At 58.1% G+C, this 115,343-nt stretch carries 98 protein-coding genes (2 of these 98 only partly in view); 55 read left to right on the top strand and 43 right to left on the bottom strand.

Annotation, left to right across the window (positions count from 1 at the left end):
• Window positions 1-301 carry the 5' end (the start) of a LysM peptidoglycan-binding domain-containing protein gene (locus ACYZT7_RS01030; protein ID WP_462039601.1) on the bottom strand. Its footprint begins 725 nt before the window's first position, so 301 of the gene's 1,026 nt are visible here — the first part of the coding sequence; it begins with the start codon at window positions 299-301; its stop codon lies off the left edge, out of view.
• Window positions 302-471: 170 nt separating this feature from the next.
• Between ACYZT7_RS01030 and def the strand changes: the two genes are divergently transcribed.
• From def to ACYZT7_RS01005, 5 genes are all read left to right on the top strand, one after another.
• Window positions 472-978 carry a peptide deformylase gene (def, locus tag ACYZT7_RS01025; protein WP_149628585.1) on the top strand — a complete coding sequence of 169 codons (507 nt, stop codon included), beginning with the start codon at window positions 472-474 and terminating at the stop codon, window positions 976-978.
• Between the two features lie 57 nt (window positions 979-1,035).
• Window positions 1,036-1,995 (top strand): methionyl-tRNA formyltransferase, encoded by a 960-nt coding sequence (gene fmt / locus ACYZT7_RS01020; protein WP_462039600.1) that lies wholly within the window; start codon window positions 1,036-1,038, stop codon window positions 1,993-1,995.
• Complete coding sequence (gene rsmB, locus ACYZT7_RS01015; protein ID WP_462039599.1) at window positions 1,992-3,302, top strand: 16S rRNA (cytosine(967)-C(5))-methyltransferase RsmB; 1,311 nt, start codon at window positions 1,992-1,994, stop codon at window positions 3,300-3,302. Before fmt ends, rsmB begins: the two co-directional genes overlap by 4 nt.
• A 22-nt stretch (window positions 3,303-3,324) precedes the next feature.
• Window positions 3,325-4,698, top strand: coding sequence for a Trk system potassium transporter TrkA (gene trkA / locus ACYZT7_RS01010; protein ID WP_140675886.1), 1,374 nt, complete (start codon window positions 3,325-3,327; stop codon window positions 4,696-4,698).
• 134 nt (window positions 4,699-4,832) lie between these two features.
• Complete coding sequence (locus ACYZT7_RS01005; protein WP_462039598.1) at window positions 4,833-5,147, top strand: tetratricopeptide repeat protein; 315 nt, start codon at window positions 4,833-4,835, stop codon at window positions 5,145-5,147.
• On the opposite strand, the gene ACYZT7_RS01000 is transcribed toward ACYZT7_RS01005, so the two are convergent.
• From ACYZT7_RS01000 to tag, 3 genes are all read right to left on the bottom strand, one after another.
• Window positions 5,148-5,387 carry a PilZ domain-containing protein gene (locus ACYZT7_RS01000; protein ID WP_046056616.1) on the bottom strand — a complete coding sequence of 80 codons (240 nt, stop codon included), beginning with the start codon at window positions 5,385-5,387 and terminating at the stop codon, window positions 5,148-5,150.
• Between the two features lie 72 nt (window positions 5,388-5,459).
• Window positions 5,460-6,347, bottom strand: a complete 888-nt coding sequence (locus ACYZT7_RS00995) for a lysophospholipid acyltransferase (protein ID WP_462039597.1) — start codon at window positions 6,345-6,347, stop codon at window positions 5,460-5,462.
• A gap of 40 nt (window positions 6,348-6,387) precedes the next feature.
• Window positions 6,388-6,945: a DNA-3-methyladenine glycosylase I gene (tag, locus tag ACYZT7_RS00990; RefSeq protein ID WP_462039596.1), complete on the bottom strand. Its 558-nt coding sequence runs from the start codon at window positions 6,943-6,945 to the stop codon at window positions 6,388-6,390.
• A gap of 81 nt (window positions 6,946-7,026) precedes the next feature.
• On the opposite strand from tag, the gene glyQ reads away from it, so the two are divergent.
• The 4 genes from glyQ (at window position 7,027) to ACYZT7_RS00970 (ending at window position 11,437) form a co-directional block, all read left to right on the top strand.
• Window positions 7,027-7,980: a glycine--tRNA ligase subunit alpha gene (gene glyQ, locus ACYZT7_RS00985; protein WP_008155694.1), complete on the top strand. Its 954-nt coding sequence runs from the start codon at window positions 7,027-7,029 to the stop codon at window positions 7,978-7,980.
• A complete protein-coding gene (glyS, locus tag ACYZT7_RS00980) occupies window positions 7,977-10,031 on the top strand; it encodes a glycine--tRNA ligase subunit beta (protein WP_462039595.1) in 2,055 nt (684 codons plus the stop codon). Before glyQ ends, glyS begins: the two co-directional genes overlap by 4 nt.
• Window positions 10,032-10,035: 4 nt before the next feature.
• Window positions 10,036-10,575 (top strand): D-glycero-beta-D-manno-heptose 1,7-bisphosphate 7-phosphatase, encoded by a 540-nt coding sequence (gene gmhB / locus ACYZT7_RS00975; RefSeq protein WP_462039594.1) that lies wholly within the window; start codon window positions 10,036-10,038, stop codon window positions 10,573-10,575.
• 82 nt (window positions 10,576-10,657) lie between these two features.
• Complete coding sequence (locus ACYZT7_RS00970; RefSeq protein ID WP_462039593.1) at window positions 10,658-11,437, top strand: lysophospholipid acyltransferase family protein; 780 nt, start codon at window positions 10,658-10,660, stop codon at window positions 11,435-11,437.
• A 263-nt stretch (window positions 11,438-11,700) separates the two neighbouring features.
• On the opposite strand, the gene gyrB is transcribed toward ACYZT7_RS00970, so the two are convergent.
• From gyrB to dnaA, 4 genes are read right to left on the bottom strand one after another with little or no spacing between them, the layout of a single operon-like run.
• Window positions 11,701-14,118, bottom strand: a complete 2,418-nt coding sequence (gene gyrB, locus ACYZT7_RS00965) for a DNA topoisomerase (ATP-hydrolyzing) subunit B (protein ID WP_282379763.1) — start codon at window positions 14,116-14,118, stop codon at window positions 11,701-11,703.
• A gap of 5 nt (window positions 14,119-14,123) precedes the next feature.
• Entirely contained in the window at window positions 14,124-15,227 is a 1,104-nt protein-coding gene (gene recF, locus ACYZT7_RS00960) for a DNA replication/repair protein RecF (protein ID WP_449644461.1), read from the bottom strand.
• A gap of 20 nt (window positions 15,228-15,247) precedes the next feature.
• Window positions 15,248-16,351 (bottom strand): DNA polymerase III subunit beta, encoded by a 1,104-nt coding sequence (gene dnaN / locus ACYZT7_RS00955; protein WP_017341709.1) that lies wholly within the window; start codon window positions 16,349-16,351, stop codon window positions 15,248-15,250.
• Window positions 16,352-16,390: 39 nt separating this feature from the next.
• The gene (gene dnaA / locus ACYZT7_RS00950) at window positions 16,391-17,911 is read right to left on the bottom strand and encodes a chromosomal replication initiator protein DnaA (RefSeq protein ID WP_462039592.1); all 1,521 of its coding nucleotides are present in this window, start codon (window positions 17,909-17,911) and stop codon (window positions 16,391-16,393) included.
• Window positions 17,912-18,478: 567 nt separating this feature from the next.
• On the opposite strand from dnaA, the gene rpmH reads away from it, so the two are divergent.
• The 21 genes from rpmH (at window position 18,479) to glmS (ending at window position 38,648) form a co-directional block, all read left to right on the top strand.
• Window positions 18,479-18,613 (top strand): 50S ribosomal protein L34, encoded by a 135-nt coding sequence (gene rpmH, locus ACYZT7_RS00945; protein ID WP_003213577.1) that lies wholly within the window; start codon window positions 18,479-18,481, stop codon window positions 18,611-18,613.
• Between the two features lie 16 nt (window positions 18,614-18,629).
• Complete coding sequence (gene rnpA, locus ACYZT7_RS00940) at window positions 18,630-19,031, top strand: ribonuclease P protein component (RefSeq protein WP_031319201.1); 402 nt, start codon at window positions 18,630-18,632, stop codon at window positions 19,029-19,031.
• Window positions 19,024-19,269 (top strand): membrane protein insertion efficiency factor YidD, encoded by a 246-nt coding sequence (yidD, locus tag ACYZT7_RS00935; protein ID WP_074872215.1) that lies wholly within the window; start codon window positions 19,024-19,026, stop codon window positions 19,267-19,269. Before rnpA ends, yidD begins: the two co-directional genes overlap by 8 nt.
• 2 nt (window positions 19,270-19,271) lie before the next feature.
• Window positions 19,272-20,957, top strand: coding sequence for a membrane protein insertase YidC (gene yidC, locus ACYZT7_RS00930; RefSeq protein WP_462039591.1), 1,686 nt, complete (start codon window positions 19,272-19,274; stop codon window positions 20,955-20,957).
• 79 nt (window positions 20,958-21,036) lie between these two features.
• A complete protein-coding gene (mnmE, locus tag ACYZT7_RS00925; protein WP_462039590.1) occupies window positions 21,037-22,407 on the top strand; it encodes a tRNA uridine-5-carboxymethylaminomethyl(34) synthesis GTPase MnmE in 1,371 nt (456 codons plus the stop codon).
• A gap of 548 nt (window positions 22,408-22,955) precedes the next feature.
• The gene (mnmG, locus tag ACYZT7_RS00920; protein ID WP_462039589.1) at window positions 22,956-24,854 is read left to right on the top strand and encodes a tRNA uridine-5-carboxymethylaminomethyl(34) synthesis enzyme MnmG; all 1,899 of its coding nucleotides are present in this window, start codon (window positions 22,956-22,958) and stop codon (window positions 24,852-24,854) included.
• Complete coding sequence (gene rsmG, locus ACYZT7_RS00915; RefSeq protein WP_462039588.1) at window positions 24,851-25,495, top strand: 16S rRNA (guanine(527)-N(7))-methyltransferase RsmG; 645 nt, start codon at window positions 24,851-24,853, stop codon at window positions 25,493-25,495. Before mnmG ends, rsmG begins: the two co-directional genes overlap by 4 nt.
• 18 nt (window positions 25,496-25,513) lie before the next feature.
• The gene (locus ACYZT7_RS00910; RefSeq protein WP_008155709.1) at window positions 25,514-26,311 is read left to right on the top strand and encodes a ParA family protein; all 798 of its coding nucleotides are present in this window, start codon (window positions 25,514-25,516) and stop codon (window positions 26,309-26,311) included.
• Window positions 26,312-26,320: 9 nt separating this feature from the next.
• Window positions 26,321-27,193, top strand: coding sequence for a ParB/RepB/Spo0J family partition protein (locus ACYZT7_RS00905; protein ID WP_008027541.1), 873 nt, complete (start codon window positions 26,321-26,323; stop codon window positions 27,191-27,193).
• Window positions 27,194-27,341: 148 nt separating this feature from the next.
• The gene (locus ACYZT7_RS00900; protein ID WP_007948092.1) at window positions 27,342-27,749 is read left to right on the top strand and encodes a F0F1 ATP synthase subunit I; all 408 of its coding nucleotides are present in this window, start codon (window positions 27,342-27,344) and stop codon (window positions 27,747-27,749) included.
• 16 nt (window positions 27,750-27,765) lie between these two features.
• The gene (atpB, locus tag ACYZT7_RS00895; protein ID WP_462039587.1) at window positions 27,766-28,635 is read left to right on the top strand and encodes a F0F1 ATP synthase subunit A; all 870 of its coding nucleotides are present in this window, start codon (window positions 27,766-27,768) and stop codon (window positions 28,633-28,635) included.
• Between the two features lie 133 nt (window positions 28,636-28,768).
• Entirely contained in the window at window positions 28,769-29,026 is a 258-nt protein-coding gene (atpE, locus tag ACYZT7_RS00890) for a F0F1 ATP synthase subunit C (RefSeq protein ID WP_002555987.1), read from the top strand.
• A gap of 56 nt (window positions 29,027-29,082) precedes the next feature.
• Window positions 29,083-29,553 (top strand): F0F1 ATP synthase subunit B, encoded by a 471-nt coding sequence (locus tag ACYZT7_RS00885; protein ID WP_008027535.1) that lies wholly within the window; start codon window positions 29,083-29,085, stop codon window positions 29,551-29,553.
• Window positions 29,554-29,565: 12 nt separating this feature from the next.
• Complete coding sequence (locus ACYZT7_RS00880; protein WP_309675632.1) at window positions 29,566-30,102, top strand: F0F1 ATP synthase subunit delta; 537 nt, start codon at window positions 29,566-29,568, stop codon at window positions 30,100-30,102.
• Between the two features lie 21 nt (window positions 30,103-30,123).
• Window positions 30,124-31,668: a F0F1 ATP synthase subunit alpha gene (atpA, locus tag ACYZT7_RS00875; RefSeq protein ID WP_282379785.1), complete on the top strand. Its 1,545-nt coding sequence runs from the start codon at window positions 30,124-30,126 to the stop codon at window positions 31,666-31,668.
• 50 nt (window positions 31,669-31,718) lie between these two features.
• A complete protein-coding gene (gene atpG, locus ACYZT7_RS00870; RefSeq protein WP_283182329.1) occupies window positions 31,719-32,579 on the top strand; it encodes a F0F1 ATP synthase subunit gamma in 861 nt (286 codons plus the stop codon).
• A gap of 27 nt (window positions 32,580-32,606) precedes the next feature.
• Window positions 32,607-33,986 carry a F0F1 ATP synthase subunit beta gene (gene atpD / locus ACYZT7_RS00865; RefSeq protein WP_283182328.1) on the top strand — a complete coding sequence of 460 codons (1,380 nt, stop codon included), beginning with the start codon at window positions 32,607-32,609 and terminating at the stop codon, window positions 33,984-33,986.
• A 45-nt stretch (window positions 33,987-34,031) separates the two neighbouring features.
• On the top strand, window positions 34,032-34,457 hold the full coding sequence (locus ACYZT7_RS00860; protein ID WP_008155716.1) for a F0F1 ATP synthase subunit epsilon: 426 nt from the start codon (window positions 34,032-34,034) through the stop codon (window positions 34,455-34,457).
• A gap of 115 nt (window positions 34,458-34,572) precedes the next feature.
• Entirely contained in the window at window positions 34,573-35,940 is a 1,368-nt protein-coding gene (gene glmU / locus ACYZT7_RS00855; RefSeq protein WP_462039586.1) for a bifunctional UDP-N-acetylglucosamine diphosphorylase/glucosamine-1-phosphate N-acetyltransferase GlmU, read from the top strand.
• 97 nt (window positions 35,941-36,037) lie between these two features.
• Complete coding sequence (locus tag ACYZT7_RS00850; RefSeq protein ID WP_462039585.1) at window positions 36,038-36,814, top strand: DeoR/GlpR family DNA-binding transcription regulator; 777 nt, start codon at window positions 36,038-36,040, stop codon at window positions 36,812-36,814.
• A 1-nt stretch (window position 36,815) separates the two neighbouring features.
• Window positions 36,816-38,648 carry a glutamine--fructose-6-phosphate transaminase (isomerizing) gene (gene glmS, locus ACYZT7_RS00845; RefSeq protein ID WP_462039584.1) on the top strand — a complete coding sequence of 611 codons (1,833 nt, stop codon included), beginning with the start codon at window positions 36,816-36,818 and terminating at the stop codon, window positions 38,646-38,648.
• A 280-nt stretch (window positions 38,649-38,928) separates the two neighbouring features.
• Here the strand turns inward: glmS and ACYZT7_RS00840 are convergent, their stop codons facing one another.
• Window positions 38,929-40,233, bottom strand: coding sequence for an MFS transporter (locus tag ACYZT7_RS00840; protein ID WP_462039583.1), 1,305 nt, complete (start codon window positions 40,231-40,233; stop codon window positions 38,929-38,931).
• Between the two features lie 212 nt (window positions 40,234-40,445).
• On the opposite strand from ACYZT7_RS00840, the gene ACYZT7_RS00835 reads away from it, so the two are divergent.
• The 5 genes from ACYZT7_RS00835 (at window position 40,446) to ACYZT7_RS00815 (ending at window position 47,550) form a co-directional block, all read left to right on the top strand.
• The gene (locus ACYZT7_RS00835) at window positions 40,446-41,366 is read left to right on the top strand and encodes a LysR family transcriptional regulator (protein WP_462039582.1); all 921 of its coding nucleotides are present in this window, start codon (window positions 40,446-40,448) and stop codon (window positions 41,364-41,366) included.
• A 113-nt stretch (window positions 41,367-41,479) separates the two neighbouring features.
• Window positions 41,480-42,106, top strand: a complete 627-nt coding sequence (locus ACYZT7_RS00830) for a glutathione S-transferase family protein (protein ID WP_462039581.1) — start codon at window positions 41,480-41,482, stop codon at window positions 42,104-42,106.
• A 63-nt stretch (window positions 42,107-42,169) separates the two neighbouring features.
• Window positions 42,170-44,200: a 2Fe-2S iron-sulfur cluster-binding protein gene (locus ACYZT7_RS00825; protein ID WP_462039580.1), complete on the top strand. Its 2,031-nt coding sequence runs from the start codon at window positions 42,170-42,172 to the stop codon at window positions 44,198-44,200.
• Window positions 44,201-44,252: 52 nt separating this feature from the next.
• Window positions 44,253-45,446 (top strand): DUF3142 domain-containing protein, encoded by a 1,194-nt coding sequence (locus tag ACYZT7_RS00820; protein ID WP_462039579.1) that lies wholly within the window; start codon window positions 44,253-44,255, stop codon window positions 45,444-45,446.
• Window positions 45,433-47,550, top strand: coding sequence for a hypothetical protein (locus tag ACYZT7_RS00815; protein ID WP_462039578.1), 2,118 nt, complete (start codon window positions 45,433-45,435; stop codon window positions 47,548-47,550). Before ACYZT7_RS00820 ends, ACYZT7_RS00815 begins: the two co-directional genes overlap by 14 nt.
• Window positions 47,551-47,553: 3 nt before the next feature.
• Here ACYZT7_RS00815 and ACYZT7_RS00810 read toward each other — a convergent pair whose 3' ends face one another.
• Window positions 47,554-48,183: a LysE family translocator gene (locus ACYZT7_RS00810; protein ID WP_462039577.1), complete on the bottom strand. Its 630-nt coding sequence runs from the start codon at window positions 48,181-48,183 to the stop codon at window positions 47,554-47,556.
• A gap of 145 nt (window positions 48,184-48,328) precedes the next feature.
• On the opposite strand from ACYZT7_RS00810, the gene ACYZT7_RS00805 reads away from it, so the two are divergent.
• The gene (locus ACYZT7_RS00805; RefSeq protein ID WP_163910566.1) at window positions 48,329-48,802 is read left to right on the top strand and encodes an Lrp/AsnC family transcriptional regulator; all 474 of its coding nucleotides are present in this window, start codon (window positions 48,329-48,331) and stop codon (window positions 48,800-48,802) included.
• 350 nt (window positions 48,803-49,152) lie between these two features.
• Here ACYZT7_RS00805 and ACYZT7_RS00800 read toward each other — a convergent pair whose 3' ends face one another.
• The 3 genes from ACYZT7_RS00800 to lpdA form a co-directional block, all read right to left on the bottom strand.
• Window positions 49,153-49,839, bottom strand: coding sequence for a DUF4225 domain-containing protein (locus ACYZT7_RS00800; RefSeq protein ID WP_462039576.1), 687 nt, complete (start codon window positions 49,837-49,839; stop codon window positions 49,153-49,155).
• On the bottom strand, window positions 49,832-50,332 hold the full coding sequence (locus tag ACYZT7_RS00795; RefSeq protein WP_462039575.1) for an Hcp family type VI secretion system effector: 501 nt from the start codon (window positions 50,330-50,332) through the stop codon (window positions 49,832-49,834). Before ACYZT7_RS00795 ends, ACYZT7_RS00800 begins: the two co-directional genes overlap by 8 nt.
• Before the next feature lie 173 nt (window positions 50,333-50,505).
• On the bottom strand, window positions 50,506-51,906 hold the full coding sequence (gene lpdA, locus ACYZT7_RS00790) for a dihydrolipoyl dehydrogenase (RefSeq protein WP_462039574.1): 1,401 nt from the start codon (window positions 51,904-51,906) through the stop codon (window positions 50,506-50,508).
• A gap of 217 nt (window positions 51,907-52,123) precedes the next feature.
• Here lpdA and hflK (ACYZT7_RS00785) point away from each other — a divergent pair, with 217 nt between their 5' ends.
• The 5 genes from hflK (ACYZT7_RS00785) (at window position 52,124) to cfaB (ending at window position 59,482) form a co-directional block, all read left to right on the top strand.
• Complete coding sequence (gene hflK / locus ACYZT7_RS00785) at window positions 52,124-54,082, top strand: protease modulator HflK (RefSeq protein ID WP_462041894.1); 1,959 nt, start codon at window positions 52,124-52,126, stop codon at window positions 54,080-54,082.
• Window positions 54,079-55,113: a protease modulator HflC gene (gene hflC, locus ACYZT7_RS00780; protein ID WP_462039573.1), complete on the top strand. Its 1,035-nt coding sequence runs from the start codon at window positions 54,079-54,081 to the stop codon at window positions 55,111-55,113. The genes hflK (ACYZT7_RS00785) and hflC overlap by 4 nt, the downstream gene beginning before the upstream one ends.
• On the top strand, window positions 55,110-56,168 hold the full coding sequence (gene hflK, locus ACYZT7_RS00775) for a protease modulator HflK (RefSeq protein ID WP_462039572.1): 1,059 nt from the start codon (window positions 55,110-55,112) through the stop codon (window positions 56,166-56,168). Before hflC ends, hflK (ACYZT7_RS00775) begins: the two co-directional genes overlap by 4 nt.
• A complete protein-coding gene (locus ACYZT7_RS00770; protein WP_462039571.1) occupies window positions 56,165-58,075 on the top strand; it encodes a cation-translocating P-type ATPase in 1,911 nt (636 codons plus the stop codon). The genes hflK (ACYZT7_RS00775) and ACYZT7_RS00770 overlap by 4 nt, the downstream gene beginning before the upstream one ends.
• Before the next feature lie 222 nt (window positions 58,076-58,297).
• Entirely contained in the window at window positions 58,298-59,482 is a 1,185-nt protein-coding gene (cfaB, locus tag ACYZT7_RS00765; protein ID WP_462039570.1) for a C17 cyclopropane fatty acid synthase CfaB, read from the top strand.
• 1 nt (window position 59,483) lies between these two features.
• Here cfaB and cls read toward each other — a convergent pair whose 3' ends face one another.
• Window positions 59,484-60,923 carry a cardiolipin synthase gene (gene cls / locus ACYZT7_RS00760; protein WP_282382817.1) on the bottom strand — a complete coding sequence of 480 codons (1,440 nt, stop codon included), beginning with the start codon at window positions 60,921-60,923 and terminating at the stop codon, window positions 59,484-59,486.
• 132 nt (window positions 60,924-61,055) lie between these two features.
• Here cls and ACYZT7_RS00755 point away from each other — a divergent pair, with 132 nt between their 5' ends.
• The gene (locus ACYZT7_RS00755) at window positions 61,056-61,577 is read left to right on the top strand and encodes a DUF3617 domain-containing protein (RefSeq protein ID WP_415758547.1); all 522 of its coding nucleotides are present in this window, start codon (window positions 61,056-61,058) and stop codon (window positions 61,575-61,577) included.
• Window positions 61,578-61,600: 23 nt separating this feature from the next.
• Here the strand turns inward: ACYZT7_RS00755 and ACYZT7_RS00750 are convergent, their stop codons facing one another.
• From ACYZT7_RS00750 to folE2, 7 genes are read right to left on the bottom strand one after another with little or no spacing between them, the layout of a single operon-like run.
• Window positions 61,601-62,482 carry a His/Gly/Thr/Pro-type tRNA ligase C-terminal domain-containing protein gene (locus tag ACYZT7_RS00750; protein WP_462039569.1) on the bottom strand — a complete coding sequence of 294 codons (882 nt, stop codon included), beginning with the start codon at window positions 62,480-62,482 and terminating at the stop codon, window positions 61,601-61,603.
• A gap of 17 nt (window positions 62,483-62,499) precedes the next feature.
• Complete coding sequence (locus ACYZT7_RS00745) at window positions 62,500-63,837, bottom strand: dihydroorotase (RefSeq protein WP_462039568.1); 1,338 nt, start codon at window positions 63,835-63,837, stop codon at window positions 62,500-62,502.
• A 2-nt stretch (window positions 63,838-63,839) separates the two neighbouring features.
• The gene (locus tag ACYZT7_RS00740) at window positions 63,840-64,400 is read right to left on the bottom strand and encodes a gamma carbonic anhydrase family protein (RefSeq protein WP_436273170.1); all 561 of its coding nucleotides are present in this window, start codon (window positions 64,398-64,400) and stop codon (window positions 63,840-63,842) included.
• Window positions 64,397-65,272, bottom strand: coding sequence for a metal ABC transporter substrate-binding protein (locus ACYZT7_RS00735; RefSeq protein WP_462039567.1), 876 nt, complete (start codon window positions 65,270-65,272; stop codon window positions 64,397-64,399). The genes ACYZT7_RS00740 and ACYZT7_RS00735 overlap by 4 nt, the downstream gene beginning before the upstream one ends.
• 11 nt (window positions 65,273-65,283) lie before the next feature.
• Window positions 65,284-66,150 (bottom strand): metal ABC transporter permease, encoded by an 867-nt coding sequence (locus ACYZT7_RS00730; RefSeq protein ID WP_462039566.1) that lies wholly within the window; start codon window positions 66,148-66,150, stop codon window positions 65,284-65,286.
• Complete coding sequence (locus ACYZT7_RS00725; RefSeq protein ID WP_462039565.1) at window positions 66,150-66,818, bottom strand: metal ABC transporter ATP-binding protein; 669 nt, start codon at window positions 66,816-66,818, stop codon at window positions 66,150-66,152. Before ACYZT7_RS00725 ends, ACYZT7_RS00730 begins: the two co-directional genes overlap by 1 nt.
• On the bottom strand, window positions 66,815-67,711 hold the full coding sequence (folE2, locus tag ACYZT7_RS00720; protein WP_462039564.1) for a GTP cyclohydrolase FolE2: 897 nt from the start codon (window positions 67,709-67,711) through the stop codon (window positions 66,815-66,817). The genes ACYZT7_RS00725 and folE2 overlap by 4 nt, the downstream gene beginning before the upstream one ends.
• 86 nt (window positions 67,712-67,797) lie before the next feature.
• Between folE2 and ACYZT7_RS00715 the strand changes: the two genes are divergently transcribed.
• Entirely contained in the window at window positions 67,798-68,994 is a 1,197-nt protein-coding gene (locus ACYZT7_RS00715) for an N-acetylmuramoyl-L-alanine amidase (protein WP_462039563.1), read from the top strand.
• On the opposite strand, the gene ACYZT7_RS00710 is transcribed toward ACYZT7_RS00715, so the two are convergent.
• Window positions 68,991-69,368 (bottom strand): glutamine synthetase, encoded by a 378-nt coding sequence (locus ACYZT7_RS00710; RefSeq protein ID WP_462039562.1) that lies wholly within the window; start codon window positions 69,366-69,368, stop codon window positions 68,991-68,993. The two genes, ACYZT7_RS00715 and ACYZT7_RS00710, sit on opposite strands and share 4 nt — an antisense overlap.
• A 143-nt stretch (window positions 69,369-69,511) precedes the next feature.
• On the opposite strand from ACYZT7_RS00710, the gene zigA reads away from it, so the two are divergent.
• Both zigA and ACYZT7_RS00700 read left to right on the top strand, forming a co-directional pair.
• Window positions 69,512-70,720 (top strand): zinc metallochaperone GTPase ZigA, encoded by a 1,209-nt coding sequence (gene zigA, locus ACYZT7_RS00705; RefSeq protein WP_462039561.1) that lies wholly within the window; start codon window positions 69,512-69,514, stop codon window positions 70,718-70,720.
• Window positions 70,720-71,370 carry a DUF1826 domain-containing protein gene (locus tag ACYZT7_RS00700; RefSeq protein WP_462039560.1) on the top strand — a complete coding sequence of 217 codons (651 nt, stop codon included), beginning with the start codon at window positions 70,720-70,722 and terminating at the stop codon, window positions 71,368-71,370. The genes zigA and ACYZT7_RS00700 overlap by 1 nt, the downstream gene beginning before the upstream one ends.
• Window positions 71,371-71,374: 4 nt before the next feature.
• Here ACYZT7_RS00700 and ACYZT7_RS00695 read toward each other — a convergent pair whose 3' ends face one another.
• Complete coding sequence (locus tag ACYZT7_RS00695; protein ID WP_462039559.1) at window positions 71,375-71,731, bottom strand: NADH:ubiquinone oxidoreductase; 357 nt, start codon at window positions 71,729-71,731, stop codon at window positions 71,375-71,377.
• 27 nt (window positions 71,732-71,758) lie between these two features.
• Here ACYZT7_RS00695 and ACYZT7_RS00690 point away from each other — a divergent pair, with 27 nt between their 5' ends.
• Entirely contained in the window at window positions 71,759-72,748 is a 990-nt protein-coding gene (locus tag ACYZT7_RS00690; protein ID WP_462039558.1) for a CobW family GTP-binding protein, read from the top strand.
• Here ACYZT7_RS00690 and ACYZT7_RS00685 read toward each other — a convergent pair.
• The gene (locus tag ACYZT7_RS00685; protein WP_462039557.1) at window positions 72,732-73,145 is read right to left on the bottom strand and encodes a DUF3301 domain-containing protein; all 414 of its coding nucleotides are present in this window, start codon (window positions 73,143-73,145) and stop codon (window positions 72,732-72,734) included. The two genes, ACYZT7_RS00690 and ACYZT7_RS00685, sit on opposite strands and share 17 nt — an antisense overlap.
• 120 nt (window positions 73,146-73,265) lie before the next feature.
• Between ACYZT7_RS00685 and pdxY the strand changes: the two genes are divergently transcribed.
• A complete protein-coding gene (gene pdxY / locus ACYZT7_RS00680) occupies window positions 73,266-74,138 on the top strand; it encodes a pyridoxal kinase PdxY (RefSeq protein ID WP_462039556.1) in 873 nt (290 codons plus the stop codon).
• A 143-nt stretch (window positions 74,139-74,281) separates the two neighbouring features.
• Here pdxY and ACYZT7_RS00675 read toward each other — a convergent pair whose 3' ends face one another.
• Entirely contained in the window at window positions 74,282-74,764 is a 483-nt protein-coding gene (locus ACYZT7_RS00675; RefSeq protein ID WP_074872148.1) for an acyl-CoA thioesterase, read from the bottom strand.
• A 288-nt stretch (window positions 74,765-75,052) separates the two neighbouring features.
• Here ACYZT7_RS00675 and ACYZT7_RS00670 point away from each other — a divergent pair, with 288 nt between their 5' ends.
• Window positions 75,053-76,816: a cation:proton antiporter gene (locus ACYZT7_RS00670; protein ID WP_462039555.1), complete on the top strand. Its 1,764-nt coding sequence runs from the start codon at window positions 75,053-75,055 to the stop codon at window positions 76,814-76,816.
• A 21-nt stretch (window positions 76,817-76,837) separates the two neighbouring features.
• Here ACYZT7_RS00670 and ACYZT7_RS00665 read toward each other — a convergent pair whose 3' ends face one another.
• The 3 genes from ACYZT7_RS00665 to uvrD all read right to left on the bottom strand — a co-directional run bounded on the left by ACYZT7_RS00665 (window position 76,838) and on the right by uvrD (window position 80,779).
• Window positions 76,838-77,245, bottom strand: a complete 408-nt coding sequence (locus ACYZT7_RS00665) for an SMI1/KNR4 family protein (RefSeq protein ID WP_008156656.1) — start codon at window positions 77,243-77,245, stop codon at window positions 76,838-76,840.
• A 136-nt stretch (window positions 77,246-77,381) separates the two neighbouring features.
• The gene (locus tag ACYZT7_RS00660; protein ID WP_462039554.1) at window positions 77,382-78,257 is read right to left on the bottom strand and encodes a Tim44 domain-containing protein; all 876 of its coding nucleotides are present in this window, start codon (window positions 78,255-78,257) and stop codon (window positions 77,382-77,384) included.
• Between the two features lie 338 nt (window positions 78,258-78,595).
• A complete protein-coding gene (gene uvrD / locus ACYZT7_RS00655) occupies window positions 78,596-80,779 on the bottom strand; it encodes a DNA helicase II (RefSeq protein ID WP_462039553.1) in 2,184 nt (727 codons plus the stop codon).
• Between the two features lie 258 nt (window positions 80,780-81,037).
• On the opposite strand from uvrD, the gene ACYZT7_RS00650 reads away from it, so the two are divergent.
• A complete protein-coding gene (locus ACYZT7_RS00650) occupies window positions 81,038-83,920 on the top strand; it encodes an EAL domain-containing protein (RefSeq protein WP_462039552.1) in 2,883 nt (960 codons plus the stop codon).
• Window positions 83,921-84,023: 103 nt separating this feature from the next.
• Here the strand turns inward: ACYZT7_RS00650 and ACYZT7_RS00645 are convergent, their stop codons facing one another.
• From ACYZT7_RS00645 to ACYZT7_RS00635, 3 genes are read right to left on the bottom strand one after another with little or no spacing between them, the layout of a single operon-like run.
• Window positions 84,024-84,260 (bottom strand): DUF7336 domain-containing protein, encoded by a 237-nt coding sequence (locus ACYZT7_RS00645; protein ID WP_462039551.1) that lies wholly within the window; start codon window positions 84,258-84,260, stop codon window positions 84,024-84,026.
• 24 nt (window positions 84,261-84,284) lie between these two features.
• Window positions 84,285-87,005: an RHS repeat-associated core domain-containing protein gene (locus ACYZT7_RS00640; RefSeq protein ID WP_462039550.1), complete on the bottom strand. Its 2,721-nt coding sequence runs from the start codon at window positions 87,003-87,005 to the stop codon at window positions 84,285-84,287.
• A gap of 17 nt (window positions 87,006-87,022) precedes the next feature.
• Window positions 87,023-88,543 carry an RHS repeat domain-containing protein gene (locus ACYZT7_RS00635; protein WP_462039549.1) on the bottom strand — a complete coding sequence of 507 codons (1,521 nt, stop codon included), beginning with the start codon at window positions 88,541-88,543 and terminating at the stop codon, window positions 87,023-87,025.
• A 366-nt stretch (window positions 88,544-88,909) separates the two neighbouring features.
• Between ACYZT7_RS00635 and hexR the strand changes: the two genes are divergently transcribed.
• Window positions 88,910-89,776 (top strand): transcriptional regulator HexR, encoded by an 867-nt coding sequence (gene hexR / locus ACYZT7_RS00630; RefSeq protein ID WP_008156648.1) that lies wholly within the window; start codon window positions 88,910-88,912, stop codon window positions 89,774-89,776.
• Window positions 89,777-90,011: 235 nt separating this feature from the next.
• Entirely contained in the window at window positions 90,012-90,224 is a 213-nt protein-coding gene (locus ACYZT7_RS00625; RefSeq protein WP_282376361.1) for a PA3496 family putative envelope integrity protein, read from the top strand.
• Here the strand turns inward: ACYZT7_RS00625 and ACYZT7_RS00620 are convergent.
• Window positions 90,166-91,128, bottom strand: coding sequence for a LysR family transcriptional regulator (locus tag ACYZT7_RS00620; protein WP_462039548.1), 963 nt, complete (start codon window positions 91,126-91,128; stop codon window positions 90,166-90,168). The two genes, ACYZT7_RS00625 and ACYZT7_RS00620, sit on opposite strands and share 59 nt — an antisense overlap.
• A 190-nt stretch (window positions 91,129-91,318) precedes the next feature.
• Between ACYZT7_RS00620 and ACYZT7_RS00615 the strand changes: the two genes are divergently transcribed.
• The gene (locus tag ACYZT7_RS00615; RefSeq protein WP_282376359.1) at window positions 91,319-92,734 is read left to right on the top strand and encodes an acetyl-CoA carboxylase biotin carboxylase subunit; all 1,416 of its coding nucleotides are present in this window, start codon (window positions 91,319-91,321) and stop codon (window positions 92,732-92,734) included.
• An 11-nt stretch (window positions 92,735-92,745) separates the two neighbouring features.
• Window positions 92,746-94,554, top strand: a complete 1,809-nt coding sequence (gene oadA / locus ACYZT7_RS00610) for a sodium-extruding oxaloacetate decarboxylase subunit alpha (RefSeq protein ID WP_462039547.1) — start codon at window positions 92,746-92,748, stop codon at window positions 94,552-94,554.
• A 77-nt stretch (window positions 94,555-94,631) separates the two neighbouring features.
• Here oadA and ACYZT7_RS00605 read toward each other — a convergent pair whose 3' ends face one another.
• The 3 genes from ACYZT7_RS00605 to ACYZT7_RS00595 form a co-directional block, all read right to left on the bottom strand.
• On the bottom strand, window positions 94,632-96,689 hold the full coding sequence (locus tag ACYZT7_RS00605) for an autotransporter outer membrane beta-barrel domain-containing protein (RefSeq protein WP_462039546.1): 2,058 nt from the start codon (window positions 96,687-96,689) through the stop codon (window positions 94,632-94,634).
• Between the two features lie 221 nt (window positions 96,690-96,910).
• A complete protein-coding gene (locus ACYZT7_RS00600; protein ID WP_462039545.1) occupies window positions 96,911-97,747 on the bottom strand; it encodes an amino acid ABC transporter permease in 837 nt (278 codons plus the stop codon).
• Window positions 97,744-98,565 (bottom strand): ABC transporter substrate-binding protein, encoded by an 822-nt coding sequence (locus tag ACYZT7_RS00595; protein ID WP_462039544.1) that lies wholly within the window; start codon window positions 98,563-98,565, stop codon window positions 97,744-97,746. Before ACYZT7_RS00595 ends, ACYZT7_RS00600 begins: the two co-directional genes overlap by 4 nt.
• A 111-nt stretch (window positions 98,566-98,676) precedes the next feature.
• Here ACYZT7_RS00595 and ACYZT7_RS00590 point away from each other — a divergent pair, with 111 nt between their 5' ends.
• Window positions 98,677-99,576, top strand: a complete 900-nt coding sequence (locus ACYZT7_RS00590) for a homocysteine S-methyltransferase family protein (RefSeq protein WP_462039543.1) — start codon at window positions 98,677-98,679, stop codon at window positions 99,574-99,576.
• 121 nt (window positions 99,577-99,697) lie between these two features.
• Here the strand turns inward: ACYZT7_RS00590 and ACYZT7_RS00585 are convergent, their stop codons facing one another.
• The 3 genes from ACYZT7_RS00585 to ACYZT7_RS00575 are packed head-to-tail and all read right to left on the bottom strand — an operon-like array spanning window position 99,698 to window position 101,466.
• A complete protein-coding gene (locus ACYZT7_RS00585) occupies window positions 99,698-100,369 on the bottom strand; it encodes a GNAT family N-acetyltransferase (protein WP_462039542.1) in 672 nt (223 codons plus the stop codon).
• A gap of 17 nt (window positions 100,370-100,386) precedes the next feature.
• Window positions 100,387-100,833: a GNAT family N-acetyltransferase gene (locus tag ACYZT7_RS00580; protein ID WP_462039541.1), complete on the bottom strand. Its 447-nt coding sequence runs from the start codon at window positions 100,831-100,833 to the stop codon at window positions 100,387-100,389.
• A 9-nt stretch (window positions 100,834-100,842) separates the two neighbouring features.
• Window positions 100,843-101,466: an FMN-binding negative transcriptional regulator gene (locus ACYZT7_RS00575; RefSeq protein ID WP_462039540.1), complete on the bottom strand. Its 624-nt coding sequence runs from the start codon at window positions 101,464-101,466 to the stop codon at window positions 100,843-100,845.
• Between the two features lie 90 nt (window positions 101,467-101,556).
• Here ACYZT7_RS00575 and pdxR point away from each other — a divergent pair, with 90 nt between their 5' ends.
• Entirely contained in the window at window positions 101,557-103,107 is a 1,551-nt protein-coding gene (gene pdxR, locus ACYZT7_RS00570) for a MocR-like pyridoxine biosynthesis transcription factor PdxR (RefSeq protein WP_462039539.1), read from the top strand.
• A gap of 16 nt (window positions 103,108-103,123) precedes the next feature.
• Here pdxR and ACYZT7_RS00565 read toward each other — a convergent pair whose 3' ends face one another.
• From ACYZT7_RS00565 to ACYZT7_RS00545, 5 genes are all read right to left on the bottom strand, one after another.
• Window positions 103,124-107,470 carry a dermonecrotic toxin domain-containing protein gene (locus ACYZT7_RS00565; protein ID WP_462039538.1) on the bottom strand — a complete coding sequence of 1,449 codons (4,347 nt, stop codon included), beginning with the start codon at window positions 107,468-107,470 and terminating at the stop codon, window positions 103,124-103,126.
• Window positions 107,471-107,869: 399 nt separating this feature from the next.
• Window positions 107,870-112,444, bottom strand: a complete 4,575-nt coding sequence (locus ACYZT7_RS00560) for a dermonecrotic toxin domain-containing protein (RefSeq protein ID WP_462039537.1) — start codon at window positions 112,442-112,444, stop codon at window positions 107,870-107,872.
• A 148-nt stretch (window positions 112,445-112,592) separates the two neighbouring features.
• The gene (locus ACYZT7_RS00555; protein ID WP_462039536.1) at window positions 112,593-113,708 is read right to left on the bottom strand and encodes a polyamine ABC transporter substrate-binding protein; all 1,116 of its coding nucleotides are present in this window, start codon (window positions 113,706-113,708) and stop codon (window positions 112,593-112,595) included.
• A gap of 12 nt (window positions 113,709-113,720) precedes the next feature.
• The gene (locus ACYZT7_RS00550; RefSeq protein ID WP_462039535.1) at window positions 113,721-114,752 is read right to left on the bottom strand and encodes a histone deacetylase family protein; all 1,032 of its coding nucleotides are present in this window, start codon (window positions 114,750-114,752) and stop codon (window positions 113,721-113,723) included.
• Window positions 114,753-114,914: 162 nt separating this feature from the next.
• Window positions 114,915-115,343, bottom strand: partial view of an AraC family transcriptional regulator gene (locus ACYZT7_RS00545; protein ID WP_462039534.1) — the 3' end only. The gene runs 564 nt beyond the window's last position; only the last 429 of its 993 coding nucleotides appear in the window; the start codon falls outside the window, past its right edge — the gene reads right to left on this strand; it ends in the stop codon at window positions 114,915-114,917.

Raw genomic sequence — 115,343 nt, 5'->3', positions numbered from 1 at the left:
GCGAAAGCTTGATGGTGCCCCGAGAAGCGCCGCGGTTGAGGGTCAGGCGCGGCTGGCCATTGACGTAGACCAGCGAAAGCGAGTCGCCGGGGTAGATGAGATTGGGGTTTTCGATCTGTGGATTGGCCTGCCAGAGCTCCGGCCATTTCCACGGCTCACGGAGGAATTTCCCCGATATGTCCCAGAGTGTGTCACCCGATACCACGGTGTATTGCTGTGGAAAACCTTCCTTGAGTTGCACTTGCCCGTGCACCAAACCGACCGAGGCCAGAAGGAGCAAGGCGAGTAGTGATTTCCTCATGCGGTGAATCCCTTTATTATGTGCGTTCGCGTGAAACGCCAGAGCCCTCGTGGCTCGCTCCCGGCTTGCTACTGCAAAGAAGGGAGCTACGTTTTACAACGGTAGCCTGCATCTTCGGACCCGCCAGGCCATCGACCCGACATTACCTCACACGTGCAGCAATTAAGCTTATGGCCATTTTAGACATCCTCGAATTCCCCGACTCGCGCCTGCGCACTATCGCCAAACCTGTGGCCGTAGTGGACGACGAAGTGCGTCAGTTGGTCGATGACATGTTTGAAACAATGTATGAAGCGCCAGGCATCGGCCTCGCCGCGACCCAGGTCAACGTGCACAAACGTATCGTCGTGATGGACCTCTCCGAAGACCGCAGCGAACCGCGGGTGTTCATCAACCCCGAGTACGAAACCCTGACCGACGAGATGGAGCAGTACCAGGAAGGCTGTCTCTCCGTACCGGGTTTCTACGAAAACGTCGATCGCCCGCAGAAGGTCAAAATCAAGGCCCTGGACCGCGACGGCCAACCTTACGAACTGATCGCCGAAGGCCTGCTCGCGGTGTGCATCCAGCATGAATGCGACCACCTGAACGGCAAATTGTTCGTCGACTACCTGTCCAGTCTCAAACGCGACCGAATCAAGAAGAAACTGGAAAAGCTCCATCGCCAGAACGCTTGATGCCCTCCTTTCAAAGGCTTGCTGCGGCAAGCCTTTTTCTTTTCAGAGATTGCTCCCATGACTGAGCCACTGCGCATCGTCTTTGCCGGCACCCCGGAATTCGCCGCCGATCACCTCAAGGCCCTGCTCGACAGCCCTTATGAGATCGTCGCGGTCTACACCCAACCGGACCGTCCGGCGGGTCGCGGGCAAAAGTTGATGCCAAGCCCGGTCAAGCAGTTGGCTCTGGAAAACAACATTCCTGTGTTGCAACCGCCAACCCTGCGCAACGAAGACGCTCAGGCTGAACTGGCCGCGCTCAAGCCGGACTTGCTGGTGGTGGTCGCCTACGGCCTGATCCTGCCGCAAGTGGTGCTGGATATTCCGCGCCTGGGCTGCATCAACAGCCACGCCTCCTTGCTGCCACGCTGGCGCGGTGCTGCGCCGATCCAGCGAGCCGTTGAAGCGGGCGACAGCGAAAGCGGTGTGACCGTGATGCGCATGGAACTGGGCCTCGACACCGGGCCGATGCTGCTGAAGGTCACCACGCCGATCACCGGTGAAGACACCGGCGGCAGCCTTCATGACCGTCTGGCGCAAATGGGTCCGCCAGCTGTGATACAGGCGATTGCCGGCCTCGCTGCGGGCACTCTGGAAGGTGACGTGCAGGACGACAGCCTCGCCACCTACGCGCACAAATTGAACAAGGATGAAGCGCGCATCGACTGGAGTCGCCCGGCGGTTGAGCTGGAACGCCTCGTTCGTGCCTTCAATCCTTGGCCGATCTGCCACAGCACGCTGAACGGCGAAGCATTGAAGGTGCTGGCCGCCAACCTGGCTGAAGGGCAGGGCGCACCGGGTGAAATCCTCAGTGCCAGCAAGGACGGTTTGATCATCGCCTGCGGTGAGCAGGCACTGTGTCTGACCCGTCTGCAATTGCCGGGCGGCAAGGCGCTGAACTTCAGCGACTTGTTCAACAGCCGTCGTGAGAAATTCGCCGTCGGCACCGTCCTCGGTCAAGCGGCGGACGCTCAATGAATCCACGTCTGGCCGCCGCCAAGGCACTGGCTGCTGTTCTTAACGGAAAAGCCTCACTCAATAGTTCCCTGCCGACACAGATGGACAAGGTCGAAGACCGCGACCGCGGCTTCACCCAGGACCTGGCGTTTGGCACCGCTCGCTGGCAGCCGCGTTTGTCAGCGCTGGCGGCCAAATTGCTGCAGAAGCCGTTCAAGGCAGCCGACGCCGATGTCGAAGCGCTGTTGCTGGTTGGTCTCTATCAACTGCTCTACACCCGGGTTCCGGCCCATGCCGCCATCGGTGAAACCGTGGGTTGCGCCGACAAGCTGAAAAAGCCTTGGGCCAAGGCTTTGCTCAACGCCGTGCTGCGTCGCGCCCAGCGGGAAAGCGAAGCGCTACTGGCCGAGCTGGAACACGACCCGGTGGTGCGCACCGCCCATCCACGCTGGCTGCAAAAATCCCTTAAAGCGTTCTGGCCTGAACAGTGGGAAGCCATTTGCGCGGCAAACAACGCGCATCCGCCGATGATTCTGCGGGTCAACCGTCGCCATCACACCCGCGATGCTTATCTCGCGTTGATGACCGAAGCCGGCATCGCCGCCACGCCGTGCGTTTACAGCCAGGACGGCATCATCCTCGACGCCGCCACCGACGTGCGCAGCCTGCCGGGTTTCGCCGAAGGCTGGATCAGCGTGCAGGACGAAGCGGCGCAACTGGCCGCCGACCTGCTCGACCTGGCGCCGGGCCAACGGGTGCTGGACGCCTGCTGCGCACCAGGCGGCAAGACCTGTCACATTCTTGAAGCCGAGCCGGCACTCGCCGGCGTCGTGGCAGTGGACCTGGAAGCCAAACGTCTGGTGCGAGTGCGGGAAAACCTCGCACGCCTGGGCCTGAGCGCCGAACTGATCGCCGCCGACGGCCGCGACACCGCCACCTGGTGGGACGGCAAACCGTTCCAACGCATTCTGCTGGACGCGCCGTGCTCGGCGACTGGCGTCATCCGTCGTCATCCCGACATCAAGCTGACCCGCCAACCGGACGACATCGCCGCACTCGCGGTTCTCCAGGGCGAATTGCTCGATGCCATGTGGATAACTTTGGAGGTCGGCGGCATCCTGCTTTACGCCACCTGCTCCACGCTGCCGACCGAGAACACCGAAGTGATCGAAGCCTTCCTCGCTCGCACGCCGGGCGCCCGTGAACTGGACCCCGCCACTCAAGCCGGTATCAAGCAACCTCACGGTCGCCAATTGCTGGCCCAGGAAGGCGGCCACGACGGGTTCTACTACGCCAAGCTGATCAAGATCGCCGCCGCGCGCGGTTAATGGGTTTTAAGGGAGTGACTGGATGAAAATCATCATCCTCGGCGCAGGGCAGGTCGGCGGTTCGCTGGCAGAACACTTGGCCAGCGAGGCCAACGACATCACCGTGGTCGACACCGACGGCGAACGCCTGCGCGACCTCGGTGATCGGCTGGACATCCGCACCGTGCAGGGCCGCGGCTCGCTGCCGACCGTGCTGCGTCAGGCCGGTGCGGACGACGCCGACATGCTGGTGGCGGTAACCAACAGCGACGAAACCAACATGGTGGCCTGCCAGGTTGCCCACACCCTGTTTCACACCCCGACCAAAATCGCCCGGGTTCGCGAAGCCGCGTACCTGACTCGCTCCGAGCTGTTCGACAACGAAGCGATTCCGGTGGACGTGCTGATCAGCCCGGAGCAAGTGGTCACCAACTACATCAAGCGCCTGATCCAGCATCCGGGCGCCTTGCAGGTGATCGACTTCGCCGAAGGCAAGGCGCAATTGGTGGCGGTCAAGGCGTACTACGGCGGCCCGCTGGTGGGTCAGCAACTGCGTCAGTTGCGTGAGCACATGCCAAATGTCGAAACCCGCGTGGCGGCGATTTTCCGTCGCGATCGGCCGATCCTGCCTCAGGGCGATACGGTGATCGAGGCGGACGACGAAGTCTTTTTCATCGCGGCGAAGGCGAATATTCGCGCGGTGATGAGCGAAATGCGCCGCCTCGATGAGAGCTACAAGCGCATCGTTATCGCCGGTGGCGGACAGATCGGTGAGCGTCTGGCCGAGGCCATCGAAAGCCGTTACCAGGTGAAGATCATCGAGATGAACCCGGCGCGCTGCCGTCATCTCTCGGACACCCTCGACAGCACCGTGGTGTTGCAGGGCAGCGCTTCAGATCGGGATCTGCTGCTGGAAGAGAACATCGCCGACGCTGACCTTTTCCTGGCCCTGACCAACGACGATGAAGCCAACATCATGTCGTCGCTGCTGGCCAAGCGTCTGGGTGCGAAGAAGGTGATGACCATCATCAACAACCCGGCCTACGTCGACCTGATTCAGGGCGGCGACATCGACATCGCCATCAGCCCGCAACTGGCGACCATCGGCACCTTGCTGGCCCACGTGCGCCGCGGCGATATCGTCAGCGTGCACTCATTGCGCCGGGGCGCGGCGGAAGCCATCGAGGCGATTGCCCACGGTGATGAGAAGTCGAGTAAGGTCATCGGCAAGTCCATTGAGAACATTGGCTTGCCGCCGGGCACCACCATTGGCGCAATCATCCGCGACGAAGAGGTGATCATTGCCCACGACGACACGGTAATCGCGGCGGGTGACCATGTGATTCTGTTCCTTGTGGATAAAAAGCATATTCGGGATGTGGAAAAGCTGTTCCATGTGGGGCTCAGTTTCTTCTAACTGATCGTTCCCACGCTCTGCGTGGGAATGCCTCAACGGACGCTCCGCGTTCGGCTTTGGATGGGACGCGGAGCGTCCCGGGCTGCATTCCCACGCAGAGCGTGGGAACGATCACCTAACAGAGAGGCACAACGATGCTCGAATCCCTGGAAAAAATGCTCGCCAAGGGTGTGGATAACTCATTGCTGCGCTTCGGCCTCGGCAAGGGCTATCTGGATCTTGGGGAAAACGCCAAGGCCGCCGAACATTTCAAGCGTTGCGTCGAATTTGATCCGAAGTATTCGGCGGCCTGGAAGCTATTGGGCAAGGCCCAACTGGGGCTGGAAGATTTCGCATCCGCACGTCGGGCGTGGGAACAGGGCCTGGAAGCCGCTCGCGCCCATGGCGACAAGCAGGCAGAAAAGGAAATGACGGTGTTTCTGAAGAAACTCGAGCGTCAGGCTCACTGATCAGAGGTATCGCAGGCCAATGCCCTCGGCATCCACCAGCACCACTTCCATGCGCACGCGCGGCGCGCCTGTGGGTAAGTCCTGCACCTGACCGTACACCACCGCGCCCTTGGGCAAGGTCGACAGGCCCGGATGCTTGACGTAGACGCCTGTCGTGGAAAGGTTACGCGTCTGGCCAAGGCATTCGCCGAAGCTGTGGTGACTGATCTTGATACGAAACGATTTGCGGTGTTCGGACATCTTCTGCGCCCTTTATTGAACGGTTGTGGATAACCCTGTACCCAAAGTTATCCACAGATCATGCCAATCAACTCAATACCAGCGTTCTTCACCCGGTGGACGCTTCTTGAAGCGCTTCATGCTCCACATGTACTGGCTCGGATAGGCCCGCACATAGCGCTCGACCACCTGGCTCATGGCCGCGCAGGACGTCTCGGTATCGGTGCTGTACATGGCTTCTGGCGCGGCTTCGAGGATCACTTTGTAACCCGAACCGTCCGGTAGACGTAGCGCATGCAGGAACACGCCGACCGCTTTGCCGCCAGCGAGCATGTTCGGTACGAACTTGCTGGTCAGGGCCTGTGTGGCGAAGAACGGCACGAAGATCCCGGCGGATTCGGCCGGTTCCGGGTCAGCGGGAATGCCCACTGCACCACCTTTGCGCACTTCCTTGATGACACTGAGGATGCCTTCTTTGGTGGAAGCGGCCACCTTGTTACCCAGTTGTACTCGCTGCTTGCGCAGCAATTCATCCACCGCCTTCAACTTCGGCGGACGATAGAAAATGATCGGTTTGCACTGGCTGCAATAGAAGTGGTTCAACACTTCCCAGTTGCCCAGGTGGCTGGTGATACCGACGACACCTTTGCCGGATGCGAGGGCGTCCTTCAACACGTCGAGCCCTTCGACTTCACGCACCAGGTCGATGGAGCGCTGGGCCGGCCAGATCCAGGCGCAGGCGCTTTCGGTCAGGGACTTGCCGATGTCTTTCAGACACTGGCCGACCAGACGCTCCCGTTCAGCCAGGTCCATCTCCGGAAAGCACTTGGCGAGATTGATCCGCACCACATCGCGGGAACGGTTGGGGGTTCTCCACATTACCCAGCCGATGGCCGAGCCCACTGCCTGCACTGCCCGCCACGGGAGCAGGGCAAACAGCCGCAGAGCGCCTACCAGCAAGGCGCCTTTCAACTTATCCACAGGTCACTCCTGATCTTGTGCTGTGCGTGAGGCGGCTATTCTAACCGTCGTTCGCCAGCGTCGCGTAGCGATCGCAATCCTGGGTGTGGTCCATGACCATGCCCGAGGCCTGCATCAGCGCGTAGCAAATAGTCGGGCCGACGAAGGTGAAGCCGGCCTTTTTCAGGCCTTTGCTCATCTCCACGGCGGTCGGCGTCACGGCCGGCACTTCGCTGCGGTCCTTGAAATGATTGATCACAGGCTTGCCGTCGACGAAGGACCAGAGAAACCCAACCGGGTCCTCCAGCGCCAGCCATGCCTGGGCATTGCGCCGGGCCGCGTTGAGTTTGAGGCGATTGCGAATGATGCCCGGATCGAGCATCAATTCATCGATTTCGGCGTCGCTCATTTGCGCCACGCGCTGTACGTCAAAGCCGAACAGCACCTCACGATAACGCTCACGTTTACGCAGCACGGTGATCCAGGAAAGGCCGGCCTGGAACCCTTCGAGCAAAAGTAACTCGAACAATCCCTGCGCATCGCGTAGCGGCGTACCCCACTCCTGATCGTGATAAGCCATGTACAGCGGATCTTCGGAACACCAAAAGCAGCGTGGCATAAGGCTCCAGGGGGCGTGCGCAGGACCGAATCGGGTATACTCCCGCTCTTTAAATCGCAGCCCAAGAAACAGGTGAATTTCGTGAGCCAGCCTACGCCAGCCGTGCGTACCTTCCAAGACTTGATCCTCGCCCTCCAGCAATACTGGGCCGAGCAAGGTTGTGTGGTACTTCAGCCCTACGATATGGAAGTAGGCGCCGGGACTTTCCACACTGCCACGTTTCTGCGCGCCATTGGCCCGGAAACCTGGAACGCCGCTTATGTGCAGCCCAGTCGTCGCCCGACTGACGGCCGCTACGGCGAAAACCCGAACCGTCTGCAGCACTACTACCAATTCCAGGTAGTCCTGAAGCCGAACCCGGACAACTTCCAGGAACTGTACCTGGGCTCCCTGAAGCATGTCGGTCTGGACCCACTGGTCCACGACATTCGCTTCGTTGAAGACAACTGGGAATCGCCGACCCTCGGCGCCTGGGGTCTGGGCTGGGAAGTATGGCTCAACGGCATGGAAGTGACGCAGTTCACTTACTTCCAGCAAGCGGGCGGCATCGAGTGCTACCCGGTGACCGGCGAGATCACTTACGGTCTCGAGCGTCTGGCCATGTACCTGCAAGGCGTGGACTCGGTCTACGACCTCGTCTGGGCTGACGGCCCGATGGGCAAAGTGACTTACGGCGACGTGTTCCACCAGAACGAAGTCGAGCAATCGACCTACAACTTCGAACACGCCAACGTCGAGAAGCTGTTCGAACTGTTCGATTTCTACGAAAGCGAAGCCAAGCGCCTGATCGAACTCGACCAGCCGCTGCCGTTGCCGAGCTACGAAATGGTGTTGAAGGCGTCTCATACCTTCAACCTGCTGGATGCTCGCCGGGCGATCTCGGTGACCGCGCGTCAGCAATACATTCTGCGTGTCCGCACTCTGGCGCGTTCCGTTGCGCAAGCCTACCTGCTGGCTCGCGCCAAGCTGGGCTTCCCGATGGCGACCCCGGACCTGCGTGATGAAGTGTTGGCTAAGCTGGAGGCTGCACAATGAGTGCTCAAGATTTTCTGGTTGAACTGGGCACCGAAGAACTGCCACCCAAAGCCCTGAACACCCTGGCCGACGCGTTCCTGGCCGGTATCGACAAGGGCCTGCAAGCCGCAGGCCTGAACTACGAGACCAAAACCGTCTACGCCGCGCCACGTCGCCTGGCTGTGTTGATCACTTCGCTGGCAACTCAGCAGCCGGATCGCAGCATCAACCTCGATGGCCCGCCACGTCAGGCCGCGTTCGATGCCGAAGGCAATCCGACTCAAGCGGCATTGGGCTTCGCCAAGAAGTGCGGCGTCGACCTGAGCGAAATCGATCAGAGCGGCGCGAAACTGCGCTACAGCCAAAGCATCGCCGGCAAACCGACCGCGAGCCTGCTGCCGACCATCGTCGAAGATTCCCTCAACGACCTGCCGATCCCCAAGCGCATGCGCTGGGGTGCTCGCAAGGAAGAGTTCGTTCGCCCGACTCAATGGCTGGTGATGCTGCTCGGTGACCAAGTCATCGATTGCACGATCCTTGCCCAGAAGTCCGGCCGCGATTCCCGTGGTCACCGCTTCCATCACCCGCAAAGCGTGCGCATCACCTCGCCGGCCAACTACTTGACCGACCTGCGTGCCGCTTACGTATTGGCCGATGCCAACGAGCGTCGCGAGCTGATCAGCAAGCGCGTCGAAGAGCTGGCGACGATACAGGAAGGGACGGCTATCGTTCCGCCAGCCCTGCTCGACGAAGTGACCGCGCTGGTTGAATGGCCGGTGCCGCTGGTGTGCTCGTTCGAAGAGCGTTTCCTCGACGTACCACAAGAAGCCTTGATCACCACCATGCAGGACAACCAGAAGTATTTCTGCCTGCTGGATGCCGACGGCAAGTTGCTGCCACGTTTCATCACCGTGGCCAACATCGAAAGCAAAGACCCGCAGCAGATCATCGCCGGTAACGAGAAAGTGGTTCGTCCACGCCTGACCGACGCCGAGTTCTTCTTCAAGCAAGACAAGAAGCAGAAACTCGAAGACTTCAACCTGCGCCTGCAGAACGTGGTGTTCCAGGAAAAACTCGGCAGCGTCTACGACAAGGCCGAGCGCGTTTCAAAACTCGCTGCGCTTATTGCTCAACGCATTGGCGGTAACGCCGCATGGGCTTCCCGTGCCGGCCTGCTGTCCAAGTGCGACCTGGCGACCGAGATGGTCGGTGAGTTCCCGGAGATGCAAGGTGTCGCCGGTTACTACTACGCCCTCAACGACGGCGAGCCGGAAGAAGTTGCACTGGCGCTGAACGAGCAGTACATGCCGCGCGGTGCCGGCGCTGAACTGCCGACCACCCTGACCGGTGCGGCCGTGGCCATCGCGGACAAGCTCGACACCCTGGTCGGCATCTTTGGTATCGGCATGCTGCCGACCGGTAGCAAAGACCCGTACGCCTTGCGCCGTGCTGCGCTGGGCGTGTTGCGGATCCTGATCGACAAGAAGCTCGACCTCGACCTGAACGACGCCGTGGCGTTTGCCGTGAATGCGTTCGGTACCAAGGTCAAGGCTGCTGGTCTGAATGATTCGGTGCTGGAATTCATCTTCGACCGTCTGCGTGCCCGTTACGAAGACGAAGGTGTGGATGTCGGGACTTACCTGTCGGTGCGTGCCCTGAAGCCGGGTTCGGCACTGGACTTCGATCAGCGCGTACAAGCGGTAGAGGCGTTCCGCAAATTGCCGGAAGCTGCTGCCCTGGCCGCCGTGAACAAGCGCGTTTCGAACTTGCTGAGCAAGGTCGAAGGCTCTGTTCCTTCGGTCGTGGAAGCCAAGTACTTCGACAACGCCAACGAGTTTTCCCTGTACTCGGCGATCCAGCAGGCTGACCAGGCTGTCCAGCCGATGGCGGCGGCGCGTCAGTACAGCGAATCGCTGGCACGTCTGGCTGCCTTGCGCGAGCCAGTGGATGCGTTCTTCGAAGCCGTGATGGTCAACGCGGAAGATGCCAAGGTCCGCGCCAACCGTTATGCACTGCTGGCGCGCCTGCGTGGGCTGTTCCTCGGCGTCGCTGACATCTCGTTGCTGGGCTGAGGGGTTGCTGTTGAAACTGCTGATTCTCGATCGGGACGGGGTGATCAATTACGACTCCGACGCTTACATCAAGTCGGTGGAGGAGTGGATTCCGCTCCCCGGTGCGATCGAAGCCATCGCGCAGTTGAGCAAGGCCGGCTGGACGGTAGCGGTGGCTACCAACCAGTCAGGCATCGCTCGCGGCTATTACGACATCGCCACCCTGGACGCCATGCACGAACGCTTGCGCTCGTTGGTGGCGGAGCTGGGCGGAGAGGTCGGGTTGATCGTCCATTGCCCGCACGGGCCGGATGAAGGCTGCGATTGCCGCAAACCAAAACCCGGGATGTTGAAAACCATCGCCGCTCATTACAACGTATCGCTGACGAATCTATGGTTCGTCGGCGACAGTCTCGGTGACCTGGAAGCCGCCAAAGCCGTCGATTCTCAGCCAGTTTTAGTTAAGACCGGGAAAGGCGAAAAGACTTTGGGAAAAACCCTACCGGCGGGCACCTTGATTTTTGACGATCTAGCGGCGATTGCCGCAGAACTTATCCACAATTAGAGCGTTTTCGAGATTCCTGACCAAGGATTGATCGGGAGTGCGCTTTATATAGACGGGCAGAGCCCGCACGGTAAACGTCACCATGTCGATATTGCAGGCCATCAGATCCTTCCTCTTTTACCTGCTGCTGGGCACCAGCTCTTTGCTTTGGTGCAGCCTGAGCTTTTTTATCGCGCCTTTTCTGCCGTTCAAGGCCCGATATCGCTTCATTAACGTGTACTGGTGCCGCTGCGCCCTGTGGCTGAGTAAAGTCTTTCTCGGTATCAGCTACGAAGTGAAGGGCGCCGAGAACGTGCCAGACCAGCCCTGCGTGATTCAGTCGAACCACCAGAGCACGTGGGAGACGTTCTTTCTCTCGGCGTACTTCGAGCCGTTGAGCCAGGTGCTCAAGCGCGAATTGCTCTACGTTCCGTTCTTTGGCTGGGCCATGGCCATGCTGCGACCGATCGCCATCGACCGCGACAACCCGAAAGCGGCGCTCAAGCATGTGGCGAAGAAGGGCGATGAACTGCTGAAAGACGGCGTCTGGGTCCTGATTTTTCCAGAGGGGACACGTATTCCTTACGGGACGATCGGAAAATTCTCTCGGGGTGGTACCGCTTTGGCGGTCAACGCCGCGCTTCCGGTGCTGCCGATTGCGCACAATGCTGGCAAGTTCTGGCCGAAAACCGGTTGGGCGAAGAAGCACGGCGTCATCACCGTAATCATCGGCGCGCCAATGTACGCCGAGGGTAGCGGGCCGCGAGCCATTGCCGAGTTGAATGATCGGGTCCAGGCCTGGAACGAGCAAATGCAGCGTGAAATGGGTTCGCTGCCTCCCGCCCCACAAGCACCGGCTGCTACCGATCAAGTGGCTGTCTGAGATTCTGTGGATAACCTGTGTACCGTTTTACCGAAAACTAACGTTTTTTTATCATATCTTTATGATTTATATACATATTTCTTAAGCTCATAAATTTCGGTAAATGGTGCATAAGTTTTTTTCGGGCGCAAAAAAACCGGCTGATATAGCCGGTTTTTTTATGCGCGCGATTTGCGATGTTTTCGCTTCTGCGACCATTTTTTGAAGAGATAAAAAAGGCCAACACTTGGTGTTGGCCTTTTTCGTCTGGCAGGTCCGCTGGATCAGAAGTCCAGGTTAGAAACCGCCAGGGCGTTGCTTTCGATGAAGTCACGACGAGGCTCGACCGCATCACCCATCAGGGTGTTGAAGATCTGGTCTGCGCCAATGGCGTCTTCAATGGTCACTTTGAGCATCCGGCGCTGGCTTGGGTCCATGGTGGTTTCCCACAGCTGATCCGGGTTCATTTCACCCAGACCTTTGTATCGCTGGATGGTGTGCCGCTTGGTGCTTTCGGTCATCAGCCATTCAAGGGCTTCCTTGAACTCGGTGACCGGCTTCTTGCGCTCGCCACGCTGGATGTACGCGCCGTCGTCCAGCAAGGTGCTCAGTTGAGCGCCCAGAGAAACCACAGTCTTGTAATCGTTGCTGCCGAAGAAATCGCGGTTGAAAGTGACGTAGTTCGACAAGCCGTGGGAGATCAGTTCGACCTCAGGCAGCCAGACGTTACGTTCACGGTCTTCACGCAGGCTGGCTTTGTAAACCAGGCCAGACTTCTCGACGGTGCGCAGGCGAACTTCGTACTGGGCCAGCCAATCCTGCATCGCTGCGTGATCGGACAGTTGCTCCATGCTCACTGCCGGCAAGTAGATGAAGTGTTCGGTCAGTTCCTGTGGGTACAGGCGCGACAGACGCTTGAGGGTCTTCATCACCAGACGGAAATCATTTACCAGACGCTCGAGGGCGGGTCCGGAAATACCCGGGGCTTCCTCGTTCAGGTGCAGGCTCGCATCTTCCAGGGCCGACTGCGTCATGTACTCTTCCATGGCGTCGTCGTCTTTGATGTATTGCTCTTGCTTGCCCTTCTTGACCTTGTACAGCGGTGGCTGAGCGATGTAGATGTAGCCGCGTTCGATCAGCTCCGGCAACTGACGGAAGAAGAAGGTCAGCAGCAGGGTACGGATGTGCGAACCGTCGACGTCAGCATCGGTCATGATGATGATGTTGTGGTAACGCAGCTTCGCGATGTTGTACTCGTCGCGGCCGATACCGCAGCCAAGCGCGGTGATCAAGGTACCCACTTCTTGCGAAGAGATCATCTTGTCGAAACGTGCCTTCTCGACGTTCAGGATCTTGCCTTTCAGCGGCAGGATAGCCTGGGTTTTACGGTTACGTCCCTGCTTGGCGGAGCCGCCAGCAGAGTCACCTTCCACGAGGTACAGTTCGGAAAGGGCAGGGTCTTTTTCCTGGCAGTCAGCCAATTTGCCCGGCAGGCCGGCGATATCCAGCGCGCCTTTGCGACGAGTCATCTCACGGGCTTTACGCGCCGCTTCGCGAGCGCGAGCCGCATCGATCATCTTGCCGACGACCAGCTTGGCTTCGTTCGGGTTTTCCAACAGGAAGTCGGAGAAATACTTGCCCATTTCCTGTTCGACCGCGGTTTTCACTTCGGAAGAAACCAGCTTGTCTTTGGTCTGGGAGCTGAACTTCGGATCCGGCACTTTTACCGAAATGATCGCGGTCAGGCCTTCACGGGCATCGTCACCGGTGGTCGCGACTTTGTGTTTCTTCGCCAGACCTTCAGCTTCGATGTAGGTGTTCAGGTTACGCGTCAGTGCGGAACGGAAACCCACCAGGTGAGTACCGCCATCGCGCTGCGGAATGTTGTTGGTGAAGCACAACAGGTTCTCGTTGAAGCTGTCGTTCCACTGCAGGGCGATTTCCACGCCGATGCCGTCTTCACGCTGGACGTTGAAGTGGAACACCTGGTTGACCGGCGTCTTGTTGGTGTTCAGGTATTCAACGAACGCACGCAGACCGCCTTCGTACTTGAACAGCTCTTCCTTGCCGCTGCGTTCATCCTTGAGGACGATACCGACACCGGAGTTGAGGAAGGACAGTTCACGAATCCGCTTGGCCAAGATGTCCCAGCTAAAGTGGATGTTCTTGAAGGTCAGATCGGACGGTTTGAAGTGAATCTGGGTGCCGGTGGTTTCGCTTTCACCGACGATTTTCATCGGTTCTTGTGGAACACCGTGAATGTAGGTCTGTTCCCAGATCTTGCCGCTGCGGCGAACGGTCAGGACTAGTTCTTCGGACAGCGCGTTCACCACCGACACACCTACACCGTGCAGGCCGCCGGATACTTTGTAGGAGTTGTCATCGAACTTACCGCCGGCGTGCAGCACGGTCATGATGACCTCGGCTGCCGAAACGCCTTCCTCTTTGTGCACATCTACCGGAATGCCACGACCGTTATCTCGAACGGTGATGGATTCGTCCGGGTGGATGATGATGCTGATGTCGTCGCAGTGGCCGGCGAGAGCTTCGTCGATCGAGTTATCGACCACTTCGAACACCATGTGGTGCAGACCGCTGCCATCGTCGGTGTCACCAATGTACATACCGGGACGTTTGCGTACGGCATCCAGGCCTTTCAGCACTTTAATGCTCGTTGAGTCGTACGTATTTTCTTCGCTCAATGCCTTCACTCCCGATGGTCGTGGGTCTGGGTGATACGGCCCTGTTCCACGTGGAACAGAGCGACTGGCGTTTCCGTCTGCCAGCCTTCCCTCAATAATTCGTGATCTACACAGGTGATAAACACCTGGCAGCGTAAGTCTTCCAGCAAGCGGCAAAGCGCGCGACGGTGGTGCTCGTCCAGTTCGGACGGCAGGTCATCCACCAGATAAATACACTGGCCGCGTCGGGCCTGGCTGACCAAGTGCCCTTGGGCAATCCGCAAAGCACACACCACCAGCTTCTGCTGACCGCGGGACAAGATGTCCGCGGCATTGTGTGCGCCCAATCTAAGACGCAAATCAGCACGCTGTGGTCCTGCCTGGGTATGACCCATTTGCTGATCGCGCTGAAGGGACCCGGTGAGCACTGCACTCAGTTCGCGGTCTTTGTCCCAACCTCGGTAATAGCTGAGCGTTAAGCCCTCGAGCTCAACCAGTTCGCTCAAGGTCTGTTCAAAGACTGGTTTCAAGGCTTTGATATAAGCGCGGCGGTATTCATCAATTTCAGCGCTGGCCTGGCACAGTTCCCTGTCCCAAACCGCTTGCGAAACGGCGTCAAGTGTACCATGCCGCAGCCAAGAGTTTCTCTGGCGCAGGGCCTTCTGCAAGCGCTGCCAGGTAGACATGAACCGTGGTTCCACGTGGAACACGCCCCAGTCGAGAAACTGCCGACGAATCTTCGGCGCGCCTTCCAGCAATCGGAAGCTGTCAGGGTTGATCAACTGCAGTGGCAGGATTTCCGCCAGTTGCGCCGCGCTGCGTGCGTTCTGCCCGTCGATGCGGATCTGAAACTCCCCTTGGCGGTCGCGGGAGATCCCCAAGGCGCTGTGCCCGCCCTCGGCCAATTCAACCTGGCCAAACACCGTGCACGCCAATTGCTCGTACTGAATGACCGGCAGAAGACGGCTGCTACGAAACGAACGGGCAAGCCCCAGCAGGTGAATGGCTTCCAGAACGCTGGTTTTGCCGCTGCCGTTGGCGCCGTAAAGAATGTTGATTCGGGGGGAGGGGGAGAAGGTCACCGGGTGCAGATTGCGCACCGCGGTGACCGAGACGCGACTTAAGGACATCTAGCTTCTGCTGAGCATGATTACAGACGCATCGGCATGACAACGTAAGCCGAGTCGTCGTTGTCAGACTCTTGCACCAGCGCACTGCTGTTGGAGTCGGACAGGATCAGACGAACCTGCTCGGTGGTCATCACGCCCAGCACGTCGAGCAGATAACTCACGTTGAAGCCGATTTCCAGATTGCCGCCGTTGTATTCAACGCCCACCTCTTCTTCCGCTTCTTCCTGCTCCGGGTTGTTCGCCTGAATTTTCAACTGGCCGTTAGCCAGTTGCAGACGGATGCCGCGGTACTTCTCGTTGGACAAAATCGCGGTGCGGCTGAAGGCTTCACGCAGGGCCTGGCGATCGCCGAGTACCAGTTTGTCGCCGCCCTTAGGCAGGACGCGCTCGTAGTCAGGGAATTTGCCGTCGACCAGTTTCGAGGTGAAGGTAAATTCGCCGGTGGTTGCGCGGATGTGGTGTTGACCCAGCACGATGCTGACGATGCCGTCCGGTTCGGTCAGCAGGCGCGCCAGCTCGAGAATACCTTTGCGTGGAACGATGACCTGATGACGATCCGGCTGACCGATATCGGCCTGCATTGAGCACATGGCCAGGCGGTGACCGTCAGTGGCCACGGCGCGGATGATGCCAGCCGAGACTTCCAGCAGCATGCCGTTGAGGTAGTAACGCACATCCTGCTGGGCCATCGCGAAGCTGGTGCGTTCGATCAGACGACGCAGTTTGCTTTGCTCAAGGCTGCACGTCAGCGAACCTGGGCCTTCTTCCACAGTCGGGAAGTCATTGGCCGGCAGTGTCGACAGGGTGAAGCGGCTACGGCCGGCCTTCACCACGAGCTTCTGCTCGTCGACCTTGATGTCGATCAGTGCATCGTTCGGCAAGCTCTTGCAGATGTCCATCAGCTTGCGCGCAGGCACAGTGATGGAACCTGGATCCGCAGGCTCTTCGAGTTGCACACGACCGACCAGCTCGACTTCCAGGTCGGTACCGGTCAGCGACAATTGCTGGCCTTCGACAACCAGCAGCACGTTGGAGAGCACCGGCAAGGTCTGTCGGCGCTCGACGACGCCTGCGACCAGTTGCAGGGGTTTCAACAGGGCTTCGCGTTGAATGGTGAAATGCATGGTCTAGTCCCTTGCCTTAATAAGCTGCGCTGGTGTTCATCAAGTGGTCAGTGTACGCAGCAGGTTCTTGTAGTCCTCGCGGATGTCCGCGTCGGATTCCTTAAGTTCGTTGATCTTGCGGCAGGCGTGCAAAACAGTCGTGTGGTCCCGGCCGCCAAACACATCGCCGATTTCCGGCAGGCTGTGGTTAGTCAACTCTTTGGACAATGCCATTGCAACCTGACGCGGACGTGCGACCGAGCGTGAACGACGCTTGGACAGCAGGTCGGAGATCTTAATCTTGTAGTACTCGGCGACCGTGCGCTGGATGTTATCCACAGAGACCAGTTTGTCTTGCAGCGCCAACAAGTCTTTCAGGGATTCGCGAATCAGCTCGATGGTGATGTCGCGGCCCATGAAGTGCGAGTGGGCGATCACGCGTTTCAGCGCGCCTTCCAACTCACGGACGTTGGAGCGAATACGCTGGGCAATGAAGAACGCCGCGTCATGGGGCAGATCGACTTTGGCCTGATCGGCCTTTTTCATCAGGATCGCCACGCGGGTTTCCAGTTCCGGCGGCTCGACGGCAACCGTCAGGCCCCAGCCGAAGCGGGATTTTAGGCGTTCTTCAAGGCCTTCGATTTCTTTCGGGTAGCGGTCACTGGTGAGAATGACCTGCTGGCCACCTTCAAGCAGGGCGTTGAAGGTGTGGAAAAACTCTTCCTGGGAACGTTCCTTGCGGGCGAAGAACTGAATGTCATCGATCAACAACGCATCCACCGAGCGATAGAAGCGCTTGAACTCGTTGATAGCATTCAGTTGCAAGGCCTTGACCATGTCCGCGACGAAACGCTCGGAATGCAGGTACACGACCTTGGCATTCGGATTCTTCTTTAATAGGTGGTTACCCACAGCGTGCATCAAGTGGGTTTTACCCAAGCCGACGCCACCATAAAGGAAGAGCGGGTTGTAACCGTGCTTGGGGTTGTCCGCCACTTGCCAGGCCGCGGCCCGTGCCAGTTGGTTGGACTTGCCCTCGACGAAGTTTTCGAAGGTGAAGGTGCGGTTCAGGTAGCTGGTGTGCTTGAGCGCGCCTTCGACCTGCACCGTACGCTGTTCGGCGCGAATCGGAGCTTGCTGCGAACTGGCCCCGGCCATCGGGTCGAAGCTGTCGCGCGATGGCTCTTCATTAACCTCGGCAACTTTTTGCGTCGCACGCTTGGTCGGAGCGGATACCTGGGCTGGCGCCGGGGCGCTGACAGGTGCTTGAGCGGCCTGAGCCTGTGAAGCAGCGGCGGCCAACGGAGCATTCGGGGCGGCACGCGGTGCCGAACTGCGTTTGCTGCCTATTAATAAGGACAGCGCCGGCGCCATGCCATTGCCATGCTCATCGAGCAGTTCAAGGACGCGGCCCAGGTACTTTTCGTTGACCCAGTCGAGAACAAAACGATTCGGTGCGTAAACACGCAACTCGTCGCCTTCGGCTTCGACCTGTAGTGGACGGATCCAAGTGTTGAATTGTTGGGCAGGCAGCTCATCGCGCAAAAGCTCCACGCACTGCTGCCAAAGTTCCACTGACACGGATATCCCCTAAGTTGAAAGCCGGTGAGGCAAAAACAAGCGGCCATTGTAGCCGACCAAGCCCCGACTTATCCACACGAAGGTTGTGCACCGCCCATGAAGAATCAGTGATCTATACGAAAAAAAGACGACCAGCGGTCTGTGCATAAGCTCTGTGGATAACCGGGTCTAAGGTCGTTGTACAAGTGGGGGGGAAACTCGGTGGATAACCGTCCTGTGGATAAGTGCCTCTTTCACACACAGCTTATCCGACAGCGCAGCACAGGGTTACCACCGTTTTCCACCGTAGTTGTCATTCTCTGTACATCACGACTTTAAAGGGCTTATGGCAGTTATCCACAGATTATCGTGCCCCTAGCTTTTATAAGCTTTACAGAAAAGCTTTAAATACTTTCCTTCTTAATTTCTATATCTAGCCAAGGACCTGGGCAGGAAAAACGTCTGGTGATCTATTTATAAGGAAACGCTGGTTGGAAATTGACCTAGAGGCTTGCTTTCTCTAGAATCCCCGGTCTCTTAAAACGGGGGCCATTCCGGCCCGTTGTGGACGAACCAGGTAACACGACAATGAAACGTACTTTCCAACCAAGCACTATCAAACGCGCTCGTACCCACGGTTTCCGTGCTCGCATGGCAACCAAAAACGGTCGTGCCGTCCTGTCGCGTCGTCGCGCCAAAGGTCGTGCGCGTCTGGCAGTTTGATAATCCGGCACTGGAGGTGAGTCAGGACTTCAGTCGGGAAAAGCGCCTGCTTACTCCCCGGCATTTCAAGGCAGTCTTTGACTCCCCTACCGGCAAGGTTCCGGGGAAAAATCTCCTGCTCCTTGCGCGCAATAACGATCTTGATCACCCCCGTCTCGGGCTGGTTATCGGGAAAAAGAGCGTAAAGCTCTCCGTCGAGCGCAATCGCCTCAAACGTCTGATGCGCGAATCGTTCCGTCTGAACCAGGACTCACTGGCCGGCTGGGACATCGTTATCGTCGCGCGCAAAGGTTTGGGTGACGTAGAAAACCCCGAATTGATTCAGCATTTCGGCAAACTCTGGAAGCGTCTGGCACGCAGCACGCCGGTACCAGCAGTCAAAACCGAAACTGTAGGGGTAGACAGTCCCGATGCGTAAACTGGCACTCGTTCCGATCCAGTTTTATCGCTATGCCATTAGTCCTCTGATGGCCAGTCACTGTCGCTTCTACCCCAGTTGTTCCTGCTACGCGTATGAAGCCATAGAAAATCATGGCCTTCTGCGCGGTGGCTGGCTGGCCTTTCGTCGTTTAGGTCGCTGTCATCCGTGGAATCCCGGTGGTTATGACCCGGTTCCATCTATCCCTACCTCCCGTTCTTCTTCGATGGCCGAGTAATCATGGATATCAAACGCACGATCCTGATCGTCGCCCTGGCAATCGTGACCTACGTTATGGTTCTTAAATGGAACCAGGACTATGGCCAGGCTGCCCTGCCGACTCAGAATGTTGCTTCCAGTACTACCGCACCGGGTCTACCGGATACGGCGACTGGCAATAATGCTTCTGTCAGTGACGACATTCCACGCGCCGCAAGCGAAACCAGTGCAACTGCACCTGCTGAAACGCCAGTGGCTGCAAGCAAAGACCTCATCCAGATCAAAACGGATGTGCTCAACCTGGCTGTCGATCCACAAGGTGGCGATGTTGCCCAGTTGACGCTGCCACTGTATCCACGTCGCCAGGACCATCCGGACATTCCATTCCAGCTGTTCGATAACGGCAACGAACGGACTTATCTGGCCCAGAGCGGTTTGATCGGCACCAACGGTCCGGACGCAAGTCCTGCCGGTCGTCCGGTTTACTCCTCGGAGAAGAAAGTTTACCAGCTGGCTGACAGTCAGGACCAATTGGTCGTAGACCTGAAATTCAGCAAGGACGGCGTCAACTACATCAAGCGTTTCACCGTGAAACGTGGCCTGTATGACGTAACCGTTTCCTACCTGATCGATAACCAGAGCGCTCAGCCCTGGTCCGGTGCGATGTTCGCGCAGTTGAAGCGTGACGCCAGCTCCGATCCTTCTTCCAGCACTGCCACCGGCACCGCGACTTACCTGGGCGCCGCCCTGTGGACAAGTAACGAGCCGTACAAGAAAGTGTCGATGAGCGACATGGACAAGGCTCAGCTGAAAGAAACCGTGAACGGTGGTTGGGTTGCCTGGTTGCAGCACTACTTCGTGACCGCATGGATTCCGGCCAAGGGCGAAAATAACATCGTCCAGACCCGTAAAGACAGTAAAGGCAACTACATCATCGGCTACACCGCCCCAGCGATGACTGTCGCGCCAGGTGCAAAAGCCGAGACCAGCGCCGTTCTATACGCCGGTCCGAAAAGCCAGGCTGTATTGAAAGAGTTGTCCCCAGGTCTGGAACTGACCGTCGACTACGGCATTCTGTGGTTCATTGCCCAGCCAATTTTCTGGCTGCTGCAAAATATCCACGCGCTGATCGGCAACTGGGGCTGGTCAATCATCTTCCTGACCATGCTGATCAAAGGGATCTTCTTCCCGCTGTCGGCAGCCAGCTACAAATCCATGGCTCGCATGCGTGCAGTGGCTCCGAAACTGGCCGCGCTGAAAGAGCAACATGGCGACGACCGACAGAAAATGTCGCAAGCCATGATGGAGCTGTACAAGAAAGAGAAGATCAATCCGCTGGGTGGTTGCTTGCCAATCCTCGTGCAGATGCCGGTTTTCCTTTCGCTGTACTGGGTTCTGCTGGAAAGCGTTGAAATGCGCCAAGCGCCGTTCATGCTGTGGATTACTGACCTGTCGATCAAGGATCCGTTCTTCATTCTGCCGATCATCATGGGTGCAACCATGTTCATCCAGCAGCAGTTGAACCCGACTCCTCCGGATCCGATGCAGGCCAAGGTGATGAAGTTGATGCCAATCATCTTCACCTTCTTCTTCCTGTGGTTCCCGGCGGGTCTGGTGCTGTACTGGGTTGTGAACAACGTGTTGTCGATCGCCCAACAGTGGTACATCACTCGTAAAGTCGAAGCGGCTACCAAAGCAGCTGCCTGATTTACACTGTGAATAACCACTCAAAACGCCCCCTAGTGGGGCGTTTTGCTATCTGTCACTTTTGTCTGGATAACGGTTTATGAGCGTTTCTCGTGAAACCATTGCAGCCGTCGCCACCGCTCAAGGTCGCGGCGGTGTAGGCATCGTCCGTATTTCCGGGCCGCTGGCGAGCGTTGCGGCCAAAGCCTTTAGCGGTCGTGAGCTCAAGCCGCGATTCGCCCACTACGGCCCATTTCTCAGTGAAAACGATGAGGTTCTGGATCAAGGCATAGCACTGTATTTTCCGGGTCCGAACTCGTTCACCGGTGAGGATGTGCTGGAACTCCAGGGCCATGGCGGTCCGGTAGTTCTGGATATGCTGCTTCAGCGTTGCCTGGAACTCGGCTGTCGGTTGGCACGGCCAGGTGAATTTAGCGAGCGGGCCTTCCTCAACGACAAACTCGACCTCGCTCAGGCCGAGGCAATTGCCGACTTGATCGAGGCGAGTTCTGCACAGGCTGCACGAAATGCCCTGCGTTCCTTGCAGGGCGCATTTTCCGAGCGTGTGCATAACCTCACCGAGCAACTGATTGGCCTGCGCATCTATGTCGAAGCGGCTATCGACTTCCCGGAAGAAGAAATCGACTTCCTCGCCGATGGCCATGTACTGAGCATGCTCGACAAAGTGCGTGACGAGTTATCCACCGTACTCCGAGAAGCCGGGCAGGGTGCTTTGCTACGTGACGGGATGACCGTGGTGATCGCTGGCCGGCCGAATGCCGGTAAATCCAGTTTGCTCAATGCCTTGGCCGGACGAGAAGCAGCGATCGTGACCGAGATTGCCGGTACCACCCGGGACATTCTTCGTGAACATATCCACATTGATGGCATGCCGCTGCACGTAGTCGACACCGCAGGTCTGCGAGATACCGAAGACCAGGTGGAAAAAATCGGCGTAGAACGAGCGTTGAAAGCGATCAGCGAGGCTGATCGCGTGCTGTTGGTGGTCGATGCTACCGCTCCCGAGGCACTTGATCCGTTCGCGTTATGGCCGGAATTCCTGGAAGTCCGTCCGGATCCGGCAAAAGTCACGCTAATCCGTAACAAGGCTGACCTTACAGGCGAAGCCATTGCCCTGGAAATCAGCGAGGATGGCCACGTCACCATCAGCCTGAGCGCCAAGTCCGCAGGTGAAGGGCTGGAATTGCTGCGTGACCACCTCAAGGCCTGCATGGGCTACGAACAGACCTCGGAGAGCAGCTTCAGCGCTCGCAGGCGTCACCTTGACGCGTTGCGTCATGCCAGTGCTTCCCTCGAGCACGGCCGTGCGCAGCTGACCCTGGCCGGTGCCGGTGAACTGCTGGCCGAAGATTTGCGCCAGGCTCAGCACTCTTTGGGTGAAATCACCGGTGCATTCAGCTCCGATGACCTGTTGGGACGAATCTTTTCCAGCTTCTGTATCGGTAAATAACCCTTCCGTTCTCCACAGACAGGCCATCGTGCCTGTCTGTTCCTACCTTTTCTTAAATTCTCCTCCAGTGCCAGGCAGTTCTTTCTGCTTGTGTGGATTTTCCGTGTCCAGGATTCGCCTATTCTGCGTTTTTCTGTGGATTAAGCCCTGTGAATAACTGCCACTAAGGCCAGTTGATAACAGGGCCTCAAAACTGAAGATAACCGCCCCTGTGGATAACCACCTCTTTAATCCACAGGCTTAAACCGGTTATCCAAGGGCCTTATTGGCACATGGTCACAGGGTTTTGAATCTCTGTACATATTGAATATAAAGTCCTGTATAGATCTATCCACAGAAATGGTGCTCAGTAGAAATAAACATAAAAACAAAGATTTAATAAATTTCTCTCTTTTTAATTTCTATAACCACGACTTTTCCACAGCTGGTTAAATTTTGTGCAAAGGGTTCTTTAGGAAGGGCGAAGTCCCTATACTTGCCGACCAGGTCCAAAAACCTGAGATCAACCTATTCCGGATTACCTAACTGAAGCAGGCACGAGGTGCGTGGTGGATTTCCCTTCCCGTTTTGAAGTGATCGTCATCGGCGGCGGTCATGCCGGTACCGAGGCAGCACTGGCGTCAGCACGCATGGGGGCAAAAACCCTGTTGCTGACGCATAACGTGGAAACCCTCGGTGCCATGAGTTGCAACCCTGCCATTGGCGGGATCGGCAAAAGCCACCTGGTCAAGGAAATCGACGCCCTCGGCGGCGCGATGGCCATGGCCACCGATAAGGGTGGTATCCAGTTTCGCGTGTTGAACAGCCGCAAAGGCCCGGCCGTGCGAGCGACTCGCGCTCAGGCTGATCGGGTTCTGTACAAGGCCGCTGTCCGCGAAGCCCTGGAAAACCAGCCGAACCTGTGGATATTTCAACAAGCCGCTGACGACCTGATCGTCGAGCAGGAACAAGTGCGCGGTGTCGTCACCCAAATGGGTCTGCGTTTCTTCGCCGATTCCGTTGTGCTGACCACTGGCACCTTCCTCGGTGGACTTATCCACATCGGAATGCAGAATTTTTCCGGTGGCCGTGCCGGTGATCCGCCGTCGATCGCCCTGGCTCACCGTTTGCGTGAATTGCCACTTCGCGTTGGCCGCCTGAAAACCGGTACACCACCGCGTATTGACGGTCGTACTGTGGATTTCTCGGTGATGACCGAGCAAGCAGGCGATACGCCGATCCCGGTGATGTCGTTCATGGGTTCCAAAGAGCAGCATCCGAAACAGGTCAGCTGCTGGATTACCCACACCAACGCCCGCACCCATGAAATCATTGCTGCCAACCTTGATCGTTCGCCGATGTATTCCGATGCCGGTGTGATCGAAGGTATCGGCCCGCGTTACTGCCCATCGATCGAAGACAAGATCCATCGCTTTGCCGACAAGGAAAGCCATCAGGTCTTCATCGAACCGGAAGGCCTGACGACCAACGAGCTGTACCCGAACGGGATATCCACATCCCTGCCGTTCGACGTGCAACTGCAGATCGTGCAATCGATCCGCGGCATGGAAAACGCGCACATCGTTCGTCCGGGTTACGCCATCGAATACGACTACTTCGACCCGCGTGACCTGAAGTACAACCTGGAAACCAAAGTCATCGGCGGTCTGTTCTTCGCCGGGCAAATCAACGGCACCACCGGTTACGAAGAAGCCGGCGCCCAGGGTTTGCTGGCCGGGGCTAATGCCGCACTGCGTGCACAGGGCAAAGATGCCTGGTGCCCGCGTCGCGACGAGGCGTACATCGGGGTGTTGGTCGACGACCTGATTACCCTGGGTACCCAGGAACCGTATCGGATGTTTACGTCCCGCGCCGAATATCGTCTGATCCTGCGCGAAGACAACGCCGACCTGCGCTTGACCGAAAAAGGTCGCGAACTGGGTCTGGTGGATGACGCGCGTTGGGCTGCGTTCTGCACCAAACGCGAAAGCATCACGCTGGAAGAGCAACGCCTGAAAAGTACCTGGGTTCGCCCGGGCACCGAGCAAGGCGATGCGATTTCCGAGAAATTCGGCACGCCACTGACCCACGAGTACAACTTGCTCAACCTGCTGAGCCGTCCGGAAATCGACTACGCTGGGCTGATCGCCGTGACCGGTGGGGGCGCAGAAGATCCACAAGTCGCCGAGCAGGTCGAAATCAAGACCAAATACGCCGGTTACATCGATCGCCAGCAGGATGAAATCGCACGGCTGCGGGCCAGCGAAGACACAAAACTACCTGTGGATATCGATTACACGAATATTTCCGGTCTCTCCAAAGAGATCCAGAGCAAGCTCGGTGCGACCCGTCCAGAGACTCTGGGCCAGGCGTCGCGTATCCCGGGCGTGACGCCGGCAGCGATTTCGCTGTTGATGATTCATTTGAAAAAACGCGGCGCGGGCCGTCAGTTGGAGCAAAGCGCTTGAGTTCGTTGGTCACCTCGCAACACGCAGAAGAGTTATCCACAGGTGCTCGCCAACTCGGCGTGACACTGACAGAAACCCAGCATGCGCAGCTGCTGGGTTATCTGGCCCTGTTGATCAAATGGAACAAGGCGTACAACCTGACCGCCGTACGCGATCCGGATGAAATGGTTTCCCGTCACTTGCTCGATAGTTTGAGCGTGATGTCGTTCGTCGAAAACGGTCGCTGGCTGGACGTCGGCAGTGGTGGTGGCATGCCGGGTATCCCGATGGCCATCCTGTTTCCAGAATCCCAAGTGACCTGCCTGGACAGCAACGGCAAGAAAACCCGCTTCCTGACCCAGGTCAAACTCGAACTCAAACTGGATAACCTGCAAGTTATCCACAGTCGCGTCGAAGCTTTTCAGCCTGATCAGCCATTCAACGGGATCATCTCCCGGGCGTTCAGCAGCATGGAGAACTTCAGCAACTGGACTCGTCACCTCGGCGACACCGAAACACGTTGGCTGGCAATGAAGGGCGTTCATCCCGCCGATGAGCTGGTAGCATTGCCGGCAGACTTCCACCTCGATAGCGAACACGCCCTGGCCGTACCCGGTTGCCAAGGCCAACGCCATCTGCTGATACTGCGCCGCACGGCATGATTGGGAACACAAGCAAGAATGGCTAAGGTATTCGCGATAGCGAACCAAAAGGGTGGTGTGGGCAAGACCACCACCTGCATCAACCTCGCAGCTTCCCTGGTCGCTACCAAGCGTCGGGTGCTGTTGATCGATCTCGATCCACAGGGCAACGCCACCATGGGTAGCGGTGTGGATAAACACGGCCTGGAAAACTCGGTTTACGACCTGCTGATCGGCGAATGCGATCTGGCCCAGGCCATGCACTATTCCGAGCACGGTGGTTACCAACTGCTGCCGGCCAACCGCGATCTGACCGCGGCCGAAGTGGTTCTGCTGGAAATGCAGATGAAGGAAAGCCGCTTGCGCAGTGCGTTGGCGCCGATCCGTGAAAACTACGATTACATTTTGATCGACTGCCCGCCGTCGCTGTCGATGCTCACGCTTAACGCACTGGTTGCGGCTGACGGGGTGATTATCCCCATGCAGTGCGAGTACTTCGCGCTCGAAGGCTTGAGCGACCTAGTGGATAACATCAAGCGCATCGCAGAACTGCTGAACCCGAACCTGAAAGTCGAAGGCCTGTTGCGGACCATGTATGACCCGCGCCTGAGCCTGATGAACGATGTTTCGGCGCAGCTCAAGGAACACTTCGGCGAGCAGCTCTACGACACGGTGATTCCGCGCAACATCCGCTTGGCCGAAGCGCCAAGCTATGGCATGCCGGCGTTGGCGTACGACAAATCATCGCGGGGCGCCATTGCCTATCTGGCATTGGCGGGCGAGATGGTTCGTCGTCAACGCAAAAACTCACGCACCGCCGCTGCTCAGGCAACTTAAGGAATCCCCATGGCCGTCAAGAAACGAGGTCTCGGACGTGGACTGGATGCTCTGCTGAGTGGTCCGACTGTCAGCTCGCTGGAAGAACAAGCGGTGCAGGCAGATCAGCGTGAGCTGCAGCACCTGCCCCTGGACCTGATCCAGCGCGGCAAGTACCAGCCGCGTCGGGACATGGACCCACAGGCCCTGGAAGAGCTGGCACAGTCGATCAAGGCTCAGGGCGTGATGCAGCCGATCGTGGTTCGTCCGATCGGCAGCGGTCGCTTCGAAATCATCGCTGGCGAACGTCGTTGGCGCGCCAGCCAGCAGGCTGGCCAGGAAACCATCCCGGCAATGGTTCGCGATGTGCCGGATGAGACCGCGATCGCGATGGCACTGATCGAGAACATCCAGCGCGAAGACCTCAATCCGATCGAAGAAGCGGTGGCTTTGCAGCGTTTGCAGCAGGAATTCCAGCTGACTCAGCAACAAGTGGCCGAAGCGGTGGGCAAATCCCGCGTGACCGTGGCTAACCTGCTACGCTTGATCGCGTTGCCGGAAGTCATCAAAACCATGCTGTCGCACGGCGACCTGGAAATGGGTCATGCCCGTGCGTTGCTCGGTTTACCGGAGAATCAACAGGTTGAAGGGGCGCGACACGTTGTCGCACGGGGGCTGACTGTGCGCCAGACTGAAGCACTGGTTCGCCAGTGGTTGAGTGGCAAACAGGAACCTGCTGAACCGGTAAAGCCGGACCCGGATATTGCTCGACTCGAACAGCGTCTGGCTGAGCGCCTAGGCTCTGCGGTGCAGATCCGCCACGGGAAAAAGGGGAAGGGTCAGTTGGTGATCGGTTACAACTCCCTCGATGAGCTTCAAGGTGTGCTTGCACACATCCGCTGAAACATTTCCTCATGTAGCGTGCAGGTGGAAATCACTACCTGACAGTTGAATAGGGGCAGAACCGCCCCTATACTCTGCGCGCATTTTGTCGGCACAAATTATGCCAAGTTATTGAATTCCGGCAGCCGATCATTGGGGAGCAAAAACGATGGAGAGCCGCACGCCAAACCGCTTGCCGTTCCATCGCCTGGCAGTTTTTCCGGTATTACTGGCTCAATTTGTCGTTTTGGTACTGGCCGCTTTGGCGCTTTGGTACTGGCATGGAGTCGTAGCCGGGTACTCAGGACTTTGCGGAGGCCTGATAGCCTTGCTGCCCAATGTTTATTTCGCTCACAGGGCATTTCGGTTTTCCGGTGCCCGAGCAGCTCAAGCCATCGTCCGGTCTTTTTATGCCGGCGAGGCGGGCAAACTAATTTTGACGGCAGTGCTCTTTGCATTGACGTTTGCAGGTGTGAAGCCATTGGCGCCGCTAGCTGTATTCGGCGTCTTCGTGTTGACCCAACTGGTCAGCTGGTTCGCGCCCCTGCTGATGAGAACAAGACTTTCGAGACCTTAGGGCGTTTGAGGCAACCATGGCAGAGACAACCGCTTCGGGCTATATCCAGCACCACTTGCAGAACCTGACCTTCGGGCAGCTACCTAACGGCGGCTGGGGCTTTGCCCACACCGCAGCAGAAGCCAAAGAAATGGGCTTCTGGGCTTTCCACGTCGATACACTCGGCTGGTCGGTCGGGTTGGGTCTGATCTTCGTTCTTCTTTTCCGCATGGCGGCAAAGAAGGCGACTTCCGGTCAGCCTGGCGGCTTGCAGAACTTCGTCGAGGTTCTGATCGAGTTCGTCGACAGCAGCGTGAAAGATACCTTCCACGGCCGTAATCCATTAATTGCACCATTGGCGCTGACGATTTTTGTCTGGGTGTTCCTGATGAACGCCGTCGACCTGGTTCCGGTTGACTGGATTCCGAAAGTGGCTGCCATCATTACCGGCGACCCGCATCTGGTCTTCCGTGCTGTTCCGACCACTGACCCGAACGCGACTCTGGGTATGTCCCTGTCGGTATTCGCGTTGATCATTTTCTACAGCATCAAGGTCAAGGGCATCGGCGGCTTCATCGGCGAATTGACCCTGCACCCGTTCGGCAGCAAGAACATTTTTCTTCAAGCCCTGCTGATTCCGGTGAACTTCCTGCTGGAGTTCGTGACGCTGGTTGCCAAGCCAATCTCCCTGGCACTGCGTCTGTTCGGCAACATGTACGCCGGCGAGCTGGTCTTCATTCTGATTGCTGTGATGTTCGGCAGCGGTCTGCTCTGGCTTAGCGGCCTGGGTATAGTTCTGCAGTGGGCGTGGGCTGTGTTCCACATCCTGATCATCACCCTGCAGGCGTTTATCTTCATGATGCTGTCCATCGTTTACCTGTCGATGGCGCACGAAGAGAACCATTAAGACCAGTCTCGACTAGTCTGATGTCCCACTCGGTCAAACGGGTGGGTGCCCGAACAGGGCTATGAAACGATTTGTTTTACCGCTTTAAAATCTAAAAAACCTAAACCATACGACGTAAAAGTCGGGAGGAAAGATGGAAACTGTAGTTGGTCTAACCGCTATCGCTGTTGCACTGTTGATCGGCCTGGGCGCACTGGGTACCGCAATTGGTTTCGGCCTGTTGGGTGGCAAGTTCCTGGAAGGCGCAGCGCGTCAGCCAGAGATGGTTCCAATGCTGCAAGTTAAAATGTTCATCGTTGCCGGTCTGCTCGACGCCGTAACCATGATCGGTGTTGGTATCGCTCTGTTCTTCACCTTCGCGAACCCATTCGTTGGTCAACTCGCTGGCTAATCACTCGAACCTTCGAGTAATTGGTGTGATGTGCAACGAACGAGCGAGGTGTTGGCGTGAACATTAATGCAACCCTGATTGGCCAGTCCGTTGCGTTCTTCATTTTTGTACTGTTTTGCATGAAGTTCGTGTGGCCTCCGGTCATCGCGGCTTTGCACGAACGTCAGAAGAAGATCGCGGATGGACTGGACGCTGCCGCCCGAGCAGCTCGCGACCTGGAGTTGGCCCAAGATAAAGCGGGTCAACAACTGCGCGAAGCTAAAGCTCAGGCAGCCGAAATCATTGAGCAAGCCAAGAAACGCGGTAATCAGATCGTTGAAGAGGCTGTTGAAAAAGCCCGTATCGACGCTGACCGTGTGAAGGTTCAGGCTCAGGCCGAGATCGAGCAGGAACTGAACAGTGTCAAAGACGCGCTGCGTGCCCAATTGGGTGCTCTGGCCGTTGGCGGCGCCGAGAAGATCCTGGGTGCCACAATCGATCAAAACGCGCACGCGGAGCTGGTAAACAAACTGGCTGCTGAAATTTAAGCGAGGGCGATCATGGCAGAATTGACCACGTTGGCCCGACCTTACGCTAAGGCAGCCTTCGAGCACGCCCAGGCCCACCAGCAACTGGCCTCTTGGTCAGCCATGCTCGGCCTGGCTGCAGCAGTGTCGCAAGACGACACTATGCAGAGCATGCTCAAGGCCCCGCGACTGACGAGCGCAAACAAGGCCACCACGTTTATTGACGTGTGTGGCGACAAGTTCGATGCCAAGGCACAGAATTTCATTCACGTCGTTGCCGAAAACGACCGTCTCCCGCTTTTGCCGGAGATCGCCGCTCTGTTTGACCTGTACAAGGCCGAACAAGAGAAATCGGTAGACGTGGACGTAACCAGTGCTTTTGCATTGAACCAAGAACAGCAAGACAAACTCGCCAAGGTTCTCAGTGCACGGCTCGGCCGGGAAGTGCGACTGCACGCTGCGGAGGATGCCACCCTTATTGGTGGTGTCATCATCCGCGCCGGCGACCTGGTAATCGATGGCTCGATTCGCGGCAAACTCGCGAACCTTGCCGAAGCATTGAAATCTTGAGTTTGAAGGGGCAGCAGAGCAATGCAGCAACTCAATCCTTCCGAAATAAGTGAAATTATCAAGGGCCGCATCGACAAGCTCGATGTGACCTCCCAAGCCCGTAACGAAGGCACTGTCGTCAGCGTATCTGACGGTATCGTGCGGATTCACGGTCTGGCCGACGTAATGTACGGCGAGATGATCGAGTTTCCGGGCGGCGTCTTCGGTATGGCTCTCAACCTGGAGCAAGACTCTGTAGGTGCCGTTGTATTGGGCTCTTACCAGTCTCTGGCTGAAGGCATGAGCGCCAAGTGCACTGGCCGCATCCTCGAAGTTCCGGTTGGTAAGGAACTGCTGGGTCGCGTAGTCGACGCACTGGGTAACCCAGTTGACGGCAAAGGTCCGCTGAACAACACCGAGACCGATGCGGTCGAGAAAGTTGCTCCAGGCGTGATCTGGCGTAAGTCGGTAGACCAGCCTGTACAGACTGGCTACAAGGCTGTCGATGCCATGATCCCTGTCGGCCGTGGCCAGCGTGAGCTGATCATCGGTGACCGTCAGATCGGTAAAACCGCTCTGGCGATCGACGCGATCATCAACCAGAAAGACAGCGGCATTTTCTGCGTCTACGTAGCTATCGGTCAGAAACAATCGACCATCGCTAACGTGGTTCGCAAGCTGGAAGAAAACGGCGCACTGGCTAACACCATCGTCGTGGCTGCGAGCGCTTCGGAATCTGCAGCACTGCAGTTCCTGGCACCGTACTCCGGTTGCACCATGGGTGAATTCTTCCGCGACCGCGGTGAAGACGCGCTGATCGTTTATGACGATCTGTCCAAGCAAGCAGTGGCTTACCGCCAGATTTCCCTGCTGCTGCGCCGTCCACCAGGCCGTGAAGCTTACCCAGGCGACGTGTTCTATCTCCACTCCCGTCTGCTGGAGCGCGCATCCCGCGTTTCGGAAGAGTACGTAGAGAAGTTCACCAACGGCGCAGTGACCGGCAAAACCGGTTCCCTGACCGCACTGCCGATCATCGAAACCCAGGCTGGCGACGTTTCCGCGTTCGTTCCGACCAACGTGATTTCCATCACCGACGGTCAGATCTTCCTGGAATCGGCCATGTTCAACTCCGGGATCCGTCCTGCTGTGAACGCCGGTGTTTCGGTATCCCGTGTGGGTGGTGCCGCTCAGACCAAGATCATCAAGAAGCTCTCCGGTGGTATCCGTACCGCTCTGGCTCAGTACCGTGAACTGGCGGCATTCGCCCAGTTCGCTTCTGACCTGGACGAAGCGACCCGTAAGCAACTTGAGCATGGTCAGCGCGTTACCGAGCTGATGAAGCAGAAGCAATACGCACCAATGTCGATCGCTGACATGGCGCTGTCGCTGTATGCCGCTGAGCGTGGGTTCCTGACTGACGTTGAAATCGCCAAGATCGGCAGCTTCGAACAAGCGCTGATTGCTTTCTTCAACCGCGATCACGCCGATTTGATGGCGAAGATCAACGTGAAGGGTGACTTCAATGACGAAATCGACGCTGGCCTGAAAGCCGGTATCGAGAAGTTCAAGGCCACCCAAACCTGGTAAGCCGCAGCGGGAGCCGCAAGGCTCCCGCTTGCTAACCTGATAGGTGTTACATGGCAGGCGCAAAAGAGATTCGCAGTAAGATTGCGAGCATCAAAAGCACGCAAAAGATTACCAGCGCCATGGAAAAAGTGGCGGTCAGTAAAATGCGCAAGGCACAAATGCGCATGGCTGCTAGCCGTCCTTACGCGGAGCGCATCCGCCAGGTTATTGGTCATTTGGCCAACGCCAACCCGGAATATCGCCACCCCTTCATGATCGAGCGTGAAATAAAGCGCGTCGGTTATGTCGTAGTGAGCAGTGACCGTGGTCTGTGTGGTGGCTTGAACACCAACCTGTTCAAGGCCCTGGTCAAGGACATGGCGGTAAACCGCGATAACGGCGTCGAGATCGATCTGTGTGTTGTTGGTAGCAAGGGTGCGGCTTTCTTCCGCAACTTCGGCGGTAACGTCGTTGCAGCTATCAGCCACCTGGGTGAAGAGCCGTCGATCAATGATCTGATCGGCAGCGTCAAGGTGATGCTGGATGCCTACCTGGACGGCCGTATTGATCGCCTGTCCGTGGTGTCCAACAAGTTCATCAACACCATGACGCAACAGCCAACTGTGGAGCAGTTGATTCCACTGGAGGCAACCGCGGATCAATCACTCAAGCACCACTGGGACTATCTCTACGAACCGGACGCCAAAGAGCTGCTTGACGGCTTGATGGTCCGTTACGTTGAGTCGCAGGTCTACCAGGCGGTGGTCGAGAACAACGCGGCTGAACAAGCTGCGCGGATGATCGCGATGAAGAACGCTACCGACAACGCCGGTGATTTGATCAGCGATTTGCAGCTGGTCTACAACAAGGCGCGTCAGGCTGCGATCACCCAAGAGATCTCGGAAATCGTCGGCGGCGCTGCCGCGGTTTAACGGTTCAAATATTCAGAGGATCCAGCTATGAGTAGCGGACGTATCGTTCAAATCATCGGCGCCGTTATCGACGTGGAATTTCCACGCGACAGCGTACCGAGCATTTACAACGCGCTGGAAGTACAAAGCGCGGCCGGGACTACTCTCGAAGTTCAGCAACAGCTGGGCGACGGCGTGGTTCGTACCATTGCGATGGGTTCCACCGAAGGCTTGAAGCGCGGTCTGGAAGTCAAAGACTCTGGCGCAGCCATCTCCGTACCGGTCGGTAAAGCGACCCTGGGCCGGATCATGGACGTTCTGGGCAACCCGATCGACGAAGCTGGCCCGATCGACACCGAAGAGCGCTGGGGCATTCACCGTCCTGCGCCAACCTTCGCTGAACAAGCTGGCGGCAACGACCTGCTGGAAACCGGCATCAAGGTTATCGACCTGGTTTGCCCGTTCGCCAAGGGTGGTAAAGTCGGTCTGTTCGGTGGTGCCGGTGTAGGCAAAACCGTAAACATGATGGAACTGATCCGTAACATCGCCATCGAGCACGCCGGTTATTCCGTGTTCGCCGGTGTGGGTGAGCGTACTCGTGAGGGTAACGACTTCTACCACGAGATGAAGGATTCCAACGTTCTGGACAAAGTGGCACTGGTTTACGGTCAGATGAACGAGCCGCCGGGTAACCGTCTGCGCGTAGCACTGACCGGCCTGACCATGGCCGAGAAGTTCCGTGACGAAGGTAACGACGTACTGCTGTTCGTCGACAACATCTATCGTTACACCCTGGCCGGTACTGAAGTATCCGCACTGCTGGGCCGTATGCCTTCCGCAGTAGGTTACCAGCCGACCCTGGCTGAAGAGATGGGTACTCTGCAAGAGCGTATCACTTCGACCAAAAACGGTTCGATCACCTCGATCCAGGCGGTATACGTACCGGCGGATGACTTGACTGACCCGTCGCCAGCGACCACCTTCGCCCACTTGGACGCCACCGTCGTTCTGTCCCGTGACATCGCTTCCCTGGGTATCTACCCAGCGGTCGATCCACTGGACTCGACTTCGCGTCAGCTGGACCCGAACGTGATCGGTCAGGACCACTACGACACCGCTCGCGGCGTACAGTATGTTCTGCAACGTTACAAAGAACTGAAGGACATCATTGCGATCCTGGGTATGGACGAGCTGTCGGAAGCCGACAAGCAGTTGGTAAACCGTGCTCGTAAGATCCAGCGTTTCTTGTCGCAACCGTTCTTCGTGGCTGAAGTCTTCACCGGTGCTTCGGGTAAATACGTTTCCCTGAAAGACACTATTGCTGGCTTCAAAGGCATCCTCAACGGTGACTACGACCACCTGCCAGAACAAGCGTTCTACATGGTCGGCGGCATCGAAGAAGCGATCGAGAAAGCCAAGAAACTGTAATCCCGGCGCCCGGTAACGGGCGCTAATTTAGGTTGAGGCAATCAGATGGCTATGACAGTCCATTGCGATATCGTCAGCGCGGAAGGGGAAATCTTTTCCGGCCTGGTCGAGATGGTGGTTGCGCACGGTGCACTGGGTGATCTTGGTATCGCTCTGGGTCACGCGCCGCTGATCACTAATCTCAAGCCGGGCCCGATCCGCCTGATCAAGCAGGGCGGGGAAGAGGAGGTGTATTACATCTCCGGTGGTTTCCTCGAGGTTCAGCCGAACATGGTCAAGGTGCTTGCCGACACTGTGCAACGTGCCGCCGACCTGGACGAAGCCTCCGCTCAGGAAGCCGTTAAGGCTGCCGAGAAGGCCTTGCATGACCGTGGTGCAGAATTCGATTACGGTTCTGCTGCCGCACGTCTGGCCGAGGCTGCAGCTCAGCTGCGCACCGTCCAGCAGATCCGCAAGAAGTTCGGCCACTAATAGGCCCCACTTGTTGTGCGATTGATTAAAAAGGGTAGCCTCGGCTACCCTTTTTTCTTTTCCGACATTCATAACCTGGTCGCAGCCGCTGACCACCCAGGATTGGTAGCCAGTCATGTCTTTAGAAATCGTTATCCTCGCTGCTGGCCAAGGCACTCGCATGCGTTCGGCGTTGCCGAAAGTCCTGCACCCGATCGCCGGCAACTCGATGCTCGGCCATGTTATCCACAGCGCCCGGCAACTTGATCCACAGCGCATCCACGTCGTGATCGGCCATGGCGCCGATGCCGTGCGCGAGCGTCTGGCGGCGGATGATTTGAATTTCGTCCTGCAGGACAAACAGCTGGGGACCGGTCATGCGGTGGCGCAGGCTGTGCCGTTCATCAAGTCCGACACGGTGCTGATTCTCTACGGTGACGTGCCGCTGATTGAAGTCGACACCCTGCAACGTTTGCTGAAGAAAGTGGCGCCGCAACAACTGGGTTTGCTCACCGTCGAACTGGACGATCCAACCGGCTACGGCCGCATCGTCCGTGACGCGGGTGGAAAGGTCACCGCTATCGTCGAGCAGAAAGACGCCAACGAAGCTGAACGCGCAATCACCGAGGGTAACACCGGCATTCTGGCGCTGCCTTTCGAAGGTCTTGGCGACTGGATGAGCCGCCTCTCCAATAACAATGCCCAGGGCGAGTATTACCTGACCGACGTAATCGCCATGGCGGTCAGCGACGGGATGGTGGTGGCCACCGAGCAACCTCACGATGCCATGGAAGTGCAGGGTGCTAACGACCGCAAGCAGCTTTCCGAGCTTGAGCGTCACTATCAGCTACGCGCCGGTCTTCGTTTAATGGCTCAGGGCGTGACCCTGCGTGACCCAGCACGTTTTGATGTGCGCGGTGAAGTCACCGTCGGCCGCGACGTGCTGATCGACATCAACGTGATCCTCGAAGGCAAGGTCGTTATTGAGGACGACGTGGTTATCGGCCCGAACTGTGTGATCAAGGACAGCACCCTGCGCAAAGGCGTGGTGATCAAGGCCAACAGCCACATCGATGGCGCAATTCTCGGCGAAGGCAGCGATGCCGGTCCGTTCGCTCGTTTGCGCCCAGGCACAGTGCTGGAAGCACGAGCCCATGTGGGTAACTTCGTTGAGTTGAAAAACGCTCATTTGGGCGAGGACGCCAAGGCCGGTCATCTGACTTACCTGGGGGATGCGCAGATTGGTGCGCGTACCAACATCGGGGCTGGCACCATCACCTGTAATTACGACGGCGCCAACAAATGGAAAACCGTGTTGGGCGAAGATGTGTTCATCGGCTCCAACAATTCGTTGGTCGCGCCTGTGGATATCTCTGCGGGTGCAACGACTGCGGCAGGTTCGACCATTACCCAAAATGTGGATAACGCGCAGTTGGCGGTAGGCCGAGCGCGGCAGAAGAACATCGACGGCTGGAAGCGGCCGGTGAAGATCAAAAAGAGCTGAGTTACCCACAGCTCTTTTTATCGCCTTACGCTTGACGAAGTTTCGCCGATAGGTTTTGATTGCTTCCGTTATCTTTCGAATCGAAACTTACCAAGCCATGTCGAAACGTAATACACCTCAACGCCGTCACAATATCCTCGCCTTGCTCAATGAGCAGGGCGAAGTCAGTGTGGATGAGCTGGCCAAGCGCTTCGAAACTTCGGAAGTTACGATCCGCAAGGACCTCGCGGCGCTTGAAAGCAACGGCTTGCTGCTGCGCCGTTATGGCGGAGCGATCACCATGCCTCAAGAACTGGTGGCCGACATTGGCCAGCCGGTGTCCAAATACAAGCAGGCTATCGCCCGCGCCGCCGTTACGCGGATTCGCGAGCATGCGCGGATCATCGTCGATAGCGGCAGCACCACCGCGGCGATGATTCCAGAACTCGGCCAACAACCGGGTCTGGTGGTGATGACCAACTCCCTGCATGTCGCCAACGCCTTGAGCGAGCTCGAGCATGAGCCGGTGCTATTGATGACCGGCGGCACCTGGGACCCGCATTCCGAGTCCTTTCAGGGGCAGGTGGCCGAGCAAGTCCTACGCTCTTACGACTTTGATCAGTTGTTCATTGGTGCCGATGGCATCGACTTGGTTCGCGGCACAACCACCTTCAACGAATTGCTGGGACTGAGCCGGGTCATGGCTGAAGTCGCCCGCGAAGTGGTCGTCATGGTCGAGGCCGACAAGATTGGCCGCAAGATTCCCAACCTGGAGCTGCCCTGGAGCAGCGTCCATACCCTTATTACCGATGATCGCCTGCCGCTTGAGGCACGGGATCAGATACAGGCCCGCGGAATCAACTTGATCCTCGCGGCTGTCAGTCAGGAGAAATAGCATGTGTGGAATTGTTGGCGCAGTTGCAGAACGTAACATCACTGCCATCCTGCTCGAAGGCCTGAAGCGCCTGGAATACCGTGGCTATGACAGTGCGGGTGTGGCGGTTTACACCAATGACGAAAAGCTTGAGCGTCTGCGTCGCCCGGGCAAGGTCAGTGAATTGGAACTGGCGCTGGCCGAAGCACCGCTGGTCGGCCGCCTGGGAATCGCCCACACCCGCTGGGCCACTCACGGTGCGCCGTGCGAGCGCAACGCTCACCCGCATTTCTCCGGTGATCTGGCGGTGGTGCACAACGGCATCATCGAGAATCACGAAGCCCTGCGCGAGCAACTGAAAGCCTTGGGTTACGTGTTCACTTCGGACACCGACACTGAAGTCATTGCTCACCTGTTGAACCACAAACTCAAGGATCTGCGTGATCTGACCGTGGCCCTGAAGGCTACCGTCAAAGAGCTGCACGGTGCTTACGGTTTGGCGGTCATTAGCGCGCAGCAACCGGATCGTCTGGTTGCTGCCCGCAGCGGCAGCCCGCTGGTCATCGGTCTGGGCCTGGGTGAAAACTTCCTGGCTTCCGATCAATTGGCCCTGCGCCAGGTCACTGACCGCTTTATGTACCTGGAAGAAGGCGATATCGCCGAAATTCGCCGCGACAGCGTGCAGATCTGGGACGTGAGCGGCCAAGTTGTCAAACGCGAATCCGTGCAGTACCGCGATGGCGCCGAAGCCGCTGACAAAGGCGAATTCCGCCACTTCATGCTCAAGGAAATTCACGAGCAACCGGCTGTGGTGCAGCGCACCCTGGAAGGTCGCCTGAGTCCGAACGGCGTGCTGGTGCAAGCGTTCGGTCCACAGGCTGCCGAGTTGTTCGCCAAAGTGCGCAACGTGCAGATCGTCGCGTGTGGCACCAGTTACCACGCCGGCATGGTTGCCCGTTACTGGCTCGAAGAACTGGCCGGCATCCCGTGCCAGGTCGAAGTCGCCAGCGAATTCCGCTACCGCAAGGTGGTGGTGCAACCCGACACCCTGTTCGTGACCATCTCCCAGTCCGGCGAAACCGCTGACACCCTGGCTGCCCTGCGCAACGCCAAGGAACTGGGTTTCCTCGCCAGCCTGGCGATCTGTAACGTCGGCATCAGCTCACTGGTGCGTGAGTCCGACCTGACACTGCTGACCCAGGCCGGTCGTGAAATTGGCGTGGCCTCGACCAAAGCCTTCACTACTCAATTGGTTGGCCTGTTGCTGCTGACCTTGTCCCTGGGCCAGGTTCGCGGCACGTTGGCCAAAGGTGTCGAAGCCACGTTGGTTGAAGAACTGCGTCGCCTGCCGACCCGCCTAGGCGAAGCCCTGGCCATGGACAGCACCGTGGAGAAAATCGCCGAGCTGTTCGCCGAGAAAAACCACACCTTGTTCCTCGGTCGTGGTGCGCAATTCCCGGTAGCGATGGAAGGGGCTCTCAAGCTCAAGGAAATCTCCTACATCCACGCCGAAGCCTATCCGGCCGGCGAGCTGAAACACGGCCCGTTGGCGCTTGTGGATAACGACATGCCAGTGGTCACCGTGGCACCGAACAACGAGTTGCTGGAGAAGTTGAAATCCAACCTCCAGGAAGTCCGCGCCCGTGGTGGTCAGTTGATCGTCTTTGCAGACGAGCAGGCCGGCATGACCAATGGTGAAGGCACTCACGTTGTACAAATGCCACACATACACAACACCCTGTCGCCGATCCTCTACACCATTCCGCTGCAGTTGCTCTCGTATTACGTGGCCGTCCTGAAGGGCACCGACGTTGACCAACCGCGTAACCTGGCGAAGTCGGTGACGGTGGAATAAGCGATTTACGCAGGAGCACGACAAGTGCTCCTGCGTAGTTGTTCCAGTACCTCTTCTGCCGTAGTTTCCGGCTGAGATTGGGCAACAAGCGGCACAACGAGTTGTTGAAGAAGTTGAAGCCAAATCTCCCGAAAGTCCGAGTCCGTGGCGGTCAGTAGGTCGCCTTCTCAGACGAACATCCGGCATGAGCAACGGTGAGTCACGTTTGTTGCCCACATGCCGCATATCCCCGGCATTGTGAAAGGCAACTCCGTTTGTAAGAGGCGTACGGTGAGGCACGTCAGTGCGCAAACGCTTCAGGGTATTTGTCCAGGTAGGCATCATTGAGCTGCGTATCCGGGGAACGCATGAAAGTTTTGAAATCGGGTACCAGAAAAACCAGCAGAGACAACAGCAGCACCATGACGCCCAACAGCGTGATTGTCAGTGCGACCCCCAGAGAGGCGATCAGGGTGTTCATCGCAAAACTGCCCAAGGGGCTGGCCGCCGCAGACAGAAATGAAACCGTGGCAAAAATCCGGTTGCGATGGAGCTTGGGCGTCGCCAGCAACCTCACTGCGGAGGTGGGAATGTTGATCAACATCAGGCCTACGCCGCCGCAGAAAAAGGCCGCGGGTACGATGAGCGACGATGAAACGGTGCCGACCACCACTAGGTTACACCCCAGTAATGCAAAACCTGCGGACACACACATGTCACGGGGGACCCGGTCGGATAACCAGCCGATGATCTTGTAACTGCCCGCCAGAATGCCAAGTCCGAAGCACGAATCCAGAAGACCGATATAAGTGACCGGGTACTGGATGACGTCCTTTACGTACAGTGGGATCAGGATGGTGAAGAACGGAAACAGGGCAAAGTTGATCAGCATTGCAATGATGGCCAGGTAAAATTCGACTTTCACTCCGTAAACCACTTTGAAACCGGAATAAATCATGCTGAAGCCGCTGGCTCCTAGGGCTTTTTCGTCTTGGCCTGTGGCACCAATGTGGCTCGGGATGGTCGCGATCAACGCCCCGGCGATGAGAATCGCGAAAAAATCGACAGCAAAGGCGAGCGTGATACCGAACCCGTAAATCAACCCGCTGGCCAGTACCGGCCCCAGCAGAATAGAAAAGGACGACATCACGCTTTTGGTCCGAAAGGCCAGGGAGACTTTATCGTCGTCTGCAAATAAAGGAATGATCGATGCCTGGAGAGGGTCGCGCACGCCGACGATCGCACTGCTGATCATCATCAGCGCGCTCACCGTCCAGGGGTTGAACGACCCCGTGGCGGACAACACCACCATCAATAGCGCTGTCAGCAGGCTGAGCCATGAGGCCAGCTTGATGATCAGGATTTTGTTGTACTTGTCCCCCAGCCATCCAAGCAGGGGTTTGGCTAACACCTCCGCCGCGATGGAACAGGCAATCATGTTGGCGAAGTAGAGCGCAGAGCCTGTTTCCTGCAAGGCCCACCAGGCCACCGCCAGTTGATTGCACCGTCCACCCAGAACCATCAGCAAAAAGCTGAATTGCACTTTCAGCAAACGCCGGTCAATGCCGGGAAAGCCCCACGTAATGCCTGAAAAATTTGCACTCATTGACGTACCTTTGATTCAGATAGGGCTATTGCGCAAGCAGGGGCGTTCAAGAAACGACCAAACAACTTAATGTTCGATGTCCGTACCACATGTTTTTCAGGTACGCATGCATGTCCATGACCTAAGCGTAATCTCTCGCTTTGGAATCAGGGTCAACATACAAGGAGCTGCCGCAGGCTGCGATCTTCTGGTTTTTCAATGAGGACACACATATGGACCGATTCCAGGAAATGCAGGTTTTCGCCGCGGTCGCCCAAGACCAAGGCTTCTCGGCGGCGGCGCGGCGTTTGGGCCTGTCGGCAGCCAGTGTCACTCGCGCAGTGGCGGCGTTGGAGAAACGCATCGGCACGTTGCTGCTGACACGCACCACCCGCAGTGTGCATTTGAGCGAGGCGGGTCAGCGTTACCTGGAAGACTGTCGGAGGATTCTCGCCGAGGTGCAGGAAGCCGAGGATTCGGCGGCGGGCAGTCACGCTCAACCGCGTGGGCAGCTGACAATCACAGCGCCGGTGTTGTTCGGTGAATTGTTTGTCACGTCGGTGATGGTGGATTATCTGACGCAATTTCCTGAAGTTTGCATCAATGGGGTGCTGGTCGACCGAGTGGTCAGCATGGTCGAGGAGGGCATCGATGTCGCCGTACGGATCGGTGAGCTACCCGACAGTAATCAGCATGCGATTCGCGTGGGTGAGGTTCGACGGGTGATTTGCGGCTCGCCGGAGTTCCTGACGGCCCACGGTCGACCTCGACATCCTCATGATCTGGCTCAAGCGCCGGTTATTGCGACGTCCTCTATCGGTCAGTTGAGAACCTGGCCATTCCTTGAAGGGGGAGAACCACTGAGTGTTCGACCGGATCCGCGCATGGTGGTGACGGCGAATCAAGCGGCCATTACGGCGGCATGCCTGGGTTTGGGGCTGACCCGGGTTTTGTCTTATCAGGTAGCGAGCAAAGTCGCGTCTGGTGAGTTGGAAATCGTTCTGGCTGACTTCGAACTGCCGCCATTGCCTATCCATGTGGTCTATCAGGGTGGGCGCAAGGCCCCGGTGCGGATCCGCAGTTTTGTGGACTTCGCGGTGAGCGCGCTGCGTGAACACCCGTCCTTGCAGGGAGAGGGTTATTTCGCTGGATGAAATAATGGATTGCGTTTGCTGGTTATTCTGTTGTTTGGGTTGCGGGTGGAAGATGGCTCCCCATCGGTACTGATCTCTCTCTTCAACAGCGCCACCACCCAACGGAGTCAACCATGCAAGCCATCAAGCTCTACAACTTCCCACGTTCCGGCCACGCTCACCGTGTAGAGCTGATGCTGTCTCTGCTGCAACTGCCGACCGAGCTGATCTTTGTCGACCTGGCCAAGGGCGCGCACAAACATCCGGATTTCCTGGCGCTCAATGCTTTTGGTCAGGTGCCGGTCATTGATGATCAAGGCGTGATACTGGCCGATTCCAACGCGATCCTGGTTTATCTGGCGCAAAAGTATGGCGACGGCCGCTGGCTGCCAACCGATCCGGTCGGGGCAGCCAAGGTTCAGCGTTGGTTGTCGATTGCCGCTGGGCCGATTGCCTTTGGCCCCGCCAGAGCCAGGCTGATCACGGTGTTTGGTGCGCCTTACAACGCTGAAGAGGTGATCGCTTATTCCCACACCGTGCTCAAAGTGATCGATCAGGAACTGGCGGCAACGCCGTATCTGGCTGGCGCCGAGCCAACCATTGCCGACGTTTCGGCCTACAGCTACATCGCACATGCGCCAGAAGGCAATGTGTCGCTGGAAGACTACGCCAACATTCGGGCCTGGCTGGCGCGGGTCGAAGCCTTGCCTGGGTTTGTCGGCATGCCGCGCACCGTCGTCGGTCTGCAAAAAACTGCCTGATGCCTGCGGCCCGACACTGTCGGGTCGTTCACACTGCGCCGATGGCGCAGGGGAGAAGCCGTTATGGACCGTTCACCCTGGCACGCAGGCGAGAAACAATTGCAGGCTTATGTGGGCATTGCCGAGCGGATGGAGGTGCTCGGTCGTAAGGTAATTCGCAGCGAAATGCCGGACCAGCACCGCAAGTTCTATGAGCAACTGCCGTTCATGTTGTACGGCGCGGTGGATGCCGACGGTAATCCTTGGGCCAGTATTCTTGAAGGGCAGCCGGGCTTCGCTCACTCGCCCGAGCCAGGTGCACTGCAATTTCGCAGCCTGCCGGGCGCTGATGATCCTGCGCAATTGACGGAGGGCGCGGCGATCGGCCTGCTGGGGATCGAACTACACACCCGTCGCCGCAACCGCCTCAACGGCCGAGTTGGCGCGATGACGGCGAACGGCTTCGATGTGGCGGTGGAGGAGTCCTTCGGCAATTGCCCGCAATACATTCAATTGCGGCAGTTTCGCTCGGTACCACTGGCGGATCCGTCGACTCGCGTCGCGCAACACCTCAACGCGCTGGATGATGCGGCCAAAACCTTGATCGCGGGAGCCGATACGTTCTTTGTCGCCAGTTACGTGGACGTCGATGGCCAACGTTCGGTGGACGTTTCTCACCGCGGCGGTCAGGCCGGTTTCGTACAGGTAGAAGGTAGTCGCCTGACCATTCCGGATTTTGCCGGCAACCTGTTTTTCAACACCTTGGGCAACCTGCTGCTCAATCCCCGGGCCGGTTTGCTGTTTATCGATTTCAATTCGGGAGACCTGCTGCACCTCAGCGGTCGCACCGAAGTCATTCTTGAAGGCCCACAGGTCGAGGCGTTTCAAGGGGCTGAGCGCTTGTGGACATTTGAAGTGGAAAGCGTGGTGCGTCGTCCCGCCGCGCTTGCTCTGCGGTGGCGCTTCGACGGCGTGTCACCTACCAGTTTGCTGACCGGCACCTGGGAGCAAGCCACCGCCCGTCTGCAAGCCCAAGCCTTGGGAGATCGCTGGCGGCCGCTGCGGGTGGTGCGCATCGAAGCGCAAAGCCACAACATCCGCTCAATCTATCTGGAGCCTGCCGATGACGCAGGGTTGCCAGTGTTTCAGGCCGGGCAGCATTTGCCCCTGCGCTTCAACATTGACGGTGATGTGCATATCCGTACGTACAGCCTGTCGAGCGCGCCGTCCGATGATTTTTTCCGTATCAGCGTGAAGCGTGACGGTTTGGTGTCTTCGCACCTGCATGAGCAGGTGCGCGTCGGTGATCTGTTGGAGGCTCGCGCGCCTCAGGGGCATTTCACCGTGGCACCCAATGAACGTCGGCCGCTGGTGCTTCTGGCTGCCGGAGTAGGCATCACGCCGCTGCTGTCGATGCTGCGTGAGGTGGTTTATCAAGGCCTGCGCACCCGCCGCATCCGGCCGACCTGGTTCTTCCAGAGTTCGCGCACGCTGGCCGATCAAGTGTTTCGGCCTGAGCTGGATCGCTTGCTCGATGACACGGGTGATGCGGTCAGGGTGTTGCGCCTGCTAAGTCAACCGGAGGCAGAGGCCCGAGAGGGTGAAGATTTCGACCTGACCGGGCGGATCGACACCGCGTTGCTCAAGACCCTCCTTGCAGTTGAGGACTACGATCAGCTGGATTTCGTCCTCTGTGGTCCAAGCAGTTTTACCCAAGGGCTGTATGACAGCCTGCGGGAAATGGACATCCGCGATGCAAGGATTCACGCCGAAACCTTCGGTCCCTCGACTTTACGTCGGGTGCCGGACCCCGACGCGGTGGTCATCGAGCAACCGCCCGCTGCTACGAGCTCGGTGCCGGTGGTGTTTCAGCGCTCGGCTAAAGAGGCTCGCTGGCAACCCGACGGTGGCAGTTTGCTGGAGTTGGCGGAAAGCCGTGGGTTGCGCCCGGAATTCAGCTGCCGCGGTGGTTCCTGCGGGACCTGCAAGACGCGCCTGATCAGCGGCCAGGTGAATTATCCACAGCCGCCGGCAGAAGTGCCGGACGACGGACACGTGCTGATTTGCTGTGCGATTCCGGCACAGGGGTCGCAGCCTTTGGTCCTCGACCTGTAGCATCTGCCGAACGCAGCTTCTGGCCGCTGCGATCAAAGGATCAGATTCGGTTATGTATTTTTTCGCTCGTCTGTCGGCCTTGATTGTCGCGGTGGCGTTGCTCAACGGTTGCGAACGACAGGACGCGCCACCGCTCGATCAGCAACTCTACGTCTGGCAACGACAATGGACACCGGCCCACGAAGCGGCGCTGAGGGACAGCCGCGCTGACTTTTCCACCCTGCGGGTGCTGGCCTTGCAGGCATTCCCTGGGGCGGGTTGGAGCCGGGCGCGGATTGACCCGGCGCAGCTCAAACGGGATGGTCGGCCGTTGATCGCGGTGATTCGTCTTGATGGCCAACTCAGGTCGCTGGATCGGGACGAAGTCACCGCGCAGATCCAGCAGGTGCTCGGCGATTGGCAAGGGCAGGGGCTGACTCTCTCCGGCGTGGAAATCGACCACGATGCCGGTAGTGCTCGGCTACCGGCCTACCGCGAATTTCTTACGCACCTGCGCGCAGTTCTGCCGGTCTCTATTCCGCTGAGCATCACCGCGTTGCCGGCCTGGCTCGACAGTCCCGAATTGCCGGCGCTGTTATCCACAGTCGACAGCAGCGTGTTGCAGGTGCACGCAGTGAGCGATCCGCGTCTTGGCTTGTTCGGCCCGGATCAGGCTCGTAAATGGACCAAGGCCTGGAGCCGCATCACTTCGAAACCGTTCTATCTGGCGCTGCCAGCCTATGGTGTGGCGTTGTTGCCGGGCGGCGGTGCGCCGGTAGTGGAAAGCGAAGTGCCCATCGAACGGGGCGGAAAACGCCGGGAATTGCTCGCCGATCCGCAGCAACTGAGCCGGCTCGGGACCGAGTTGCGCAATGATCCACCGGCTCATCTGGCGGGCCTGATCTGGTTTCGTCTGCCGCTGGCCAACGATCGCCGGGCCTGGAGCCTGACGACCCTGGGCGCCGTGGCTCGTGGCGATGCCCTCGCCAGTCACCTGGCGCTGAAACTCTCTGAGCAAGAAGGCCTGTATGACATCAGCCTCAGCAATCAGGGCAACCTCGACAGCGCCTGGCCCGAACGCTTGACACTCGCGGTGCAGGGCTGTGATGGCGCCGATGCGCTGGCCGGTTATGCGTTGCAACAACGTCCGGATCTGCTTACCTTCACCCGCCTGCGCGACGGTCGAATACCGGCCGGCGAGCGGCGCGCCATGGGTTGGGCTCGTTGCGCACATATTGATCAAGGAGCTTCGAATGTTTACCCGTAACTGGCCGCGTCATCTGCTTTGTCTGAGTCTCAGTCTGCCGCTGGGTTCGGCGCTGGCCTGTGGGCCGGACTTCCCGATGCGTCTGCTGGACAACCGCGGCCAGTCGTTGGCGGAGCTGCCGGAAGGTAACTTCAGATTTGAAATCAGTCGCCTCGGGCATGCGGTCGCCGGGCTGAAGAACGTCACCGAAATCGCCTACAGCATGGATGCGCCCGACTACGCAGAACAGCGGGATAAGGCTGAGCAATCCGGTTTGACGGCTGTACAGCAGGAGTTGGTGAAACAGCTACGGAGCCTGACCGATGCGCATCAGGTCGAGATTCAGGGCGCGAGCCTGCCGGCTGAGCTCACGCTTTATCTGGCCGGCGCTGTGGCATTCAATGCCGGTGAATTTGGGCTGGCAGCCGAGTTCTTCCAGAAGGTGTTGGCACTGCCGGCGGATCAACGGGCGTTGCGCAGCACCTGGGCGGCTTACTCGTTAGGTCGGGCGCTGTTTGCCAAGAGTTCCGAAGCGGACGCTGGCCCTGACCTGTTGGCTCAATCCCGAAAGGCTTTCGAGCAGACCCGTCAGCTAAGCATCGACGGCTTCAGTGACCCACTGGAGCTGGGGGTCGCCAGTCTTGGCGAAGAGGCCCGCGTCGCCCGCACGGCCGGTGACTGGAACAGCGCCATCGAACTCTATGCCACGCAAAACCTTCAGGGTTCGGCGGTGGGTTACACCTCGCTGAAGCTTTTGATGGCTGATCTGGCGGCGCTGCCGGAGGATCAACTGGCCGCTTTGCTCAACGGCAAACCGGTGCAGCAACTGGTCACGGCGTCCTTGATCAGCCGGCTGGGCTGGTCATTCGGTGATCAACCGCCGAACGAATTGAAACTGATCAAATTGCTGCAAAACAGCACCCGCGGTAGCCTCGATAACGCTGATCGCCTGGCGGCGGTGAATTATCAACAGGGTGATTACGCCAGTGCCAAGGCCTTCCTCGAACATGCCGGTGATGGCGGACTGGCGTGGTGGCTGCGGGCCAAACTGGCAGTGCGCGATGGCGATAAAAGCGCGGCTGCCGCGGCGTATGCCAAGGCTGCTCAGGCCTTCCCGCAGGATGAATCCTGGGGTGAGCGGCGGACGCCGGATTGGGACTTCGAAACACTTCAGCCCAAGTGCCGGGTTGAGGGTGAAAGCGCGATCCTGGCGTTGCAACGCGGGGACTACCTGCAAGCGTTCGATCAGCTCTATCGCAGCAATGGCATTTACTGGTCCGACGCCGCGACGGTCGCCGAGCGCGTGTTGACTGTCGATGAGCTCAAGCAATACGTCGACACTCAAGTGCCGGCGCCGCCCCCTCTGACTCAGCAGGATCGCGATAACTACGTGCAGTTACCGGTGGCGGCGAAACTGCGCAATGTGCTTGGGCGGCGTTTGCTGCGCGAAGAGCGATACGACGAAGCGCCAGCCTACTTCGATAATGCCGACTTGCAGGCAAAGGCCAAGTGGTACAGGCAGCTGCGCAACGACGCCGAATCAAAATGGTGGCCGTCCAAACGGGCATTCGCTTACTACCATGCCGCGACACTGGCCCGTTTCGACGGAATGGAGCTGTTGGGTTACGAGATGTCCCCGGATTACGCGACCTTCGGTGGCAATTACAGGCTGGAAGCGCCCGAGCTCAAGGTCGGACCGCTGATGGCCGAGGGTGAAGTGCAGCGCCAGCACGCCACGGTGGCGCAACCCGATGCGCGTTTCCATTACCGTTTTGTCGCCACGTCGCTGGCGAGCAAAGCCGCTGATCATCTGCCCCACAGCAGTCAGGCGTTTGCTTCGGTGCTGTGCAAGGCCTCGTCGTGGGGCACCAGCCTCCAAGAGCAAAGCGCGTTCTACCGTCGGTATGTAGAGGAAGGCCCGTACGTGGTCTGGGCCGGTGATTTTGGTCATCAATGCCAGGATCCGGACTTTCAGAGCGCCGACAAACGCTATGTGACCCAGGTCACCGACGCCGCACGTTCGCAGCTACGGCCCTACAAAAAAACGTTGCAGATTGGCGGTGTGATAGCGGTCACGGCAGCGGCGCTTTTGCTGATCAACCGCCGCCGGCGTAAGGCGCGGTAAGGCTCAAGCCTGTTGCACAAAGGTCAGCCGCACGGCGAAGCCGATCAACAGGCTGCCAAACAGCCACTGCTGCAGGCGTTGGGCCGAGGGACTGCGTTGCAGCCAACGGCCCAGCGCTGCGCCGGTCAGTGCGTAAGCACTGTCGAACAACAAACCGACACCGACCAGCACCACACCCAGGGTCGCGAATTGTGTGAGCACCGGCCCGGCGTGTGGATCGATGAACTGTGGCAGTAGCACCGAGCAGAACAGCAACGCTTTGGGGTTGAGCAGGTTGGTGAGCAAACCGCGCTGGATCGCTGCGCGCCAGCGCGGTTTCTCGGTGGTGGCGTCTGTTCCGTTCAAGTTCGGCAGCATTGTGGTTCGCAGGCATTGAATGCCGATCCATAGCAGATACGCGGCCCCGGCCAGGCGTACCACGTCGAACGTCCAGGGCGCAGCCTTGAACAGTGCCGCCAACCCCAACGCTGCCAACGCCACATGGCATCCCCGGGCCACACCCAAACCCACCGCAGTCGCCAGCGCCGCGCCTTTGCCCTGACGGGCACCGGTCTGCAACAGCAGGATCATGTCCGGGCCCGGCAACAGATAGACCACCGCCAGCGCCATGAAAAACAGCCAGAGTCCTGCCACGTCGCACCCCATTCGTTGTCGATTCGGTACGGCCAGTCTAGGGCTGAAGGGCAGGGCAGGTGGTTGCGTAGTTCGCTTCTAAAATCCTTTTGGTTGGCATAACCTGCCACCGACTTGCGTATAAACCATCAGGATCTGCCAAACCATGAAACTGGATGCCTACGACCGCAAGATTCTCGCAGCCCTGCAACGGGACGGTCGCCTGAGCAATGTGCAACTGGCTGACGAGATCGGCCTGTCCGCCTCGCCTTGTTTACGTCGGGTACGAATGCTCGAAGAAGCCGGGGTCATACGCGGTTACCAGGCCAATCTGGATCGCGACGAAGTAGGGCTTGGGCTGACGGTATTTGTCGGGGTCAAGGTTGAACGGCACAACGATGAACAGGCCGAATCCTTTCGCTTGGCCGTGACGGCGTTACCCGAGGTAATTTCGGCGTTTCTGGTGTCAGGGGAATCGGATTTTCTGCTGCAAGTGGTGGTGCCAGACCTGCGCGCCTATGACCGTTTTCTCACGGGGCGTTTGCTGAAGTTGCCGGGTGTAAGCGACATCCGCAGCAACTTTGCGATTCATACGGTGAAGACGCCGGGGGCGTTGCCGTTGGAGCATTTACCACTGTAGATCGCGAAGACGGGTTAACCCAATACTTCGCGGTGGTCAAAACGTAAAGGGGAATTGATTAATCCTGGTGGATAAACTAGCCTTGTGTTTTATATGTGTAAAACTTTCTAATCATGAATTTTGAAAATATTCGTTACTATTTTACATTGCTTCTTTTGGTGCTTGGGACCAATGGTCTTTACGCGGCACTTATTGTACGGACAGTAAAATACTTCATACCCATGGAAGGCATGATTTTGCTCGTTGCCTATATAGTTACCTATACTCTTCTCTGTTTTTTCGCGTTTCGTTTTTTAGTCAAAAGGTTACGTGGCGTAATTTGATTTTAATGGCGTCGTAGCGTCTTGTGTTTATTCGTGTTTTTCTTTAGAAAGCATTGAATTTAATGTGATGTAGTCAACAAGAGCCTCGAAAAATAGAGCTACCTTTCCTGTTTGTATATACGCCATTTCATGATTTGTCGGGTCATGCCTAAATAGCTGCACTGAGTCAGGCTTGCGTACTAGTCTAATAATACCAATACCAGACAATAGTAAGTCCATAGAACCATAGAGCATATCTCCCTGGTACTCGCCTCCTAAAGCGTCTTGATAAACGCGCCGCACAGGTCCCTGCACACCAGGTGCTTCAGGACCGTTATAAATATTGCCAAAGCCTTCATAGATATTATTAACGCCATGCGCGATAAATATCCCACCAAATGGCGCCCCCCATCCACCTGTAGCCCCGGTAACTGCTACACCTACCTCAACTTGCATGACGCCAGCAACAACACCAATGCCATTTTGAGCGTAAAAAATCGCCTTGGAAGATAGCTCCGCATATTCTGCTGTTATCGATTGAACTCCCTCCCACGCAGTGAGGAGCCCTTCATCAACGGCCTTGATAACTTCGTTGGCATAAGAAGAAACCATCGAATTGAATTGAAGCTGCGTAATACCGTCATGAAAATGTGTAGCGCCTACTGTGCAGCCTAATGCAACCAGGTCCGCAGCGGCTTTGGTGACGTCATGGATATCACATGACGTCTCACTCATCCTCGTTTCCCCACGTGCTATAGGCACTTGTACCCGCTTGGATGTGGGTCCAACTAATATCTCGATAACGAATGGACACCAGCTCTTGCGGCTCCGTGTCAGACATATGGATAGCGTGGGGGATTTGAAGGGTTACATTTGCAATACGGCCGCCAGTTATTTTCACTGAATAATATTTATCCTGACCCCCGGCAGGGGCAGTGCGATAAAAATCGATCTTGCACTCAACTTCTTCACCCTCAGCCAGAGCACTGGCTAGCAGTGGCGAAGATTTATCAATGTTTTTGGTAATGGCGATAGGCATATGTTTGCTTCGCCCGCCTGACGTGTTGCCGTCACTGCCCGTGAACATGCTATGGGCGTAAGCCAACACCATGATTTCGTCTTCATGCCCAAACTGGCATTTGTTACCGATAGAGTCTTGGCTGGAACAGCCGGATGAAATCAGACCCTGCTTTTTACCGGTAATAGTCATGTAGCTATGACTCGCCATGCGCTCACTCCTTGTGGTCAGAATGGGGGAGTTTAAGGCAGAGGAGGTAGCTACTTATGTAGGCCGTTTCTGAAAATGTTTGTATTTCTTGAAAGGATAAATCGTGTCGGTCACCGCCTAATCTTTTGTTTGGCACAACCAAGGCTGTGCCATTTTCATTTGTGTTTCGAGGCTTACATCTGCGTCGCCATCCCCTCCACATTCATCGCCGCCTGGCGCAAGGCCTCGGAGCGGGTAGGGTGTGGATGGCAGGTCAGGGCTATGTCTTCGGCAGAGGCGCTGAATTCCATGGCCACACAATATTCGCCAATCATTTCACTGACGCTTGGACCCACAAGGTGCACGCCGAGAACCTCGTCGGTGTGTTCATCGGCCAGCACTTTGGCGAAGCCTTCGGTTTCGTGATTGATCTTTGCCCGGCTGTTGGCGGTGAAGGGAAACTTACCGACCTTGTAGGCGCGACCTTCGGCCTTGAGCTGCTCTTCGGTCTTGCCGACGCTGGCCAGTTCGGGTTTGGTGTAGATCACGTTGGGGATCAGGTCGTAGTTAACCTCGGCCGCCTTGCCGACAATCTGCTCGATGCAGACCATGGCCTCGTCTTCGGCCTTGTGGGCGAGCATCGGCCCGGACGTGACGTCACCGATCACCCAGATGCCAGCCGCTTCAGTGCGATGACCCTTGTTGGCGAGCATGCCACGCTTGTCCGTGGCGAGACCTACGTTTTCCAGCCCCAGGCCTTGGGTGTAAGGCCGGCGTCCGATAGACACCAGCACGTAATCCGCTTCAAGCAGTTCGGCGGTGCCGCCCGCCGCGGGCTCGACGCTGATCTGAACGCCGGTTGCCGAGGTCGTGGCGCTGGTGACTTTGGAACTCAATTTGAAGCTAATGCCCTGTTTACTCAGCGCGCGTTGCAGGGTTTTGCCTGCCTCCGTGTCCACACCGGGGCAGATCCGGTCGAGAAACTCGACGACGGTCACCTGAGCGCCCAAACGCCGCCACACCGAACCCAGCTCCAGACCGATCACCCCGGCGCCGATCACCACTAGATGTTTTGGCACTTCAGTCAGCGACAGCGCTCCGGTGGAATCGAGGATGCGTTGGTTATCGATGTCCACACCGGGCAGGGGAGTGGGCTCGGAGCCGGTGGCGATGATGACGTCCTTGGCATTCAGTTCAGTCTTGCCGCCCTGGCTGTCGGTCACCGTCACTTTGCCGGGCCCGTCAATGTGGCCCCAGCCCTTGATCCAGTGGACTTTGTTTTTGCGAAACAGAAACTCGATGCCTTTGGTCAGCCCGGTAACGCTTTCATCTTTTTGCTTCATCATCTGCGCGAGGTTGAGGGTGGGCTTTACTTCAATCCCCAGGTTGGCGAATTCCGCACCCATGGCGGCGTCGTAGAGTTCGGAGGCGTGCAGCAGCGCCTTTGACGGCATGCAACCGACGTTCAGGCACGTGCCGCCGAGGGTGGCGCGTCCTTCTACGCAAACCGCTCTCAGGCCCAACTGACCGGCGCGGATCGCTGCGTTATAACCGCCGGGGCCTCCGCCCAGAATCACGACGTCATAGGTGCTCATGGTTGTACTCCTGGAGTGAAAGGGGATCGGGATGGGTAAACGTAGTCTTTGGGTAAAATTACGAACGTAATATGTGCGTTCCGCGGCATTTCGGTCAAGGCTTCAGCCCAGCGACAGGTTGAGCGCCTTTAGATAGGGCATTTAAGAACGGAAATTTCACGGCTTTCGTTATATCGTAACGAACTGTGATGTGAGCAACGATAAACACTGGGGTGGTATGCAAGTCGATCTCGATGTCGATGGGACGCAAATAGCCGGGCTGCCGCGTTTTCAGCAGGCAGTTTTTCAAGGGCGCCGATTGCGTCAGTTCGCAATCGGTCTGGGCGCTCTTGCGGCGACAGGTTGGCTGCTGGCGTTTTTTGTCGAGCTGTTTGCGCCGCAGTCGCTCTGGCCAGCGTTGCTGGTCAATCAGAGCGCCGGTTTGCTGGTGCTGGTCGCCGGTTTGCAATCGGCCTGGTGGGTGACGCAATGGCGTGCGCGGGCGATGAACCCCGTGGTGCAGGTGCTCGTTGCAGATGAAGTCGTCGCCCCGGTTGGCTGGTACGAACGTCTGCTCGATCGGATCAGTCAGCGATGGTTGCGAATTCTTGTGCAGATTGGCCCGCCGACACTGTGGCTTGGCGGCTGGTCGCTGTTGACGCTATTCACCATCGGACAGGTCTGGAACCTGGCACTGCCGCCGACCGCGCTGGGATTGTCGGCCAGTGTTGGTGCGGCGCTATCGTTGTTGCTAGCCTTCGGTTTGCTGGTGCTGGAACGTCAACTGGCCCAGGAAAACATCGCCCAATGGCCCGAAGCGGGGCCGTTGGCGCAGCTGACGCGGGTGGCGATCATTTGCCTGGTGCTTGGCGCTTTGTGCCTGCTGTTGGGTAGCGAAACCTCGATATGGCCGGCGCGTCTGGCAGTACTGATCGGCCTGCTGCCGGGGCTCGTCGCCGCCGAACTACTGTTGCGCGCCCTGCTGTCGTTGTTCAGTCCGCAACGCGAACAACTCGAACCTGCCTTGTTGGCGCGAAGCTTCGTCGCCGACATGCTGCGCTGGCCGCCGCAACCCTTGCTGGCGTTGCAGCATGAATTGCACAACCGCTTCGGCATTGACCTGCGGCAGATTTGGGCCTTCACCTACATGCGTCGGGCATTTTTGCCGGTGCTGGCCGTGGTCTCGATTGTGGGCTGGTCGCTGACCGGCATTCACGAAATACCGCTGCAAGGGCGGGGCATCTATGAGCGTTTCGGTAAACCGGTGGAAGTGTTCGGTCCCGGTTTGCACGCGGGTTTGCCCTGGCCTCTGGGCCGAGTGTTGAGCGTCGAGAACGGTGTGGTCCACGAGTTGGCCACCAGTGTTGGCGAAACACCGGCGCCGGTCGTGGCCGAACCCGCCGAAGGCCCGGCGCCCGCCATTGCCAATCGCTTGTGGGACGCTAGCCATGTGAACGACAAATCCCAGGTCATTGCCAGCAGCCGAGCCGACAAACAAAGCTTTCAGGTCGTCAACATGGACGTGCGCTTCGTCTATCGCATCGGCCTGAGCGATCAAGCGGCGTTGGCCGCGACCTACAACAACGCCGACGTCCCGACGCTGATCCGCAGCACGGCCAGCCGGATTCTGGTTCATGACTTCGCTTCGCGAACCCTCGACGGGTTACTTGGCGAGGACAGGGTAGGGCTCGCCGAAGAGATTGGCCGGGCGGTGCAGGCTGACTTGCAGAAACTCGACAGCGGCGTGGAAATTCTCGCCACCGTGGTCGAGGCGATTCATCCACCGGCCGGTGCCGCCAATGCCTATCACGGCGTTCAGGCTGCGCAGATTGGCGCCCAAGCATTGATTTTCCGCGAGCGTGGGGCGGCGGCGGAAGCCACCAACCAAGCGCAATTGCAGGCCAGCATCGCACGCGATCAAGCGACGGCCAGCGCTCGTGAAATCAACGCCACCGCCCAAGCGGCAGATCTGAGATTCGCCGCCGAGCAAAAGGCCTATGCCAGCGCTGGCCAGGCGTTCGTGCTGGAGCAGTACTTAGGCCAACTGTCCCAGGGCTTGGCCAATGCCAGGTTGCTGGTGCTCGATCATCGTCTCGGCAGCAGCAGTAACGCGCCGACCATCGACCTCCGTACATTCACGCTGCCGGCTGACCCTGCGCCGCCGCGTAAAACCGCTCAGCCAGGAGCTGCCAATTGAGCCAGTCGCACACTCACGATCACGATGACCACACTGGCCACGATCACGGCCATGGCGGGCATCACCACGGCCATCACCACCACGGTGATCCCCAAGAAGCTGGCCCGTTCCCGTGGCGGCGAATGGGCTGGGCAGCGTTGCTGGTGGCGTTCGCCATTGCGGCAGCGAGCCTGGTGCAAGTGCGTTCGGGGGAGGCGACGGTGATCACCCGTTTCGGTAATCCGTCGCGGGTATTGCTGGAACCAGGTCTTGGCTGGCGCTGGCCTGCTCCTTTTGAAGCGGCGATTCCTGTCGATCTGCGACTGCGCACGACCTCGAGTGGTTTACAGGATGTGGGTACGCGGGACGGTTTGCGCATCATCGTTCAGGCTTATGTGGCCTGGCAGGTTCAGGGTGATCCGGACAACGTGCAGCGCTTCATGCGTGCCGTGCAGAATCAGCCGGACGAAGCAGCGCGGCAGATTCGCACGTTTGTTGGCTCTGCTCTGGAAACCACGGCCAGCAGTTTTGACTTGGCTAACCTGGTGAACACCGACGCCAGCAAAGTACACATCGCTGATTTTGAAGCGCAGTTGCGTCAGCAAATCGATCAGCAGTTGCTCACGACTTATGGCGTGCGGGTGCTGCAAGTCGGCATCGAGCGCCTGACCCTGCCGTCGGTAACCCTCACCGCTACGGTCGATCGCATGCGCGCCGAGCGTGAAACAATCGCCACCGAACGCACGGCCATCGGTAAGCGCGAAGCGGCGCAAATCCGTTCTGCCGCCGAGCGTGATGCACGAATCGTACAAGCCGATGCGACGGTGAAAGCTGCCGATATCGAAGCTCAATCGCGCGTCGAAGCCGCGCAAATTTACGGCCGCGCCTACGCCGGTTCGCCGCAGCTCTACAACTTGCTGCGCTCCCTCGACACGTTGGGCACGATCGTCACGCCCGGCACAAAACTGATTCTGCGCACCGACGCTGCGCCGTTCCGGGTGTTGGTTGACGGTCCGCCGACCCTTGATAACAAGCCCGGGTCGCAGCCATGAAATTAGTTCCACGTGGAACAAATGAGTTAAGCAGCCCATGGATTCAGGCTGGGCGATTGGCTTTCTTGGCTCTTTACGCCGTGACGGTACTGGCCGCTTTGGTGTGGGCATTTTCCAATGTACGGCAGATCGATCCGCAAAATCGCGCGGTGGTTTTGCACTTCGGCGCGCTGGATCGCATCCAGAATGCTGGCCTGTTATTGGCTTGGCCACGTCCGTTTGAGCAGGTGATTTTGTTGCCCGCGGCGGATCGGGTGATTGAGCGTCGGGTGGAAAATCTGCTGCGCACAGATGCCGCGTTGCAGGCAGACCGGGTAGCGAGTTTCGCCACACCGATCAGCGATGCACTCGCCGGCTCCGGTTATTTGCTCACAGGTGATGCGGGCGTGGTGCAACTGGATGTGCGTGTTTTCTACAAAGTGACCGAGCCGTATGCCTTCGTCCTTCAAGGCGAACATGTGTTGCCGGCGCTGGATCGATTGGTCACTCGCAGCGCGGTGACCCTCACTGCCGCACGAGATCTGGACACTATTCTGGTCGCTCGACCGGAGCTGATCGGCGCCGATAGTCAGGCTGCTGAACGCCGCGAACGGTTGCGCGGTGATCTGGTGCAAGCCATCAATCAGCGCCTGGCTGACCTGACCGCGACCGGTCAGGGGTTAGGTATTGAAGTGATGCGAGTCGACGTGCAATCGAGTCTGCCCGGCCCAGCGGTCAACGCCTTCAACGCTGTTCTGACCGCCAGTCAACAAGCCGACAAAACTGTGGCCAATGCTCGCACTGAAGCCGAGAAACTGACTCAGACCGCCAACGAACAAGCCGATCGCACGCTGCAAGTCGCTCACGCCCAAGCGAGCGAACGGCTGGCCAAAGCCTCGGCTGACACGGCCACGGTATTGAGCCTGGCCAAGGCGCAACAACAAGGGACCGACCCGCAAATGTTGCTGCGCATCTACCGCGAGCGGATGCCGAAGATTCTCGGTCAGGCAGGCTCGGTGACCACTGTCAATCCGAAAGACGATTCCCGCCTGATCATTCAGGGAGCTGCACAATGACTGCCCAAACCGCCGCCGCATCGAGCATGTTGTCCTCGGCTGAACAACGCAGTGCCGCGCGCCAATTGACCCTGGCCATGCTCGCTTTGGGCCTGCTCGCGCTCGGCCTGACCTGGCGCTGGTTGTCGCCGGAGCAGACGGGCGTCAGTCAATTGCTGCTGGGCTTTGCTTCGTTATTGGTGGCCGTGCCCGTGATGCGTTCGGCCTGGTACAGCCTGCGTTATCCAAGTTTGCACGGCATCACTGATCAATTGATTGCCCTGGCCATGCTCGGGGCGTGGGCCACGGGTGATCTGCTAACCGCGGCGTTGCTGCCAATCATCATGATCTTCGGCCACGTGCTGGAAGAGCGCAGCGTGATCGGTTCCCAGGAAGCGATTCGTGCCCTCGGCAAACTGACTCGCAGCCACGCGCGCAAGGTTCAGGCCGATGGCTCCATCGTCGAAGTCGATAACGGCACACTCAAGGCCGGCGACCTCGTCGAGGTGCGCGCGGGTGATCGAGTGCCGGCGGATGGTCGGGTGTTGTCCGGTCAGGCGAGCCTGGACACCGCTTCGATTACCGGTGAATCGGTGCCGATGGAGGCGGACGTCGGTATGCAAGTCTTCGGCGGCGCGATTAACCTCGACGGTCTGCTGCGCATCGAAGTGACCCGCACCGGCAATGAGTCGACCCTCGGCAAGGTCATCGCGCTGATGCAAAGTGCTGAGCGTTCCAAGCCACCGATCACGCGTTTGCTGGAACGCTACGCCGGCAGCTACATGGTGCTGGTGTTGCTGCTGGCCGCCGTGACCTGGTTCGTCACTAACGATGCTCAGGCCATGCTCGCGGTGTTGGTGGCGGCCTGTCCTTGTGCATTGGTGTTGTCCGCGCCGGCCACGGCGATTGCCGGGGTGGCGGTGGCCGCTCGTCACGGGATTCTGATTCGCAGCTCCGCATTCCTCGAAGAGTTGGCAGACCTGACTTCACTGGTGGTCGACAAGACCGGAACCCTGACCTTCGGCACCTTGCGTTTGCAATCCATCGACAGTCCGCTCGAGGATCGCAGTCACGTTCTCAAACTTGCCGCCAGCCTCGGCTCCGCCAGCAGTCATCCAGTCAGCCGCGCGCTCGCAGGGCTGGTCACTCAGGAGCATTTTCTGCTGCTCTCTGACATCCACGAGCGTCAGGGGTTGGGTGTGGTGGCGATGACGGAGCAGGGCGAGGCGGCGCTCGGTCGCCCTGAGCTGTTCGCGCAGTTGGGTATCGCCACCTCGAGTGTCCCCGAGCACGATGGCCCGATTGCCGGGCTGGCGCTCAACGGTGAATTCCTCGCCTGGCTGTTGCTGGCCGACAGCGTCAAACCCGAGGCTCGATTTGCGTTGAGCGAGCTGCGTGAGCTGGGGTTGGGGAGACAGTTGTTGCTCACGGGTGATCGGCAAAGCGTTGCGCACACGCTGGCGCGCGATGTCGGGATCAGCGATGTCGAAGCTCAGGCCTTGCCCGAGGACAAACTCAATCGCGTGCTGAAGGAAATCGGCAGTGGTTTCCGGCCGATGGTGGTAGGCGATGGCATAAACGATTCATTGGCGCTCAAAGCGGGTGTGGTCGGCGTGGCGATGGGGGCGGGCGGGGCGGACATCGCGCTGGCCTCGGCCGACATCGTGTTGATCGGCAGCGATCTGCGACGGCTCGGCACGTGTGTGCGTTTGAGTCGCCAATGCCGGCACACGTTGCAGGTTAACGTGATCATCGGTCTGGGCTGGACGCTGGCGATTGTAGCCTTCGCCGCCTTCGGGTGGCTCGGCGCTGCGGGGGCGATGATTGCTGCCTTGCTGCACAACTTCAGCACATTGCTGGTACTCGGTAACGCCGGGCGTCTACTGCGGTTTCAGGAGCCATTGCTCAAACTGAAGGATGGGGATTGAGTACGCCTGGTGAATGCTCTAAACAGCGATCACGGGCGATTTCTAATTTTCAGAACTGTAGGCCGAATTCGTAGTCATCTAGGTGAGGGCAATCACTTCTGTGAATTCGCGGCGTTTGGCTCGAACGCTACGAATCATAGAAACGGCTATTAAATCGATAGCCAGCTATTTTTCCAGGATGGTCTACCCTCACATCAGACGTCTGAAACAGAGGGACTCTCCATGCTCGCGCACCTTCCTCCGGCCTTACAGAATCTGCAGTTACCGCTACGCCTGCGACTCTGGGACGGCCATGAATTCAATCTGGGGCCGACGCCCAGCGTCACAATTGTGGTCAAGGACCCACAAATGGTTACCCAGTTCACTCATCCAAGCCTGGACGCGCTCGGAGCGGCGTTTGTCGAAGGCAAACTTGAGCTGGAAGGTTCCATCAGCGAGGTGATTCGCGTGTGTGATGAATGGAGCCAGGCGTTGCTCGGTGACCAGGATAGTCAGCCAGTGCGCACCGCTCACGACAAGGAGACCGACGCCAAGGCGATTTCCTACCACTACGACCTTTCCAACGCGTTTTATCAGCTGTGGCTCGACAGCGACATGGCGTATTCCTGCGCCTATTTCGAGACCGGCAGCGAAACGCTGGAGCAAGCCCAACAAGCCAAATTCCGCCACCTGTGCCGCAAACTGCGGCTGCAACCAGGCGAATACCTGCTGGATGTCGGTTGCGGTTGGGGCGGACTGGCACGGTATGCGGCTCGGGAGTTTGGCGCGAAGGTGTTCGGGATCACTCTCAGTAAAGAGCAATTGGAACTTGCCCGTGAACGCGTGACGGCCGAAGGCCTGGACGATCTGGTGGAACTGCAACTGCTCGACTACCGCGACCTGCCTCAGGACGGTCGCTTCGACAAAGTGGTCAGTGTCGGCATGTTCGAACACGTTGGCCACGCTAATCTGGCTGAGTACTGCAAAACCTTGTTCGGTGCGGTGAAAGAGGGCGGCCTGGTGATGAACCACGGGATCACCGCCAAGCACATCGATGGCCGACCGGTGGGGCGCGGTGTTGGTGAATTTATCGAGAAGTATGTGTTCCCCAATGGCGAGCTGCCGCATCTGTCGATGATCTCTGCCGAGATCAGCGAAGCAGGGCTGGAGATCGTCGACGTCGAGAGTCTGCGTCTGCACTACGCGCGTACCCTGGACCACTGGAGCGAACGCCTGGAAGACAATCTGGAAGCTGCTTCCCGGCTGGTGCCAGAGCAGGCCTTACGGATCTGGCGGCTGTACCTGGCGGGATGCGCTTACGCGTTCGCCAAGGGCTGGATCAATCTGCACCAGATTCTCGCGGTGAAAGCCCACCCCGATGGCAGCCATGAACTGCCATGGACTCGCGACGATATCTATAACCCTTAAATTAAAGTATCGGTGAAATAAGCCGGGCGATCCGCATGCCGACCTGTTGCAGGCGGTGGGTCTCCCGGCTTTCTTCTTTGGTGATCTCGTGGGCTTGGGCGAAATCATCATTGAGCATCTGTTCTACTTCGGCGGCAAACGCGCTGTCGACCGTCAACAACATCACTTCAAAATTCAGCCGGAACGAGCGGTTGTCCAGATTGGCACTGCCAATGGCGCTGATTTCGCTGTCGATCAACACCACTTTCTGATGCAGGAATCCAGGCTCGTAGCGGAACACCCGCACGCCGGCGCGCACGGCTTCGAAGGCGTAAAGGCTGGAGGCGGCGTAGACGATCCGGTGGTCCGGTCGTGAGGGCAGCAGCAGCCGCACATCTATGCCACGCAGAGCCGCCAGCCTTAACGCCGCGAACACGGCTTCGTCGGGGATGAAATAAGGGCTGGTGATCCACACCCGTTCGGTCGCGGCATGGATGGCTTCGACGAAGAACAACGAACAGGTTTCGTAGGAATCTGCCGGGCCGCTCGCCAGCAATTGGCAGAGCACACCGTCGTCCGGATAAACGTCAGGCAGGATCAGCGGGGGTAACGACCGCGCTGCCCAGAACCAGTCTTCGGCGAAAGACTCTTGCATGCAGGCCACCACCGGCCCGCGTACTTGCACATGGGTATCGCGCCACGGCGCCAAGGGTGGTTTCTCGCCCATGTATTCGTCGCCGACATTGTGTCCACCGACGAAGCCCAATACTCCATCAACCACCACAATCTTGCGGTGGTTGCGGAAGTTGACCTGGAAGCGGTTGAGCCAGCCGCTGCGGGACGCAAAGGCTTTGACCTCGACGCCAGCGTCGCGCAACGGCTGCACGTAACTGTGAGGCAGGGAGTGGCTGCCGATGCGGTCGTACAATAAATAAACCGCCACGCCTTCGGCGGCTTTCTTCAGCAGCAAGGTTTGCAGGCGTTGGCCGAGACGATCGTCGTGGATGATGAAAAACTGAATCAGCACCGCTTCCCTCGCGTTGCTGATGGCTTCAAAAATGGCGTCGAAGGTGGCCTGGCCGTTAATCAGCAAGCGCACTTCGTTGTTCGCCAAACAGGGCATGCGCCCAAGTTTCGGCATCGCCCTCAAGGAAGCATAAGCATTTGAGGCGCGAGCGGTCAGCGCCTCTTCTACCCAAGGGCGCCAGTTGAGCTCGGAGATAGCCTTGCGCATTTCTTCGTTGGCCTGGCGCCGAGCCTTGATGTAGCCATCGAAGGTACTGCGGCCGAAGACCAGGTAGGGAATGAGCGTGAGGTAGGGAATAAACAGCAACGACAGGGCCCAGGCAATCGATCCCTGGGCGGTCCGGACGGTGAGCACGGCGTGGATGGCAGCGATCAGGCCCAGCGTGTGAAGCAGTGCAATCATGTAGCCGAAAATATGCGGTCCAAAGTAATCCATGGGGGCAGCCTTGCTCCTGAAGATTCAATGCTTAACAGACCATGTTCCGTGCAGAATGTCGCTATTTAATTGGCCCATGAACCGAAGCCACTGGCTGACGTCTAACGGCCACAACTGATCAGGAGTTACTCGATGAACGTTCGTCTGCTGGGTTTGGCCATGGCTGTTGGTTTGTCACTTCCTGTGGCCGCTCAGGCGCAGATGTTGCAGCCCGGTTTGTGGGAAATGACCACAAGCAACATGAAGGTCGATGACCAGAATCTCCCGGATTTGCAGCTGATCCTTGGCCAGATACAGAGCCAGATGACCCCTCAACAACGCGCGCAGCTCGAAAAGCAGGGCATCACCATGGGCGGCAAAGGGATTCGGGCTTGTCTGACTCCGGAGCAGGTGAAGACAGACAATATTCCGTTGACCGATCCACAGTCGGGCTGCAAGCAGGAAATCACCGACCGCACCGGGAATCAGTGGAAATTCCGCTTCAGCTGTCCGAAAGCGCAGGGCACCGGTGTAGCCACTTTCCTCAGTGATCGTGAGTTCACCACCAAGGTTAACGGCACATTCAACGCTACCGGCATTCAGCAGAAGGGCAGCCTCGATAGCCGGGCCGTGTGGTTGGGGCAGGATTGCGGGACCGTCAAGCCGAGAGCTTAAAAGCTCGCCAGCAGGCCCGCGCCCTACATGACCGAGTGGGGGCGGGCTTGAATCAACCATTCACACATGGCCTCGATCGCCATCCTCCCGAAGTCTTCCCCTGTGCAACTCCGCACGCTGACAAACCCGCCTTCCTTTTCTTTCTCCCCGATCACCACCAGATACGGCACATGCTGACTGTGCTCGCGAATTTTTTGACGGACTTTCTCGTGACGCAGATCCGCGCGCGCGCGCACGCCACGTCGGCGCAATGCCTCGGTCACCGATTGCGCGTAATCCGCCTGGCGTTCGTCCATGCTGACGATGATGACGTGTGGCGGCGTCCGCCAGTTTTCCAGGTCCTGTTGGCAGGGCCAGCACGTGCCATAAATCCGCTGCTGCAACGTCCCGCTGATGTGGTCGAGGGTGAACGCTTGCAGCACTCTGGTCGCGGGGACATGCGGGCCAACGGTCGTAGACTCGAAGCTTCCCAGGCGGTACAGCTGCGTCTTCCCTTGACGGCGAATCGAGTGATTGGTCGCCGCCAGAGCCTGCATGCGTGCTTCGATCAATGGCAGGTCTGTCTGCGTTAAGGATCGCTCGGCAGAAAACTCATGAAAGAACCCGTCGCCCAGCGCCATTCCTGCGTGCAGTTGCACCTGTGGATGGAGTTGCTTGAGGGCCATGGCCAGCATCAGTGCACAGGAGCGTCGCAGGATCTCCAGCCCATCGGGCTCTTGAGGCGTGACGATGCTGACCCGGGCATCGGCCTCGATCATGAACTCACAGTCCACCAGGATGCCGTCCACTCGGCCGGCCACCGCCGCTTTTGCCAGCCCGGGTCCGATACTCGCGGCGAGTTCGTACACCGACAGTGGCTGGTCGTATTCACGCAATGAACCATCGCTCAGGGTGATGTGAATCATGTCGGTGCTCTCGAGTGCTAGCGCATAAACCGTAGCGGTAAACCCTGACAGTTGTCATTAAGACGTTTGTAGTGCCAGGCAATTTGTCCCGACACGATCGTGGTACTGACGCTGTGGCGAAAACGCTGTCGGGCAAAAGGTGTCCAGCCGCATTGAGACAGGATCGGCTGCTGGGAAACGGCGACACCACCGGGTTCGGGTTTGATCAGAACGAGGTCGGCCCAATAGCCTTCGCGCAGATAACCGCGGTCGGGAATGGCGAACAGATCGGCGACGCGATGACTGGTCTTGGCCACGAGCGTGGTGATCGGCAGAACTTCATCCGCGACCAATTCCAGCAGCGCGGGCAGGGCATGTTGCACCAACGGTAAGCCGGCAGGCGCTTGGCTGTATAGCCGCTGTTTTTCGGCCCAGGTGTGTGGCGCGTGATCACTGCCGATCACGTCGAGTCGATTGCTCAGCAATGCTACGCGCAGGGCATCGCGGTCGGCCTGCGTTTTGATCGCCGGGTTGCACTTGATCAGGTTGCCGAGGCTCGGGTAATCCCGATCATCGAACAGCAGGTGATGCAGGCAGACTTCGGCGGTGATGCGTTTCTGGGCGAGCGGCTTGTCTTCGAACAACGCCAGTTCGCGGGCGGTGGTCAGGTGCAGAACGTGCAGTCGGGTGCCGTGACGCCTGGCCAGGTCCACGGCCATTGAGGAGGAGCGAAAGCAGGCCTCGGCGTTGCGGATCAGCGGGTGGGCCGCAGCAGGAATGTGTTCGCCGAACAATTCATGCAGGTTCGCGGCGTTGGCGTCGATGCTGGGCGTGTGTTCGCAGTGGGCCAACAAAATGGTCGGCACTTCGGCAAATAGCCGCTCGAGAATCCTTGGGTCATCGACCAGCATGTTGCCGGTCGAAGCGCCCATGAACACTTTGACGCCAGCGACTTCACAGGGATTGAGCCTGGCGACGGTGTCGAGATTGTCGTTGCTCACGCCGAAATGAAAAGCGTAATTGGCGACCGAGTTGATCGCCGCTTTCCGCTTTTTGTCAGCCAGTGCGCTGAGGGTCAGGGTCGCAGGATGGGTGTTGGGCATGTCCATGAAGCTGGTGATGCCGCCGGCGACCGCAGCCCGGGATTCGGTGTAGAGGCTGCCCTTGTCCGGCGAGCCTGGGTCGCGGAAGTGCACTTGGTCGTCGATCATGCCGGGCAGCAGCCATTGCCCTTGTGCATCGATTTCCACGTCGGCATTTTCACCGTGGAGGCTGCTGGCGATCTTCACGATTCGACCGTTGCTCACCAACAGATCACCGTCAAACTCGCGACCTTCATTCACCAGCCGGGCATTGCGAATCAGCACGCTGCTCATGGTCAGAACTCGTTCTGCAGGGCTTTGTAGCCGCGCACCAGGTCGACGTTGGTACGCGCCACATCCTCGGAAAACTCCGAGGCGCTGATGCTCACCGGTGGGAACTGCGACAGATCTGTCTTCGGGCCGATGCGGGTGGTGGAGGGCACATAGAAGTCTTCGGGTAAGTCGCGACCATCGACCACCGAGTTGTGCCGCACCACGCAGCCGTCACCGACTGCGCAGTTGAACAGCACGCTGTTGAAACCGATAAACACTCGGTCGCCAACCTTGCACGGACCATGAACGATCGAGCGGTGGGCGATAGAACTGAATTCGCCGATGGTCACGGCCGCGCCGGACTTGGAATGGATCACCACGCCATCCTGGATGTTCGAGTTGGCGCCGATGGTGATCGGCTCCATCTCGCCCGAGGCATCCACCTCGTCGGCCCGAATCACCGCGTAGGGGCCGACGAAGACGTTTTCGCCGATCACCACTTTGCCGCAGATGATTGCGGTTTTATCGACGTAGGCGGACTCCGCTATCACTGGCAAATCACCCGAAGGGTTCTTGCGGATCATGGCTGGCTCAACGCGTTGTACAGGGTGTTGAGGTTGTACTCGAACAACCCGACAAAGGTGCTGGCCGGCCCGGTCGCCGCGAGCGCATCGGAGTACAACGTGCCACCGATGTGCGCGCCGCTTTCATCGGCAATCTGCTTGAGCAGGCGTGCATCCTTGATGTTTTCCATGAACACCGCTTTGACCTTGGCCTGGCGTATCTGGGTGATCAGAGCAGCGACTTCGGCGGCGGACGGTTCGAGTTCAGTGGACAGGCCTTGAGGGGCCATGAAGTCGATGCCGTAAGCCTGACCGAGATAACCGAAGGCGTCATGGGACGTTACGATTTTGCGATTACCCGGTGGTAGCGAGCTGAGTTTTTCCTTGGCTTCAGCAAGTAGCGCGTAGATCTGTTTCAGGTAGGCCTGACTGTTGTGTTCGTAGTCGGCTTTGTGGGTTGGGTCGGCGGCGATCAGTGCCTTGGTGATATTGCTGATGTACAACTCAGTGTTCGCCAGGTTGTGCCAGGCGTGTGGGTCGGGAACCCTCTCGCCGTCCTCATCCAGGGAGCGCGGGATGACGCCGTGACTCGCGCTGATCACAGGCGCTTTGGTCTCGGTGCTCGTCACCAGACGGTCCAGCCATGGCTCGAAACCCAAGCCGTTTTTGATGATCAACTTGGCTTTGAGCAACGCCTTGGCGTCGTCAGGCGTCGGCTCGTAGGTGTGAGCATCGGCGTCCGGGCCGACCATGTTGATGATCTGGATATGGTCGCCGCCGACTTGATGGGTCATGTCGGCGAGGATACTGAAACTGGTGACTACCTGAAGCTTTTCCGCAGCAGACAGCGACATCGACAGCATCAAGCTGAACAGCACGAGTAAAGCGCGCATCGGGTAACACCTCATTGGGATGTGAGCAAAGGCGGGCGGCGCAGTAAACCGTGCACCGGTCCGAACACCACGGACAGCAGATACAAACCACCAGCCACCAGCACGATCGCCGGGCCGCTGGGCAGTGAGTAGTAGAACGACAGCAATAAGCCGAGCCACACCGAGAGGCAGCCGAGCAGGGCGGCGATGGTCATTAACATCGGCAAGCGACGACTCCAGAAGCGAGAAGCGGCGGCGGGCAACATCATCAAACCGACCACCATCAGCGCGCCAATGGCTTGGAAACCGATCACTAGGTTCAGCACCACCAACATCAGAAACACACCGTGGGCCAGTGGTCCGAGGCGGCTAACGGTTTGTAGGAAGAGTGGGTCGAGGGTGTCCAGCAATAGGGGTTTGTAGATGAACGCCATGGCGATCAGGCTGAAGCCGGAGACCCAGAGCATGCCAGTCAACGTCGGGCCATCGACCGCCAGCGCCGAGCCGAACAACAGGTGCATCAGGTCCAGGCGTTTGCCGGCGATGCCGAGGATCAGCACGCCGCTGGCAAGGGAGATCGGGTAGATCGCGGCGAGGCTGGCGTCTTCCCGCAGGCCGGTGCGACGGGTGATCCAGGCGGCGAGTCCAGCCATACCGAGACCAGCACCGAGGCCGCCGATGGTCAGCGCCGGCAGACTTAATCCGGCGAACCAGAAGCCCAATGCGGCCCCCGGCAGAATGCCGTGAGCCACGGCGTCGCCGATCAGGCTCATGCGTCGCAGGATCAAAAACACACCCAACGGTGCGGTGCTGCATGCCAGAACCAATCCGCCGAGAAGCGCTCGGCGCATGAACACGAACTCGTGGAACGGTTGCCAAAGATGAGCGGCAGCGTGCATCAGGCCACCCGCGCTTGTGGTTGTTGATGGATCAGATCAACGCTCGATCCGAGGACGCAGCCTGTGCTTTTGATCAGCAACGTTTGAGGAATGTGTTGGCGAACGGCGGCCAGGTCATGGCACACGATCAGCTGGGTTCGGCCTTCGGCATGCCAGGCGTGAATGTGTTTCCAGAGCAGCGCCTGGCCGAGCTCGTCGAGGGCGGCATGGGGTTCGTCGAGCAGCAGCAGTGGCGAATCCGCGAGGCTCAAACGGGCGAGCAGGGCACGCTGTAATTCGCCGCCGGACAAGGCCATCAATGGGCGCTGTTCCAGTCCACTCAGACACCAATTTTCCAGCACGGCTTTGAGGCGTTGTCTGCGTATCTCTGGAGACTGCGTGCTCCCCCAGAAACCGGCGGCCACTAACTCTTGCAAGCTGATGGGGAATTGGCGATCCAGATGTTGTTGCTGTGGAAGGAACGAGAGGCCGCCCTTGTGTGGAACATCCAGGATGACTTTGCCGGTTAGCGGTTTTTGCAACCCCGCGATGACTTTCAGCAGGCTGCTTTTACCCGAACCGTTCGCACCGATTACGGCGGTGAGACTTCCTTTGGCCAGTTCGAAATCCACGGATGGAGTCAGTGGCTGGCCGGGTGCACCCCAACGCAAGGCTTGGCAATGAATCATGCGGCCTCCCAATTCCAGCGGCTTTCGGCGACCGCATCGTGGGCGTGGAGGCTCTCCGCGTGGACGACTCGTATGTGGAAGGCGTTGATGCCGGGGGAGCGTTTCAGGGCCAGGTTCAAACGTCGTGCGGCGTCTTCGCAGAACATCAGGTTCTGACCATTTGCCAACGCGAAGGCTTGTTCGTCGGCGCGTTTTACGGCGGTTTGTACGGCGGTGCCGAGGGCTGCTTCGGCGTCGTTGATGATCGCGATCAGCGGCAGGTCATCCAGATAGTCATCCAGTCGAAGGCGCAGTCTCGCAGTGCTCCGTTGGCTGTGAGGCGTTGCGATGATGCCTTTTGTGGAGCCGAGCCAAGTCAATACATCGGCGTGTTGCAGCGGCTGGTTGGCGAAGTCATCGACGAATTGCTGCTGAATCAACTGCCGGGAAAGCGCTGCGGAACACGGGCAGGTCGAGGAATAAGGCACGTCGATTTTTAGTTCCACGTGGAACATCGCGTTTTTCAACCGTGCTTCGATGCTTACTGGATATGTTTTCCAGCCGGCCAATGGACTGATTAGCGCCGGCCTTTTGAGCAGTAAATCGGTATGAATTTTTAAGTACGCGCTAGTGGACAGTCCTTCATGAGTGTTGAGAAAGCTTTGCAAAACTCGCCGCAACAAGAAGGGCGTCAGGTTTTCTTGCTCAAGCATTTCCAGCGTCAAATACAGCCGCGACATATGAATCCCGCGCGCCTCTCCATCATCAAGGCTGACGCCCGCGTCGGCCTTTGCACTCAGTCGTTGGCCATCGAATAAAACAGGAAGAGCAATGCCGCACATGCCCACCCAGTCGAGTGGCAGGGCTTGGCGTGAGGCCTGCGCGGCAATATCCGGCAGAGTCAGCGCATTCATGAGCAGGTCCATCGTGGGAGTCGATTCAATATGTTATGTTATTACATTAAAATCAACCATGCCTTTTTTATGAACGGGCTTTCATCATGCACAGACGTCACCTGCTCAACCTGATCCTGGCCAGCGCGGCCTTCGCTTTGCCGTTTGGCGTCTCGGCCACACAGATTCGCAATGCGCGGCTCTGGCGCTCGGATGACAAGCTGCGATTGGTGTTCGATCTGAGCGGGCCGGTACAGTACAAGACGTTTTCCCTGAGCGCTCCCGAACGGCTGATCATCGATGTGAGTGGCGCCAACCTGAGTGGCGATTTCAGTCAGTTGGCGCTCAGCAACACTGTGATTCGCTCGATCCGTTCCGGACAATTTGGTCAGGGTGATACGCGAATCGTCCTCGACCTCAGCGGTCCGGTGCAGCTCGCCAGTTTTTTGCTGCCACCGCGGGACGGCCAGGGCCATCGACTGGTACTTGATCTGAAGATTGCTGCGCCGTTACAAATGGCGGCTGCGTCCGAGGGGGTCGGCGACAAGGCTCACCCCAAGCGCGACATCATCGTGGTGGTCGACCCTGGTCACGGTGGCAAAGACCCCGGCGCGGTCGGCGCCAAAGGTGAGCGTGAGAAAGACGTGGTGTTGTCCATCGCCCAATTGTTGGCCAAACGGCTGAAGCGCGAGAAGGGCTTCGACGTGAAACTGGTGCGCAACGACGACTTCTTCGTGCCGTTGCGCAAGCGTGTGGAGATCGCTCGCAAGCACAACGCCGACATGTTCATCTCGGTGCACGCGGACGCGGCGCCGCGCCTTACCGCGTCAGGCGCCTCTGTGTATTGCTTGTCTGAAGGTGGAGCGACTTCCGCCACGGCGCGCTTCATGGCGCAACGTGAGAACGGCGCAGACCTGCTGGGCGCTACCAGCCTGCTCAATCTCAAAGACAAGGACCCGATGCTCGCCGGAGTCATTCTCGACATGTCGATGAACGCGACCATCGCCGCCAGTTTGCAGTTGGGCAGCACGGTGCTCGGCAGTCTGGCGGGCATCACCACGCTGCATCAGAAGCGTGTGGAACAAGCGGGATTTGCGGTGCTGAAGTCGCCGGATGTGCCGTCGATCCTGGTGGAAACCGGCTTCATCTCCAATGCTCGCGACAGTCAGCGACTGGTCACCGCGCGCCACCAGCAGGCCGTAGCCGATGGCTTGTTTGAAGGATTACAGCGCTACTTCCAGAAAAATCCGCCGGTAAACAGTTACATCGCTTGGCAGCAAGAGCAGAAGAAATCCCAGGCCTAACATCCTGTAATTCGGCTACAGGTGAACTTGCCACTGCTGCCGCCGGAACTGGAAAACCGATTGATCGTGGTCCAGCCGACGCGACGGTTGTAGCCGACCCAGGCCTCGCCATCGGAAGCGAGCCCGGTGAAGAACGTGAGTTGTCCGTAGCGACTGTTGGTCTGCGCCCAATGGCGTTTTCCGGCTGCTTCGAAGCCCCGCAGATAGATCGTGCTTCCGACGGTGTTGACGCTATAGGCGTTGCCGTCGTCATCCACGCAGGCCAGCAGATTGGCGCTTCGGGTGCATTTGGCCAGGGTCGGGATTTGCGCCCAGGCGTCGACAGTGACCAGCAGCGAAAAGCTCATCAGCGCTATTTTCAGGGCTACACGCATAGGATTTCTCACGGACCGAACGGGCTTTAGCATCGTGCCCTTTGTCATCGTGGGCAAGAGGAGAGTGGCTTGATTGTGTTGTTATACTATAACATCAAGTTAAGCCCGACACTGCGACCGGGCATCTCTGTGAGGAATACCTGATGCCCAATCGTCTCCCCGTAACCGTCCTGTCGGGCTTTCTTGGCGCTGGCAAAAGCACGCTGCTCAACTACGTGCTGCGCAATCGCGACAACCTGCGCGTCGCCGTCATCGTCAATGATATGAGCGAAATCAACATTGATGGCGGCGAAGTCCAGCGCGATGTCAGCCTGAACCGCGCGGAAGAAAAACTCGTGGAAATGAGCAATGGCTGCATTTGCTGCACCTTGCGCGAAGACTTGTTGGAAGAGGTGGGCAAACTCGCCAAGGAGGGTCGCTTTGATTATTTGTTGATCGAATCCACCGGCATTTCCGAGCCGTTGCCCGTGGCGGAAACTTTCACCTTCCGGGATGAAGAAGGGCAGAGCCTGGCCGACATCGCCCGGCTCGACACCATGGTCACCGTGGTCGATGGCATGAACTTCCTGATCGACTATCAGGCCGCCGAAAGCCTCGCATCCCGTGGTGAAACCTTGGGTGAAGAGGACGAACGCTCGATCACTGACCTATTGATCGAGCAGATTGAATTCGCCGACGTGATTTTGATCAGCAAGATCGACTTGATCAGCAGCAGCGAGCGCCAGGAGCTGATCGCGATCCTTGAGCGGCTTAACGCCCAGGCGGAAATCATCCCGATGGTCATGGGCGAAATTCCCTTGGCGAAGATCCTCAATACCGGTCGTTTCGACTTCGAAAAGGCCGCCCAGGCGCCGGGCTGGTTACAGGAACTGCGTGGCGAACACGTGCCCGAAACCGAGGAATACGGCATCGCCTCGACAGCTTACCGAGCACGCCGCCCGTTTCATCCGCAGCGCTTTTTCAGCTTCATCGACCGCCCGTGGGTGAACGGCAAACTGCTGCGCTCCAAAGGGTTTTTCTGGCTGGCCAGCAAGCACATGGACGCCGGTAGCTGGTCACAGGCCGGCGGATTGATGCGCCATGGTTTCGCCGGGCGCTGGTGGCGTTTCGTACCGAAACCGCAGTGGCCGCAGGACGAAGAAAGCACGGCCGGGATCATGGAAAACTGGACCGCAGCCACCGGCGATTGCCGTCAGGAACTGGTGTTCATTGGCCAGAACATCGACTTCGCGCAACTCACCACCGAACTCGACAATTGCCTGCTGACCGACGATGAAATGGCGCTGGGTGTCGAGGGCTGGCGATTACTGCCAGATCCATTCGGCCCGTGGCATGAAGAGGTGGCAGCCTGATGTTGGCACCTAGTCTGAAACTGCGGCCGATCATTCATCAGGTTCAAGGTGAGACGCCGCAAGCGCTGACCCGAATACTGGATGACGGCGTAAACCTCGCCGTTTGGCAGCGCCAATTGCCGGCGCACATCTTAGATTTCGGGAGTTTGCTGCTGTCCCTGAACGAGCCGTTGGCCGAGTCGCTGGTCCTGGAGCTGCCCAGCGATGACACCGAACCCAATCTTCACGGATTGGCCTCAGGTTTCAGCGATCTCGAAGGTTACGAGGGTTTCGTCGCCGACGTCTCCTGGCTGGTCAGTGCTTTCGCCTGTTTGCTGGGTGCCAAACGTGTCGGCCTGCGCCTGCGGGTCCTGGACAAGGCCATGTGCCCGCGTTTCCACGTCGATCATGTGCCGGTGCGGTTGATAACCACCTATGCCGGGATTGGCAGTCAGTGGTTGAAAGAAGGCGTGATGGACCGCCGTCAATTGAGCAAGCCCGAGGCCGAGCCTCAGGACGGTCCGCTGATCGAGCAGATCGCCAGCGGTGACGTCGCGCTGCTCAAAGGCGAGAAATGGCACGGCAACGAAGGCTTCGGCCTTATTCACCGGTCGCCACAGCTTGCGTCCGGCGAGCGGCGGTTGATTCTGACGCTCGACTGGCTAAGCTAGCGGCTCACGGCTTGAGCCAGGTTCCCTGGCTCTGGGCTTCGCAAAACGGCTTTAAATACGCCGCATCCGTGGCGACGCCGTAATAGTGAATATCCTGCCGGTAAGGCATATTGGCGACTTGGGCGTTGCTGCACACGCCGAACGCGCCGGTAGGGCATTGATCGACGTACTGCACCTCGACTTTCTGGTGAGGAAGGTTCGGCTGGCAGAAACCATCGGCGAACAGTTTTTCCGGGATGTTGCGGTTCTGCTGGCAGACTTTCACGTCGAGTCGCGCAGCCGTGCTATGTACCACGCAGGCCTGGGCCAGCGCCTCACCCGAAGTGAGCGCCAAGAGCAACGACAATCCCATCAACCGCATCCACTACCTCCTCAGAAAACATCGACCATGTTGCAGAATATTCCCACTCACGTCATTGCTGGCCCGTTGGGTGCCGGCAAGACCAGCTTGATCAAGAATCTGCTGATGCAGCGGCCGGTCGGTGAGCGCTGGGCGGTGCTGATCAACGAGTTCGGTCAGATCGGCCTTGATGCTGCGTTGCTGACCCAGGACGCCGATGGTATCGCACTGGGTGAGGTGGCCGGGGGCTGTTTGTGTTGCGTCAACGGTGCACCTTTTCAGATCGGTCTCGGGCGTTTGCTGCGCAAGGCGCGCCCGGATCGGTTATTCATCGAACCTTCCGGGCTGGGTCATCCGGCGCAGTTGCTCAGGCAATTGAGTGAAGCGCCGTGGCAAGGCGTGTTGGCTGTTCAACCCTGCGTGCTGGTGCTGGACGCCCAGGCACTTGCTGCCGGCAAACCGCTGCCGGTGGCGCAACAGGAAGCGCTGAAGAGCGCTGGGTTGTTGCTGATGAATAAAGCCGAAAATATCGACGATGCTGATCGCCAGCGAATCGCCGCGCAGCTGCCTTCTCGGCCTCTGTATTGGACGCAGCAAGCCCTCTTGCCATTGAGCAAATTACCGGGGCTTGGGGCTCAGGCTGTGGCGGGTGTGGATAACTTCATCGCGCCCAAAGGATTGGCACAGATACCGGCCATCTGGACGGATCCCGCGCTGCCAATTTGCTTGAGTCAGGAACAGGAGGGCGGCTGGAGTGTCGGCTGGCGTTGGCATCCGAGTCAGACATTCGATGCGGCGCGCGTTGGCCAGTGGCTTGAAAGCCTTGTCTGGCGGCGGGCGAAGCTGGTTATCCACAGCGTCGACGGTTGGGTTTCGGTGAATGCACTGGAAAACTCGGTGCTGAACTGGCAGCCCAGCGAATGGCGGCGTGATTCGCGTATCGAGCTGATTTTCAGTGAACCGCAGGATATTGATTCATTGCAAAGAGATCTAGCCGACTGCCGATTGAGCCCGACTCAAATCATGGACGCCATTTAGTGTGTTCTTGCCGCCACTGGCTCAGCTCGATCACCTCAGCGCGCGGCTTCACGACATCGCCCACCGCAGGCGTGTCGTCGAACGGCATTGGGTAGGGCGCCAGTTCAATCTGCGCACTGTGGGCGCCGAACTGGGTGATGGTGCCGTTGTGACGGGTTTCACCGGTCACGGTGAATTCGAAGTTATACACACGGGCGAGACGCCGCCGGTCGTTGGCGTCTTTGATGAACGCGATCTTTTTCAAGGCCACGTTGCCGTCCAGCAGCTCGATTCCAAGCTTTGCGCAATGCTGCGTGACCCGTTCCAGCGCACGCTCGCGCAGGCCATGGTTGTGCCACAACCACGCGCCACCGGTGGCAAGCAACATCAGCACGAAGATATTTCCAAGGGTCAGCATTAACAAGTTGCTCCAACAAGATAGTGTCAGCTTAACTGCGTCGCCGGTCTGTCGTACAGGCTGCGTTTAGTCGCATACTGCGCGGCTTGAATTTCAATCGTTTTACGGAAAACTCACCGCATGAAACGTACGCCCCATCTGCTCGCCATCCAGTCCCACGTAGTGTTTGGCCACGCTGGCAACAGCGCCGCGGTTTTCCCGATGCAGCGGGTCGGGGTGAATGTCTGGCCGCTCAATACCGTGCAGTTCTCCAACCACACCCAGTACGGCCAGTGGGCCGGTGAAGTGCTGGCGCCGCATCAGATTCTCGAGCTGGTCGAGGGCATCGCGGCGATTGGCGAGCTGGGCAACTGCGACGCCGTATTGTCCGGGTATCTCGGCAGTGCGGCCCAGGGCCGGGCGATCCTGACGGGGGTGGCGCGGATCAAGTCGATGAATCCCAAGGCGCTGTATCTGTGTGACCCGGTGATGGGCCATCCGGAGAAAGGGTGCAGCGTGCCCGCGGAGGTCAGCGATTTCCTGCTGGAGGAAGCGGCTGCGGTGGCGGACTTCATGTGCCCGAACCAGCTGGAACTGGACAGCTTTTCGGGGCGCAGGCCGCAATCGTTGTTCGATTGCCTGGCCATGGCGCGAGCGTTGCTGGCGCGCGGTCCGAAGGCTGTGTTGGTCAAGCATCTGGACTATCCCGGTAAGCTGGCGGATGTTTTCGAGATGCTGCTGGTGACGGCCGAAGGCAGCTGGCACCTGTGTCGTCCCATGCTGGCATTTCCGCGTCAGCCAGTGGGCGTTGGCGACCTGACATCCGGGCTGTTTCTGGCTCGCGTGCTGTTGGGCGATAGCCTGGTGGCGGCGTTCGAGTTTGCAGCGTCGGCGGTGCATGAAGTGCTGCTGGAAACCCAGGCTTGCTCCAGCTATGAGCTGGAACTGGTACGGGCTCAGGACCGGATTGCCCACCCGCGGGTGCGGTTCGAGGCGACGGCGATCAGCCTCTGAACGGCGTAGACCCCATCGCGAGTAAGCTCGCTCCCACACAGATCTTCAGTGGACACAGAAATTGTGTCCGTCGTAGATCACTTGTGGGAGCGAGCTTGCTCGCGATGACTCACTCAAGCACCACATCAAAATGACTGAACAGGTCAGGCGTCGCCCTTGATGTCCTGATAGCGTTTTTCCAGTTCCTGACGAATCTGCCGACGTTGCTGGGCCTGCATGAAGCGGCGCTTGTCTTCGCTGTTCTGCGGTTGCAGTGGCGGGACAGCAGCCGGTTTGCGGTCGTCATCCACTGCGACCATGGTGAAGAAGCAGCTGTTGGTGTGGCGCACCGAGCGCTCACGAATGTTCTCGGTCACCACCTTGATGCCCACCTCCATGGAGGTGTTGCCGGTGTAATTGACCGAGGCCAGAAAGGTCACCAGTTCGCCGACATGAATCGGCTCGCGGAAAATCACCTGGTCCACCGACAGGGTCACCACGTAGCGGCCGGCATAACGGCTGGCGCAGGCGTAGGCCACTTCGTCGAGGTATTTGAGCAAGGTACCGCCGTGGACATTGCCAGAGAAGTTGGCCATGTCGGGGGTCATCAATACCGTCATCGACAGTTGTGCGTTTCCGGGTTCCATAGCGTTCTCACGGTTCAAGGCAGAATTTCGGGAGGGCGGCACCTCTGCGGGTGCCTCGTCAGCTTTTCCAAACCAACAGTTATCGGGACGCCGGGCAGGTGGCTGCCGTCACGCTCGGATCGATCTGTTTCCATATATTGCACCGTCTTTCTGCCGTAAGTCGCGGTGTTACCCTTCAAAAGCCCGCCTCAAGGGCAATTCCTACTCGGAACGCGGATTTTTACTCTGCTTTTTCAGACCTGTCCCACGTCTGGCAATTGAGCAATGTCACCCAAGGAGCCCCACACCATGCACGCCATCAGTTTTATTCAAGATCTGGCAGTGATCATGTTGATCGCGGGTGTGGTGACCGTGCTGTTTCATCGCTTCAAACAACCGGTGGTGCTCGGCTACATCGTCGCCGGCTTCATCATCGGGCCGCATACCCCGCCGTTCAGCCTGATCCACGATGAAGAAACCATCAAGACACTCGCCGAACTCGGGGTGATTTTCCTGATGTTCTGCCTGGGTCTGGAGTTCAGCCTGCGCAAGCTGTTCAAGGTCGGCGCCACGGCGTTCATCGCGGCGTTCCTGGAAATCGTGTTGATGATCTGGATCGGCTACGAGATCGGCCGCTGGTTCGACTGGAACACCATGGACTCATTGTTCCTCGGCGCGATCCTGGCGATTTCCTCGACCACCATTATCGTCAAGGCGCTCAACGACCTGAAGATGAAGAACGAGCGTTTTGCGCAGCTGATCTTCGGTGTGCTGATCGTCGAGGATATCCTTGGGATCGGCATCATCGCTTTGCTATCGAGCATCGCTGTCAGCGGCACGGTCAGTTCCGGCGACGTGTTTTCCACGGTCGGCAAGCTCTCGCTGTTCATGATCGTCGCACTGGTCATCGGCATCCTGCTGGTACCGCGATTGCTAGCCTACGTGGCGAAGTTCGACAGCAATGAAATGCTGCTGATCACTGTGTTGGGCCTGTGTTTCGGCTTCTGTTTGCTGGTGGTCAAACTTGAGTACAGCATGGTACTCGGCGCCTTCCTGATTGGCGCGATCATGGCTGAATCCCGGCAATTGCTGAAAATCGAGCGCTTGATCGAACCGGTTCGCGACCTGTTCAGTGCGATTTTTTTTGTCGCCATCGGGTTGATGCTCGATCCGATGATCCTGCTGCAATATGCGTGGCCGATCGCGGTGATCACCGTGGCCGTGGTGTTGGGCAAAATTTTGTCTTGCGGCCTGGGCGCCTTTATCGCTGGCAATGATGGACGCACCTCACTTCGAGTCGGGATGGGTCTTTCGCAGATTGGCGAATTTTCTTTCATCATCGCCGCGCTGGGCATGACGCTGCAGGTCACCAGCAACTTCCTCTACCCGGTCGCCGTTGCTGTCTCGGTGATCACCACGTTGCTGACGCCTTACCTGATCCGCGCGGCTGATCCGCTGTCGATCAAGCTTGCCGCGGTGATGCCACAGCGACTGGGCAGGGTATTAGGGATGTACGGTGAATGGCTGCGCAGCATCCAGCCTCAGGGCGAGGGCGCGCTGCTGGCATCGATGATTCGGCGGATTCTGTTGCAAGTGGGGGTCAATCTGGCACTGGTGATTGCGATCTTTTTCTCGGGCGCGTTTTTTGCCGAGCGCATGTCGGCGTACCTGCAAGCCTGGATCAGTGACCCGAGCTGGCAGAAAGCGTTGATCTGGGGTGGGGCGTTGCTGTTGTCGCTACCGTTCCTGATCGCCGCCTATCGCAAGCTCAAGGCGCTTTCGATGCTGTTGGCGGAGATGGGTGTGAAGCCGGAGATGGCCGGCCGCCACACGCAGCGAGTGCGCCGGGTGATCGCCGAAGTGATCCCGATCCTCTCGCTGCTGGTGATTTTCCTGCTGCTGGCAGCCTTGTCGGCCAGTATTCTGCCGACCAACAAGTTGCTGGTGCTGATCGTCGTAGTCGCGGCCGCTGTAGCAGCGCTGCTCTGGCGCTGGTTCATCCGCGTTCACACGCGCATGCAGGTGGCCTTGCTGGAAACCCTGGACAACCACAAGGATTCGTCCGGGCATTGACCACGCAGGGTGTCAGGCAGATCAGCTTTCCAGCCAGACGTCCCGCGCCCAGTGCCACACCGATTCCCAGGTTTCTTCGGCGATCAGCTCTTCTTCGGCCAACCACAACACCACGGTGCCGTCTTCTTCGACCAGGTAGTAGTTGTCACCGTCCTGGCAGATCGGAATCATGCTGCGATCAACACCCGCGTCCCAAGCGTTGGCGGCAACGTCCGGCAGGTAGGTGTGGGATTGCGGGTCGGTAACGGTTACCGGCTCCAGGCTGCCATAGACGACGTCGCTGACGGTCAGCAAAAATTCTCTGAAGACAAACGGAATGTCGATGAACAGCTGTTCTTCGATTTCCACCAGTTGATCTTCGTCGGGCAACTCCAAGGGGACCGGTACCGGTTCGTTGGCTTCACGCAGTTGTTCGATGATTTCTTCCACGTCCGGGATCCTCTTGCTTGATGGCGCGGTTTAGTTGGGGCGGTTTATACAGTAGCTCGCTATAGATGCAACCGCGAAATAGAAAACCCCAGCCGAGGCTGGGGTTTTTATTACAACATGCTTAACGCGGGAGGGATCAGCCGTTCTGGCGGATACCGGCGACCAGCCAAGGCTGGTTCTCGCCCTGCGGACGTTCCATGTTCCAGCTTTCGCTGAACACTTCGCCCTGGTCGAAACGCGAGGTCTTCGACACACCGGTGAAGGTCAGGGTGGCGATGGTCTTGTCGGCGCGATCATCCACGCCGTCCAGTTGTACATTGAGGTCATCAATGTAGGTGGACTGGAAACCTTCACCCAGGTCGGCACGTTCGCGCTTGAGGAACTCCAGCAGCTGTGGGGTCACGAACTCGGAGATCTTGTCCATTTCATTCGCGTCCCAGTGCTGTTGCAGGGACTGGAAGTGGTTGCGGGCCGCTTCAATGAAATTCTTTTCATTGAACCAGGCCGGAGCATTGATCACCGGACGAGCGGCAACAGGTGCAGCCGAGCCGCCGAAGATCGACCCCATGGCTGTTGGCTTCTGCTCGAACACTTCACGCTGCATCGGCGCGCCAGCTGGAGACAGATGCTCCTGTTGCTTGCGACGACGAGCGGCGATGAACCGGAAGACCAGGAAGGCGATGACGGCCATGATCAGGATGTCGAAGATCTGCATGCCCTGGAAGCCGCCGCCCATGAACATGGAGGCCAGCAGGCCACCGGCAGCGATACCGGCCAGAGGGCCGAGCCAGCGCGAAGCACCGCCGGCCTTGGCGGCAGCTCCAGCGGCACCGGCCGCGCCGGCAGTAGCAGCAGCGCCACCTGCGGCAGAAGAAGGAGCCATTTGGCTGGTCTGGTGAGTCGGCGCAGCGCCGGAGCTCTTGCCGCCACCAAAGCGCTTGGCGGCATTGGCGTCGAGGCTCATCGTCAGGCCAATGCACAACGCCATGGCGATGCTAAGAAAACGTTTCATAAAGGGAATTCCCATTTGTGGAAGGCACGCGCGCCATGTTGCACAGCTGAAGTGTTACTGGCTAGCGGCAGAGTGTTTCGGGCTTTTGCCTGACAGGTTGCGTTCAGCTTCAGTCAGCGCAATAAGGCCTGTTAACTTTGGTCTGTAGGATTGTTTAATTAGTTCTGTAGGAATAGCTAGCAGTGGGCGCTGCGCAGATCAAACTATGGGAGCGAGCTTGTTCCGGGCGGCGTTCCGACGATGAACGATGACGCGGTATTCCTGATACTCCGCGGTGCCGCCATCGTCGGAACGCCGCCCGGAACAAGCTCGCTCCCACATTGAATCACTGGCGGGCTTTAGATCGCTTCCAGCTTCGCGTATCCAAGCATCAGCCACTTGCTGCCTTCACCGAAGTTCACCTGCACCCGAGCCTGAGCACCGGCACCTTCAAAATTCAGGATCACGCCATCACCAAACACCGAATGCCGTACCGCTTGGCCGAGGCTGAACCCGGTGTCCGGAATCTCGCTGCCGCCAAACAGGCTGCTGGAACTTTGCTGCTGACCACCACCGAACGGACGGCTGACGCTGTTGGACAGCCGCACTTCCTGGATTAGGCCTTTCGGCACTTCACGTACGAAACGCGACACTTTGTTGTAGGTCTCGCTGCCGTACAGGCGTCGGGTTTCAGCATAGGTCATCACCAGGTTCTGCATGGCCCGGGTGATGCCGACGTAGGCCAGACGGCGCTCTTCTTCAAGACGCCCCGGCTCTTCAAGGCTCATCTTGTGCGGGAACAGGCCTTCTTCCATGCCCACCAGGAACACGTAAGGGAATTCCAGGCCCTTGGCACTGTGCAAGGTCATTAACTGAATGCTGTCTTCGTGCTCGTCGGCCTGAGTATCTCCGGCCTCCAGCGACGCATGACCGAGGAACGCCGCCAATGGCGTCAGATCTTCGTCTTCTTCAGCATTTTCGAAGTTGCGTGCGGCGCTGACCAGTTCCTCAAGGTTTTCTACCCGTGCCTGTCCTTTTTCGCCTTTTTCCGCTTCGTGGTAGGCAATCAGCCCGGATTGCTCGATGACGGTCTGGGTCATCAGGTGCAGCGGCATGTCCATGCACTTGGCGGCGAGGTTCTCGATCAGCTCAATAAATGCCCCGAGCGCGCCAGCGGCGCGGCCGGTCAGGCCTTTATTGGCGACCAGCAGGCGCATGGCTTCCCACATCGACACATCGCTGTGACGGGCATGGTCGCGAATCGCTTCGACGGTTTTCTCACCGATACCACGGGCCGGAACGTTGATCACCCGCTCCAGCGCTGCATCGTTGCCACGACCTTCGAGCAAACGCAGGTAGGCCATGGCGTTCTTGATTTCTGCCCGCTCGAAGAAGCGCTGACCGCCATAGATGCGGTACGGAATGCGCTCACGCAGCAAGGCTTCTTCCAAAACGCGCGATTGGGCGTTGGAGCGGTACAAAATCGCGATATCGCTGCGGGCCAAGCCGGTTTTCAGCGCACGTTCGATGGTTTCCACTACGTAGCGTGCTTCATCGTGTTCGTTGAACGCGGCGTACAGGTTGATCGCTTCGCCTTCACCGCCATCGGTCCACAGCTCTTTGCCCATGCGTCCGGTGTTGTTGGCGATCAGGGCGTTGGCGGCCTTGAGGATGCCGGCAGTGGAGCGGTAGTTCTGCTCCAGGCGAATGGTTTCGGCGTCCGGGAAGTCGTCGGAGTACTGATAAATGTTCTCGATTTTTGCGCCACGCCAGCCGTAAATCGACTGATCGTCGTCGCCGACCACCATCAGGCTGTCGCCGCCCTTGGCCAGCAAACGCAGCCAGGCGTACTGCACGGCGTTGGTGTCCTGGAACTCGTCCACCAGAATGTGCCGGAAGCGCTTTTGATAGTGCGTCAGCAGACCCGGATGATCGCGCCACAAATCGAGGGCGCGCAGCAGCAGTTCGGAGAAGTCGATCACGCCGGCGCGCAGGCACGCGGCCTCATAGGCTTCATAAATGCTGCGCATGGTCGCCAGGAACAGGTCGCCGCTGGCTTGAATGTGCTGTGGACGCAGACCTTCGTCTTTCTGCCCGTTGATGAACCACTGGGCCTGACGGGCCGGCCAGCGTTGTTCATCCAGACCCAGCTCGCGGATCACCCGCTTGACCAGCCGTTGCTGGTCGTCGCTGTCGAGAATCTGGAAAGTCTGGCTCAGGCCGGCTTCCTGCCAGTGCGCCCGCAACAAGCGGTGCGCCAGGCCGTGGAAGGTGCCAACCCACATGCCGGCCGGGTTGATACCCATCAGCTGCTCGATGCGATGACGCATCTCGGCAGCGGCCTTATTGGTGAAGGTCACCGACAGGATCGAGTGGGGCGAGGCGTTTTCGACCTGGATCAACCAGGCGATACGGTGCACCAGCACTCGGGTTTTACCGGAACCAGCACCGGCCAGGACCAACTGACGACCCACGGAGGCAGCTACGGCCTGGCGTTGGGCATCGTTGAGGGAGTTCAGCAGAAGGGAGAGATCATCGCGCATCGGGGCATTCTAGGGTGCGCCGTCACACCGGGCAAACCGAGCTTTGCATTAGCCGATGAAAGAAGCACGGATGACGACCGGTCGGTCATGGGCTGCAGGCGTTGGCGGGGCTCGCTCCAAGCCTTTTCAGCGGGTAAGGAGGGGGGCAGTTTTTGTCGATTTTATGATCTGGGGCAGTTTGGTCCGGGCACTTGCTTGTGTATGCTCCGTCGACGTTTCGGGCTCATGCTCATCATTATAAGAACAAGAACATTGCCTATGACCCTCAGCACCGACCTGTCGGGCCCCGTCGTGGAGCCCCGGGTTATCCGCAAACAGTACGCCATGGAAATGGCGGTCGAACGCACGCGCCTGCTTTATCAGGGCTCGTTGCTGCCCACGTTATTCATGTTGATCAATGGTCTGGTCTGCGCAGGCTTGCTTTGGAGTCCGCAGCGCTACTTCCTGGTCAGCGTCTGGCTGGTGTGGCTGTTGTCGCTGGTGGCATTGCGGGTGATTCAAGTCGCAGCCTTTGATTCGGCGATACCCAACCGCCAAGCCCATCCGATCTGGCGCCGCATGTTTTTGCTGGGGTCGGCCATGACCGGCCTGACCCTGGCCGGCGCCGGCATTGCCTTGGTACCCGCTGACAATTTCATGCAGCAAGCCTGGGTGTTCGGCCTGATCGGCGCAGCGGCGCTTTCGGCCAGCGTTGCCTACGCGGTCAACCTGCCGGCGTTTCTGTCCTTTACCTTGCCCTGTTTGTTGCCGGCCATCGGCTATCTGTTCTGGGGCGGCGATGAACAAGGTCAGGGATGGGGTTGGTTCGGGTTGATTTTACTGGGGGCGCTAAGTGTGGTCGCCTGGCAGGTCAATCGGCTCATCGATAGCGGGCTGTTGCGGCGCTTCCAGAATCAGGCATTGATCGAGCACTTGCAGCAGGCCCAGCGTTGCAGTGACCAGCTCAATCACAACCTGGCCAAGGAAATCGACCAGCGCCGTCGTGCCGAAGACGAACTGCGGCAAATTCAGATCGAGCTGGAAAGCCGCGTCGCCCAGCGCAGCCTGGAGCTGGACGCCGCCAACCAGGCCCTGAGCAAGAGTGAAGCGCGTCTGGCGCTGGCGTTGAAGGCCAGTGAGTTGGGCTTGTGGGACTGGAACCTGCAAACCGACGAAGTCCATCACACCCACCTTCAGGAACTGTTCGGCCTGGAACCGGAACTCGTAACGGCGATGCTCCGCCACCTCAAGCCGCGCCTGCACCCCGATGACTTGCCGTCGCTCAAGCGCGCGCTGGTCGAGCATTTGAAGGGGCGCAGCGAGGACTACCAAATCGAGTACCGCGTGCGCCATGGCGATGGCCATTGGGTCTGGATCGAGGACCGTGGCCGGGCCGTTGAGCGCGGGGAAAATGGCCGAGTGATCCGCATGGTCGGCACCCGTCGCGACATCAGCGTCAGCAAAGGTCTGGAAGAGCAGCGGCAATTGGCCGCGACGGTGTTCGAGGCCGCCAGCGAAGGCATTGTGATTTTCGATCCGAATTACGCGCTGATCGCGGTCAATCAGGCTTTCAGCCGAGTCACCGGCTACGACATTGAAGACATGATCGGACGCAACGTGGTCGAGTTGCCATGCAGTCGAGATGCCCGCCGACACTACGCGGCGATTCATCAGGCGCTGGAGCAGCACGGCAGTTGGCAGGGCGAGCTGGTAGAAACCCGCAAGAATGGCGAGGTGTATCCGCAATGGTTGCAACTCAATGCTGTGCGCGATGCTCGGGGAAATGTGAGCCATATCGTCGGCTTCTTCGCCGATCTATCGGCTCGCCGCGAATCCGAAGAGCGCATGCGTTACCTGACCCATTACGATGAATTGACGGGGCTGGCCAACCGTTCACTGTTCCGCGAACGGCTAAGCGAGGCCCATCAGCGGGTACGCCAGGGCGGCCACCGCAATCTGGCGTTGCTGCATATCAATCTGGATCGTTTCAAGCTGCTCAACGACAGCCTTGGCCATGAAATCGCCGACCAACTCTTGCAGAAAATGGCCCGGCGGATGATCAATGCGTTGCCTGAGGCGGACACCATCGCTCGCTTATCCGGCGATGAATTTGCCGTGTTGTTCAATGCCTACGGCAACCTGTCGAGTCTGGTGCGGGTGGCGACCCGACTGTCGACCAAGCTGCGTTTGCCGATCACTGTCGATGGCCATGAACTGGTGGTCAGCGCGTCCATGGGCATCAGCCTGTTGCCGGACAACGCGCGAGAAATTTGCGCGCTGGTCAGTCAGTCGAATATGGCCATGCAGCACGCCAAACACCTGGGCGGGAATAACTTCCAGTTCTACACCGACAGCCTGCAAGCCAGTACGTTGGAGCGCTTGCAGCTGGAAAATCAGCTGCGTAAAGCCATCGAAGAGAAGCAGTTGATGGTGTTTTACCAACCGAAACTGTGCCTCGCCACGGGCCGGCTGAATGCCGCCGAGGCGCTGGTACGCTGGGATCACCCGACCATGGGGCGTGTGCCGCCGGGGGACTTCATCGGCCTGGCCGAGGAAACGGGGTTGATCGGTCCGATCGGCGAGTTCGTGTTGCGTCAGGCCTGCTGGCAAGCCTGTGAGTGGCAGCGCCAGGGGCTTGCGCCGATTCGGGTATCGGTCAATCTGTCGGTGCATCAATTGCGTCAGGGCAAACTGGTCAGCCTTGTCCGCCAGGTGCTGGAAGAAACCGGCCTGGCGCCGCACAACCTTGAGCTGGAACTCACTGAAAGTCAGTTGCTGGACAGCGTCGAGCACATCATTGCGACCTTCCAGCAATTGCGGGATTTGGGGGTTAAGTTGGCGATTGATGACTTTGGCACCGGGTATTCGTCCCTGAGCTACCTCAAGCGCATCCCGGTGGATTACGTGAAGATTGATCAGGCGTTTATCCGCGGTCTGGGGGAGGGCAGCGAGGACGCGGCGATCACCCGGGCGATCATTGCCATGGCGCACGGCTTGTCGCTCAAAGTGGTGGCCGAGGGTGTGGAGCGGGCAGAACAGTTGGAGTTTTTGAAAGCCGAGCACTGCGATGAAGTGCAGGGCTATTTGATTAGCCGCCCGGTTGACGCCAATAGCCTTGGCAACCTTCTACTTGAGCAAGATACAGGTGAGAACCTCCGCTGAGTCATCACGTCGTGTGGTAACTCAGCGGGAGGGGAGCGGCTAGGAGAGTTATTTATTAGGCGGCGTTGGTCGTACTATAAACAATACGCCCATCATTCAAAACTCACTCGTTATTTTCACCTGGCACATAGGTGAAAAAGCCCTCGGTCCAATGATCTTTACCAAGCTCGAAGCATTCAATAAAAAATCCATCTTTATTTTCAGAAAATCCCGCTCTGAGACTGGCTCTTTTCACAGCGTCCTCGGCAGACGTTTGAGATTCATAGACACCTATGAATTTTATATCGTCCTGCCCATTTGGTAGCTCATTAGTGTGCGTAACTATGTAAACAATACTCATATTATTAACTCCGCTGCTGGGGGGTTACTCGAAAGCACGATCGCCCCATTTTCTGATTTTATTATGTTCCGACGCAGGCCCCTTGTCGTAACCACTGTTGCCATATTTTTCGCCAAGAATCCGATCGGCGAAATCTCTTCCTGTCTCGCCTTGGAGCGGCCTTTTCCCTTTCGCCCAACTGGGAACGTCTTTAGCTCCGTCCTTTCCAGAGAGACCAGCGATTGGTTTTTTATGTTCCTTCGCGTCCGGTTCAGATTCACTAAATAGCTTATCGCCTAGATACCAACTAAGTCCTGCGCCTAGGCTCGCGCCTATGACGCCACCGACGGCTGTTCCCGCTCCAGGGCATACAAATGTGCCCAGCGCAGCGCCAGTTTCTGCGCCTGTCACCAAAAGTGGATTTTGTCCAGTTGGATCAATATATTTCAGGGGGTTCATTTTCCCGTAGGTGTAAGTATTTATCCCGCCATTCAATCCAATAGGATCGCTCTGGATATAGCGCCCTGTTTCCGGGTCGTAATCTCTGAAATAGTTGTAGTGCAACTCAGTCTCAACGTCATAGTACTGACCCGGGAAGCGGAGGTTTAGAGTCAAGGAACCACTGATTTTTCCTACACCAAAGGCGTCGGGTTTCCACTCCCACACCATGTCCTGAGTCGCATTCGTTGCGAAACGTGGTGTATTGAGATGGTCGCTATGAAGATAGAACAGGGCGCTGTTGGCAAGTGCACCTGACGTGTCGTAATTCACGCTTACACCGCCCAACGGCAAACCTTCGAGCCAAACATAAAACTGACTCGTAAGCTTCATGCCGTGGCTGTCAAACAGAGTTTCGCCCAGCAATTCACCATCAAGCCCATAGAGAAATGTGATAACGCCTTGTGGAGTAATTTTCTGGGTGCGTTGACCTAGGGCGTTGTAGCGAAACTGAGCCCGAATCATCCCGTCAATCTTCACGCTGCTCAGGCGATTCTGTTCATCGTAGGAGAGTTGGCGATTGGCGCGGTCTTTGATCAGATTGCCTACCGCATCGGTGTTCACCGAATGGTCGTCAATCTGGATCAAACGATTGTTTCTGACGCCATACTGGTAGGTCGTGACTGCACTGTCTTGCGCTTTGCCTTCGACCAGAGGAGTGAGAGTTTTGTTGGTACGGTTACCCACCGCGTCATAAGTAAAGGTTTGCTGTCGGGTGGCATTTGCTTCTTCTGTCAGGCGATCGAGCGCGTCATAGCGGTAATTCAGATTTCCGACCGAGCTGCTTTGTACTTTGGTGATGTTTCCGATGGCATCGTAGGTATAGGCGTTGCTCCAGCCGGCGACGGTTTGTGCAGTTATCCGATAGTCCAGGTCGTAGGTACGTTGAAGCGTAGTCCCATTGTTCCAGGTTAGCCCTTTGAGCGGGCCGAAGGGTAGGTAAGCAAGGTCGTGCACGAAGGTGGTCGGTGCATCTGCGCCACGCCGGATTTGCACTTGACTGACTTGTCCAGCGGCGTTGCGTAGGTAGTGAATGCTGAACCCGGTCGGGTAGTCGATCCGACTGAGTCGATTTGCTCCATCGTATTCGTAACCCAGTTTTTCCAGCTGGGTTGCTTCATTCGTTCGCGGTGTATGCAGTTGGGTTGCGAGGTTGCCTTGCGCGTCATAGGTGTAACTCAGGACGCCATTTATGTCTTCCGCTGCTGTCAGTCGGCCGATACCTTTGTTGCCGTTGGCAATCGAGTCGTAGTGGAAGCGAATATCCAGCCCTGAATTTGCCGCATAACGGCGAGTGGTCAATCGATTGAGGGCATCGTAGGTGAACGTTATGACTACGCCGCGCGCATCGGTTTTTTGTGTGATGTTGCCAGCGGCGTCATATTTGTAGCTACTGGTACCACTGTCGGGGCTATCCAACTGCGTCAGATTGCCTAAACCATCGTATTGATATCGAGTGATTACACCGCGTGAGTCGCTGACCTGTGTGAGATTGTCTTGAACGTCGTATTCAAAATTAGTCGTGCCGTTTAGTGGGTCAGTATTTTTTATCAAGCGATCGAGTGAGTCATAGGCTCCGGTGTGGCTGTAATTGTGAGGATTGGTAATAGTGGTCGGATTATTGTTCAGGTCATATTGCGTGCGACTGATCTGGCCACTAGCTCCCACTGAGTGCAGTAAGCGTCCGAGTTCGTCATATGCCCATCGATGCTGTTTTGTCAGATCACCTGTATTGTTTTTGAGTCGTAATGTGGTGCGATTGCCCATCGGGTCGAGATCAAATTCGACTTGTTCCTCAAGGCTATTAGTGATACGAATGAGCCGTCTGGCGTCATCCCATGTGTAGATTAACCAGCTACCATCGCCACGAATCAGCTTGGTAATGTCACCGACAGCATTGTGTTCGAACCGAGTAGTGTTATTGGCAGTATTTACTGACGTTAACCAGCCTTGCGGCGCATAGGTCAGGTTTGTGATGACTCCATTGGGATCGACAATAGTTTGTGGGTTACCCATAACGTCGAAATTCGAAAGTTCAGTGATATGTCCGAGCGCGTTGATAATACGTGTCAAATATCCTTTCATATCGTATTCGTAGCGGGTGATGTCGTTTACATCGGTCCGGGGACCATCCGATAACTCAAGCAGGCCTTCAGTGTTGTAGGCGAATGACCTGCTGCGTTCCGTTGTTTGTTCAAACATGGATGTAATGGTCGCTCCGCCTAGTGCAAGCGCAAAAAGACCTATGCTCAATATCAGTGTGTTCATGATCAGATCCTTCTGAGTCAGCGTGCAGTAACGGTCTGAGTGAGTTGTCGTCCTTCAGCGTTGTAGGTGTATTGAATTAACCGGTTCGGTTGGGTGATGCGCACGGGAAGGAATAGAGTTGGGTGCCATTCGGTGGTGATGATTCTGGAGTCGGCTGTTCCGCTGGCTTCGGTGCGAGAGATTTCTAAACCACGATCATTGTGGATATACGTTGTGATGTTTCCATTGTTATCAGTCTTCGACTTAAGTAGGCCGCGCTCGTCATAAGTAAAAGTAGAGTTGCTACTTGGGCAATTAGCAGTGGGTTCGCCATCAACCGAAGTGATACGTTTGACGCCTTGAAAGAAGCCGAATTTGTAATTTGTATGTTTGCCGAGAGCATTAGTAACAGTGACTGAATCGTCGAGGTTGTATTTGATATTTGTTTTTTCCGCTCCGTTAGCGTGCTCGCTAGAGATAGCGCGGCCATGATCGTCATAACTCCATGATGCATAGGTGACGCCACGCTCGTCAGTCATCGACGTCAGTAGTCTACCGTCCCGAGGGTCCTGGTAGAAATACCTCTTTTGATCTGACTTGTTAGGAAATACTCTCGAAACGTCCTTTAGCTGGCGATAGTCATCATAGCTGTATTCGATCTGAATATTTTCGGATGAGAAGCTTAGAGGCTGTTTATTAGTGTCTTCTGTAAATTTTATCGTGGTGCCGTAGCTGTCGGTGACAATAATGTAGTTTTCTTCATATTTGATGTTTTGTACTGTGCCCGGTTTGCGGATTTCAGTGAGTCTGCCGTTATCGTTAAAGATGTAATAATGGTTTTCTTGTGAATGGTACGTCCATTGGAGTTTCCCTTTTGTCAGGGATTCCGCGGTTGGCTTTTTAGGTTGATAGATATCTCCTGTTTTATCAAATGTCGATATTTTCCCATTGGCATGAACAATTGATACGGAGTTTGTATCGAAGAGCATGCGAGACGCATAATTGTGTGTCCATGTACCACTTTTGCTGCTGTAATTTCGTGAAAATTCAATTTCGTTGGGTTTGGGTGTTTTTCTTGAGGCAGGGAAGTCTGTCTCTAGTTCGATTTTATGGCCCGTCAGAAAATTAATCGGGTTCCCGATAATATTTGATGGGCAGCTATTATCTATGCTCTCAACTTCACATGTCCCCGTCAGTTTATTAAGTGATTTATTCTTTTCGCAGGAGTCTCCGATGAGGAGTATTTCCGCTGTGAAAGTGCCGGGATCAGGCCCGCCGTCTTCCTCGTCTATTTCGATAGGTTCATAGTCTATCTTGCATAGCCATTTCCAATCATAAGTTTCATGTGGTATGGCGGGGTTGTAACCCCATATATGATCGTCGTGCTCAATTCTTAAATCTTTATGGAGCGCTTGGCACGCGATTTCTGGAGAATTATGCTGCGTGGGTCGATTCAGAAGCCCCCCCGCTTTCCAGTTGTATATTTCAGCCGTTGAATATTGATGGAGTGTTGATGTTAGAAGCAAGATGGTGATGCCGAAACTTTGTTTGATGTTCATTTGATCTTCCATGATCATTCTTAATATTTTGTTGGTTGATTCCAGTGAGTGCCCATCCAGTTTATTAGCCGCAGTTGACTGCTTTGCGGTACATATATATTGCATTTGTAAAATTGTGCGGCGCGTTGCTTGGCCAGCATTGGGTCTAGGGGCTAGGGAGGGGCGGGGTGGCGGAGAGGTGCGGGCATGTCAGCAGCTTCTGCGGTGCGGGTTCGCTCAAACCTTGGCCGGGGGGCTACATGCAGTGCGTGTGCCTGAAATGGCGGGATCTTGTTACGCATTGAGCAGGCAAAAAGCCGATTCATGTAGTATAACTACAAGCGCGCTACATCCCCGGCACCTGCCAATAACAAAGAGTCCAGCCCTTTGAATCTGCTGCAACACATCGCCCAGTCACGCCACCTCTTACGCAAGTCGGAGCTCAAGGTCGCAGACCACGTGCTGCTTGATCCTGCGGCGGTGATGCACAGCTCCATGGCCGACCTGGCCCACAACGTGGGCATCAGCGAACCGACCATCGTGCGCTTTTGCCGCGCCATCGGTTGTTCCGGTTTCCAGGATTTGAAGCTGAAGCTGGCGCAGAGTCTTGCTGCCGGCGCGAGCTTCGGGCAGTTTGCGATCCATGAAGACGATTCCGTCGCTGACTACAGCCTGAAAATCTTCGACACCACGCTGCACACCCTGATGGAGGTTCGCGAGAAGCTCGATCCGGTGGAGTTACAGCGGGCTGTGTCGCTCATGTCGCAGGCCCAGCGGGTCGAGTTTTATGGCTTTGGTGCTTCGGGTGCAGTGGCGGCCGATGCCCAGCACAAGTTCTTCCGTTTGTTGCTGACGGCGGCGGCGTATTCCGACCCGCACATGCAGGCGATGTCGGCGGTCACGTTGAAACCGACCGACGTGGCGATCTGTATTTCCCAGTCCGGGCGTTCCAAGGACCTGTTGATCACCGCCAATCTGGTGCGCGAAAGCGGCGCTTCGCTGATCACTTTGTGCCCGAGCCAGACGCCGCTGGCTGAGCTGTCGACCGTCAACCTGGCGATCGATGTGCACGAAGACACCGAGATCTATACGCCGCTGACCTCGCGGATCGCCCACCTGGTGGTGATCGACGTGTTGGCGATGGGCGTGGCCATGGCGCGCGGGCCGAGCCTGGTCAATCACCTCAAGAGCGTCAAGCGCAGCCTTCGCAGCTTGCGGCTGTCGCCCAAGTCAGTAAAAGCCCTCGACGATTGATTCAAGACGACACGGACCTTGTGGCGAGGGGATTTATCCCCGTTCGGCTGCGAAGCAGTCGCAAAACTATCGCATGCGGCGTCGTACTCGCGGGTTTAGGGGCCGCTTCGCAGCCCAACGGGGATAAATCCCCTCGCCACAGAGCAACATTCATCTCCCTGTAATCCGCCCGCCGCCAAACCGTCATCCCCAACGCCCATCCTGTAACTCCCGTAATCGCCTTGGGAGACTCGAAATGGCCCAGCCCTACGAAGAACGCAACAGCGCCGTCAGAACCCGTCGTCAGCAGGAAGACCAGCGCCGCATGGAATTTCGCCGCGCTATCGAAGATCGCTGCGAACGCCGCCAGCTTCTGGCCGAGATCGGCGATTTTCCTGGCGATCTGGAGCTCAACTACTGGCAGGCCGCACCGGCAACTTCCCGTCGAAGCGCTCAACCAGCGCGCTGATCTGCACCCGCTCGCTGCGAATAAACGCGAGAAACGCGTGCGCCACCGGTGACAGTCGTTTCGCCTTGGCCTGCACCAGACACCAGCTGCGGTACAGCGGCAGTTCTTCGATCGGCAGCTCTATGAGTGCTCCGGTCGCCAACTCAAGGTTCAGGGCGTGGCGCGTCAACAGCGCCAGGCCCAGACCCGCCAGTACGCATTCACGCTGGGCTTCGGCCGACGCCACTTCCTGAGTCTGCGTGAAGTGCACGCGCTTCTCCTTGAAATACTCCTCGCAAGCCAGTCGCGTACCGGAGCCCGGTTCGCGCAGTAGCAGGGTGTAGGGCTCAAGATCCTGCAAGCGCAGCGGCCCCATATGGGACAGCGGGTGATCCGGCGGCGCCACGGCGACAATTGGATTGTTGAGAAACGGCAGAAACTCCAGCCCCATGTCTTGCGGCACCATCGACATGATCACCAAATCATCGCGGTTGTCCGACAGGCGTCGAATCACTTGGTTGCGGTTGACCACTGTCAGGTGCAGGTTCACTTCCGGATGCTGGCGTTTGAACGCGGCAAACAGATGCGGCACGAAATACTTGGCGCTGGATTCGACCGCCAGTTTCAGCTGACCTTGCAGCGATCCCTGCATGTCTGAAAGCTGCATGTCGAGGTTTTCCAGGCGTCCGAAAATATCCCGGCTGGCACGCTGAAGGGCTTCGGCTGCCTCGGTCATGTAAAGCTTTTTGCCGACGTAGTCGAACAACGGTTGACCAATCAGCTCCTCAAGTTGACGAATCTGTAGGCTCACGGCAGGTTGTGTGAGAGACATTTCTTCAGCTGCGCGGCTGTAGGACCTCAAATCACAGACTTCATTGAAGATCTGTAATTGACGTAATGTCATACGCATCAATGACTTACGCATTTTTTTTGCGCTCTCGCTGCAGACTAATACGTCAACTATAAGTCTTTACTTATGGCTGACCCAATTATTATTCATTTTTGTTAATCCCTTGTGAGGGCTAGTGTGGGGCTGCGACTGAATCGAAACATTTGGTCACGCGTCGACCTGGGCTACCAGGTCGTGGGTACCACCGGCTCAAGGGAACCTCCAAGTGATAAAAAAGATCCTGATCGCCAACCGTGGTGAGATTGCCGTACGAATCGTGCGTGCCTGCGCCGAGATGGGTATTCGCTCGGTCGCGATCTATTCCGACGCAGACCGCCATGCCTTGCATGTGAAGCGCGCGGACGAGGCCCACAGCATTGGTGCCGAGCCACTGGCTGGTTACCTGAACGCGCGTAAACTGGTGAACCTAGCGGTGGAAACCGGTTGTGATGCCTTGCATCCCGGCTACGGCTTTCTTTCGGAAAACGCTGAACTGGCGGACATCTGCGCCGAGCGCGGCATCAAGTTCATCGGTCCATCGGCTGAAGTGATTCGCCGCATGGGCGACAAGACTGAAGCCCGTCGCAGCATGATCAAGGCGGGCGTGCCAGTCACCCCGGGGACCGAAGGCAACGTCGCGGACATCGCCGAAGCCTTGATTGAAGGCGACCGCATCGGTTATCCGGTCATGCTCAAGGCCACCTCCGGTGGTGGCGGCCGGGGTATCCGTCGCTGCGACAGCCGAGAAGAACTCGAACAAGCCTTCCCGCGAGTCATTTCCGAAGCCACCAAAGCCTTCGGTTCGGCGGAAGTGTTCTTGGAAAAATGCATCGTCAATCCGAAACACATCGAAGCGCAGATCCTCGGTGACAGCTTTGGCAACGTGGTGCACCTGTTCGAGCGTGATTGCTCGATCCAGCGTCGCAACCAGAAGCTCATCGAAATCGCCCCGAGCCCGCAACTGACCCCGGAACAGCGCGCCTACATCGGCGACCTGTCGGTGCGCGCAGCCAAAGCCGTGGGTTACGAGAATGCTGGCACCGTGGAGTTCCTGCTCGCCGAGGGCGAGGTGTACTTCATGGAGATGAACACCCGAGTGCAGGTGGAACACACCATCACCGAAGAAATCACCGGTATCGACATCGTTCGCGAGCAGATTCGCATCGCGTCCGGCCTGCCGCTTTCGGTAAAACAGGAAGACATCCAGCACCGCGGTTTCGCGCTGCAATTTCGGATCAACGCCGAAGACCCGAAAAACAACTTCCTGCCGAGCTTTGGCAAGATCACCCGTTACTACGCGCCCGGCGGCCCTGGCGTGCGCACCGACACGGCGATCTACACCGGCTACACCATTCCGCCGTACTACGACTCCATGTGCCTGAAACTGGTGGTATGGGCGCTGACTTGGGAAGAGGCGATGGACCGTGGCTTGCGCGCCCTGGACGACATGCGTCTGCAAGGGGTCAAGACCACCGCCGCGTACTACCAGGAAATCCTGCGTAATCCGGAATTCCGTAGCGGCCAGTTCAATACCAGCTTCGTTGAAAGCCACCCTGAACTGACCAACTACTCGATCAAGCGCAAACCCGAAGAGCTGGCCCTGGCCATCGCCGCCGCCATCGCCGCCCACGCAGGCCTGTGAGGAATAGAATAATGAGCAAGAAAATCCACGTTACCGACACGATCCTGCGCGACGCCCACCAATCGCTGCTCGCGACCCGCATGCGCACCGAAGACATGCTGCCGATCTGCGACAAGCTCGACAAAGTCGGCTACTGGTCGCTGGAATGCTGGGGCGGCGCAACCTTCGACGCCTGCGTACGCTTCCTGAAGGAAGACCCGTGGGAGCGCCTGCGCCAACTGCGCGCGGCATTGCCTAACACGCGTCTGCAAATGCTCCTGCGTGGCCAGAACCTGCTGGGCTATCGCCACTACAGCGATGACGTGGTCAAAGCCTTTGTTGCCAAGGCAGCGGTCAACGGCATTGACGTGTTCCGCATCTTCGACGCCATGAACGACGTACGTAACCTGCGCGTCGCTATCGAAGCAGTAAAAGCTGCCGGCAAACACGCCCAAGGCACCATCGCGTACACCACCAGCCCGGTGCACACCATCGAAGCCTTCGTGGCGCAAGCCAGGCAAATGGAGGCCATGGGTTGCGACTCGGTGGCCATCAAGGACATGGCTGGCCTGCTGACGCCGTACGCCACCGGCGAACTGGTCAAAGCGTTGAAATCCGAGCAATCGCTGCCCGTGTTCATTCACTCGCACGATACCGCGGGCATGGCAACGATGTGCCAACTGAAGGCCATCGAGAACGGCGCCGATCACATCGACACTGCGATCTCCAGTTTTGCCTCGGGCACCAGCCATCCGGGCACCGAATCAATGGTCGCCGCCCTTAAAGGCAGCGAGTACGACACCGGCCTGAACCTGGAACTGCTGCAAGAGATCGGCCTGTACTTCTACGCCGTGCGCAAGAAATACCACCAGTTCGAAAGCGAGTTCACCGCCGTCGACACCCGCGTTCAAGTCAATCAGGTGCCGGGCGGGATGATTTCCAACCTGGCCAACCAGTTGAAAGAGCAGGGCGCTCTGAACCGCATGGCCGAAGTGCTGGCCGAAATCCCGCGCGTTCGTGAAGACCTCGGCTTCCCTCCGCTGGTGACCCCGACCTCGCAGATCGTCGGCACCCAGGCGTTTTTCAACGTGCTGGCCGGCGAGCGCTACAAGACCATCACCAACGAAGTGAAGCTTTACCTGCAGGGCGGCTACGGCAAGGCGCCAGGCACCGTGAACGAAAAACTGCGTCGCCAGGCCATCGGCAGCGAAGAAGTGATCGACGTGCGCCCGGCCGACCTGCTCAAGCCGGAAATGACCAAACTGCGTGGCGAAATCGGCACGGTGGCCAAGTCTGAAGAAGACGTGCTGACCTACGCCATGTTCCCGGACATCGGCCGCAAATTCCTCGAAGAACGCGCTGCCGGCACCCTGACTCCAGAAGTGCTGCTGCCGATTCCTGAAGCCGGCGGCGTGACCTCGGCCGGTGGCGAAGGCGTGCCGACCGAGTTCGTCATCGACGTCCACGGCGAAACCTACCGCGTCGACATCACAGGTGTCGGCGTCAAGGCTGAAGGTAAGCGTCACTTCTACCTGTCTATCGACGGCATGCCGGAAGAAGTGGTGTTCGAACCGCTCAACGAATTCGTCAGCGGCGGCAGCAGCAAGCGCAAGCAAGCCACTGCACCGGGCCACGTCAGCACCACCATGCCGGGCAACATCGTCGACGTGCTGGTCAAGGAAGGCGATACCGTGAAAGCCGGCCAGGCCGTGCTGATCACCGAAGCGATGAAGATGGAAACCGAAGTCCAATCGGCCATCGCCGGCAAAGTCACCGCCATCCACGTGGCCAAGGGCGATCGGGTGAACCCGGGCGAAATCCTGATCGAGATCGAAGGCTGAGTTAACAGCCTCGATATACCGCTTTAAACCTCGGGGGGGCATGTGCTCCCCTTTTTTTCACCCCGTGTTTGTGGCTGTTAGAAACTCATTCGCCACTGACCCGTGACGCCGTGGTTTCGGCTGTCGGTGCCGATCTCGCCAGTGAGGCCGACCCCCAGGGTGTGTTGTGCTGACAATCCAAGGTCCAGCCCTGCATCGACCAGCAGACTGTCACGATCCAGCGGCGCGCCGGAAACGGTGAAGTTTTTTCCGCCCGTCACCAATCGTTGGCGGGTATCGCTGTAGACGTCCCCGTAAGTGTGTTTCCAGCCAGCACTGAACCGCGGCGTCAGTTGCATGCCGTTATCCAGAGTGTTGAGCTTTGCCAGCCGCAGGCCGAATGTGCTGTTCAAGTTGTTCTGCGTTTGACCGTGTACCTTCAGTGCCGCTGCGCCACCTTTTTCTGTGTAAGTGTCGCGCTGATAGCGTTGGTAGCCCAGGTTGGCAAACGGTTCGATGCTGACGTTGGCGCGGCCCAGGTTGTAACCCACCTCCGCAAAGGCCTGCTGGGTGTTGGCATCGTAACTACCCTTGGGGCGATCTTTGAAACCGTAGAATTCGACCCGGCGCGCGCTGCTTCCGTCGTGGCTGTTGTGTGTCGCGCCCAGGCGCAACGACATCGGCCCATCCTGGCGAAGTGCGTAAGCGCCTAAATGCCAGCTGTCCAGATCGCCGTCGAGTTCCCTGCTTTTCTGGCGAGTGCGGGAGTTGCCGCCCATCACACCCAGGCGCCAATACTCACTGACCTGCCAGTCGACGCCCAGTAACAATCCTTCGGTGGAGTGTTGCAGGGGGTCATAGTCGCGATCCAGTTTCCCGCCGTGTACCAGCGCCTGGAGCCAGACTCTGCCATTGGCTTCGCTTCCAGCCGCCAGACGAGGCGCGCTGTTCTGATTGTAAGAAACACTGGCGTTATCGAGCTGACGCATCGCCGAGAGCAGGGTGGCGCTGATCGGGCCGTCACTGTTCAAGGTCGCCTTGGCGAGATTGGCGTTGCTGTCGCCGGCGAGTATTTCGAGGGCGTAGGCGGCGGTTTCTCTATTGGAGCCGAGCAGGGCAGTGACGGCGGCATTTGTCGGGCTGGATAGTTTTTGTCCGGTCGGGCTGGCCACTGGTTCTACAATGCTGGCACCGAGCTGCTGGCCGCTTACATTTGTTGCGACGCTGTCTAAAGAGACACCGTTACGCGTGTAGGTCAGGCTAACAATCTTCGGGTCGTCGTAATTTAATTCAGGTTTCATGAATATGAGGTCGTTTTGTATAACACCGAAATGACCCATGACTTTGGCCGCCTTAATGAGGGTGTACTGGCTGGTTTGCGGATAATCACCTGCTGCGACAATTTTCAGGGTTGCCTCTCCAATGCTGGCGATGCCATCGACTTTGATCGTTTCACCCCGGCCATCGGCGTGTACCTCATAGGCAAGTACGGCTGTTTTGGACAAATTCATATCTCCCGCGACGACAGGAGCGCCGTGCAGGCGGTTGACGACAAGCTCACCGCGCACGTCCAGTCCTCCAACCCGGCCCTTGCCACTGAAAGTGCCCGACTCGTACACCTCGACGTTTCCGCCAATGGAGCCGTTGTTCACCAACGCGCCTTGAGCGACAACGCGCCCTTCGATATGTCGGTTGTTGGTGAGCATCGCTTCGGGGCGGACCAAGGCACCGATGTGGAAGTCCCCGGAGTCTTTGGCGCCATTCAGGGTCCATGCGCCCTGTTTGATATCCAGGCCTGCGAAATGTCGGGTTTCACCCAACGTGCCCCCTTTGGCGTGATCGAGTCGTATGACGTCGACGCCACCACCACCGTCCAGCCGTTTGGTAAAGCCTCCTCCGGAAAGCACGCTGACCAGATCGTTACGCTCACTCGGTTGCAGCTTGTTCCACTCCGCGATTTTGTTGATCGAATGGGGTTGGGTATCGGCGGCGCCGATGAAAGCATCGAGTTTCGTAATCAGATCTTCGGACGTTTCAAAAGGTGCGAAAGATGGATCGGCACTGGGTTGCTGGGCAATCGCCAGTTCACCGCAACTCAAGGCAAGTGCAATCGCAAAGGCAAGGCGTTTTGGTCGGTATTTGTGTTGAGCGGGCATCGAGTACGGCCTCTTTTGACAGGAGGCCAAACTCTAAGAGGCAGGCTATAGGTACCGATGTCAGCTGCTTCCGACGGGCTTGCGGGGGTTGTCAGAAGGTGGTGTAGAAAATTGCCAGCCTCCTGAGGAAGGTTGTTTTTACCTGTTCGAGCTGACGCTTTTTCTTACAACAAATCGAGACATGGTCGGCTATCGCAAGTCGGAAACTCATCTGCCTTTCGCTAACTACGGCTCAAATACGCCTTCCCATAATGCCGCTCCATCCGCGCCTGAATCAGCTCCAACCCAATCGACATCACCCAATAAATCACCGCCGCCGTCGTCAGCATCTCGATGTAGCGATAGCTCGAACGTCCATATGATTGCGCCAGAAACATCACCTCCCAAACCCCCATCACCGAGATCAGCGACGAGTCTTTGAGCATCGAGATGAATTGGTTGGTGGTCGGCGGGATGATGGTGCGCATGGCCTGGGGCAGGGTGACGCGCCAGAAGATCACGGTTTCGCGCATGCCCAGCGCCAGGGATGCTTCGCGTTGGCCGTGAGGGACGCCGAGGATGCCGGCGCGGAAGATTTCGCTCAGGTACGCGCCGTAGTTCAGCGACAGGGCAATGATGCCGGCGGCGATGGCGCCGGGCACGATACCGAGTTGTGGCAGGCCGAGGTAGATCAGCAGGATCTGGATCAGTAGCGGTGTGCCACGAAAGAACGAGGCATAGAAGCTCGCAATCCCAAAGGCCACAGCGCTTTTCGACAGCCGCGCCAGGGCGGTGATGAAGCCCAGCAACGAGGAGGTCACGATTGAACACAGGCACAGAAACAGCGTCAGTGCCGCGCCCTGCAAGAAGCCGTTGGGCGCTAGGTGCAGACCGATCAGGTTCGGCAGTTTGTCGAGGATGATCGAGAACTTCAGGTCGAAGCTCAGGAAGAAGCTGGCGAACAACCCGAACATCGCTGCCCAGGTCAGGTACAGCCGCGTGCGGAAACCGAAGATCCGTTGCAGTCGCGACTCAGCCACCGGTTGCGGCGACTGGGGAGGTTTTGGGAAAGAAGTCATTTACTGATGTCGGCACCGATCCATTTTTGCGAAAGCTTGCTCAGGGTGCCGTCCTGTTTCAGCTGAGCGAAGACATCACGCACTTTGGCATCCCACTGGGCGTCGCCTTTTTCAATGGCCACCGAGTTCGGCTCCGAGTACAGCGGCTCGCCGGCGAGCTTGAAGCGTTTGTCTTCGGTCAGGCGCGGTTGGGCGGTGACAAGGTTCGTGAGGATCGCGTCCAGTCGAACGCCAGCGCCCAGGCCGAGGTCCTGGAAGGCGACATTGTCGGTGTCATACGGGGCGATCTGCACGTCCTCGAACGGGTACTGCAATTGAGTGTCTTCGGCGCCTTCGATCACCAGGTTTTTGTTCAGGTAGCTTTCATAGCTGGAGGCGCTGGTGAGGCCGACTTTCTTGCCACTCAGGTCTTTGGCACTGTGGATGCTGTCGTCCTTGGCGTTGACCACGATCACCGCTGGCGAGGCGTAGTACTCGACCGGGAAGTCGAAGACTTCGGCGCGGGCCTTGCTCGGGGTCATGGAGCAGATGCAGATGTCGTAGCGACCACTCCAGCGGCCGGCGGCGATCACGTCCCAGGACGGGGTTTCGAGGCGCAGTTTGACGCCCAGTTTGTCCGCCACGGCCTTGGCCACGTCAACATCGAATCCATCGAGCCGGTTTTGGTCATTGAGGAACGAGAAGGGTGGATAGCTTTCCATCAACACGCCTACCAGTTCTTTCTTTTGCTCGATGCGATCCAGGGTGGCGCCCGCAAAGACTTGAGTGGAGGCAGCCAGAATCGTCAGGCCCAGGGCCAGCAGCGGTTGAAATTTCACAGTTGATCCCTGAAAAAAAGAGGTTGTTATTAATCGGATGGTGCGTATTAAATAGTTATAAGAACGACTCTGATAGTGAGTTATTTTCATAAGCTTATGAGTAAAAAGCATATGGGCGCAGGCAGCACGGTAATTCTGGATGGCGGCATGGGTCGTGAACTGCAACGCCGAGGGGCGCCGTTCAGGCAGCCCGAGTGGTCGGCGCTGGCCTTGAGCGAAGCGCCGCAAGCTGTGGAGGCGGTGCACGCGGCTTATATCGAAAGCGGTGCCAACGTGATCACCAGCAACAGTTACGCGGTGGTGCCGTTTCACATTGGCGAAGAGCGTTTTGCAGCAGAAGGGCAGGCGCTCGCGGCGTTGGCCGGTGAGCTGGCGCAGCGCGCTGTAAATGCTTCGGGCAAACCAGTGCGTGTGGCCGGTTCATTGCCGCCGCTGTTTGGCTCCTACCGTCCGGACCTTTTCGATGCTGCTCGGGTGACGGAATTGCTGGCGCCACTGGTAAATGGTCTGGCACCACATGTCGATCTGTGGCTGGCGGAAACCCAGAGCTCGATCGTTGAAGCGCGAGCGATCCATGCCGGTCTGCCGAAGGACGGCAAGCCGTTCTGGCTGTCGTTTACCCTGAAGGATGAGGACACGGACGAAGTGCCGCGCTTGCGTTCGGGTGAGCCGGTGGCTGACGCCGCTGCAGTGGCGGCTGAGCTGGGTGTCGAGACGTTGCTGTTCAACTGCAGCCAGCCAGAAGTGATCGGCGCGGCAATCGATGCGGCGCGGGAAACGTTCGAGCGTTTGGGTGTGAAGATTCACATCGGCGCCTACGCCAATGCCTTCCCGCCGCAACCGAAAGAGGCCACGGCCAATGACGGTCTGGACCCGTTGCGTGAAGACCTTGATCCGCCGGGTTATTTGCAGTGGGCGGCTGATTGGCAGAAGCGTGGGGCCAGTCATTTGGGGGGCTGCTGCGGGATCGGGCCGGAGCATATTGCGGTGCTTGCCCAGAAATTAGCGTGAAGCCAATCGCGAGCAAGCTCGCTCCCACAATTGATCTGCGGCGATCCCCAATATTGCGTTCACCGAAGATCCCTGTGGGAGCGAGCTTGCTCGCGATGGCGTCCGTCCAGGCGCTACCGAATTAGGTGCGGCACTCGGCCAGGGTTTTCACCTGCCCCGAATCCGTCTGGTTCTCATCGGACAGCCAGCGCTCAAACCCCGCCCCAATCGCCGGCCATTCCGAATCCAGAATCGAATACCACGCCGTATCCCGGTTCTGCCCCTTCACCACCATGTGCTGGCGAAACACGCCTTCAAAACTGAACCCCAGTCGTTCGGCTGCGTACTTGGAGCGGGCGTTGCCGTTGTTGCACTTCCACTCCAGGCGCCGGTAACCCAAGGCAAACGACTCTTTGGCGAGCAGATAAACCGCCTCGGTGCTTTTCGGCGAGCGCTGCATCGGTGCACCGAACGTGACATGGCCGATCTCGATCCGACCTTGTGAAGGGACAATCGACATCAAACTGAGGATGCCCTGCACATCGCCGCTGGCACGGTCGATCACGCTGAAGAAATACGGGTCGTTATTGGCTGCATGATTGTTCAGCCAATCGTTGAACGCGCTGCGCTCCAGGAAAGGACCGTAAGGCAAATAGTCCCAGAGTTTCGGGTCGGCACCCGGGCCTTGCAGGGCCTTCCACAAACCGTCGCCATGACGCGCCGGGTCAAGTTTCTCCAGGCGGATGAAGCGCCCTTCGAGGGTTTGAACCGATGGTGCCGGAACGCCTTGCCAGTCGGCGAGTGAAGTCGACATGTTGTTCTCCTTGATCCTTAAAGGGTTTTGCGAAACTGGATGAAACCAGGGCGTTCGGCGATGCGCTCATAGAGCTGAATCGCGGTAGCGTTGGTTTCGTGGGTCAGCCAGTGGACCTTGCCGCAACCGTCCTCTTTGGCGGTGGTGTAGACGAACTCGATCAGCTGTCGGCCGACGCCGGTGCCACGGGTTTCCGGCGCTACCAGCAAGTCTTGCAGGTAGCAGGAGTTTTCGATGCTCCAGTTCGAACGATGGTAGATGAAGTGCACCATGCCCACCGCTTTGCCATCGGCCCAGGCCAGCGCGGCATGGGTCGGCTCGCTCGGATCGAGCAGGCGCTGCCAGGTGCTTTGGGTGACGGCCTCAGGCAGTTCGGTGTTGTAGAAGCGCAGGTACGCTTGCCACAAAGGCAACCAGGCGGCGTGGTCGTCGGCGGTGACCTGGCGGATGTCGATCTGACTCATGTTCGTTCCTTAACGCATCAAATGGGCGAGGGCCTGCTCGTGCACATCAGGGCTGGCGGCAAGCCCCTCGCGCACACCGGCGATGTCTGCAGCGTTGCGGTTCTGGCTGAGCTTGCGCTTGCCTTCCAGACGCTGGATAGGCATGGCAAAACCAACGATGGCCTTGAGCATCCCATCAATGTAGTCGGCGGGGGCATCGGCGACTTTCCATGGACTGGCGCGACCGGCTTCATGACGATCAGTCAGGGCGCTGACCAGATTGCGCAAGCGATCGGCGTCAGTGAACACTTCGGCCGTGCCATACGCGTGCACGGCGACGTAGTTCCAGGTCGGCACGACTTTGCCGTGCTCGGCTTTGCTCGGGTAAAACCCTGGGCTGACGTAAGCGTCGGCACCGGCAAAAATCACCAGGGCTTCGGCGCCGTTCTGCAATGCCTTCCATTGCGGATTGGCCTTGGCGAAGTGTCCATAAAGGGTGCCATTGAGGCCCTGGTCTGAACTCAACAGTAACGGCAAATGGCTGGCTTGCAGACCTTGTTCCCCGTGTGTGACCAACACAGCGAGGCGGGTGCCGAGTATCTGCTGGTGCAGTTCATGCAAATCATCTATGGCAAAGCTGCTTGGGTTGTACATGGAGATTTTCCTTGGCGAATGCTTGCATCCTAGGCAGGCTATTGGTCTGTTGTAAGAGCCATTAATGACCAATTTCATAGGTCCATTGCCATGACCCGCGAGCCACTGTCCTTGTCATTCAACCCCGCGGGTATCGAGCTCGATCGCCGCCAGGGTTTGAGTCGTCAGCTCTATCAAGCGCTACGAGTACGAGTGCTCGACGGAAGACTGGCCAGCGGTACGCGATTACCCGCCAGTCGCGATCTGGCGGCGGCGTTGTCAATTTCCCGAAACAGCGTGGTCCGTGCCTACGATCAGCTCTACGCCGAGGGCTTTATTGATGGGCGTGTTGGTGATGGGACTTATGTCGCACAGTTACCGCAAACCGCGCTCCCGGCAAAAAAACTATCCACAAAAGTATCCACAGGGTTGTCAACAGGGTTACCCACAGCCTTATCCACAAATTGGCTGGATTTACCTGTGGTTTCATCCAGCAAAGTTATCCACAGCGGTGCATTGGGACGCGTTGAAAGGAACCATTTGGCCCTGCCTCCCGTCGGCCCACCCCGCGCATTTCGGGTGGGTGTTCCGGCTTTTGATCTGTTCCCGTTCGAGGTCTGGGCCAAGCTGAATGCGGCTTTCTGGCGTAAACCGGATCTCCAGCAGTTGTGTTACGGCGATCCGGCGGGCGATGAGCGTCTGCGCGGACTAATTGCCGCGTATTTGCGCAGTTCGCGGGGGATGCAGTGCACGGCTGAGCAAATAGTGATCACCAGTGGCGCACAGCAGGGGATTAGCCTTTGTGCACAGATGCTGGTCGAGCCGGGCGATGGGGTGGCCATTGAAAATCCGGGATACCGCGCGGCCGGTCATGCGTTCGCCGTGGCCGGTGCGCGATTGCACGGGGTCGCGGTGGACAGCGAGGGTATCGACTGCACCGAATTGAACGAGCTTAACGATTGCCGATTGGCGTATGTCACACCGTCGCATCAATACCCGACCGGGGTGGTGATGAGTCTGGCGCGACGCCTGGAGTTGCTGGCCTGGGCCGAACGCACCCAGGGCTGGATCGTCGAGGATGATTACGATGGCGAATACCGTTACAGCGGCGCTCCTCTGGCGCCGTTGGCTGCGCTGGATCGTCAGGGGCGGGTGCTGTATGTCGGAACGTTTGGCAAGATTGCATTTCCAGCGCTAAGACTAGGTTACCTGGTCCTGCCGCCGGCGCTTGTGAGCGCTTTCTCTCAGCGGCGCGCGGTCGATGTCCGACATTCCGAAGTCAGTACCCAAGCTGTAATGGCCGAGTTCATGGCTGCCGGGCATTTCCAGCGGCATATCCGACGCATGCGCCGTGCCGCGTTGAGTCGACGCAATTGTCTGTTGGCCCGTTGGCCAATAAACATCGAGGGCGTTGGCGATCCACCCAATGTGGTGGCCGGACTGCACTTGACAGTCCCGGTGAGCAGCGTGGCTCGCGAACGCGAGTTGATTGAACAAGCCGAAAGCGTAGGCGTCGAGGTCAATGGTTTGAGTAGTTACTGGTTGCCCGATTCGCAGACTCCGCTGGATTCGCGAGCCGGGCTGGTACTGGGCTTTGCCGCCGTGCCAGAGCCGGCGATCGAAGCGGCTCTGGAGCGGTTGCAAACAGTTTGGGACGATTGACGCCGAACGCGGTTTTTTATGCCTCAGGCGCTACGTTCGGTTGGGGTTTCAGGAACAGATCCCGAATCGCCGGATCGACGATTCGGCGCAGCGCATTGTCCAGTGCATCGAAGACATCGAGTTCCTGACGGGTCTTGGCCGGGAGTTCTTTCAAATAGCCTTCGGCGAACTTGAGATGTGCGGCGGTGAATCGTTCATCCGGATCGGTCAGTTCGTTGTAATGGAAATGCGCGACCCACAACGCTTTGTTTTGGCGTGTCTTGTCGAAAATGCCGTACTCCTGAAAGTAGTCTTTGCGCTGTTTGGTCTTGATACGACCGCGTGCGTCTTTGATGATTGATATCTGATCGTGCTCCATGAGCCATTTCAGGTAAGTTTCGCGGGGCCTGCGCTTGATGAGCATCGCGCCGTAGACGCTCACCCCTTCGCGCCGGGCTTTTGCGGCCCCCGTACGCAATTCTGCACTCAGGCTCCCCACGGGGAAGTCGGCGGCTCTGCGAGCCAATATTAGCGCAACGTCATCAGCCGCTTGATCGAGTCGGGTCGCCTGCTGGTCGAGCAGGTCTTTCATGTCTGCCGGAACGCGGGAGGGGCGTTGCGCATCGGCGCGAATACGTTCGATGAACGCATCGAGTTCAAAATTCAGACGAAGCCCGTTGGCAATTTTGTCTCGGTCGTTCAATACCGCCGGTTGTGCCGGGCGTCGGTTAGCCGTTTTGACGATGGGGACGTCTTCAACAGTCTCCTGCGTTTCGGTAGACGGTGTCTCTTGCGTCTCAACGACGTGTGGTCGTGATTTGCTCACCTTGCCAATGGCGCGTGAAGTAGAAGGCACCGGTTCAAGTCTCGCCATCTGGGCCACCGGTATTTCTTCCGCTTCCGGAAGCAATGTGAGCAGACGGCTGCGCGCCAGTTGATGGAATTCGGCAACCAACGTCCGAACGCGCTCGAAGCGGACGGGTTCCAACTGATCGAGCAAGCTGACAGACAACTCCTCCATACGCCGCTCGGCTTCTGCCAGACGGTCTACCAGCACGGTGAGTTGCTCGACATCGAGTGTCTGGATGTGCGAAGGCTGTGCGGTACTGCGCCGCTCGACCAGGCTGTGGCCCGCGTCGGCCGCATTTTCGAAAATATCGACGACCGATTGACGTGCCTGACTCATGTCACTGTCCCACGCCTCACGCAGGCAAAGCTCCGTGGACATGCCAATTTCATTGGCCTTCAGGTCGTATTCGGACATTGCGGGCAGTAGTTTTCGCAGATCGCCAGCCACCTTGCGCGTGATGCCGGTGTGGTCCATCAACCGGTCCAGTGAGGCGTGCATGCGGCCGAGACGGTCGATCAATTCATCGCTCACGGCGATGGCCTTTTGTGCCGCCTCCATTTGCGCGGCACGGGATCTCGTCGTTGAAGGTTCCGTCTGACTGAACTGGGGCGCGATGATTTTCACGTATTCACGCAACTTCATTCGCATCCAGCCGTTCAGGTAGCGATGTTGTTCAATGGTGAAACGCATTAGCTGAGACTGATAAAACACGCCAGCGCCACCCGCTTCACGCCACGTTTCGAGGGCTTCCAGCGCCTGGCCATAGCCGTTCGCCACCTCATCGGACCTGGAGATGTAACTGGCTATCGTTTCGTCGGACATCGGGGCTGATACGTCGTTGCCTTCCAAGGGGTTCAAGACCTCATCCACACTGGCCTTTCGAATGGCTTCCTGTTCGATGAACCGATGCAGTGCGGCCCATGCATCGTCCTTTTTTTTGATTTTTTCTCGCCGCATCGCTTCGATCCGGCGGGTTGGGCCGCCGCCGCGTAACCGAAGCTTGAGATCCCAGTGCCAGCTACCTGCCTTTTCGTCGTACTTCACGCAAAATCCTGGGTAGGCGGGATTGTTCGGATCGAGAACGAGCACCGGTTCGTCCGCGTCGGCGCTGACCTGAAACCATCGCACACCCACCTGGGCGTACAGCTTTCCCTCGTGCTCATAAAGGTGGTCGGCATTGGATAGTGTTCCGTCGGGCAGGTGCGGAGCCGATACTTTCAGTTGATCGATCTTTTGTAAAAATTGGGCTTCTGCACTGCTACGGATCGGCCCGGCGGGCGCCAGAGCGGAGAGATGAGCCTCGGGCAGTTCAGCGCTTAGCGGGGTCGCGTCATGCGTAACCCTCACGGCTTGAGCGGAGGAGGTAATGAGTTGAGGTTCGTCCATGGGCACGCGTTTCGGCGCAGAGACCTCATCAAGGGGACTTGATAGCCGAATTCGCCGTGTCGCGACGCGTTGCGAGAGAAGAATGCCCAAGGTCAACAGCACGTCGCCGATCGAGGACCATTCCACGAGTGTGTCGCCGCGTTCTCTGGCATCCAGAGCCTGCTGGATCTGACTGATGCTTTGCCAGACCCAGACCGCAGTACCCGCCGGGCCGCTGAGAAAATTGGCCGCCACTGAGAAAGTCGCCCAGCCACTGTCCGCCAGCAGCGCCCAGCGACGCTCGCCATTGGAAGTCGATTGGCGGTCGGCGAGTTCGGCCATGGCTTGGCTATTTTGGGTATAGAGGGTCGTGAGAACGTCGCCGCTCAGAGGTGTGTGTGCCAGTTCAACCGAGGCGGTCAGGTCCAGGTGAATAAATGGCTCGAAGGCCAGTTCGGTAATGGTCCAGGGCGAGGGAATGCCGCTGGAAAACACATACTGGGCGTACTCGAAACTCAACGCGCGGGTAGGCAGCCAGGACAGTATCGAATCGCGCATTTCGCCCGACTGATAAAACGCGTACAGCATGTTTTGCTTGGAAGGAAACTGGTGCAGCGGTTGATCCAGCAAAGGTCGATAAAGCAGGCATGGGCCGCTCGAGCCTTTGCGCGGCTCGATGATGTACATGTTCGCGACGGTGTCGGGTGTGTTGCCTAGACGGTAGCGGGGCATGAACGCCAGCGGGCGGATTTGCACCGGCCACTCGGTGAAGGGTGAGTCGTTTTTGATCGACTCCATCAGTTGGCAGACCTGACGGTAGCCCACCTCATCGACTTCACCTTGGTGCTTGAGTTTGCACTCCAGCGCCAACATGGGCAGAAGCAGCGGCAGCTGACGGCGGTAGCGCTCCTTGTGGCGCCGGGCCTGCACGGGATCATCGATGAGTGTGCGTTTGATCAGCTGCGGATAGGTTTCGCCGAGGTTGATCGCGTTGGCCAGGCGAAACAGGAACGTAACCGTCATCCACTCTGGCACGGCTGTGCCATCGGCATAGGCCACCGTCGCGCTATAGGGGCGGGTGTTTTGCAGGGCGAATTCGCCCAGGGTTTCGACGCTGACATTGCGCGGGTCAGGCAGGGTGAAACCGCCGGCTTCGAAGCTATGGGTGACGGTGATCCGAACGTCATCAAGGCGCAGGCTCACGGCATCTGTATCCGTTTTGTCGGCAACGATAGCGTCACGCATGCGCTGCTGGGCATAGGTTTGAATCAGAGGAATATCATTGGCGTCAAAAGCGTCATTGCCGGTCTGGCCTCTGAGGTTTCCAAGTTCGGTCAAGTACCCGCTGTAGGCTTGGATATCGTCAAGTGAGCCCGTTGATAGCCACGAGGGAATTGCGCTTTCCAGCTGCTCGATACGCGCCTTTTCCCCGGTGCTGATCGTGCTGCTTTCGTCCTGTCGGGAAGTAAACCCGGCCAAGGGCGAGCGACTGGCTGGATCGAGAGCATCAATGGAGTCGATCTGACACCCCACCAATGCCCAAACCAAGGCATCAAAAATATTGCCTTCAGGTTCGTAGAGTCGCCACTTCAGGCTCTGGCCGCTCAGATCGATGCCGATCCGTGCGGGAAGGCTGGTGCCCAGTTGCTGCATCGAACTGAACGATTCGTAGCCGTCGGCGATGGTGTACATCGCGATCAGCTTACGACTGCCCGAAGTGGCGGTCAGCACCAGGGCGCCGCCGATCATCAGATGCCGGGTGTTATCGTCCTCTGCCGATTCAACGGCGAGATCGAGATCAAGCAAGCAGGCGCGCACGTTCGACAGCCCGTTGCCGGAAGCCGGGCGCAATATCTTGTCGGGGTATTGCGAGACGAATCGCCCGAGGCTGCACTCATCGGAGTCCCATCCAGTGACCGACTGAACATCGAGCGTCTCTTTCAGGGTGTCGGACAACACCTGCCAGCGCGGCGAGTTTTCCGTGATTTCATTCCAGTAGTCCAGCTGGCTTTGTTCGAAGCCAATGAACAGCACCGGTGCGCACTCGTTTAGCAAGGTAGTGATGGCGTCCATGCTGACCGGCAGATGGATCGGCTCGGCGGCATGAGGTGTGAAGGTCAGAAAGTGTTCACTTTCGATGTAGTTGGCTGTTGCTGGGGTAAAGGCCATACGCACCAGTGCGTGCGTCAGTGATTCGAAACGGCTGCTGCGGGTGACGATGTCCTCACCCTGCTCATGCCATAACGGGGACATCAACACGGCTTTGTCGGGATCGATCTGTTGCTCGGGAAAGCTTTTTAACAAGGCCTTGCGCAGTAAATGCGCAGCGGCGCCATGCAGGGTCGGACCACCGCTGGTTTGCTCCACCAGACGGCTTTTGTTCAACAGCAGTGGGGCGGTGTTTGTTCGGGTTGTTTTGCTCATGAAATCGTGACCGGTTGGGGATGGGCGTGACGGCAGACTGCCGTCTGCAATGGAAAGTACCCGCGCATCCACCGGGTCAGGTGGTAGATATATATGGGTTGAAAAGAAGCCCGCGCTCGACGGGCTTGTGAGTCAAATGATGGCTCAGGAGAAGAACAGCGCGGCGGCCTGCGAGCGGTTGATGGCGCTGCGGTGGATGGCAATCAGCTCATGGTTGCTGTGGTTTTCGCGCCAATCATAAGCACCGCCGAGACGTCGCTGATCGACAGTTTTCAGGTGCGCGGCGGTGAATGAAGGCAGAGGATCTGTGGGATTGGCGTAGTGAAAATGCGCGTACCACAGGACCTTGTTGGTTTTCTTGTCGAGTATTTCGTACTCCTGCAAATAGTCTCTGCGCGGGCCTTTCAGCCGGCGTCGCTCGGCAGTCTTGGCAATGCGCAATTCACCCTTCTCGTGCAGCCATTCAACTCGCGCCGCCGTGGGGGGCTGTTGCTTGGTCATCGCGATGCGGGTGACGCGACCCGTGGCGTAGAGAGCTGTCGCTTCGGTATCGAGTTGCTGACGCAACGTGGCGGTGGCCGTTTCAGTCGTGGAGCTATTACCCGCCGTGAGCGCCTGATCAATCCTGTCCATGATGTTACGTAGACGATCGGCATGCAGGTAATAGACCTCCTCGGTTTCCGTTGGATTGCGCTGCGCCCGATTGAGGTGTGCCAGGGTGCGCTGTTTGAATGCCGGTAATTGGTCCAGCATTGCCTGGCCATCGAGCATGCTTTTGGCCAGATCGGGCTTGGCTTTGGGCAGCGGGGTGTTCTTTTCCGAGACGCGTTCCAGCCATACGCCTGGCGTTTTCTCATGAAAAGTGGCAATCACCTTTCCCGTCAGCGGCGCCAGCACATCGACCAGATGGCTGTCTTTGCCCTTTGCGCTCTGGCGTCGCTGACCCACGAGCGTGCCTTTGAAACGGGTCTTGATGATGATTTTTTTTGTTGCTGAGGCAACAGGTTTCGATGGGCCGGCCACCGGCTCAAGGTGTCGTTGTTCGCGCAATAGATCCGATAGGCGTTGCGCAGTGCGCTGGCCAAATTCCGCGACGCGTTTCTGTACTTTTTCGAGACGGTCGGGTACCTGATGCTCCGGAAACTCGGCGGCGAAATCGAGAAAACGCTGGTCGATGATTGCGAACTGTTCGACCAGGTTGTTCAGCGCGTCTGTCCGTTCGCCCAGATTGTTCAAACTTTCATCCATGCTCAGATCCAAAGCGCTTTGAATGTTAAGTGCGGCATCTTCGACCAGGCTTTCCAGTGCGACTTGAGCTTCTTCCCGAGCGGCACCCGAGGCGCCCTTGAGACAGAGTTTCTGCCCTAGCGTGATCTGTAGCATCTTCAGATCATCCAGCGAAAAAGGTGGAAGTCTGGCTTTGTATTGACGCGTGACCTCGGCGGCCTCTTTGCCCAGCAGGCTGAGTTCTGCGAAACGGGTCTGCGCGAATTCGACTTTGTCGATCACCCCCTGTGTCAACTCGGTCATCGTTTCAAAAGGCTCGGAACGGTTGCTCGTGGATTCGCTGTTTGTTTCGTCGAGCAGTTCCACAGTGACACGCAGGCTATCGCGGAACGTGGTGTCGCATTCGCTCAGCCAGGACTGTATGAGGAACAGTTGCAGGGATATCCGGTCCAGCATCGCAGTCCGGTAATTGGGGACGGCTTCCAGAATGTTCAGTGCTTTCAGTTCTTGAATGTGGGTGGTGTATTCACCGATCTGCGTATCAAGCGTGTCGAGGAAGTGCTGGCGCGCACTGTTGACCGTTTCAGGCGTCGCCTCCAGCATGGCACGACGGACTTCGACCAGCTGCAATCGCTTGGCGGTCAGGCCAGCGTCAAAGGCGGCGATGTCTTCTTTCTTTTTTCGCAGTTGCTCCTGATTCTGTTGTTGCAGTTGTTTGCGCCGGCTCCTCAGGCCGCCGCCGCGCAGTCGCAAGCGCAGGTCGACAAACCATTCGCCGCGCTGGTTGCTGATCAGTAACGGTCCCTTGCGCGGCGGTTGCTGGCGAGAATCGATGATTTGCACATCGTCGTTATCGTTGAGTTCGACTTCGAACCAGCGCTCGGCTACTCGGGCGTACCATTTTTGACCGCTGGCAGTAAGGTGCCTGTAGGGGCCCGCGGTTGCCGGTTTGGCGTTTGTTTCTGGCTTCGTGATTTTCAGGCTGTCGAGCACGGTACCCAGGCCTGGTCGGGATCGATCCACTGCGCCAAGATCGTGCAACGACAGTTCATGGCTGCTCGGCAGCTGATGATCAGGGATGTCTGCCAACCGGGTCGCGCTGATACGGGCTATCTTCACTTCTTCCGTCGCCGCGGGCGCTTTTTCCGTGTCGATGGCCAACGGCGCTCGTTGAGGTTTTTTACGAGTGGCCGCTCGGTGGGCGAGCACCATGCCCAGCGTCAAAAAGAGATCCGCCAGGGCCGCCCAGGCCAGAGGTTTTTGCTGCTGCTCAGCGGCATCTGCGATGTCCTGCAAGTCGTCCATGATCTGCCAGATCCATGCGGCCGTGTTCACGCCACGACCCAGAAATGGCAGCGCCACACTGAACAGCGCCCATCCGCCACGCTTGAGAGAAGCCCATCGCGCCTCGGCATTGGACACCGATTGGCTGTCCGCTTGAGCGATCAGTGCCTGGGCATTGGCCTTGAACAAGGTCGACAGCACATCGTTTTCAATCACCCGATGACCGAGCGTCACCGGCCTTGGCAGGTTCAGTGACAGGGTGGGGTCGATCAGAAGTTGCGGCACCGTCCACACCGAAGGCAGCGCCCCTGGAAAAACGTATTGCGAGTAATTGAAACGTACGCTGTCGGGTAGCCACGCCAGTACGGACTGGCGCAGTGACCTTGAGTGTTTGATGGCATACAGCAAATTGGCCGTCGACGGGTATTGCAACAGCGCAGGTTCAAGCAACGGACGGCAAAGCAGGCACGGACCCTTATCTTGATCCTGTGGGCCGATCACAAACATGTTGACCACCTCGTCGGTCTTCCCGTTGGGGGAGTCGCCAGTGGCGAAGGCCAATGGACGAACCACGATCCGTTGCCCGTCGACCTGTTGTTCCACCCGCTCGCTTGCCAACGCCGCGACGACGTAGCGGTAACCTTGCTCAGTCAGGCCTCCTTCGCCGCGGATTTTGTATTGCAGGGCCAGCAACGGCAGCTCGAGCGGCAACTGCTGGGTGAAGAGCTGCTGCAAGCGGGAGACCTGGGAGGTGTCGTCGATCAGCCTGTTTTGCAGCAAGGCCGGATAGGCTTCACCGATGTCGACCGTTGTCACCAGTTCTTCCAGGTAACCAATGGTCATCCATTCCGGCAGCGCAACGCCGTCCCGGTGGCGCACCGATTTATTTCCCAGTGCCAGGGCGCCCAGATTCTCAAGTGCAAGGTCGACAAGCGACAGCGTCTGAGTGTCTATCTGCCCCGGCGGCACGAAAGTGCCCCAGACTTCGACGCTGGTGACGGTGATCTCCACGTCTTTCAAATCGACATATTCTGTCTGGGCAGGTGTCTGTTTTATTTGTTTCTCCAGCTCATCCCGAGTGAATTTTTTGATACCGGGCAGCTCGCTTTGAAAGGTTTTGCCAGCGTTTTGCTGCTGCACGACCGCCAGGTCCAGCAGGTGTCGGCTGTAACGGCTTTGGTCGGCCGGGGTGGCGTCTTCAAGCCACTGCGGAAGTGAATGTTGCAGCCGAGAGAAATGAGGTGTTCGCTGCTCGGTCATGGCTTGCTGGTTGTCGGGCGCACCGCGCCGTGCCGTTAAAAGTGGATCGTCCGAGCGCTGGAAAAAATCGATTGAGCCTATCGCCTCGGCCTCTAGCGCAATCAGGGTGCAAGCCTGGTGGTCGAAAAAGTTGCCCTCGGGTTCGAACAATCGCCAGCTCAGACTGCTTGCGCTTGCATCGCTTTCCACCAGCGATTGCAGCGTTTGTCCCAGCTCCTCGAACGTATCGAAGCGTTGAAATCCTTTCGTCAGCGAGTGCATGAGAATCAATGTGCGCTTGCCGAGCGTGCCCATCAGTACAGCGGCGTCCAGAACGTTGAGATGCTTGTGTGCCGTGTCATCAAGGTCGATCAGGCAGACGCGGGCCTTGTATTTGTCGGTGGCCAGGCGCAGTGATTTATCGGGTTGCCCGAACACGGCGTGCGCCATGGCGCGTTGATCCTCATCCCAGCCGTTGTTAGCGCTGACGTTCCACAGCTGCTGCAAGGTGTGCGAAAGCTGATGCCAGCGTGGCTGGTCGGGCGCGGTGGTTTCGTTCCAGTAGTCGAGCTGCTGTTCCTGATAGGCGATGAACAGCAGCGGGGCGAGTTCGTTGAGCCGGGCTGCGATCGCTTCGATCTTTACCGGAAGCTGGGTGACCGGTTCGACGCCGGGTTGTTCGGTGAGGAAGTGTTCGCCATCGATGCAGGTCGCGGCGGTGCCGGACAGCGCGAGGCGCACCAGTGCATCGGTGAGGGATTCGAATCGGCAGGGACCAGCCTTGACCGTTTCTGCGTCGGTCAACCAGGTCGGTGTCGCAACCATGGCCCGCGCCGGGTCGATTTTCAGGTGCGGGTAAAGTGTAGCGAGCGCAGGACGCAAGGCATTCGCGGCGACTTCGGTGAGCGAAGGGCCGGTCACCAGTTGAGTCAGTACATCAACAGCACTTGGTGTTGAAGTTTCGGGCATGACCATTTCCTTGTCTGACGGTGGCGGCTGTCGTGAGCAGCGCCGGATCAGGGCAGGATGGCGAACTCGACCGAACACTTGGCGGTAGATAAATATCGCAGGCAAAAAAAGACCCGCATCAGCGCGGGTCTTGGCTTTCGGCAGCGGGTCAGGTCCCGGACTTGATCTTGGTCCAGGCCCGGGTCCGCGCGCGTTCAGCATCGCGAGGCAAAGGTTGCAAGGTGTACAGCGTGCCCATTGCCGCTTCGGTCGGGTACAGGTTCGGGTTGTTGCGGATCGCCGGGTCGACCATTTCCGTGGCGTCCTTGTTCGGGTTCGGGTAGCCGACGAAGTCGCTGACCGGCGCGATCACCTGCGGCTGCAGCAAGTAGTTGATGAAGGTGTAGGCGTCTTCCGGATTCTTCGCGCCTTTGGGGATCGCGAGCATGTCGAACCAGATCGGCGCGCCTTCTTTCGGTAGGCGCATGTCGACGATCACGCCGTTCTTGGCTTCCTTGGCGCGGTTGGCGGCCTGGGAGAAGCTGCCGGAGTAACCGACAGCGACGCAGATGTCACCGTTGGCGATGTCGGCCATGTACTTCGAAGAATGGAAGTAGGTGACGTACGGACGAATCTTCATCAACAGCGCTTCAGCCTTTTCGTAATCCGCAGGCTTCTTGCTGTTAGGGTCCAGGCCGAGGTGGTGCAGAGCCAGTGGCAGAATCTCCGAAGGCGAGTCGAGCAGGGCCACGCCGCACTGCTTGAGCTTGCTGATGTTCTCTTCCTTGAAGATCAGGTCCCAGCTGTCCACCGGTGCGTTGTCGCCTAATGCCGCTTTGATCTTGTCCGGGTTGAAGCCGATCAGGATGGTCCCGTACATGTACGGCACGGCAAATTTATTGCCCGGATCGTTGGCTTCGATCAGCTTCATCAGCTTGGGATCAAGGTGGTTCCAGTTCGGCAGTTTGCTGCGATCGAGCGGCTGGAACACGCCGGCTTCGATCTGCTTGGCGAGGAACACGTTGGACGGCACGACCACGTCATAGCCGGAATTGCCGGTCAGCAACTTGGCCTCCAGCGCTTCGTTAGTGTCGAAGATGTCGTAGACCAGTTTGGTCTGGGTGTTCTGGGTCTTGAAGTCTTCCAGGGCTTTGGGGGTGATGTAGTCGAACCAGTTGTAGACGCGCAACGTTCGCTCTTCAGCATGAACGGCACCACTGAGCACTGTGGCGCACAGCACTGTAAGGAAGAGTGCGGGCGCGATAAAACGCTTGAGACGGATCATTGTTCTAATTCCTCATTGGGCGCTTTCAAAACCTTCAAGAACGTTCACGGCATTGATGCCGATTTCTTCAACCGCGTAGCCGCCTTCCATCACGAACAGCGTCGGCTTGCCGAGGCCCGCGATGCGCGCGCCCATTGCCAGGTAATCCGGGCTGTCGAGCTTGAATTGGGAGATGGGATCGTCCTTGAACGTATCGACGCCCAGGGAAACGACGACGATATCGGCGCCGTATTTTTCGATCTCTTTGCAGGCGTGTTCCAGCGCGGCGCTCCAACTGTCCCAGCCGCTGCCAGCCGGCAAAGGGTAGTTGAAGTTGAAACCTTCGCCGGCCCCCTCGCCGAGTTCATCGTCATAGCCGAGGAAGAATGGGAACTCGGCTTCCGGATGACCGTGAATCGAGGTGAACAGCACGTCGCTGCGCTCATAGAAAATCGATTGGGTACCGTTGCCGTGGTGGTAGTCGACGTCGAGGACCGCGACCTTCTTGTGGCCCTGGTCGAGGAAGGCCTGAGCGGCGATGGCGGCGTTGTTGAGGTAGCAATAACCACCCATCAAATCGCTGGCGGCGTGGTGTCCCGGTGGACGGCACAAAGCGAAGGCACTGCGGGCGCCGCGTTGAATGACGGCTTGAGCGGTCAACGCGACTTGCGCCGCGCTGTACGCCGCTTGCCAGGTGCCGGCGGTAATCGGTGCGCCTCCGTCGAAGCTGTAATAGCCGAGCTGGCCGTGCAGGCTGGTGGGCATGATTCGGCGCAGGGTGCGGGCCGGCCAGGTGTAGGGCAACAAGTCGCCGTCGGTATTGAACTCGGTCCAGCGTGCCCAGGCGCCTTTGAAGAAGTCGAGGTAGTCGCGGCTGTGGACGCGCGCGATCGGATCAAGGCCGAAATCCTGTGGCGCTTCGACCGGACCGAGGTCGCGGTACTGCACGCGCTGCAGAACATGATCGGCCCTCGAGGGCATTTCGAAGCAGGGCATCAGTTGCCCGTCCATCAATTCGCAACGGCCGTGGTGCAGGTGGTGATCGTCCGAGTAGATCGTCAGCATTTCTTGTTCTCCGCAGGCTGATTCGGTTGAACACAGTCTTGCGGCGCGCGGCGTTTGAGAGAACGGCAGGAAAGGCCAAAAGGGGATCGATACGGCCAAAAGATATGACCGAAATTCGCCCCTTGTTGGCGCGACGGTGCCCCGGCGTAGGGCGTACCTCAGTCAGGGGCGGAACTGGCTCGGCGCCACACCACTCCAGCGGACGAACGCATGGCGGAAGCTCGCTGTCTCGCTGAAGCCCAGCGCTTCGGCGATCCGGTAGATCGGCATCTGGTCTTCACACAGCATTTGCTTGGCCTGCTCGAATCGCAGCTCATCTAGCAATTCCTGATAGCTGCAACCCAGGTCCTTGAGGTGCCGGCGCAGGGTTCGCGCCGAACAATTCATCTGTTCAGCCAATCCTTCGAGGCCAGGCGCTGCATTCAATTGCGTACTGAGCAGTTGGCGAATCCGCCCCAGCCAGGCCTGGCGACCCGTGAACTCGGTGTTCTGTTTGCGACAGCGTTCAGTCATGGCTTGATGGGTGATGACGTCGCCCAGTGGCAACGGTTGGTCGAGCCAGCATTTATCGAAGGCGAAGGCGTTGTCCCG

It is taken from the genome of Pseudomonas sp. RT4P38 (genome assembly GCF_054897765.1).
Note: the sequence above shows the minus strand (reverse complement) of the source record. Positions and strands in the feature narration are given on the sequence as shown.

Coding starts and splice junctions, on each gene's coding strand:
- yidD (WP_074872215.1), top strand. CDS start 19,024: ATGCGTAAACTGGCACTCGTTCCGATCCAGTTTTATCGCTATGCCATT.
- ACYZT7_RS00635 (WP_462039549.1), bottom strand. CDS start 88,543: ATGAACATCAAACAAAGTTTCGGCATCACCATCTTGCTTCTAACATCA.
- oadA (WP_462039547.1), top strand. CDS start 92,746: ATGAGCAAGAAAATCCACGTTACCGACACGATCCTGCGCGACGCCCAC.
- glmS (WP_462039584.1), top strand. CDS start 36,816: ATGTGTGGAATTGTTGGCGCAGTTGCAGAACGTAACATCACTGCCATC.
- atpB (WP_462039587.1), top strand. CDS start 27,766: ATGGCAGAGACAACCGCTTCGGGCTATATCCAGCACCACTTGCAGAAC.
- ACYZT7_RS00675 (WP_074872148.1), bottom strand. CDS start 74,764: ATGGAACCCGGAAACGCACAACTGTCGATGACGGTATTGATGACCCCC.
- ACYZT7_RS00745 (WP_462039568.1), bottom strand. CDS start 63,837: ATGAGCAGCGTGCTGATTCGCAATGCCCGGCTGGTGAATGAAGGTCGC.
- pdxR (WP_462039539.1), top strand. CDS start 101,557: ATGACCCGCGAGCCACTGTCCTTGTCATTCAACCCCGCGGGTATCGAG.
- cls (WP_282382817.1), bottom strand. CDS start 60,923: ATGGATTACTTTGGACCGCATATTTTCGGCTACATGATTGCACTGCTT.
- ACYZT7_RS00900 (WP_007948092.1), top strand. CDS start 27,342: ATGGAGAGCCGCACGCCAAACCGCTTGCCGTTCCATCGCCTGGCAGTT.
- ACYZT7_RS00750 (WP_462039569.1), bottom strand. CDS start 62,482: ATGATTCACATCACCCTGAGCGATGGTTCATTGCGTGAATACGACCAG.
- ACYZT7_RS00690 (WP_462039558.1), top strand. CDS start 71,759: ATGTTGCAGAATATTCCCACTCACGTCATTGCTGGCCCGTTGGGTGCC.
- rpmH (WP_003213577.1), top strand. CDS start 18,479: ATGAAACGTACTTTCCAACCAAGCACTATCAAACGCGCTCGTACCCAC.
- ACYZT7_RS00770 (WP_462039571.1), top strand. CDS start 56,165: ATGACTGCCCAAACCGCCGCCGCATCGAGCATGTTGTCCTCGGCTGAA.
- rsmB (WP_462039599.1), top strand. CDS start 1,992: ATGAATCCACGTCTGGCCGCCGCCAAGGCACTGGCTGCTGTTCTTAAC.
- ACYZT7_RS00715 (WP_462039563.1), top strand. CDS start 67,798: ATGCACAGACGTCACCTGCTCAACCTGATCCTGGCCAGCGCGGCCTTC.
- ACYZT7_RS00830 (WP_462039581.1), top strand. CDS start 41,480: ATGCAAGCCATCAAGCTCTACAACTTCCCACGTTCCGGCCACGCTCAC.
- folE2 (WP_462039564.1), bottom strand. CDS start 67,711: ATGAATGCGCTGACTCTGCCGGATATTGCCGCGCAGGCCTCACGCCAA.
- ACYZT7_RS00710 (WP_462039562.1), bottom strand. CDS start 69,368: ATGCGTGTAGCCCTGAAAATAGCGCTGATGAGCTTTTCGCTGCTGGTC.
- atpD (WP_283182328.1), top strand. CDS start 32,607: ATGAGTAGCGGACGTATCGTTCAAATCATCGGCGCCGTTATCGACGTG.
- ACYZT7_RS00600 (WP_462039545.1), bottom strand. CDS start 97,747: ATGACTTCTTTCCCAAAACCTCCCCAGTCGCCGCAACCGGTGGCTGAG.
- ACYZT7_RS00660 (WP_462039554.1), bottom strand. CDS start 78,257: ATGAAACGTTTTCTTAGCATCGCCATGGCGTTGTGCATTGGCCTGACG.
- lpdA (WP_462039574.1), bottom strand. CDS start 51,906: ATGAGCACCTATGACGTCGTGATTCTGGGCGGAGGCCCCGGCGGTTAT.
- mnmE (WP_462039590.1), top strand. CDS start 21,037: ATGAGCGTTTCTCGTGAAACCATTGCAGCCGTCGCCACCGCTCAAGGT.
- ACYZT7_RS00645 (WP_462039551.1), bottom strand. CDS start 84,260: ATGAGTATTGTTTACATAGTTACGCACACTAATGAGCTACCAAATGGG.
- ACYZT7_RS00970 (WP_462039593.1), top strand. CDS start 10,658: ATGTCGATATTGCAGGCCATCAGATCCTTCCTCTTTTACCTGCTGCTG.
- fmt (WP_462039600.1), top strand. CDS start 1,036: ATGACTGAGCCACTGCGCATCGTCTTTGCCGGCACCCCGGAATTCGCC.
- ACYZT7_RS00835 (WP_462039582.1), top strand. CDS start 40,446: ATGGACCGATTCCAGGAAATGCAGGTTTTCGCCGCGGTCGCCCAAGAC.
- ACYZT7_RS00565 (WP_462039538.1), bottom strand. CDS start 107,470: ATGGCCTTTACCCCAGCAACAGCCAACTACATCGAAAGTGAACACTTT.
- ACYZT7_RS00560 (WP_462039537.1), bottom strand. CDS start 112,444: ATGCCCGAAACTTCAACACCAAGTGCTGTTGATGTACTGACTCAACTG.
- ACYZT7_RS00550 (WP_462039535.1), bottom strand. CDS start 114,752: ATGCTGACGATCTACTCGGACGATCACCACCTGCACCACGGCCGTTGC.
- ACYZT7_RS00640 (WP_462039550.1), bottom strand. CDS start 87,005: ATGAACACACTGATATTGAGCATAGGTCTTTTTGCGCTTGCACTAGGC.
- ACYZT7_RS00740 (WP_436273170.1), bottom strand. CDS start 64,400: ATGATCCGCAAGAACCCTTCGGGTGATTTGCCAGTGATAGCGGAGTCC.
- ACYZT7_RS00805 (WP_163910566.1), top strand. CDS start 48,329: ATGAAACTGGATGCCTACGACCGCAAGATTCTCGCAGCCCTGCAACGG.
- yidC (WP_462039591.1), top strand. CDS start 19,272: ATGGATATCAAACGCACGATCCTGATCGTCGCCCTGGCAATCGTGACC.
- ACYZT7_RS00700 (WP_462039560.1), top strand. CDS start 70,720: ATGTTGGCACCTAGTCTGAAACTGCGGCCGATCATTCATCAGGTTCAA.
- ACYZT7_RS00590 (WP_462039543.1), top strand. CDS start 98,677: ATGGGCGCAGGCAGCACGGTAATTCTGGATGGCGGCATGGGTCGTGAA.
- def (WP_149628585.1), top strand. CDS start 472: ATGGCCATTTTAGACATCCTCGAATTCCCCGACTCGCGCCTGCGCACT.
- atpG (WP_283182329.1), top strand. CDS start 31,719: ATGGCAGGCGCAAAAGAGATTCGCAGTAAGATTGCGAGCATCAAAAGC.
- ACYZT7_RS00685 (WP_462039557.1), bottom strand. CDS start 73,145: ATGCTGACCCTTGGAAATATCTTCGTGCTGATGTTGCTTGCCACCGGT.
- cfaB (WP_462039570.1), top strand. CDS start 58,298: ATGCTCGCGCACCTTCCTCCGGCCTTACAGAATCTGCAGTTACCGCTA.
- hflK (WP_462041894.1), top strand. CDS start 52,124: ATGCAAGTCGATCTCGATGTCGATGGGACGCAAATAGCCGGGCTGCCG.
- ACYZT7_RS00625 (WP_282376361.1), top strand. CDS start 90,012: ATGGCCCAGCCCTACGAAGAACGCAACAGCGCCGTCAGAACCCGTCGT.
- ACYZT7_RS00795 (WP_462039575.1), bottom strand. CDS start 50,332: ATGGCGAGTCATAGCTACATGACTATTACCGGTAAAAAGCAGGGTCTG.
- ACYZT7_RS00755 (WP_415758547.1), top strand. CDS start 61,056: ATGAACGTTCGTCTGCTGGGTTTGGCCATGGCTGTTGGTTTGTCACTT.
- ACYZT7_RS00905 (WP_008027541.1), top strand. CDS start 26,321: ATGGCCGTCAAGAAACGAGGTCTCGGACGTGGACTGGATGCTCTGCTG.
- atpA (WP_282379785.1), top strand. CDS start 30,124: ATGCAGCAACTCAATCCTTCCGAAATAAGTGAAATTATCAAGGGCCGC.
- ACYZT7_RS00735 (WP_462039567.1), bottom strand. CDS start 65,272: ATGCGCGCTTTACTCGTGCTGTTCAGCTTGATGCTGTCGATGTCGCTG.
- ACYZT7_RS00585 (WP_462039542.1), bottom strand. CDS start 100,369: ATGTCGACTTCACTCGCCGACTGGCAAGGCGTTCCGGCACCATCGGTT.
- ACYZT7_RS00730 (WP_462039566.1), bottom strand. CDS start 66,150: ATGCACGCTGCCGCTCATCTTTGGCAACCGTTCCACGAGTTCGTGTTC.
- dnaN (WP_017341709.1), bottom strand. CDS start 16,351: ATGCATTTCACCATTCAACGCGAAGCCCTGTTGAAACCCCTGCAACTG.
- tag (WP_462039596.1), bottom strand. CDS start 6,945: ATGCCACGCTGCTTTTGGTGTTCCGAAGATCCGCTGTACATGGCTTAT.
- ACYZT7_RS00820 (WP_462039579.1), top strand. CDS start 44,253: ATGTATTTTTTCGCTCGTCTGTCGGCCTTGATTGTCGCGGTGGCGTTG.
- uvrD (WP_462039553.1), bottom strand. CDS start 80,779: ATGCGCGATGATCTCTCCCTTCTGCTGAACTCCCTCAACGATGCCCAA.
- ACYZT7_RS00880 (WP_309675632.1), top strand. CDS start 29,566: ATGGCAGAATTGACCACGTTGGCCCGACCTTACGCTAAGGCAGCCTTC.
- ACYZT7_RS00670 (WP_462039555.1), top strand. CDS start 75,053: ATGCACGCCATCAGTTTTATTCAAGATCTGGCAGTGATCATGTTGATC.
- recF (WP_449644461.1), bottom strand. CDS start 15,227: ATGTCCTTAAGTCGCGTCTCGGTCACCGCGGTGCGCAATCTGCACCCG.
- zigA (WP_462039561.1), top strand. CDS start 69,512: ATGCCCAATCGTCTCCCCGTAACCGTCCTGTCGGGCTTTCTTGGCGCT.
- ACYZT7_RS00650 (WP_462039552.1), top strand. CDS start 81,038: ATGACCCTCAGCACCGACCTGTCGGGCCCCGTCGTGGAGCCCCGGGTT.
- ACYZT7_RS00860 (WP_008155716.1), top strand. CDS start 34,032: ATGGCTATGACAGTCCATTGCGATATCGTCAGCGCGGAAGGGGAAATC.
- ACYZT7_RS00850 (WP_462039585.1), top strand. CDS start 36,038: ATGTCGAAACGTAATACACCTCAACGCCGTCACAATATCCTCGCCTTG.
- ACYZT7_RS00825 (WP_462039580.1), top strand. CDS start 42,170: ATGGACCGTTCACCCTGGCACGCAGGCGAGAAACAATTGCAGGCTTAT.
- atpE (WP_002555987.1), top strand. CDS start 28,769: ATGGAAACTGTAGTTGGTCTAACCGCTATCGCTGTTGCACTGTTGATC.
- ACYZT7_RS00725 (WP_462039565.1), bottom strand. CDS start 66,818: ATGATTCATTGCCAAGCCTTGCGTTGGGGTGCACCCGGCCAGCCACTG.
- ACYZT7_RS01005 (WP_462039598.1), top strand. CDS start 4,833: ATGCTCGAATCCCTGGAAAAAATGCTCGCCAAGGGTGTGGATAACTCA.
- ACYZT7_RS00910 (WP_008155709.1), top strand. CDS start 25,514: ATGGCTAAGGTATTCGCGATAGCGAACCAAAAGGGTGGTGTGGGCAAG.
- ACYZT7_RS00580 (WP_462039541.1), bottom strand. CDS start 100,833: ATGAGTCAGATCGACATCCGCCAGGTCACCGCCGACGACCACGCCGCC.
- pdxY (WP_462039556.1), top strand. CDS start 73,266: ATGAAACGTACGCCCCATCTGCTCGCCATCCAGTCCCACGTAGTGTTT.
- ACYZT7_RS00815 (WP_462039578.1), top strand. CDS start 45,433: ATGTTTACCCGTAACTGGCCGCGTCATCTGCTTTGTCTGAGTCTCAGT.
- hflK (WP_462039572.1), top strand. CDS start 55,110: ATGAAATTAGTTCCACGTGGAACAAATGAGTTAAGCAGCCCATGGATT.
- ACYZT7_RS00800 (WP_462039576.1), bottom strand. CDS start 49,839: ATGAGTGAGACGTCATGTGATATCCATGACGTCACCAAAGCCGCTGCG.
- ACYZT7_RS00555 (WP_462039536.1), bottom strand. CDS start 113,708: ATGATCCGTCTCAAGCGTTTTATCGCGCCCGCACTCTTCCTTACAGTG.
- glyS (WP_462039595.1), top strand. CDS start 7,977: ATGAGTGCTCAAGATTTTCTGGTTGAACTGGGCACCGAAGAACTGCCA.
- glmU (WP_462039586.1), top strand. CDS start 34,573: ATGTCTTTAGAAATCGTTATCCTCGCTGCTGGCCAAGGCACTCGCATG.
- ACYZT7_RS00695 (WP_462039559.1), bottom strand. CDS start 71,731: ATGCGGTTGATGGGATTGTCGTTGCTCTTGGCGCTCACTTCGGGTGAG.
- ACYZT7_RS00575 (WP_462039540.1), bottom strand. CDS start 101,466: ATGTACAACCCAAGCAGCTTTGCCATAGATGATTTGCATGAACTGCAC.
- trkA (WP_140675886.1), top strand. CDS start 3,325: ATGAAAATCATCATCCTCGGCGCAGGGCAGGTCGGCGGTTCGCTGGCA.
- ACYZT7_RS00620 (WP_462039548.1), bottom strand. CDS start 91,128: ATGCGTAAGTCATTGATGCGTATGACATTACGTCAATTACAGATCTTC.
- ACYZT7_RS01000 (WP_046056616.1), bottom strand. CDS start 5,387: ATGTCCGAACACCGCAAATCGTTTCGTATCAAGATCAGTCACCACAGC.
- ACYZT7_RS00840 (WP_462039583.1), bottom strand. CDS start 40,233: ATGAGTGCAAATTTTTCAGGCATTACGTGGGGCTTTCCCGGCATTGAC.
- ACYZT7_RS00605 (WP_462039546.1), bottom strand. CDS start 96,689: ATGCCCGCTCAACACAAATACCGACCAAAACGCCTTGCCTTTGCGATT.